Annotated in this window: 85 protein-coding genes and 1 pseudogene; 54 read left to right on the top strand and 32 right to left on the bottom strand. The window is 64.8% G+C overall.

What is annotated here, in order from left to right:
- Positions 1 to 203 precede the first annotated feature (203 nt).
- From trpC to LPW26_RS15005, 3 genes are all read right to left on the bottom strand, one after another.
- On the bottom strand, positions 204 to 1,025 hold the full coding sequence (gene trpC / locus LPW26_RS15015) for an indole-3-glycerol phosphate synthase TrpC (protein ID WP_238736219.1): 822 nt from the start codon (positions 1,023 to 1,025) through the stop codon (positions 204 to 206).
- 86 nt (positions 1,026 to 1,111) lie between these two features.
- Positions 1,112 to 2,131, bottom strand: a complete 1,020-nt coding sequence (trpD, locus tag LPW26_RS15010; RefSeq protein ID WP_238736218.1) for an anthranilate phosphoribosyltransferase — start codon at positions 2,129 to 2,131, stop codon at positions 1,112 to 1,114.
- Positions 2,132 to 2,168: 37 nt separating this feature from the next.
- Positions 2,169 to 4,067, bottom strand: a complete 1,899-nt coding sequence (locus LPW26_RS15005) for a peptidylprolyl isomerase (RefSeq protein ID WP_238736217.1) — start codon at positions 4,065 to 4,067, stop codon at positions 2,169 to 2,171.
- 256 nt (positions 4,068 to 4,323) lie between these two features.
- Between LPW26_RS15005 and tpiA the strand changes: the two genes are divergently transcribed.
- The 3 genes from tpiA (at position 4,324) to LPW26_RS14990 (ending at position 7,467) form a co-directional block, all read left to right on the top strand.
- Entirely contained in the window at positions 4,324 to 5,100 is a 777-nt protein-coding gene (gene tpiA, locus LPW26_RS15000; RefSeq protein WP_238736216.1) for a triose-phosphate isomerase, read from the top strand.
- Positions 5,101 to 5,276: 176 nt separating this feature from the next.
- Entirely contained in the window at positions 5,277 to 5,669 is a 393-nt protein-coding gene (secG, locus tag LPW26_RS14995; RefSeq protein WP_238736215.1) for a preprotein translocase subunit SecG, read from the top strand.
- A gap of 166 nt (positions 5,670 to 5,835) precedes the next feature.
- A complete protein-coding gene (locus LPW26_RS14990) occupies positions 5,836 to 7,467 on the top strand; it encodes a CTP synthase (protein WP_238736214.1) in 1,632 nt (543 codons plus the stop codon).
- A gap of 14 nt (positions 7,468 to 7,481) precedes the next feature.
- Here the strand turns inward: LPW26_RS14990 and LPW26_RS14985 are convergent, their stop codons facing one another.
- The 3 genes from LPW26_RS14985 to LPW26_RS14975 form a co-directional block, all read right to left on the bottom strand.
- Positions 7,482 to 8,789, bottom strand: a complete 1,308-nt coding sequence (locus LPW26_RS14985; protein WP_238736213.1) for a hypothetical protein — start codon at positions 8,787 to 8,789, stop codon at positions 7,482 to 7,484.
- A 129-nt stretch (positions 8,790 to 8,918) separates the two neighbouring features.
- The gene (locus tag LPW26_RS14980) at positions 8,919 to 11,624 is read right to left on the bottom strand and encodes a CHAT domain-containing protein (protein ID WP_238736212.1); all 2,706 of its coding nucleotides are present in this window, start codon (positions 11,622 to 11,624) and stop codon (positions 8,919 to 8,921) included.
- A 21-nt stretch (positions 11,625 to 11,645) separates the two neighbouring features.
- Positions 11,646 to 11,957 carry a PAAR domain-containing protein gene (locus tag LPW26_RS14975; protein WP_238736221.1) on the bottom strand — a complete coding sequence of 104 codons (312 nt, stop codon included), beginning with the start codon at positions 11,955 to 11,957 and terminating at the stop codon, positions 11,646 to 11,648.
- A gap of 210 nt (positions 11,958 to 12,167) precedes the next feature.
- Between LPW26_RS14975 and LPW26_RS14970 the strand changes: the two genes are divergently transcribed.
- The 6 genes from LPW26_RS14970 (at position 12,168) to LPW26_RS14945 (ending at position 18,178) form a co-directional block, all read left to right on the top strand.
- Positions 12,168 to 13,025 (top strand): hypothetical protein, encoded by an 858-nt coding sequence (locus LPW26_RS14970; RefSeq protein ID WP_238736211.1) that lies wholly within the window; start codon positions 12,168 to 12,170, stop codon positions 13,023 to 13,025.
- A gap of 164 nt (positions 13,026 to 13,189) precedes the next feature.
- Positions 13,190 to 13,516, top strand: coding sequence for an NIPSNAP family protein (locus tag LPW26_RS14965; protein WP_238736210.1), 327 nt, complete (start codon positions 13,190 to 13,192; stop codon positions 13,514 to 13,516).
- A gap of 31 nt (positions 13,517 to 13,547) precedes the next feature.
- The gene (locus LPW26_RS14960) at positions 13,548 to 14,417 is read left to right on the top strand and encodes a VOC family protein (RefSeq protein ID WP_238736209.1); all 870 of its coding nucleotides are present in this window, start codon (positions 13,548 to 13,550) and stop codon (positions 14,415 to 14,417) included.
- A complete protein-coding gene (kdsA, locus tag LPW26_RS14955) occupies positions 14,414 to 15,277 on the top strand; it encodes a 3-deoxy-8-phosphooctulonate synthase (protein ID WP_238736208.1) in 864 nt (287 codons plus the stop codon). Before LPW26_RS14960 ends, kdsA begins: the two co-directional genes overlap by 4 nt.
- Entirely contained in the window at positions 15,277 to 16,500 is a 1,224-nt protein-coding gene (locus LPW26_RS14950) for an MFS transporter (RefSeq protein WP_238736207.1), read from the top strand. Before kdsA ends, LPW26_RS14950 begins: the two co-directional genes overlap by 1 nt.
- A gap of 115 nt (positions 16,501 to 16,615) precedes the next feature.
- On the top strand, positions 16,616 to 18,178 hold the full coding sequence (locus LPW26_RS14945; protein WP_238736206.1) for a L,D-transpeptidase: 1,563 nt from the start codon (positions 16,616 to 16,618) through the stop codon (positions 18,176 to 18,178).
- Between the two features lie 33 nt (positions 18,179 to 18,211).
- On the opposite strand, the gene mdoH is transcribed toward LPW26_RS14945, so the two are convergent.
- From mdoH to queF, 4 genes are all read right to left on the bottom strand, one after another.
- Positions 18,212 to 20,362: a glucans biosynthesis glucosyltransferase MdoH gene (mdoH, locus tag LPW26_RS14940; protein ID WP_406677637.1), complete on the bottom strand. Its 2,151-nt coding sequence runs from the start codon at positions 20,360 to 20,362 to the stop codon at positions 18,212 to 18,214.
- Positions 20,350 to 21,861, bottom strand: a complete 1,512-nt coding sequence (locus tag LPW26_RS14935; protein WP_238736205.1) for a glucan biosynthesis protein G — start codon at positions 21,859 to 21,861, stop codon at positions 20,350 to 20,352. The genes mdoH and LPW26_RS14935 overlap by 13 nt, the downstream gene beginning before the upstream one ends.
- 118 nt (positions 21,862 to 21,979) lie before the next feature.
- Positions 21,980 to 22,300 (bottom strand): hypothetical protein, encoded by a 321-nt coding sequence (locus LPW26_RS14930; protein WP_238736204.1) that lies wholly within the window; start codon positions 22,298 to 22,300, stop codon positions 21,980 to 21,982.
- A gap of 87 nt (positions 22,301 to 22,387) precedes the next feature.
- Positions 22,388 to 22,876, bottom strand: coding sequence for a preQ(1) synthase (gene queF, locus LPW26_RS14925; protein WP_238736203.1), 489 nt, complete (start codon positions 22,874 to 22,876; stop codon positions 22,388 to 22,390).
- Between the two features lie 166 nt (positions 22,877 to 23,042).
- Here queF and eno point away from each other — a divergent pair, with 166 nt between their 5' ends.
- The 3 genes from eno to LPW26_RS14910 all read left to right on the top strand — a co-directional run bounded on the left by eno (position 23,043) and on the right by LPW26_RS14910 (position 26,527).
- A complete protein-coding gene (gene eno / locus LPW26_RS14920; protein ID WP_238736202.1) occupies positions 23,043 to 24,326 on the top strand; it encodes a phosphopyruvate hydratase in 1,284 nt (427 codons plus the stop codon).
- A gap of 176 nt (positions 24,327 to 24,502) precedes the next feature.
- The gene (locus LPW26_RS14915; protein ID WP_238736201.1) at positions 24,503 to 25,639 is read left to right on the top strand and encodes a zinc-binding dehydrogenase; all 1,137 of its coding nucleotides are present in this window, start codon (positions 24,503 to 24,505) and stop codon (positions 25,637 to 25,639) included.
- Positions 25,640 to 25,723: 84 nt separating this feature from the next.
- Positions 25,724 to 26,527, top strand: a complete 804-nt coding sequence (locus LPW26_RS14910) for a hypothetical protein (RefSeq protein WP_238736200.1) — start codon at positions 25,724 to 25,726, stop codon at positions 26,525 to 26,527.
- 129 nt (positions 26,528 to 26,656) lie between these two features.
- On the opposite strand, the gene LPW26_RS14905 is transcribed toward LPW26_RS14910, so the two are convergent.
- The gene (locus LPW26_RS14905) at positions 26,657 to 27,274 is read right to left on the bottom strand and encodes a LysE family translocator (RefSeq protein ID WP_238736199.1); all 618 of its coding nucleotides are present in this window, start codon (positions 27,272 to 27,274) and stop codon (positions 26,657 to 26,659) included.
- A 92-nt stretch (positions 27,275 to 27,366) separates the two neighbouring features.
- Here LPW26_RS14905 and LPW26_RS14900 point away from each other — a divergent pair, with 92 nt between their 5' ends.
- From LPW26_RS14900 to LPW26_RS14840, 13 genes and pseudogenes are all read left to right on the top strand, one after another.
- Complete coding sequence (locus LPW26_RS14900; protein ID WP_238736198.1) at positions 27,367 to 28,512, top strand: CaiB/BaiF CoA transferase family protein; 1,146 nt, start codon at positions 27,367 to 27,369, stop codon at positions 28,510 to 28,512.
- A 109-nt stretch (positions 28,513 to 28,621) separates the two neighbouring features.
- Positions 28,622 to 29,179 (top strand): NADPH-dependent FMN reductase, encoded by a 558-nt coding sequence (locus LPW26_RS14895; protein WP_238736197.1) that lies wholly within the window; start codon positions 28,622 to 28,624, stop codon positions 29,177 to 29,179.
- A gap of 118 nt (positions 29,180 to 29,297) precedes the next feature.
- Entirely contained in the window at positions 29,298 to 29,615 is a 318-nt protein-coding gene (locus tag LPW26_RS14890; RefSeq protein WP_238736196.1) for an FtsB family cell division protein, read from the top strand.
- A gap of 151 nt (positions 29,616 to 29,766) precedes the next feature.
- The gene (pdhA, locus tag LPW26_RS14885; RefSeq protein ID WP_238736195.1) at positions 29,767 to 30,801 is read left to right on the top strand and encodes a pyruvate dehydrogenase (acetyl-transferring) E1 component subunit alpha; all 1,035 of its coding nucleotides are present in this window, start codon (positions 29,767 to 29,769) and stop codon (positions 30,799 to 30,801) included.
- Between the two features lie 83 nt (positions 30,802 to 30,884).
- Positions 30,885 to 32,294, top strand: a complete 1,410-nt coding sequence (locus LPW26_RS14880; protein WP_238736194.1) for a pyruvate dehydrogenase complex E1 component subunit beta — start codon at positions 30,885 to 30,887, stop codon at positions 32,292 to 32,294.
- 6 nt (positions 32,295 to 32,300) lie between these two features.
- Positions 32,301 to 32,597 (top strand): DUF5076 domain-containing protein, encoded by a 297-nt coding sequence (locus LPW26_RS14875; protein WP_238736193.1) that lies wholly within the window; start codon positions 32,301 to 32,303, stop codon positions 32,595 to 32,597.
- 9 nt (positions 32,598 to 32,606) lie between these two features.
- The gene (locus LPW26_RS14870) at positions 32,607 to 34,025 is read left to right on the top strand and encodes a pyruvate dehydrogenase complex dihydrolipoamide acetyltransferase (protein ID WP_238736192.1); all 1,419 of its coding nucleotides are present in this window, start codon (positions 32,607 to 32,609) and stop codon (positions 34,023 to 34,025) included.
- An 8-nt stretch (positions 34,026 to 34,033) separates the two neighbouring features.
- Positions 34,034 to 34,717 carry a hypothetical protein gene (locus tag LPW26_RS14865; RefSeq protein WP_238736191.1) on the top strand — a complete coding sequence of 228 codons (684 nt, stop codon included), beginning with the start codon at positions 34,034 to 34,036 and terminating at the stop codon, positions 34,715 to 34,717.
- A gap of 15 nt (positions 34,718 to 34,732) precedes the next feature.
- Entirely contained in the window at positions 34,733 to 36,154 is a 1,422-nt protein-coding gene (lpdA, locus tag LPW26_RS14860) for a dihydrolipoyl dehydrogenase (protein ID WP_238736190.1), read from the top strand.
- A gap of 423 nt (positions 36,155 to 36,577) precedes the next feature.
- A pseudogene (locus tag LPW26_RS25430) lies at positions 36,578 to 36,916 on the top strand (dihydroxy-acid dehydratase); the annotation flags it as partial.
- A 268-nt stretch (positions 36,917 to 37,184) separates the two neighbouring features.
- Positions 37,185 to 38,003, top strand: a complete 819-nt coding sequence (locus LPW26_RS14850) for a tetratricopeptide repeat protein (protein ID WP_238736188.1) — start codon at positions 37,185 to 37,187, stop codon at positions 38,001 to 38,003.
- A gap of 253 nt (positions 38,004 to 38,256) precedes the next feature.
- A complete protein-coding gene (locus tag LPW26_RS14845) occupies positions 38,257 to 38,487 on the top strand; it encodes a hypothetical protein (RefSeq protein ID WP_238736187.1) in 231 nt (76 codons plus the stop codon).
- Between the two features lie 167 nt (positions 38,488 to 38,654).
- Positions 38,655 to 39,140 (top strand): hypothetical protein, encoded by a 486-nt coding sequence (locus LPW26_RS14840; RefSeq protein WP_238736186.1) that lies wholly within the window; start codon positions 38,655 to 38,657, stop codon positions 39,138 to 39,140.
- A gap of 85 nt (positions 39,141 to 39,225) precedes the next feature.
- On the opposite strand, the gene LPW26_RS14835 is transcribed toward LPW26_RS14840, so the two are convergent.
- The 6 genes from LPW26_RS14835 to xth form a co-directional block, all read right to left on the bottom strand.
- On the bottom strand, positions 39,226 to 39,978 hold the full coding sequence (locus LPW26_RS14835) for an ABC transporter ATP-binding protein (protein WP_238736185.1): 753 nt from the start codon (positions 39,976 to 39,978) through the stop codon (positions 39,226 to 39,228).
- Complete coding sequence (locus LPW26_RS14830) at positions 39,975 to 40,745, bottom strand: ABC transporter ATP-binding protein (RefSeq protein WP_238736184.1); 771 nt, start codon at positions 40,743 to 40,745, stop codon at positions 39,975 to 39,977. The genes LPW26_RS14835 and LPW26_RS14830 overlap by 4 nt, the downstream gene beginning before the upstream one ends.
- Positions 40,742 to 41,959 carry a branched-chain amino acid ABC transporter permease gene (locus tag LPW26_RS14825; protein ID WP_238736183.1) on the bottom strand — a complete coding sequence of 406 codons (1,218 nt, stop codon included), beginning with the start codon at positions 41,957 to 41,959 and terminating at the stop codon, positions 40,742 to 40,744. The genes LPW26_RS14830 and LPW26_RS14825 overlap by 4 nt, the downstream gene beginning before the upstream one ends.
- Before the next feature lie 4 nt (positions 41,960 to 41,963).
- Entirely contained in the window at positions 41,964 to 42,971 is a 1,008-nt protein-coding gene (locus tag LPW26_RS14820; protein ID WP_238736182.1) for a branched-chain amino acid ABC transporter permease, read from the bottom strand.
- Positions 42,972 to 43,213: 242 nt separating this feature from the next.
- Complete coding sequence (locus tag LPW26_RS14815) at positions 43,214 to 44,566, bottom strand: substrate-binding protein (protein WP_238736181.1); 1,353 nt, start codon at positions 44,564 to 44,566, stop codon at positions 43,214 to 43,216.
- 669 nt (positions 44,567 to 45,235) lie between these two features.
- Positions 45,236 to 46,027, bottom strand: a complete 792-nt coding sequence (xth, locus tag LPW26_RS14810) for an exodeoxyribonuclease III (protein ID WP_238736180.1) — start codon at positions 46,025 to 46,027, stop codon at positions 45,236 to 45,238.
- Between the two features lie 144 nt (positions 46,028 to 46,171).
- Between xth and LPW26_RS14805 the strand changes: the two genes are divergently transcribed.
- Genes LPW26_RS14805 through LPW26_RS14795 form a run of 3 tightly spaced genes read left to right on the top strand, consistent with a single transcriptional unit; the run spans position 46,172 to position 51,283 of the window.
- A complete protein-coding gene (locus LPW26_RS14805; protein ID WP_238736179.1) occupies positions 46,172 to 47,302 on the top strand; it encodes an efflux RND transporter periplasmic adaptor subunit in 1,131 nt (376 codons plus the stop codon).
- Between the two features lie 4 nt (positions 47,303 to 47,306).
- Positions 47,307 to 50,435: an efflux RND transporter permease subunit gene (locus tag LPW26_RS14800; protein ID WP_238736178.1), complete on the top strand. Its 3,129-nt coding sequence runs from the start codon at positions 47,307 to 47,309 to the stop codon at positions 50,433 to 50,435.
- Positions 50,435 to 51,283, top strand: coding sequence for an amidohydrolase family protein (locus LPW26_RS14795; RefSeq protein ID WP_238736177.1), 849 nt, complete (start codon positions 50,435 to 50,437; stop codon positions 51,281 to 51,283). The genes LPW26_RS14800 and LPW26_RS14795 overlap by 1 nt, the downstream gene beginning before the upstream one ends.
- A gap of 15 nt (positions 51,284 to 51,298) precedes the next feature.
- On the opposite strand, the gene erpA is transcribed toward LPW26_RS14795, so the two are convergent.
- The gene (gene erpA, locus LPW26_RS14790) at positions 51,299 to 51,631 is read right to left on the bottom strand and encodes an iron-sulfur cluster insertion protein ErpA (protein WP_238736176.1); all 333 of its coding nucleotides are present in this window, start codon (positions 51,629 to 51,631) and stop codon (positions 51,299 to 51,301) included.
- A 108-nt stretch (positions 51,632 to 51,739) separates the two neighbouring features.
- On the opposite strand from erpA, the gene LPW26_RS14785 reads away from it, so the two are divergent.
- From LPW26_RS14785 to surE, 14 genes are all read left to right on the top strand, one after another.
- Positions 51,740 to 52,954 carry a deoxyguanosinetriphosphate triphosphohydrolase gene (locus tag LPW26_RS14785; RefSeq protein WP_238736175.1) on the top strand — a complete coding sequence of 405 codons (1,215 nt, stop codon included), beginning with the start codon at positions 51,740 to 51,742 and terminating at the stop codon, positions 52,952 to 52,954.
- A gap of 48 nt (positions 52,955 to 53,002) precedes the next feature.
- Positions 53,003 to 54,796 (top strand): arginine--tRNA ligase, encoded by a 1,794-nt coding sequence (gene argS / locus LPW26_RS14780; protein ID WP_238736174.1) that lies wholly within the window; start codon positions 53,003 to 53,005, stop codon positions 54,794 to 54,796.
- Positions 54,797 to 54,898: 102 nt separating this feature from the next.
- Complete coding sequence (locus LPW26_RS14775; RefSeq protein ID WP_238736173.1) at positions 54,899 to 56,461, top strand: SPOR domain-containing protein; 1,563 nt, start codon at positions 54,899 to 54,901, stop codon at positions 56,459 to 56,461.
- Positions 56,462 to 56,508: 47 nt separating this feature from the next.
- A complete protein-coding gene (gene nagZ, locus LPW26_RS14770) occupies positions 56,509 to 57,534 on the top strand; it encodes a beta-N-acetylhexosaminidase (RefSeq protein WP_238736172.1) in 1,026 nt (341 codons plus the stop codon).
- Positions 57,531 to 58,361, top strand: a complete 831-nt coding sequence (locus LPW26_RS14765; protein ID WP_238736171.1) for a segregation and condensation protein A — start codon at positions 57,531 to 57,533, stop codon at positions 58,359 to 58,361. The genes nagZ and LPW26_RS14765 overlap by 4 nt, the downstream gene beginning before the upstream one ends.
- Before the next feature lie 20 nt (positions 58,362 to 58,381).
- Complete coding sequence (gene scpB / locus LPW26_RS14760) at positions 58,382 to 59,611, top strand: SMC-Scp complex subunit ScpB (protein WP_238736170.1); 1,230 nt, start codon at positions 58,382 to 58,384, stop codon at positions 59,609 to 59,611.
- 151 nt (positions 59,612 to 59,762) lie between these two features.
- Entirely contained in the window at positions 59,763 to 60,002 is a 240-nt protein-coding gene (locus tag LPW26_RS14755; protein ID WP_238736169.1) for a twin-arginine translocase TatA/TatE family subunit, read from the top strand.
- A gap of 189 nt (positions 60,003 to 60,191) precedes the next feature.
- Entirely contained in the window at positions 60,192 to 60,746 is a 555-nt protein-coding gene (gene tatB / locus LPW26_RS14750) for a Sec-independent protein translocase protein TatB (RefSeq protein ID WP_238736168.1), read from the top strand.
- Positions 60,743 to 61,549, top strand: coding sequence for a twin-arginine translocase subunit TatC (gene tatC / locus LPW26_RS14745; protein ID WP_238736167.1), 807 nt, complete (start codon positions 60,743 to 60,745; stop codon positions 61,547 to 61,549). Before tatB ends, tatC begins: the two co-directional genes overlap by 4 nt.
- A 63-nt stretch (positions 61,550 to 61,612) precedes the next feature.
- Positions 61,613 to 61,870 carry a hypothetical protein gene (locus tag LPW26_RS14740; RefSeq protein WP_238736166.1) on the top strand — a complete coding sequence of 86 codons (258 nt, stop codon included), beginning with the start codon at positions 61,613 to 61,615 and terminating at the stop codon, positions 61,868 to 61,870.
- Between the two features lie 130 nt (positions 61,871 to 62,000).
- Positions 62,001 to 63,479 carry a serine--tRNA ligase gene (locus LPW26_RS14735; RefSeq protein ID WP_238736165.1) on the top strand — a complete coding sequence of 493 codons (1,479 nt, stop codon included), beginning with the start codon at positions 62,001 to 62,003 and terminating at the stop codon, positions 63,477 to 63,479.
- A 128-nt stretch (positions 63,480 to 63,607) separates the two neighbouring features.
- Entirely contained in the window at positions 63,608 to 64,177 is a 570-nt protein-coding gene (locus LPW26_RS14730) for a CAP domain-containing protein (protein ID WP_238736164.1), read from the top strand.
- 297 nt (positions 64,178 to 64,474) lie between these two features.
- A complete protein-coding gene (locus tag LPW26_RS14725) occupies positions 64,475 to 66,670 on the top strand; it encodes a TonB-dependent siderophore receptor (RefSeq protein WP_238736163.1) in 2,196 nt (731 codons plus the stop codon).
- 200 nt (positions 66,671 to 66,870) lie between these two features.
- A complete protein-coding gene (gene surE, locus LPW26_RS14720) occupies positions 66,871 to 67,638 on the top strand; it encodes a 5'/3'-nucleotidase SurE (protein ID WP_238736162.1) in 768 nt (255 codons plus the stop codon).
- Positions 67,639 to 67,758: 120 nt separating this feature from the next.
- On the opposite strand, the gene LPW26_RS14715 is transcribed toward surE, so the two are convergent.
- A complete protein-coding gene (locus LPW26_RS14715) occupies positions 67,759 to 68,130 on the bottom strand; it encodes a response regulator (protein ID WP_238736161.1) in 372 nt (123 codons plus the stop codon).
- 210 nt (positions 68,131 to 68,340) lie between these two features.
- Between LPW26_RS14715 and LPW26_RS14710 the strand changes: the two genes are divergently transcribed.
- Both LPW26_RS14710 and LPW26_RS14705 read left to right on the top strand, forming a co-directional pair.
- On the top strand, positions 68,341 to 68,997 hold the full coding sequence (locus LPW26_RS14710) for a protein-L-isoaspartate(D-aspartate) O-methyltransferase (protein WP_238736160.1): 657 nt from the start codon (positions 68,341 to 68,343) through the stop codon (positions 68,995 to 68,997).
- Between the two features lie 112 nt (positions 68,998 to 69,109).
- Complete coding sequence (locus LPW26_RS14705) at positions 69,110 to 70,546, top strand: LysM peptidoglycan-binding domain-containing M23 family metallopeptidase (RefSeq protein ID WP_238736159.1); 1,437 nt, start codon at positions 69,110 to 69,112, stop codon at positions 70,544 to 70,546.
- A 205-nt stretch (positions 70,547 to 70,751) separates the two neighbouring features.
- Here LPW26_RS14705 and LPW26_RS14700 read toward each other — a convergent pair whose 3' ends face one another.
- On the bottom strand, positions 70,752 to 72,452 hold the full coding sequence (locus LPW26_RS14700; RefSeq protein WP_238736158.1) for an outer membrane protein: 1,701 nt from the start codon (positions 72,450 to 72,452) through the stop codon (positions 70,752 to 70,754).
- 141 nt (positions 72,453 to 72,593) lie between these two features.
- Positions 72,594 to 73,583 (bottom strand): ATP-binding protein, encoded by a 990-nt coding sequence (locus LPW26_RS14695; RefSeq protein WP_238736157.1) that lies wholly within the window; start codon positions 73,581 to 73,583, stop codon positions 72,594 to 72,596.
- Positions 73,584 to 73,771: 188 nt separating this feature from the next.
- Between LPW26_RS14695 and yajC the strand changes: the two genes are divergently transcribed.
- The 5 genes from yajC to LPW26_RS14670 are packed head-to-tail and all read left to right on the top strand — an operon-like array spanning position 73,772 to position 78,201.
- On the top strand, positions 73,772 to 74,191 hold the full coding sequence (gene yajC / locus LPW26_RS14690) for a preprotein translocase subunit YajC (RefSeq protein WP_238736156.1): 420 nt from the start codon (positions 73,772 to 73,774) through the stop codon (positions 74,189 to 74,191).
- Between the two features lie 41 nt (positions 74,192 to 74,232).
- Positions 74,233 to 75,834, top strand: coding sequence for a protein translocase subunit SecD (gene secD, locus LPW26_RS14685; protein ID WP_238736155.1), 1,602 nt, complete (start codon positions 74,233 to 74,235; stop codon positions 75,832 to 75,834).
- A gap of 25 nt (positions 75,835 to 75,859) precedes the next feature.
- The gene (gene secF, locus LPW26_RS14680; RefSeq protein WP_238736154.1) at positions 75,860 to 76,960 is read left to right on the top strand and encodes a protein translocase subunit SecF; all 1,101 of its coding nucleotides are present in this window, start codon (positions 75,860 to 75,862) and stop codon (positions 76,958 to 76,960) included.
- Positions 76,961 to 76,963: 3 nt separating this feature from the next.
- Positions 76,964 to 77,347, top strand: coding sequence for an Mth938-like domain-containing protein (locus LPW26_RS14675; RefSeq protein ID WP_238736153.1), 384 nt, complete (start codon positions 76,964 to 76,966; stop codon positions 77,345 to 77,347).
- On the top strand, positions 77,344 to 78,201 hold the full coding sequence (locus tag LPW26_RS14670; protein WP_238736152.1) for a phytoene/squalene synthase family protein: 858 nt from the start codon (positions 77,344 to 77,346) through the stop codon (positions 78,199 to 78,201). Before LPW26_RS14675 ends, LPW26_RS14670 begins: the two co-directional genes overlap by 4 nt.
- A gap of 197 nt (positions 78,202 to 78,398) precedes the next feature.
- Here the strand turns inward: LPW26_RS14670 and trmFO are convergent, their stop codons facing one another.
- The 3 genes from trmFO to LPW26_RS14655 all read right to left on the bottom strand — a co-directional run bounded on the left by trmFO (position 78,399) and on the right by LPW26_RS14655 (position 81,514).
- Positions 78,399 to 79,838, bottom strand: a complete 1,440-nt coding sequence (trmFO, locus tag LPW26_RS14665; RefSeq protein WP_238736151.1) for a methylenetetrahydrofolate--tRNA-(uracil(54)-C(5))-methyltransferase (FADH(2)-oxidizing) TrmFO — start codon at positions 79,836 to 79,838, stop codon at positions 78,399 to 78,401.
- Positions 79,839 to 79,977: 139 nt separating this feature from the next.
- Positions 79,978 to 80,130, bottom strand: coding sequence for a DUF1127 domain-containing protein (locus tag LPW26_RS14660; RefSeq protein ID WP_011441614.1), 153 nt, complete (start codon positions 80,128 to 80,130; stop codon positions 79,978 to 79,980).
- A gap of 481 nt (positions 80,131 to 80,611) precedes the next feature.
- Positions 80,612 to 81,514 carry a DUF2189 domain-containing protein gene (locus LPW26_RS14655; RefSeq protein ID WP_238736150.1) on the bottom strand — a complete coding sequence of 301 codons (903 nt, stop codon included), beginning with the start codon at positions 81,512 to 81,514 and terminating at the stop codon, positions 80,612 to 80,614.
- A 422-nt stretch (positions 81,515 to 81,936) separates the two neighbouring features.
- Here LPW26_RS14655 and LPW26_RS14650 point away from each other — a divergent pair, with 422 nt between their 5' ends.
- Positions 81,937 to 82,329, top strand: coding sequence for a DUF3597 domain-containing protein (locus tag LPW26_RS14650; RefSeq protein ID WP_238736149.1), 393 nt, complete (start codon positions 81,937 to 81,939; stop codon positions 82,327 to 82,329).
- A gap of 107 nt (positions 82,330 to 82,436) precedes the next feature.
- Here LPW26_RS14650 and LPW26_RS14645 read toward each other — a convergent pair whose 3' ends face one another.
- Together LPW26_RS14645 and LPW26_RS14640 are read right to left on the bottom strand one after the other, a co-directional pair.
- On the bottom strand, positions 82,437 to 82,727 hold the full coding sequence (locus LPW26_RS14645; RefSeq protein ID WP_238736148.1) for a GNAT family N-acetyltransferase: 291 nt from the start codon (positions 82,725 to 82,727) through the stop codon (positions 82,437 to 82,439).
- Between the two features lie 247 nt (positions 82,728 to 82,974).
- Complete coding sequence (locus LPW26_RS14640) at positions 82,975 to 83,751, bottom strand: potassium channel family protein (RefSeq protein WP_238736147.1); 777 nt, start codon at positions 83,749 to 83,751, stop codon at positions 82,975 to 82,977.
- A gap of 934 nt (positions 83,752 to 84,685) precedes the next feature.
- Between LPW26_RS14640 and LPW26_RS14635 the strand changes: the two genes are divergently transcribed.
- A complete protein-coding gene (locus LPW26_RS14635; protein ID WP_238736146.1) occupies positions 84,686 to 84,907 on the top strand; it encodes a DUF433 domain-containing protein in 222 nt (73 codons plus the stop codon).
- Positions 84,908 to 84,910: 3 nt separating this feature from the next.
- On the top strand, positions 84,911 to 85,279 hold the full coding sequence (locus LPW26_RS14630; RefSeq protein WP_238736145.1) for a DUF5615 family PIN-like protein: 369 nt from the start codon (positions 84,911 to 84,913) through the stop codon (positions 85,277 to 85,279).
- 1 nt (position 85,280) lies between these two features.
- Here LPW26_RS14630 and LPW26_RS14625 read toward each other — a convergent pair whose 3' ends face one another.
- Complete coding sequence (locus LPW26_RS14625) at positions 85,281 to 85,637, bottom strand: hypothetical protein (RefSeq protein WP_238736144.1); 357 nt, start codon at positions 85,635 to 85,637, stop codon at positions 85,281 to 85,283.
- A 220-nt stretch (positions 85,638 to 85,857) separates the two neighbouring features.
- Positions 85,858 to 86,016 (bottom strand): hypothetical protein, encoded by a 159-nt coding sequence (locus LPW26_RS14620; RefSeq protein ID WP_238736143.1) that lies wholly within the window; start codon positions 86,014 to 86,016, stop codon positions 85,858 to 85,860.
- A gap of 189 nt (positions 86,017 to 86,205) precedes the next feature.
- Here LPW26_RS14620 and LPW26_RS14615 point away from each other — a divergent pair, with 189 nt between their 5' ends.
- Entirely contained in the window at positions 86,206 to 87,393 is a 1,188-nt protein-coding gene (locus LPW26_RS14615) for a hypothetical protein (RefSeq protein WP_238736142.1), read from the top strand.
- 116 nt (positions 87,394 to 87,509) lie between these two features.
- Here the strand turns inward: LPW26_RS14615 and LPW26_RS14610 are convergent, their stop codons facing one another.
- The 4 genes from LPW26_RS14610 to LPW26_RS14595 all read right to left on the bottom strand — a co-directional run bounded on the left by LPW26_RS14610 (position 87,510) and on the right by LPW26_RS14595 (position 92,730).
- A complete protein-coding gene (locus LPW26_RS14610; protein ID WP_238736141.1) occupies positions 87,510 to 87,725 on the bottom strand; it encodes a hypothetical protein in 216 nt (71 codons plus the stop codon).
- A 148-nt stretch (positions 87,726 to 87,873) separates the two neighbouring features.
- Positions 87,874 to 88,512 carry a hypothetical protein gene (locus LPW26_RS14605; RefSeq protein WP_238736140.1) on the bottom strand — a complete coding sequence of 213 codons (639 nt, stop codon included), beginning with the start codon at positions 88,510 to 88,512 and terminating at the stop codon, positions 87,874 to 87,876.
- Between the two features lie 168 nt (positions 88,513 to 88,680).
- Positions 88,681 to 91,722, bottom strand: a complete 3,042-nt coding sequence (gene uvrA, locus LPW26_RS14600) for an excinuclease ABC subunit UvrA (RefSeq protein WP_238736139.1) — start codon at positions 91,720 to 91,722, stop codon at positions 88,681 to 88,683.
- A 282-nt stretch (positions 91,723 to 92,004) separates the two neighbouring features.
- Positions 92,005 to 92,730 (bottom strand): outer membrane protein, encoded by a 726-nt coding sequence (locus LPW26_RS14595; RefSeq protein ID WP_238736138.1) that lies wholly within the window; start codon positions 92,728 to 92,730, stop codon positions 92,005 to 92,007.
- 454 nt (positions 92,731 to 93,184) lie between these two features.
- Between LPW26_RS14595 and LPW26_RS14590 the strand changes: the two genes are divergently transcribed.
- On the top strand, positions 93,185 to 93,715 hold the full coding sequence (locus LPW26_RS14590) for a single-stranded DNA-binding protein (RefSeq protein ID WP_238736137.1): 531 nt from the start codon (positions 93,185 to 93,187) through the stop codon (positions 93,713 to 93,715).
- Positions 93,716 to 93,966: the final 251 nt, after the last annotated feature.

The following is a 93,966-nucleotide window of genomic DNA, read 5'->3' as shown; positions in this document are numbered from 1 at the left end:
CCCCGCCCGCGGGGGGGGGGGGGGGGGGGGGGGGGGCGGGGGGGGGGGGGGCCCCCAAGCCACGGGAGATGAGTCAGCGGCGTAGCACGTCAGGATCGAGAGGCTGTCACCCCACCCCGGCATGGGCCGCGCTAAGCGCGCCCCATGCCGACCCTCCCCCTCCAGGGGAGGGTGAAAGAGAAGGCGAGGCGATGTCCTTGCCACTAATCGGTTCCGCTCTGCTGCATCGCCGGCTCGCGCGCCAGCAGCGTTCGCGTTGCGGCGGTGACGTCGTCCTGGCGCATCAGGCTTTCGCCGACCAGGAAGGTCGACATGCCGACGCGGGCGAGGCGGGCGAGATCGGCGGGCGTGAAGATGCCGCTCTCGCCGACCATCAGGCGATCCTGCGGGATCCGCGGCGCCAGCGCTTCGCTGGTCGCAAGCGTGACCTCGAAGGTGCGCAGGTTGCGGTTGTTGACGCCGATCATCGGCGAGCGGAGCTTCAGCGCGCGGTCGAGTTCGGTGCCGTCGTGGATCTCGACCAGCACGTCCATGCCGAGATCGAACGCGGCGTCCTCGATGTCCCTGGCTTCGGCATCGTCGAGCGCCGCCATGATGATCAGGATGCAATCGGCGCCGTAAGCGCGGGCTTCGACGACCTGATACGGCTCGTACATGAAATCCTTGCGCAGCGCCGGCAGCGACACGGCGGCGCGCGCCGCGACCAGATAGTCGAGACTGCCCTGGAACGACGGCGTGTCGGTGAGCACGGACAGGCACGCTGCGCCGCCTTGCTCATAGGCCTTGGCGAGGGCCGGCGGATCGAAATCGGCGCGGATCAGGCCCTTGGACGGCGACGCCTTCTTGATCTCGGCGATCAGCGCGTAGTCGCCGGCCGCATGCCTGGCGCGCAGCGCGCGCAGGAAGCCGCGCGGCGGCGCCGCCTCGCGCGCGATCGCCTCGAGCCCCGCAAGCGGCCGCTCGCGCTTCGCCGCCGCGATCTCCTCGCGCTTATAGGCCTCGATCTTGTTCAGGATGTCGGACACGGCGATGCTACCTACGTTGCTATGATCCAGTCGCTTAGTCTTCCGTCATGGCCGGGACAAGCCCGGGCATGACGACCGCTGTGACTTCACGCCGCCGCCGCGGAGACCGCGATCAGCTTCTTCAGCCGCGCTTCCGCCGCGCCGCTGTCGATCGACTGGGTGGCGAGGGCGACGCCCTCTTTCAGATCCTTGGCCTTGCCGGCGACGATCAGGGTCGCGGCGGCGTTGAGGACTGCGACGTCGCGGTAGGGGCCCGGCATGCCTTCCAGCACCGCCCGCAGCGCCACCGCGTTGGCCTCGGCGTCGCCGCCCTTCAGCGCCTCGGCGGGCGCGCGGGGCAGGCCGGCATCCTCGGGGCTGATCTCGAACGTCTTGATATCGCCGTTCTTCAACTCAGCGACGGCGGTCGGGCCTGAGAGGGTGATCTCGTCGAGTCCGTCGGATCCGTGCACGACCCAGATCGCTTCGGAGCCGAGGTTCTTCAGCACTTGCGCGAGCGGCTGCACCCATTGCCGCGAGAACACGCCGATCATCTGGCGCTTGACGCCGGCCGGGTTCGACAGCGGGCCGAGCAGATTGAAGATCGTGCGGGTCGCGAGCTCGACCCGGGTCGGGCCGACATTCTTCATCGCCGGGTGATGCGTCGGCGCAAACATGAAGCCGATGCCGGCTTCGTGGACGCAGCGTCCGACCTGGTCGGGGGTGATGTCGATCTTGACGCCGAGCGCGCCCAGTACGTCGGCGGCGCCGGATTTCGACGACAGCGCGCGGTTGCCGTGCTTGGCGACCGGCACGCCGCAGCCGGCGACGATGAAGGACGCGCAGGTCGAGACGTTGACGGAGCCGGAGCCGTCGCCGCCGGTGCCGACGACGTCGACCGCATCGGCCGGGGCGTCGACGGTGAGCATCTTGGAGCGCATCGTCGTCACCGCGCCGGTGATCTCGTCGACGGTCTCGCCGCGGACCCGCAGGCCCATCAGCAGCGCCCCCATCTGCGACGGCGTCGCGTCGCCCGACATCATGGCGTCGAACGCGCTCGCCGCTTCGTCCCGCGTCAGGGTCGCGCCGGTCGCGACCTTGGCGATTACTGCCTTGAAATCAATCATTGTCCCCACCCGGCGCTTCGCCGCCGCTGTCGCCGCGTCAGTTGGTCGCCGCCCCCGTGGCCTGCGCCACCGCCTGCTGGTTGATCTTGGTGCCGAGGTCCTGCTCGAGCCAAGCGATATATTCGCCGACCTGTTCGTCGGTGAGGCGCTGCAGCAGGGTGTCCTTCAGCTTGGTCACGTCGGCCGACGCAAGATCGGCCGGCGGCACCGTGACGTCGGTGACGCGGAACACGAACCAGTCGGTGCCGGTGTCGCCCTGGCTCTGGCCGGTGCCGTCCTTGGCGGTCCTGAACACCGCCTTGACCACGTCGGCCGGCACTGCCGTGCTGCCCTCGCGCTTGAGGCCAGTGGCCGTCTGCACCGTCACGCCGGCCGGCGCGACGTCGGCCAGCTTGCCATCGGCGCCGAGCTTCTGCACCAGTTCGGTCGCCAGGGTGCGCAGCCGGCTGGTGACCTGATCGGCGCGCCAGCGCGCCTCGACCTTGTCCTTGACCTCGTCGAGGCTGCGCTCGTGCGAGGGCGTCACGCCCAGCACGTCGAACCACAGGTAGCCGTTCTGATAGCTGATCGCCTCGGCGTCGACGCCGACATCGGCGTTGAAGGCCTGCGTGACGAGGTCGGCACCCTGCGGCAGCGTCTTCACCGGCTGGCCGTCGGGGCCGTTGCCGCTGCGGTCGACCGCCTCGATGGTGACGGCGTTGAGGCCGAGCGTCTTGGCGGCGTCGACGATGTTGGCGCCGCCGGCGCGGGCGTCTTCCACCTTGTCGTGCAGCGACTGCACCTCGGCGCGGGCGCGCTCCAGTGCGATCTCGCGCTTGATGGTCTGCGCCACGCTTTCATAGCTCGGCTGAACGCCCGGCTCGATCTTGGCGACCTTGACCAGCGCGGTGCCGAATGCGCCCTTGACCGGCTGGCTGACCTCATTGACCGGCAGCGCGAACGCCGCGCCGGCCACGGCCGGATCCAGCATGTCGGCCTTGCTGATCAGTCCGAGATCGACGTCCGCCGGCTTCAACCCGCGCTCGGTGGCGATATCCTCGAACGACGTGCCCTCGGCGATCTTCTTGCGGGCGGTCTCGGCGTCTTCGGCGTTGGGGAAGACGATCTGCGACACCTGCCGTCGCTCAGGCGTCGACAGCTTGTCCTTGCGCTCGTCATAGACCTTGCGCGCGTCGTCATCCGAGATCTCGGACCATTTGGCGATCGAGTCCGGCGTCACCGCCAGGTAACCGATCTTGCGCGTTTCGGGGGCGCGGAACTGCGCCTTGTGCTGCTCGTAATAAGCGGCGAGCGCTTCGGGCGACGGCGCCTCGATGGTGCCCGCCTGCGCCTCGGTCAGCTTGAGATAGTCGATCGAGCGCTGCTCGTTCTGGAACTGGCTCGCCACCTGCAGCATCGTGGCCGGCACTGCGAGACCGTCCGTGAGGGTGCCGGCGATCTGCCGCCGCAGCGCGACCTTGCGCTGTTCGGTAATGTAGCGCTGCTCGGTGAAGCCGAACTGGCGGATCACCTGCTGGAAGCGGTTCGGATCGAACGCGCCGTTGGTGCCCTTGAAGTTCGGGTCCGCCAGAATGCTCTTCATCGTGTCTTCGTCGGACTGGCCGAGGCCGAGCCGGCGCGCCTGCTCGTCGAGCGCGGCTTCGGCGACCACCTGCTGCAGCACCTGGCGGTCGATGCCGAAGGCGCGCGCCTGATCCGGCGTCAGCGGCCGGCCGAATTGGCGGCCGATCTGCTGCAGCCGATCATTATAGGTCTGGCGGAACTGCTCGATCGAAATTTCGGTGCTGCCGATCGAGGCGAGCGTCGAGCGGCCAAAGCCACGGAAGATGTCGGCAATACCCCAGACACCGAAGCTGATGATCAGCACGCCCATCACGATCATCATGATGGTCTTGCCGACCCAGTTGGAGGAGGCGTTGCGAATTCCGCGAAGCATGGAGCCACTTTTTTTCAGGAGGGAACCGGCCGCGCGATTGCGCGCGGAGGCGCAAATTAGCGTCGCCGGCTTGAAAATCCATCATAAAGTGGCGGCGAAAGCGTCGCAACCAACGACGGCGTCGCAATGCCGGCCGCGGCTACCGCCTGGTACAGCGGCGCACGTGCAGCCCGACGCGGTGCGCGATCACGCGGCCTTGAGCATCGCAAACGGCTCTGCTAGCGACATTGTGCAACCCTAACACGCGAGAGTGTCAATGCCGGTCCACACCGTTCGTCCGCTGATTGCCGGAAACTGGAAGATGAACGGCCTCAAGGCGGCATCATCCGAATTCGAGGCGATGTTGTTCGGCGCGGCGCAGGTCTCGCAGGGAATCGACCTGCTGGTGTGCCCGCCAGCGACTCTGATTTCAGCCTTTGCCGACCAGCTCGCCGCCGCCAACGCGGGCGGCTCGCTCAAGGTCGCGATCGGCGCGCAGGATTGTCACGTCAACGCCTCCGGCGCCCATACCGGCGACCTGTCGGCCGAGATGCTGGCCGATGCCGGCGCCCGTGCCATTATCGTCGGCCATTCCGAGCGCCGCGCCGATCACGCCGAGACCGACGCCATCGTTCGCAGCAAGGCGCAAGCGGTGTGGCGGGCAGGGCTGGTGGCGATCGTCTGCGTCGGCGAAACGCAGGGCGAGCGCAACGCCGGCCATACGCTGGACGTGGTTGCCGGCCAGCTCGCGGGATCGCTGCCGGACGGCGCCACCGCGGCGAATCTGGTGGTCGCCTATGAGCCGGTCTGGGCGATCGGCACCGGGATGACCCCGACCGTCGAAGATGTCGAGGAAGTTCATGGCTTTATCCGCCAGACCTTGACACAGCGCTTCAGCACCGAGGGCGAGCAGATGCGGCTGCTGTATGGCGGTTCGGTGAAGCCGTCGAATGCCCGCGAACTGCTCGGCGTGCCGCACGTCAACGGCGCGCTGGTCGGCGGCGCCAGCCTGAAGGCCGCCGACTTCCTTGCGATCGCCGCCGGCTGCCCCTAACTGAGGGCGGACAAAAGGCTTTATCGGCGCGCGTCTGGATCCGTCCGGGGGTGACAATGCCCCCAACGATCGTGTAGACACCGCGCGACTTCGTTTTATCCCGCAAGCCTGTCGAGCAGCTCGCGCCGGCGCCATGCCGACCTTTCGGCGGTCCAGGCTTGTGATGGAAGGGTACCATGCAGACTGTCATTATCGTCATTCACCTGATGTTGGTCCTCGGCTTGATCGGCACTGTGCTGCTGCAGAAGTCCGAAGGCGGCGGCCTGGGCGTTGGCGGTGGTGGGGGCGGCGGCTTCATGTCGAGCCGCGGCACGGCCAACCTGTTGACCCGCACCACCGCGATCATGGCGGCGGGGTTTTTCGTGACCAGCCTGCTGCTCGGCTGGCTCGCGACCTATAACCGCAAGCCGACCAGCATCCTGCCGACCGCCGTTCCGACGCAGCAAGCGCCCGGCACGCCGGCACCCCCGGTTTCCCAGGGCGGCGGCATCCTGGATTCGCTGCGGCAGTCCGACCAGCAGCAGCAGAACCAGCCGCCGGCTGCTCCGGCGCCCCCGCAGTCGCAATAAGCATTGCCGGCATGCATTGACGGCAGCTGGCGAAGAGTCTGAGCTGCCGTCTGTAATCGTTTGAATACGCTGTTTTTTCGGCGTCACCCACAGGCATATCAACGCTCGCCCGTTGAGAACTAATCGCTTTGGCGAATCGGGCCGAGACGCTTAAAGGTAGGCTCCCATGGCGCGGTACATCTTCATCACCGGCGGCGTGGTCTCCTCGCTCGGCAAGGGTCTGGCATCAGCGGCACTCGGTGCCCTGCTGCAGGCGCGAGGCTACAAAGTCCGTCTTCGCAAGCTCGACCCTTATCTCAACCTCGATCCCGGAACGATGTCGCCGTATCAGCACGGCGAAGTGTTCGTGACCGACGACGGCGCCGAGACCGATCTCGATCTCGGCCACTACGAGCGTTTCACCGGCCGGCCTGCAACCAAGCAGGACAACATCACTACCGGCCGGATCTATCAGGACATCCTGACCAAGGAGCGCCGCGGCGACTATCTCGGCGCCACCATCCAGGTGATTCCGCACGTCACCAACGCGATCAAGGATTTCGTCCTCAGCGACAATGACGGCTACGACTTCGTGCTGGTCGAGATCGGCGGCACGGTCGGCGACATCGAGGGCCTGCCGTTCTTCGAGGCGATCCGCCAGATCAAGAACGATCTGCCGCGCGGCGACGTGATCTACATCCACCTGACGCTGCTGCCCTACATCCCGAGCGCCGGCGAGCTGAAAACCAAGCCGACCCAGCACTCCGTCAAGGAGCTGCGCTCGATCGGCATCCAGCCCGACATCCTGCTGTGCCGCACCGACCGCGAGATCCCCAAGGAGGAGCGGCGCAAGCTCGGACTGTTCTGCAACGTCCGCGAAAGTGCCGTGATCGAGGCCCGCGACGTCGACAACATCTATGCGGTGCCGGAGGCCTATCACGCTGCCGGGCTCGACGACGAAGTGCTGGCGGCGTTCGCGATCGCCGCCCAGGAGCCGCCGCAGCTTGCGCGCTGGCACGAGATCAACGAGCGCGTCCGCAATCCCGAAGGCGCGGTGACGATCGCTATCGTCGGCAAGTACACCGGGATGAAGGACGCCTACAAATCCTTGATCGAGGCGCTCAGCCATGGCGGCATCGCCAACAAGGTGAAGGTCAATCTCGACTGGATCGAGAGCGAGGTGTTCGAGAACGAGGACCCCGCGCCGTTCCTCGAGCACGTCAACGGCATCCTGGTGCCCGGCGGCTTCGGTCAGCGCGGCGCCGAGGGCAAGATCCGGGCGGCGCAGTTCGCGCGCGAGCGTGACGTGCCGTATTTCGGCATCTGCTTCGGCATGCAGATGGCCGTGATCGAAGCGGCGCGGAATCTCGCCGGCATCGAGCAGGCCAACTCCACGGAGTTCGGCCCGACACCGGAGCCGCTGGTCGGCCTGATGACCGAATGGGTGCGCGGCAACGAGCTCGAGAAACGGTCGCAGGCGGGCGATCTCGGCGGCACGATGCGGCTCGGTGCTTATTCGGCGGCGCTGAAGCGCGGCAGCCGGGTGTCGCAGGTCTATGGCGGAGCCACCGAGATCTCCGAGCGGCATCGCCACCGCTACGAGGTCAACACCGCCTACAAGGATCGGCTCGAACAGCACGGCCTGCGGTTCTCCGGCATGTCGCCGGACGGTGTGCTGCCGGAGATCGTCGAATACGAGGATCACCCCTGGTTCATCGGCGTGCAGTTCCACCCCGAACTGAAGTCACGGCCGTTCGACCCGCACCCGCTGTTCTCGTCCTTCGTCGAGGCGGCACTGGTGCAGAGCCGGCTGGTGTAGAATTCTGCCGGGCTTTAATAAGCCCGGTAGCTGCCGCTGAACGGCGGCTTCTCCAGCGCCATCGCCCATCCGTCCGGCCAGATCCGGAGCTGGTGGGCGCCGTCGCGCTGCCATGCCGCGACTTCCGATTTCCAGTCGGCACCCGAGGTATAGGGTGCGCTGCACAGCAGCAGCGTGGCGGTTTGCGCCGCGATGATCCAGCCGAACAATCCCGCCCCGAAATAGCCGCGCAGTCCGGTCTCGCTGGCAGTCCAGCTCAGCAACGCCAGCATCATCAACGCGTGCGGCACCAGCTGATAGCGCCCGCCGCCGACGTATTCCAGCAGCCCCATCTTATCGCCGAGGGCCGCGACGTAGCTGGCGGTCAGAATGCCAGCGCCGAGCAAAAACCACAGCGGCGACGATGCCGGACGGCGCAGCGCTCCCAGCAAGGAAACGCCGTACAGGCTGACGACGATCAGCAGCGGCCATAGCGGCCGCCCGCCGAGCATGTATTGGCTTCTCAACCTGTCGATGACCCAGGTCGCCCGGTCTGCGTCGAGCATCGGAAGCAGGATGTGCTTGACCAGCAGAACAGCACCCAACACCGAAATCGGCATGCCGAAGGTGCGCTCGGCTGGCTCGAAAAAGAACGTCACTTCGACGGCGATGCCGCCCAGAAACAGCAGCGTCTGGATCGCCCGTTGCGGGGAGCGCTCCTGCAGCGCCCGCAGGACCAGGAGCGGCGACAGAAACCAGGCGGCAGGGGCGCTCAGCGCCGCCAGCAGCAGAACGGCATAGTGAAAGAAGCGGACCCGCGTGCGCTCGCTGTCCAGCGCTAGAATAATGCCGACTGCGACGGCGAGATGGTGCTGGCTGTTGATCGAGTTGAGCCAGGTTTCTTCCGCCGCCGGCGGTAGCGCCAGCGCGAGAAGCGCCGCGATCGCGGTCCAGCGACGTTGCGTCCACGGCGTGCGGCTGGTCAGGATGAGGCTGGGCGGAACGAGCTGGATCAGCAGCGCGATGACGCCCGTCACCAGCGGCGCATGGGTGAGGGGGAAGAACGAGGCCAGCAAAGTAGCGGCGTTCGCAGTCAGGTTGAGGTAACCGGTATGGACGGCGAGCAGCGCCTCGCTCCAACTCAGATGCCAGGCATTTGCGAAGAAAATGCTGCCTTCCTCGGCCCAGAATCGTCCGTGGACGATCGCATGCGGAATGCGGACGACAACAAGTCCTGCGAAGACGAGCAGATAGCAGAGTTTCTCCCCCAGTGAGGGACACTTGCTCCACCACGTTCTATCGCAGACGGTCGCCGGAGGCGAGCTCACTTCAAGGTGCTGCAACGATCCCCACTTGTCATCGATTTGCGGTCGCGAACGTAGCCAGGCAGCATGAAAAATGTCAAACCGCAAAATACGACATTGGGTAGCAAGCGCCGCCCGTCGCCGACATCAACTGCTTCTCCCTGAGTATCAGTTCTCGAACAGCACGAATGCCGCCCAGACGGACGGGTCCTCGGCGGCCGTGATCTTGCCGTGGATCGCTTCGATGCGGACTTTGCGCAGCGCCGACGCGTAGTCGAGCTTGTCGTCGGCGAGCACCTGGTACAGCCGCGCCATGAAATTGGCGGTGCCTTCGTCGCTGACTTCCCACAGCGTCAGCAGCGAGCGCCGCGCGCCCGCAATGGCGAGCGCGGTGGGGAGGCCGCGGACGCTGCCGATGCGGCTCGGATCGCCGAGGGCGGTTTCGCAGGCCGACAACACGACGAGGTCGGCGGCCGACAGATTCCAGTCCATCAGTTCGCGGGCATAGATCACGCCGTCCGCACCGTCGCGCCGCGGCGTCCGGCTCAGCAGGGGATGCGCGGCGACGAGACCGCTGCGCCACAGCGCGTCGGTCCGGTCGGTCGCGGCCTTGTAGAAGCCGTGGGTGGCGAGATGCAGCAGCGCGGCGCCTTCGGCCTTGCCGCGGATCGCGGTCTCGTCGCTGTCGCCGGTCAGCTGCACGCTGGAAATATCGCGGCGCTGCAGATCCGGCGCGATGCGGTCGATCTCTGTCCTGGTCGACGGCAGCTGACTGGCCGCGCCGGCGTAGTCGAGGCCGCCGACCAACACCGCCCTGGTACCGGCGATCAGCTTGTCGTCCTGATCGGCAAACACGATCGCATCGGCGCGGGTCAGAATGCGGGTGTCGTAGATCTCATCCAGATAGCGACCGGCGCCGTCCTGAAGCATTGCGAAGGGCAGGCTGTAGAGGTCGGCGTCCGGTACCAGAAACAGCCGCGTCACATTGGCGAGCTGCGGCTTCAACGGCCCGATCAGCGTGTCGTACAGCCGGCGGAACGGCTGCGTGCGATTGGTCTCGGCAACGCTTGGGGCGGTGAAGCTGTCGAGTAACCCGAGATCGATCAGCTGCGGCTGCTTGCCGGCGCGGCGGACCACCGCCTGTAGCCGGGGCGCGGGCTTCGGATCGGCTGGGTTGACGCGGCTGCCGCGGCCGCTGACGAAGAAATCGACCAGCGCGTCGTTTGGCCCAAGCTTGTCCTCGGCCGAGGGCAGGCGCATGTCGGCCGGCGGCTTTGTGCCGGCACGCGTGGCGAGCTGCTGCCGCGCGTCGTCGAGCCGCCGCAGCACGTCGCGGGCATCGTCATCGAGCTTGCCGGAGGACAGCATTTCCTGCCGCTGTCCGGACAGCCGCAGCACGGTGCGAGCAAGGTCGCGCGTCGCCTCGTCTGGCAGGCGGTCGAGCGTCAGCCGCAGCAGCGTCCGCTCGCCGTCTTCCATCGTCTTCCAGCGCGACACCGCGTCCGCATAGGCGACTGACGCTGCCGGATCGATCAGCGCGTAGCGGCCGTATTCGTAGAGAATGTCGTCGGCGAGCTTGCGCATCGTTTCGGCGACGTAGCGGTTGCCGGCGGTGCCGACCTCGCGCAGCATCCACCGGAACGATTGCTGCTCGACATCCTTGAAGGTCGCCAGAGCGTCGGCATCGCCGCGCTTCATCCGCGTCACCGCGACGCCAAGCAGCGCGTCGAATGTGATCGGATGCTGCCGTGCGATCGTCTCCTGCGCGCGCTGGTACGCGTCGATCCGCAGCGCGAGCGCGCGGGCGCTGTCGCCGCGCCGCTCGTAGTGATCGGCGGAAAGCTGCGCGGATTTGATGCGTAGCAGGTCGGGCGCGCCGTTCCAGTCCTTGACCCGCGCCAGGGCGTCCAGTTCGGGTGCGCTCAGGGGACGGTCGGGATGAAAATAGGCCTTGGCGTAAGCGATCCATGTGTCGGCCTGGGCGACGTGCTCGGAGGTCGGGTCGGCGAGCTCGGCGGCGCAATGCTTTTGTTGCGCGAGCGCCTGCATGGTCGCGGCCTCGTTACCCATCGCCAGATGATCGAGCGCGAGGTTGCTGGCGCTGACCAGAGCCTGGATGCTGCCGACGCCATAATGGGCGATCCGCTTCTTGAGGAGCGGCTCGTCGATCTGGGCGGCGAGATCGGGATGTCCGACCATGCGCAGCGCTTCGGCGTAGTTGTTCTCGGTGCGCCACGTCAGCGGCTCCTTGTCGCCGAGCGCCTTGCGGGCGCCGAGATACGTCTCCTCGGACAGATTGAGCCCGGCCGCGACGGCGCCGTTGTTAGTCAGCAGCGTGGCGAGGATGTCGCTGCCGGCGATATCCTCGGCGGTGTTCGGGCCGTAGGTGGCGCGCATCCGCTTGCGGGCTTCGATCGCGACCGGAATGCCGCGCTCGTATTGCACGGTGCGCTCGAGGAAGCGGGCGTATTCGAACCACAGCGTGGTGGCTTCGGGACTGCTGTCGCGCGCGGAGCGGCTGTTCGCGCCTTCGGCGAACAGCTCCGAAGCTGTCGTGGTGTCGCGGCGGCGCTCGAAGAAAGTGACAGCGTTGAGATAAGCCCGGATGGTGAGGGTGTGGTAGTTGCTGTCCCGAACGGCGCGCAGCGCTGCGCTGAGGCGCTGCCGGCCGCCATCGCGGTCGCCGGCCTGCAGCGTTCGAAACGCGTCGTTGATCTTCGCCACCAGCTCGCGTTCGCTCGGCGCCCCGCGCTGCTGCGCGCGTGCGTCGGAGGGGGCTAGTGCGGGCAGCACCGGCGCCGCGATGAGGACGGTGAGCAGCAGTCGGGCGAAGCAGGCGCGCGCGGGGCGTCGCTGAGTTGAACGGATCGACATCAGGGAAAACTGGGCGTGCGGTTATTTGCAGCCGGCGGTCGCGTCGCCCGCGCGTGCGATCGGCTTGTCGTTGATGAAGACGTTGCTGCCGCCGCCGACGACCACGCCCCCGCATGTGGTCTTGCCGCCCATGACTGCAGCCGGCTTGCCATTGATGAAGACGTTGCTGGCCCCTTCGATGATCGAGCCATCGGAGGTCGTATCACCGGCACGCGCTGCGGGCTCGCCGTTGACCGTGACGTTGTCGCTGCCGCCGGTCACCACGCCGGGTGTCTGCGCCGCGGCCGGCGCGGCAACGAGAACGAGCAAGGTGAGGGCAGAAATCAATCGCATTTCGAGTCTCCAGTTGAAGTGCAGCATGAACACATGCGGGTTCAAGGTAACTGCTGACAGCTGTTGTGTCGTGGTACGCGGCGCCGGTTCGATTTTCACGGTGTTCGGACGCTTGTGTGTCACATCCCGGACAGATTTTCGATCGGGGGTGGATGATATTGTTGACGTCAACCAAGACGTACGGCGAGTAACAGGGATCGAGGATCCGAGATGGTACAGCCAGTCACGCTCTTCGCATGGGCAGTTCCAGCCTGGGATTCCGAGTCTCCCGTCGATCACACCTGGGTCACCAGCTACGATAATCGGATCCATGCCTATCCAACGATCACCGAGGTGGTCGGCGCCAATCAGTTCTTTTGGTACTGCTGGGGATCATTTCACGCCGTTGGCGGCACGCCGGTGAATCCGAACGGCTTGCTGGGGCAGCAGCCGGGCGATCTGGCGGTGGCGCAGTGCTTGGTCAGACCCAATCTCGACTCCCGGACCTCATCGCTCGCGCGCGGCACGATCTATCACTACGGCGTCGATGGTGTTTGCCACCAATTGGCCAATCAGGTGTTGTATGCAACCGGGCTCGGCGGCGGGGGGCCGATGACGGTGCACAATGCCCGCGGCTATCTGCTCAGCAGCTATATTTACGGCACCTACGGACTGCAGCAAACCGCATGGTCGTCGAAGGTGGCCTCGTGCACGTCACAGCAGTTGGCGCCGGGACCGGCCCGACCGGAAGGACTGAGGATGGGGCGAGACGAGCCGTCGCCGGAAGCCGATGAATTCGAAAAGCGGGCGATGGTGCTGCTCGCCGGCCAGCCGGCCAAACTCGGCAGGCTGCTGCAATTACGCAGCGAAGTGCAGCAATTCGCGGCGCGCGCATGGCCCGGATCAGGCCAGCCGAACGCACTGGCCCTCAATGCACGCAATCAAGAGCTGATCGACGAAGCCGCCCGGCTGCTCGGGCCGGACGATTTCCGCAAGCTGTTCGGCGCCGATCCAGGCGCCAAGGTCAATCTGGTCGATCCCCACATCGCGAATTCGGCGGGCGAAATCCCGCCGCCGAAGCAGCGTTAGAGCGCCATCACGCCAGGGGACTGCGATCGGCCAGGAGGGGGGGCCATGCGGCGGACGCGATGCTGTCCGCCGCAGCGGCCGCTTTGACGTTCTCCCGGATTGTTGCCACAACACCGGCACGCGCCGGCGCGGCGAGACGCGCGCCCGCCGAGGGAGGCTTCGTCATGATCTACGAGTCCCGGACGTATCGCTGCGTGCCCGGCCGGCTACCGGCGCTGCTGAAGCGATTCGAGACGACCACGTTGAAGCTGTTCGAGAAGCACGGCATTCGTGCGACCGGCTTCTTCACCACGCTGGTCGGCGCCTCCAACCAGGAGCTGACCTATTTCCTCGCCTGGGAAAATCTCGCCGAGCGCGACCAGAAGTGGACCGCCTTTGTGACCGATCCGGCATGGCTGACCGCAAGGGCGAAGAGCGAAGAGGACGGCCAGATCGTCGAGACCATCGCCAATCAGCTACTGACGCCGACGGCGTTCTCGGCGATGAAGTAATCACATCGGCTTCCACGAGGGTTTTAGTCTGATGCCCGGCGGCCTCGACCATATCGTCCACGCGGTCCGCGATCTCGATGCTGCGGCGGATGCGTATCGGCAACTCGGCTTTATCGTCGGTACGCGCAACCGCCATCCCTGGGGTACGCATAATCGCATCATCCAGCTCGACGGTTTCTTCATCGAAATCCTCACCGTCGCTGAACCCGAGAAAATCGAGCCGCACCGCGATGGCGGATACTCGTTCGGCGCGTTTCAGCGCGATTATCTGACGAGGCGCGAAGGCCTGTCGATGCTGCTGCTTGCCAGCGACGATGCGGCGCAAGACGCGCGCGGCTACGCGACGGCCGGAATCGGCGACGAAGGCGTGTTCACCTTCGCGCGGGAGGGGGTGCGGAGCGATGGCAGCGTCGCGCAGCTCGGCTTCGCTTTGGCCTTTGCGCGCGATGCGCTGTCACCGGACGCCGGCTTTGCGGTGTGCCAACATCTGCATCCGGAAAATTTCTGGAGCCCGGCGTTCCAGGCCCATGCCAATACGGCCCAGGCGGCGGCCGGCGTGGTGATGGTGGCGGACAATCCGACGGATCATCATATCTTTCTCGGCGCCTACACCGGCTTGCGCGATCTGCACGCGACGTCGAGCGGCGTCACGGCGCGGACGCCGCGGGGCGATATCACCATCATGGAACCGGTGTCGTTTCGCGACCAATACGGCGTCCACCTGAGTGTGGACGCAGCCGGCGCGCGTTTTGCCGGATTGCGGATTGCGGTGAGGGATGTGACCGTGGTTGAACGCTTGCTGCAGCAGAACGCGGTCGAGGCAACCCGCCACCTCGGCCGGCTGATCGTGCCGGATCTATTCGGCGCGACGCTGATCTTCGAACAAGGAATGGTCCGGTGAACAAGAGCATTGCACCCGCGTCCGTAGTGGCCGCGGGCCACGTCAAATTCGGCAACGCGCTGCCGCTGTCTATCATCGCGGGCCCGTGCCAGCTCGAAAGCCGGGCGCACGCGCTCGAGGTCGCCGCGGCGCTGAAGGAGATCGCCGACCGGCTCGGCATCGGCCTCGTCTACAAGACCTCGTTCGACAAGGCCAACCGCACCAGCGCGGCGAGCGCGCGCGGCATCGGGATCGATGCGGCGCTGCCGATCTTCGCCGAGATCCGCGAGAGCATCGGCCTGCCGGTGTTGACCGACGTGCACGAGAACGAGCAGTGCGCGCGCGCCGCCGAGGCGGTCGACATCCTGCAGATCCCGGCGTTCCTGTGCCGGCAGACCGACCTGCTGCTCGCCGCGGCCGCGACCGGCAAAGTCGTCAACGTCAAGAAGGGCCAGTTCCTGGCGCCGTGGGACATGGGCAACGTGGTCAGCAAGATCACGCATGCGGGCAATCCCAAGGTGCTGGTGACGGAGCGCGGCGTCTCATTCGGCTACAACACGTTGGTGTCGGACATGCGCGCGCTGCCGATCATGGCCAAGACCACCGGCGCGCCGGTGATCTTCGACGCCACGCATTCGGTGCAGCAGCCGGGCGGGAAGGGCACCTCGTCGGGCGGCGAACGTGAGTTCGTGCCGGTGCTGGCGCGTGCGGCGGTTGCGGTCGGCGTCGCCGGCGTGTTCATCGAGACCCATCCGGATCCGGACCACGCGCCATCGGACGGGCCTAACATGGTGCCGCTGCGCGATTTCGAGAGCCTGCTGCGCACCCTGATGGAGTTCGACGCGCTGGCCAAGAAACGGCCCGGCCCCAGGACGATCTGATGGCGCAAGGTGACGGCGCGAGCGCCCCGGCGGGTCTGCCGCCAGCGCTCAACATCATTGCGCTGTCGGGGTTCGCAGCCAGCCTGTCGACCCGAGCCCTCGACCCGGTCCTGCCGCGGATCGCGTCGGAATTTTCCGTGTCGATCACCACGGCCGCCGGCCTCGCGGCGGTGAGCGCCTTCACCTTCGCGGTGGTGCAGCCGGCGATCGGCGCGCTGGCCGACATGTTCGGCAAGGCCCGGCTGATGATCGTCTGCCTGGCGCTACTCGGCTTTTCCAGCCTGCTCGGCGCGCTGACGACCTCGTTCGAATTGCTGTTCCTGTGCCGCATCCTTGCCGGCATCGGCTCGGGCGGGGTGTTTCCGGTGGCGCTCGGGCTGACCGGCGATCTGGTCGGGCCGGAGCGGCGCCAGGTCGCGATCGGCCGCGTGCTTGGTGGCTCGATGACCGGCAATCTGCTCGGCGCCTCAGCCGCCGGGGTGATCGGCGACGTGCTCGGCTGGCGCGGCGTGCTCAGCGTGATCGGGGCGCTGGTGATCATCGCCGCGCTCGCGGTGGCATTCGGGTTTCGCGGCAAGCCGATTGCGGCCCGCGCGCCGATGGATTTTGCCGGGCTGCGCCGCAGCTATCGCACCATCTTCAGCAATCCCAACGCGGCGATCTGCTTTACGGCTGTGCTGATCGAAGGCACCTGCGTGATGGGCACCTTTCCGTACATTGCAGCGTTCCTGCACGAACTCGGCCAGGAGTCGCTGGCGATCGCCGGCCTGGTGATCGCCGGCTTTGCTGTCGGCGGGTTGCTGTACACCCTCACAGTCGCCCGGCTGCTGCCGCGGCTCGGCGTCAACGGCATGATGATCGCCGGCGGCGCGCTGGCCGGCCTGCAACTCGCGATCGTGGCGTTCGGTCCGCCATGGCAGGCGCAGGCGCTGGCCTTCGTCGCGATGGGCATGGGCTTCTACATGCTGCACGGCTGCATCCAGGTGTTCGCCAGCGAACTCACCGAGACCGCACGCGGCACCGCGATGTCGCTGCACTCGTTTTTCTTCTTCATCGGTCAGACCACCGGGCCGATCGCCTATGGCTTCGGGCTCGGCCATCTCGGCAAGGTACCGACGCTGCTGATCGCCGGCGCGACGATGCTCACCCTCGGCCTGATCCTGGCGCGTATTCTGCGCGCCCGCCCGCCGGCGGATGCCGCCGTGCCGAGTTCCGCCAAATAGCCGCAAGATGGCCGCATCGCGCTTGCAGCCGCGCCACGAATTGCGGCTAGTATGCGCGACATTCCGACATCGAATCGCGTCGGTTCGGCGCGATATCAAGCAGAGCAGGGCGTGAATGACGACGTCGACCAAACTTCACACGCCCGCAACGCCGCGCCTGCGGACGGCGGCGCTCTACGCCTTCGCGGCCACGCTGGCGCTCACGCTGCCGATCGGCGGTGCGACGGCCAAGCGCGCGAAGTCGGCGCCGGTCGAGGCCGTGGCGCCGCGCGAGGCCGGCGAGCCGATCATGGCGATCGTTTCGATCAAATCGCAGCAGGTGACGCTGTACGACGCCGAAGGCTGGATCCTGCGCGCGCCGGTGTCGACCGGAACCGGCGGCCGTGAAACGCCGGCCGGCATCTTCGCCGTGGTCGAGAAGGACCGGGACCATCGCTCGACGATGTACGACGATGCCTGGATGCCGCATATGCAACGCATCACCTGGAACGGCATCGCGCTCCACGGCGGGCCGCTGCCGGGCTACGCCGCGTCGCATGGCTGCGTTCGGATGCCGTTCGGCTTTGCCGACAAGCTGTTCGACAAGACCCGGATCGGCATGCGGGTGATCATCTCGCCGGACGACACCGCGCCGGTCGATATCAACCACCCGGCGCTGCTGCAGCCGAAGCCGGACGCGATCGCTGCCGCGCCGGGCCGGGTCACGACAGCCGCCCGCGACGCCGAAGACGCCGCGACCGCTGCCGACGACGCCAAGAAGGTTGCCGCGACCGCTGCGCGCGAGATCGGGCCGCTGAAGGCGACGCTGGCGAAGCTGCAGAAGCAGAAGGCCAAGGCCGAAGCCGAGTTGAAGCGGGCCGACCGTTTGCTCGCCGGTGCCAAGACCGACGAGGCCAAGGCGCGCGCCGAGGAGGCGCAGCAGAAGGCGGCGCAGCAAGTCGGCGAGGCGACGGCCCAGTTCGACACCGCGAAGGCCGACGCCGACTCGAAGCGCGCCGTCGCCGATGCCGCCAAGGACGCGTCCAAGGCGGCGCTTGCCAAGAAGACCGAGGCGGCCCGGATCGCCACTGACGCCAAGCTCGCGCTCGAGCCGGTGTCGATCTACATCAGCCGCGACAACCAGAAGCTCTACGTCCGCCGCAACACCCATAAGCCGGCGCCGGACGGCGGCGGCGAGGTGTTCGACACCAGCATCGAAGTTCCGATCACGATCCGCGATCCCGACCGGCCGATCGGCACACACATCTTCACCGCGATGGCGCGGAGCGGCGATGGCCTGCGCTGGAGCGCGGTGAGCATCGACGGCCCCGGCACGGCGACCGAAGCGCTCGACCGCATCAGCATTCCGCAGGAGGTGCTGGACCGGATCGGACCGACCGCGCTGCCGCGCTCGTCGATCGTGATTTCGGACGAGCCGCTGAGCGCTGAAACCAACTACCGCACCGAATTCGTCGCGGTGCTGAGCCATCAGCCGCAGGGCGGGTTCATCACCCGCAAGCCGACGCCGCCGGTGCTGGTCGCCGACCGCAATGATGGCTGGGACGACAACTTCTTCGGCGGAATGTTCGGCCGCGAGCCGGAGCCGCCGATGGATCCCCGCCAGCGCCGCCGCGGCGGCCGCGCGTACTATCCGCAGCCGCAGCCCCAGCCGCAATGGGGCGGCTGGCAGAGCTGGTAACAGGAGAACGCGGCGCGGGGCGGATTGACCCGATTACTTGCCGGCGGCCGCGGGCATTGCGACCACACGGGTGAGAAGATCCCGGTCGCCCATCAGCGCTCGCTTCTCCGGCTTGCTCAGCCACGCCACCACTTCGTCGAACGCCTCCGCGTCATCGACCTTGGCGCGGGCGAGCGCGAAGTTGGCATCGACCCGGCCCCGGGCGCGCGCGGGATGACGCGACAGCCCGGCGAGGTGCAATTCGAGCAAGCGGGGGTCGTCGCGGAGCTGGATCAGCGCATCCTGATCGCCGGCGGCCGGCAGCGTGGGGGCGATCTCCTGGACCCGTGCGAGGATCGGCGGCGGCGCGAGATCTTCCGGCGTCGCCAGCAGCGCGGGCCGCGCCGAGGTGGCGGAGTTGGTGATCATGGCCACCGGGATCGCCAGCACCAGCCCGAGGATCACCGGTGTCATCCACCAGAACAGCGGCCATGACACCAGCAGCGCGCTGATCGCCATCGCGGCGCCGATGACGGTCGGCAGCGCGTAGCGCCGAACGACGTCGCGAAACGGGATCGAGCCGTCGCCGCGGTGCTGGAGCTGCCAGCCGGAATCCTGACCCATCAGGATCTGCACGACCGCGGTCGACTGGAAGATCATCATCACCGGCGCGGTCAGTCCCGACATCAGGGTTTCGCTCAGCAGACCGATCGTCGCCCGGAAGCCGCCGCCGAAGCCGCGCCGGGTGTCACGGCGGATCACGGCGAGAAACAGCGCCAGCAGCTTCGGCAGGATCAGCAATCCCATCGTCGCGGCGAACACCCAGGCGGCGCGGACGGGGTCCTGCGCGGGCCAGATCGGAAACAGCGAGAAATCCTTCGGGAAGTATTCGGGCCGGACATACTGCGCCTGCAGCGATATCAGGATGCCGGCGACCAGAAAGCTCAGCCACATCGGGGCGGTGATGTAGGCGCCGATCCCGGTCAGGAAATGCAGCCGCGACACCCAGTGCAGGCCGCGGGCCGGCAGGATCTTGGCGTGCTGCAGATTGCCCTGACACCAGCGCCGGTCGCGCGCAGCAAAATCGAGCAGCGTCGGAGGCACTTCCTCGTAGCTGCCGCGCAGCGTCGGCGCCATGTGGATGCGCCAGCCGGCGCGGCGCATCAAGGCGGCTTCGACAAAGTCGTGGCTGAGGATGCTGCCGCCGAACGGCTTGCGTCCCGGCAGGATCGGCAGCCCGGTGCAGGCGGCGAAAGCGGCGACCCGAATGATCGCGTTGTGGCCCCAGTAGTTGCTTTCCGAGCCGTGCCACCAGGCGACGCCGGCCGCAATCATCGGTCCGTACATCCGCCCCGCAAACTGCTGCAGCCGCGCGAACAACGTGCGGGCATGCACCACCACGGGAAGCGTCTGGATCAATGCCACGTCGGGATGCCGCTCCATCGCGGCCGCAAGGCGGACCAGCGCGTCGCCGGTCATCACGCTGTCGGCGTCGAGAATGATCATGAAATCGTAGGCGCCGCCGAACCGCTTGACCCAGTCCTCAATGTTGCCGGACTTGCGGGCGTGATTGTCGGCGCGGTGCCGGTAGTACAGCCGTGCGCCGTCGGTCGCGAGCGCGAGGAAACACTTTTCTTCGTGCGCCCAGACGGCCGGATCGGTTGTGTCGCTGAGGATGTACCAGTCAAATTGCGCGCCGCTGCCGGTCGCCTCGGTGGACTCGCGGGTCGCCTGCAGCCGGGCGAGCACGGTCTGTGGATCTTCGTTGTAGGTCGGCAGCAGCATCGCCACGCGGGCGTGAACCGCCGGCAGCGGGCCCTCTGTGTCGATCGCCAACTCATCGCGCCAGCCGCGGAGCAGCGCGGCGAATCCGGCCAGGCCCGAGACGAACGACAGCGCCACCCAGGCGAACAGCGCGGCGAACAGTACCAGCACGATGCCTTCAAGGATGGTGACGCCGCCGACCTTGAGCACCTCGTACATCTCGTCGACGCCCGCGAAGGTCAGGATCGCCGTCGCGAGCATGATCAGCGCACGGCGCCACGATCCCGTGCGCGCCGCTGGCGGGTCGATCGCCTGCGTGGGAGCCTCGGCGAAGGATTGCTCCGGCATCGCCAAGGGCGATTCGGCGGGCAGGGGATCTGGCAGCGACAGCAGTGCGCGTGCCTCGACGGGCGCCTCCATCGGCTGGGTCACGGGACCCATCGATAGACCCAGACTTCAGTCAGGGCAGTGTCGCCCGCCATCAGGATTGCGCGCAATTCGATCGGCGGCTGATCGGTGGTCAGGTTGAAGCTCAAACGCCAGCCGTCGATCAGCGGGTTGGGCACGCTGACGACGTTGCGAATCTCACCTTTGTTGGACGTGACCTCGGCGCGGACCGAGCCGGGATCGAGACCCTTCAATTTGTCACCGGTGATGTCGAGCACGAACAGCCGGTCGTTATCGCCGCGCGCGCTGACGCCGGTGCGGGTGAAGCGCGCCAGCGACGACGGCTTGGGCGTATCGGGCCCCCAATGCAGTCGATAGGTGTAGGTGTGCTCGCCCTTCGCCCGCAGCGGCCCCTTCGGCTCCCAGAACGCTGCGATGTTGTCGTGGACTTCCTCTCTGGTCGGGATCTCGACCAGCTTGACCACGCCTTCGCCCCAGTCGCCGATCGGTTCGGCCCACAGGCTTGGCCGCAATTCGAAGCGCGACTCCAGGTCCTGATAGGCCTCAAACTTGCGCTCGCGCTGCATCAGGCCGAAGCCGCGCGGGTTCTGGTCGGCGAACGAACTGATCTGCAGGTCGCGCGGATTGCACAGCGGCCGCCACAGCTGCTCGCCGCGGCCGTTGAAGATTCCGAGCCCCTCGGAATCGTGCACGGCCGGGCGGAAGTCCGCGGTGTCGGCAGCATCGTTCGGGCCGAAGAAGAACATGCTGGTCATCGGCGCGAGACCGGCGTGGTGCAGATCGACGCGCGGATAGATCGCGGCTTCGACATCGAACACGGTGGTGTCGCCGGGACGGATGGTGAAACGATAGGCGCCGGCGACGCTCTTGCTGTCGAGTAGCGCGTGGACCACCATCGACGACGCGTCCGGCGACGGCCGCTCAAGCCAGAACGCCTTGAACAGCGGGAATTCTTCGCCGCCGCTCTGTCCGGTATCGACGGTCAGTCCGCGCGCCGACAGGCCGTATTGTTCGCCTTTGGCGACCGCGCGGAAATACGACGCGCCGAGAAACACGCAGAGCTCGTCGTAGTAATCAGGTCTGTTGATCGGAGCGTGGACCCGAAAGCCGCCGAAGCCGAGATCGCTATCGGGCGAGGGCGGCTGCGTATCGCCGAACGAGAAGTCTTCGGCGCGGTACGGCACCGGCTTCGCCTGACCGCCCGTGACTTCGAAGATGTTGACGCGGTTGGCGTACAGAAAGCCGCGGTGAAAGAACTGCACCTGAAACGGCAGGCGATCGCTGCGCCACAGCGCGCGCTCCGGATTGAAGCGGATCGCCCGATAGGCGTCGTAGCTGATGTTGGTCAGCGACCCGGGCAGCTTGCTGTCGGGGGCTTGATAGGGCTTGCCGGCCAGTTCACGCGCCAGTTGGCGCACCACCGACGGATCGAACGGCTGCGGCTTGTCCGTCGCTTGCGCGAAGGACGCGCCGGTCTGCGATTGCAACAGCGGAATCGCTGCAAGACCTGTGAGAACTTGCCGACGATTCAATGTGACGCTCCGGACATGCGTAAAGTTCCAAGCCAACGTTCCCGACCTCGTGAAGTTCCCGCTGCAAGGCGGCCGGCGCGAACGACGGCCGGCGACCTGCCGCCGAAGCCGGGACGGCTCAGGCGCGGGTTTGTGGCGTCGGCCACAGTGTGAAGTTCGCGACGCGATTGATGTCCTCGAGGCGGCGCTCGGGGTCGCCGTCGAGATCCAGCGTGGACAGCAATTGCGTCAGGCGGTGGTGGACATCGTTCGCAAGGTCGACCGGGACCGGCTCCTCGTCGAAGGCCACGATGTAGCTCTCGACCAGATTCGCCAGCACGCTGCAAAGACCTCGCTGCGCCGGTTGGCGTACAGCGAACTGTTCGAGCTCGAGCTGGAAGGATTTGAAGGTGCGCAGGCCGTGGTGCTGCTGCGCCACCCACGCTTGCAATTCGTTCATGTCAGCCTCTCCAAAAAAGGAAGAAGCTGCGAGTTACTAGCGTGAATGCTGTGGCAGCGCAATCCGGGCGACCGGCGGGGACGATCCCTAGCCCCGGCCGCGATACGGCGGCACGCCCTGATCGGGCACCCACAGGCCCTTCGGCAATTTGCCGGTCTGCCAGAACACGTCGATCGGCATGCCGCCGCGCGGATACCAGTAGCCGCCGATGCGCAGCCATTTCGGCTTGATGGCGGCGACGATGCGCTTGCCGACCGAAACCGTGCAGTCCTCGTGAAAGCCGCCATGGTTGCGGAAGCTGGCGAGGTAAAGCTTCAGCGCCTTGGATTCGACCAACCAGGCGCCGGGCGCGTAGTCGATCACCAGATGGGCGAAATCGGGCTGGCCGGTCACCGGGCACAGCGAGGTGAACTCCGGCGCGGTGAAGCGGACCAGATAGTCGGTGTCGGTCTGCGGATTGGGGACGCGGTCGAGCTGGGCCTCGTCGGGGCTGCTGGGCCATGCGACGGCGCGGCCGAGCTGCAGGCCGGCGGCCGGCGCGGACTTGCGAGAGGATTTGGATGCGGTCTTGGCCATGGGGTCTCCGTTGGCCGTTCTCCTAAAGCATTTTCCGGCCCGGGGGAATTCGGTGAGGCGGGCGGCTTCGCCGTTCGTCGGGAGCAGGCCAGCGGCCTTTTCGAGCCCGGTCCCTTGCTGTAGAAGCGGCGCCAAATCCTGTTCCCCCACAATTCAAGAGGCATCCATGACCGCCATCGTCGACATCATCGGCCGCGAAATCCTCGACAGCCGCGGCAATCCGACCGTGGAGGTCGATGTCGTGCTGGAGGACGGGTCGGTCGGCCGCGCCGCGGTGCCGTCGGGCGCGTCCACCGGCGCCCACGAGGCGGTCGAGTTGCGCGACGGCGACAAGAGCCGCTATCTCGGCAAGGGCGTGCTGAAGGCGGTCGAAGCCGTCAACGGCGAGCTGTTCGACGCGCTGGGCGGCATGGATGCCGAGCAGCAGGTCCAGATCGACCAGACCATGATCGAGCTCGACGGCACCCCCAACAAGGGCCGGCTCGGCGCCAACGCCATTCTCGGCGTGTCGCTCGCGGTCGCCAAGGCTGCGGCGTCGTCCTACGACCTGCCGTTGTATCGCTATGTCGGTGGCACCTCGGCGCGGACGCTGCCGGTGCCGATGATGAACATCATCAACGGCGGCATGCATGCCGACAACCCGATCGACTTCCAGGAATTCATGATCATGCCGGTCGGCGCGCCGACCTTCGCCGAAGCGCTCCGCGCCGGTTCGGAAATCTTCCACACGCTGAAGGGCGAACTGAAGAAGGCCGGCCACAACACCAATGTGGGCGACGAGGGCGGCTTCGCCCCGAACCTGCCGTCGGCCGACGCGGCGCTCGATTTCGTGGTCGCGGCGATCGACAAGGCTGGCTACAAGGCCGGCAACGACGTGATGCTGGCGCTCGACTGCGCCGCCACCGAGTTCTTCAAGGACGGCAACTACGTCTACGGCGGCGAGAACAAGACCCGCTCGCGCAGCGAGCAGGCCGAGTATCTCGCCGATCTCGTCGCGCGCTATCCGATCGTCTCGATCGAAGACGGCATGAGTGAAGACGATATGGACGGCTGGAAGGAGCTGACCGACCTGGTCGGAGCCAAGTGCCAGCTGGTCGGCGACGATCTGTTCGTTACCAACGTCACGCGTCTTGCCGACGGCATCAAGAACGGTCGCGCCAATTCGATCCTGATCAAGGTCAACCAGATCGGCACGCTGACCGAGACGCTCGCCTCGGTCGAGATGGCGCACAAGGCCGGCTACACAGCGGTAATGTCGCATCGCTCGGGTGAAACCGAGGACTCGACTATCGCCGACCTCGCGGTCGCGACCAATTGCGGGCAGATCAAGACCGGCTCGCTGGCCCGCGCCGACCGCACCGCGAAGTACAACCAGCTGCTGCGCATCGAGCAGGAGCTGGGCTCGAGCGCGCATTACGCCGGCAAGGCGGCGCTCAAGGCGTTCCGCTAAGATACTCGCCGTCATTGCGAGGAGGCGCAGCCGACGAAGCAATCCAGCTCAGTGCATAAAGCTGGATTGCTTCGTCGCTTCGCTCCTCGCAATGACGCGGGCGTTATCATCGCGGCCTTGAACCCTGCGCCCGGCTGCATCATGGTGCAGCCGCAACAACGCGCAGGGAGAAACACGTGACCGAGGCCATCACCGGACTGCAATTGCGCTCGCTGATCAAGGCGAGCGGCGACCTCGAAGTCTCGCTGCTGCCGGTGAGCATCCCCGAGCCTGGTCCCGATGAGGTCGTGGTCCGGATCGAGGCCACACCGATCAATCCGTCCGATCTCGGCCTTTTGTTTGGCGCCGCCGACATGTCGACCGCCAAGGCCTCGGGCACGCCGGACGCGCCGGTGGTCACCGCCAAGGTGCCGGAAGGCGCCATGAAGGCGATGGCCGGGCGACTCGACGAGTCGATGCCGGTCGGTAATGAGGGCGCCGGTACGGTGATCAAGGCCGGCAACTCGGACGCGGCGCAAGCGCTGCTCGGCAAGACGGTGGCGATGATCGGCGGTGCGATGTACGCGCAGTATCGCCTGATCAAGGCCGCCGACTGCCTGAAGCTGGCAGACGGCACCACGGCGGCCGAAGGCGCGTCGTGCTTCGTCAATCCGCTGACCGCACTCGGCATGACCGAGACGATGAGGCGTGAGGGCCACAAGGCGCTGGTCCACACCGCTGCGGCGTCCAACCTCGGCCAGATGCTCAACCGCATCTGCCTGAAGGACGGCATCGATCTGGTCAACATCGTGCGCAGCGAAGCGCAGGCGAAACTGCTCCGCGACATCGGCGCGAAGTACGTGGTCGACTCGACCTCGCCGAATTTCATGGCCGAACTCACCGACGCATTGGCGACGACCGGTGCGACGATCGCGTTCGATGCGATCGGCGGTGGCAAGCTCGCCGGCCAGATCCTGAGCTGCATGGAAGCGGCCATCGCCAAGACGTCGAAGGGGCCGTACAGCCGCTACGGCTCCAACGTGATGAAGCAGGTGTACATCTATGGCGGCCTTGATACGCGGCCGACCGAGATCGTGCGCAACTTCGGCATGATCTGGGCAGTCGGCGGCTGGCTGCTGTTTCCGTTCCTGCAGAAGATCGGCGCGGCCGATGCTGCCAAGCTGCGGGCGCGGGTGGCGGCCGAGATCAAGACCACCTTTGCCAGCCACTACACCCGCATTGTGTCGCTCAAGGAAGCGCTGACGCTCGACGCCATCGCGACCTACAACGAGCGCGCCACCGGCGAGAAATTTCTGATCGATCCGACCAAATAATCGCCGTGATCATCTGCAAAACATGCTGTCCTGGGTTGAGAATGCGAATTATTCTCAACCGGTGCGGCAAAGCAGGACATGATCATGGACCAGATGGCTGAACGGCGTCCGTCGGAGTTGGCGGAGGCGACCTCGGCGTTGATCAAGCACATCGTTGGCGCGATCGAGCAGGCCGCCGTTGTGATGGAGCCGTTCTACCATCTCGAATTCGTCGGGATCTTCCCGGTGCTGGTCTACGCGGCGATGCTTGCAGGCTTGCCGCGGAACAATGACTACCGGCCGATGCACGGCCGCAGCAAGGGCAACGACCTCGCCGACGGCACGCATACCCGCGTGAAGATCGACCTGTTTCCGGAGTACATCCGGCATCTGCCGGCGGAGCAGCGCTCGGTCTGGCGCATGGTGGGCGATGCGCTGTGCTCCGAGCCGGTGAAGAATGCGTTCCGGCGCAAGTTGGCGCCGGCGCTGGGCCGGCGCTTCGGCGCGGGCGCGCAGGACGTCGGGATGTTTCCGATTCCGATCCTGACGCGCGACGTCCCTGGCTACAAGATCACACCCCATACCGATACGCATTGGAAGGGCATCACCGTGCAGCTCTATCTGCCGCAGGATGAGTCGCACACCGACATCGGGACGATATTCCACGACGTGCTGCCGGACGGTTCGATGCCGAAGGCGCGGCAGATGAAGTTCGCGCCGAATTCGGGCTACGCGTTTGCGGTCGACAAGCACACCTGGCACTCGGCCGACACCGTGCCCGCCGGCGTCGACACGCGCGACAGCATCCTGCTGACGTATTTCGTCGATCAGGGCGTGCTCAAAGTCCTGCGCAACCGCGGCAAGCGCGTCGGCAATTTCCTGCTGAACGAAGTCCGCGCGCGGACGTGACCTCACAGCTTCATTGCGAGCGAAGCGAAGCAATCCAGCTCAGTGCACGGCGCTGGATTACTTCGCGGAGCCTGTCATCGGGCGGCGCTTCGCGCCGACCCGTTGGCTCGCAATGACGGCTGTGTTTATCTAGCGTTCCGCCGTCGCCAGCTTCGCACCTAACGCGACGAACGCTGCCGCGAAACTTCGGCGCATCCAGGTCAGGACGCGCGGGCGGGTGATGACGTGGTCGCGTAGCCAGGCTGCGAACAGGCCGTAGATCGCGAACACCACGAACGTCATCAACATGAAGGCGCCGCTCAGTTCGACCATCCGTGCCAGCGGATGCACCTCGTCGACCGCCACGAATTGCGGCAGGAAGGCGAGGAAGAAGATCGACAGCTTTGGATTGAGGATGTTGATCAGAACGCCGGTGACGATCATCTGCAGATCCGAACGTGCGCCGACTTCCTTCTCGACGCTGAGCGGACCGCGCTCGCCGAGCGTCTTCCAGGCCATGTACAGCAAGTACGCCACGCCCAGATACTTGAAGGTCTGGAACGCCAACGCGCTGGTGTGGAGCAGGGCGGCGAGGCCGAGGATCGCGGCTGCGATATGCGGCACGATGCCGATCGTCGAGCCGAACGCGGCGACAAGGCTGGCGCGCGGGCCGCGCGACAGGCCCGAGGCTACCGTGTAGAGCGCGCCGGTTCCGGGCGAGGCCACGACGATCAACGAGGTGAGGAGGAATTCCGCACTGAAAGTCATAGCTGCGTCCCGCAGTTGAGATGGACTTGCAATTTTCATCCCAGCGCGGAAACAGTCTGGCGCTGAATAGCGAGACATCAACGGAGACAGAGATGGCAGGGCCGCTCGCCGGAATCAAGGTGATCGAGATTGCACAGGCGATCGCGGGGCCGATGGCCGGAATGATCCTCGGCGACATGGGCGCCGACGTCGTCAAGGTCGAGAAGCATGACGGCGGCGACGACGCCCGGCACTGGGGGCCCCCCTTCGTCGACGGGGATTCGCTGCTGTTCCACACCTACAACCGCAACAAGCGCTCGGTGACGCTCGACATCAAGGACCCGGCCGATGTTGCCCGGCTCGAGGACCTGGTGAAGGACGCCGACATCCTGATCCAGAACCTGCGTTCCGGGGTTGTGGCGAGCTGCGGCATCGGTCCGGACGTGATGTGCGCGATCAATCCGCGGCTGATCTATTGCTCGGTGTGGGCGTTCGGCAAGACCGGCCCGCTGAGCAAGGAGCCGGGGTTCGATCCGTTGCTTCAGGCCTACGGCGGGGTGATGTCGCTGACCGGCCAGGTCGACCATCCCCCGACCTTCTGCGCCCCGCCGATCAACGACCGCGCCACGGCCCAATGGTGCGTGATCGGCGCGCTGGCGGCGCTGCAGCAGCGCCATGTCACCGGCAAGGGCTGCGTGATCGACACCTCGCTGTTCGACACCGCGGTCGGCTGGGTCGACATGTCGCTCAGCGGCTATCTGCTCGACGGCGCCGCGCCGGTCCGCCATGGCACCGCGAGCGGCACGCTGGCGCCGTACCAGGTGTTCGAGACCGCCGATCGGCCGATCGTGATCGCCGCCGGCAACGACCGCTTGTTCGCGCGCTGCGCCGGCGTGCTCGGTCATCCTGAATGGAGCACCGACGAGCGGTTCGCGCGGGTGCGCGATCGGCAGGCGCATCGCCCGGCGTTGATCGCGCTGATGCAGCCGGTCCTGAAGACCCGGACCGCCGAGGCATGGCTGGCGGCGTTGAAAAGTGCCGGCGTGCCGGTCAGCCCGGTCAACGACATTCCCGAGCTGGCCGCAACCGAGCAGCTCGCTGCCGCCGACCTGATGCGCACCATGCCGGAAAGCGGCCTCAAGGTCGCCGGCCTGCCGATCCTGTTCGACGGCGAGCGACCATATCCGGAGCTGAATACGCCGAAACTCGGCGCGCATAACACCGAGGTGCTGACCCAGCGGGTCGACGCGGCGGAGTAGATCACAACTTCGTCAGCCAAGTTGGGCGGCCGTAGGATGTCGTGCGCGCGCTGCCCACGTCACGGTAGGGTCCGTGACCCGTCCGCATTTTCCAATCAGGATAGACCTTATGCCGAACCCGTACCGCGTCGCTGTCGTCATCGGCAGTCTGCGCAAACAGGCCTTCTCGCTCCGCCTCGGCCAGGCGCTGGCCAAGCTCGCGCCCGACACGCTGAAGCTCGAGATCGTCACGCTGCACGATCTGTCGTTCTACAACCAGGATCTCGAAGCCACCCCGCCGGCGGACTGGATCGCGTTCCGTGACAAGATCAAGAGCGCCGACGCAGTGCTGTTCGTCACGCCGGAATACAACCGTTCGATCCCGGGCGTGCTGAAGAACGCCATCGACGTCGGCTCGCGCCCGTACGGGCAGAGCGCGTTCGACAAGAAGCCGGCAGGCGTGGTGTCGAACTCGCCGGGCGCGATCGGCGCATTCGGCGCCAATCACCATTTGCGGCAGTGCCTGACCTTCCTCAACATGCCGGTGTTGCAGCAGCCCGAGGCCTATGTCGGCGGCATCGGCGACGCCTTCAACGAGCAGGGCGATCTGGTGAAGGAGTCGACGCGGGAATTCCTGCAGAAGTACATCGACGCCTTCGCGGCCTGGGTGGCGCAGCAGAACAAGTAAGACAGCCGGGCGTGCAGGCTGAGCCGAGCGCTGCGCGCCCGTCGATCTGCGGCATATCGGATATGCCGGGTGGCGCGTCGTTAGCGCAGCATTAACCGCGTCGGGGCATGGTCATGCCATGGTCAGCCGCAGCCGTCTCAAGTCCGTTCTCGTCGGAATCACGCTCTACGCGATCGCCTCGGCTGCGATCGCGTATTTCGGGATCAATGCCTATACGGGCCGCTACGGGCTGACGGCGCAACAAGAGCTTGATCAGGAAATTATAGCGCTGACCTCCGAACTGATGCGGCTGAAAGCCGAGCGCGCCGAGGGCGAAAAACGCGTCGCGCTGCTGCGTTCGGACCGACTCGATCCCGACATGCTCGACGAGCGGGTGCGCTATCAACTGGATTTCGCGCATCCTGCGGATCTGGTGCGGATGAACCCGACGCGCTGAGTTTCATATTCCAAAAAACAAGATAAACGATCGCGAAAATTTCGCTTCGTTGCACTGCGGCACAACGTTTTGCGTGCTGCGGCACGCGGCTCCTTTCACAGCAGAATAAGTTACGGTAGAGAGGCTCATCTACTCTCTCATCGGAAACGCCATGGCCGCACCAAAGAAGAGCGCCGCGAAAGAGACGGGGCAGGACACGTCGTCCGCGCCGAGCAAACCGCGGATCCCGGACTTCTCCAAGGAACAGGAGCTGCACGCCTTCCGCGACATGCTGCTGATCCGCCGCTTCGAAGAGAAAGCCGGCCAGCTCTATGGCATGGGTGCGATCGGCGGGTTCTGCCATCTCTACATCGGCCAGGAGGCCGTCGTCGTCGGCATGCAGATGGCGCTGCGCGAAGGTGATCAGGTGATCACCGGCTATCGCGACCACGGCCATATGCTCGCCTGCGAGATGGACCCCAAGGGCGTGATGGCGGAGCTGACCGGACGTCGCGGCGGCTACTCCAAGGGCAAGGGCGGCTCCATGCACATGTTCAGCATGGAGAAGCATTTCTACGGCGGCCACGGCATCGTCGGCGCGCAGGTTTCCCTCGGCACCGGCATCGCCTTCGCTAACCGCTACCGCGACAATGGCAATGTCTGCCTCGCGTATTTCGGCGACGGCGCCTCCAATCAGGGCCAGGTCTACGAGAGCTTCAACATGGCGGAGCTGTGGAAGCTCCCCGTGGTCTACGTCATCGAAAACAACCGCTACGCGATGGGCACGTCGGTGACGCGCTCCTCGGCGCAGACCGACTTCTCCAAGCGCGGCGTGTCGTTCAACATCCCGGGCGAGCAGGTGGACGGCATGGACGTCCGCGCCGTCAAGGCCGCGGGCGACAAGGCGGTCGAGCATTGCCGCGCCGGCAATGGTCCTTACATCCTCGAGATGCAGACCTATCGGTATCGCGGCCACTCGATGTCCGATCCGGCGAAGTACCGGACCCGCGAAGAGGTCGACAAGATCCGTAACGATCAGGACCCGATCGAGCAGGTGCGTCAACGCTTGCTGACGCTCGATATGACCGAGGACGATCTCAAGAAGATCGACGCCGAAGTCCGCAAGATCGTCAACGAGTCGGCCGACTTCGCGCAGAACGATCCGGAACCCGATCCGTCGGAACTGTACACCGATGTGTATCGCTGACCTTCGCGCCGGCGCTCGCGCGCCGGCCACGCCCTCCTGCCGCTATGCGGCGATCCCGCGCTTGATCTGACTGCGGAGCCCCGATGCCTACTCAAATTCTGATGCCCGCGCTGTCGCCGACCATGGAGAAGGGCAACCTTTCGAAATGGCTCAAAAAGGAAGGCGACAAGGTCAAGAGCGGCGATGTGATCGCGGAGATCGAGACCGACAAGGCGACGATGGAAGTCGAAGCCGCCGATGAAGGCACGCTCGGGAAGATCCTGATCCCCGAAGGCACCAACGACGTCGCCGTGAATACGCCGATCGCCACCATTCTGGCCGACGGCGAAAGCGCCGCCGATGCCGACAAGGCTGCCGATCCGGCCGCACAGAACAAATCCGCGCAATCGGCGCCGCCGGCGGAAGAGCCGGAAGCCGCCCAGGCGAAGACCGCCGCAGCGCCGGCGCAGCATGCGCCGGAGGCGCCGACCGTGTCGGCCGCGGCCGATCCCGACATTCCGGCGGGTACCGAGATGGTGACGCAGACCATCCGAGAAGCGCTGCGCGACGCGATGGCCGAAGAGATGCGCCGCGACGGCGACGTGTTCGTGATGGGCGAAGAGGTCGCCGAGTATCAGGGCGCCTACAAGGTGACGCAGGGGCTGTTGCAGGAATTCGGCGCCCGCCGGGTGATCGATACGCCGATTACCGAGCACGGCTTTGCCGGCGTCGGCGTCGGCGCGGCGTTGACCGGGCTGAAGCCGATCGTCGAATTCATGACCTTCAACTTCGCCATGCAGGCGATCGATCAGATCATCAACTCCGCGGCCAAGACGCTGTACATGTCCGGCGGCCAGCTCGGCTGTTCGATCGTGTTCCGTGGCCCGAATGGCGCGGCCTCGCGCGTCGCCGCGCAGCACAGCCAGGACTACTCGGCCTGGTACGCGCAGATCCCGGGCCTCAAGGTGGTCGCGCCGTCGACCGCAGCCGACTACAAGGGACTGCTCAAGGCCGCGATCCGCGATCCCAATCCGGTGATCTTCCTCGAACACGAGATGATGTACGGGCAGTCCGGCGAAGTGCCGAAGCTCGACGATTTCGTCATCCCGATAGGCAAGGCGCGCGTCGCCCGCGAGGGCAAGGACGTCACGCTGATCTCGTGGTCGCACGGCATGAGCTACGCGCTGAAGGCGGCCGAAGAACTGGCGAAGGACGGCATCGAGGCCGAAGTGATCGACCTGCGCACGCTGCGCCCGCTCGATACCGACACCATCATCGCCTCGGTCAAGAAGACCGGCCGGGCGGTGGCGGTCGAGGAGGGCTGGCAGCAGAACGGCGTCGGCGCCGAACTGTCCGCCCGAATCATGGAGCATGCGTTCGATTATCTGGACGCGCCGGTCAAGCGCGTGTCCGGCAAGGACGTGCCGATGCCGTATGCCGCCAATCTGGAGAAGCTGGCGCTGCCGAGCGTTGCCGAAGTCGTCGAGGCGGCGAAGGCCGTCTGTTATCGGTAAGCCCCGATGGTTGGCCCCAAGCAACAGCCGCTGCCGCCCGACGTCGAGGGCCGCGAGGACGCCACCGAGGTGCTGCGCGCCTTCGTGCTCGACGGCGGCCTGTCGATCGCTTTCATGCGTGCGTTCGAAGAGCCCGAGATGTGGGGGCTGCTGCTGGTCGACATCGCCCGTCACGCCGCGCGCGCTTATTCGCGCGAGAGCAACTACACCGAGGACGAAGCGCTCGAGCGCATCGTCGAGATGTTCGAGTCCGAGATCGCGCGCCCGTCCGACTTGGGCAGCACGACCGAACGGCCGCAATAAGGTTTCGCCATGCCGATCAACATTCTGATGCCCGCTTTGTCGCCGACCATGGAGAAGGGCAACCTTGCGAAGTGGCTGAAGAAGGAGGGCGACAAGGTCAAGAGCGGCGATGTCATCGCCGAGATCGAGACCGACAAGGCGACGATGGAAGTCGAAGCCTCCGACGAAGGCACGCTGGCCAAGATCCTGGTGCCTGAGGGCACCCAGGACGTGGCGGTGAACGAGGTCATCGCGGTGCTCGCCGGCGACGGCGAGGACGTCAAGGCGGCCGGGGAAGGGGCCGGCAAGGCTGCGCCCAAGCCTGACGCTGCCAAGGCCGAAGCCAAGCCCGAGTCCGGTTCAGCCGCCAAGCAAGGCGCGAAAGCCGAGGACGCCGACAAGCCGGCGGCATCTGGCAAGGGTGACGCGAACGCCGCCGCGCGTCCGGCGGAAGGCGCGAAGGGCGATGCGCCGCAGGCCAAGTCTGCGGCATCGACCAGTGCATCACCAAGCGGGGACAGGGTCTTCTCGTCGCCGCTTGCGAGGCGGCTGGCCAAGGACGCCGGCATCGATCTGGCGCGCGTCAACGGCACCGGCCCGCACGGCCGTGTCATCGCCCGCGATATTGAAAAGGCACAAGCCGGCGGCGGCCTGAAGGCGCCTGCGGCTGCGGCTGCATCCGGCGGGGCGCCGGCGATGGCGCCGTCGATGTCGGATCAGCAGATCCGGTCGTTCTTCAAGGACGGCAGCTACGAGGAAGTGCCGCACGACAGCATGCGCAAGATTATCGCGCAGCGTCTGGTGCAGGCGAAGCAAACCATCCCGCATTTCTACCTGACGATGGACTGCAACCTCGACGCCCTGATGGTCGCGCGTGAGCAGATCAACGCGCAGGCGCCCAAGGACAAGGACGGCAAGCCGGCCTACAAGCTGTCGGTCAACGACTTCGTCATCAAGGCGCTGGCGGTGGCACTGCAGCGCGTGCCGGATGCCAACGTGACCTGGACCGAGGGCGCGATGCTCAAGCACCAGGGCTCCGACGTCGGCGTCGCGGTGTCGATCCCCGGTGGCCTGATCACCCCGGTGGTGCGCGACGCGCATCTGAAATCGGTGTCGACGATCTCGCGCGAGATGAAGGACTTCGCCGCGCGGGCCCGCAACCGCAGGCTCAAGCCCGAAGAGTATCAAGGCGGATCGACCGCGGTGTCCAATCTCGGCATGTACGGCATCAAGGACTTTGCCGCCGTGATCAACCCGCCGCACGCCACGATCCTGGCGGTCGGCGCCGGTGAACAGCGCCCGATCGTCAAGAACGGCAAGATCGAGATCGCCACGATGATGAGCGTGACGCTGTCGACCGATCACCGTGCCGTCGACGGCGCGCTCGGCTCCGAACTGCTCGGCGCCTTCAAGGCGCTGATCGAAAATCCGGTGATGATGGTGGTGTGATTCTCACTATGAGTATTCCCTACTCTTGTCGGCGAGACTTAGAGCGTTTCGAGAAGAAAATGCTCGTGATTTCGAAAATGGCAAGGGACACAACGGATGCACAGTACGATTTCCAAGTCGATCTTCATGAACTAATCCAAGCGATGTCCCATTTCTTAGACCGGTTGATGGACTCGGTTTGGACACGTTACGGGAAGACCGCTGCTGGGAAGAAAAAGCCTAATATTTATTTTCCCGATTGTGATAGTGAAGCCGCCTTCATGGAAAGGCTTGCGAGTTTGCAACTAAGCGGAATCGATCGAGATTCTCCTCGGATTTTCCGCGCTCTTCGAGATGTTCAGCCTGGATTGGGTTCGAAGGGCAATTGGCTTAGGACTCTAAAGAAGTTGGCCAATTTGAAGCACGAACGCCCGCTCGATGTGAAGAAACTACACAGCGATGGCATAGCTTTAGGCGTTAATCAAAGCCTTTATATCCATAGACTTTCCATTCTAGATGGAAGGATGGACTTCCAGGGACAAGCGTTTAATTCCCGCACGGGGGCACCCGAACCTGTGAAAGTTCAATTTGTGAAAAGCTTCCATGATATCTTAGAAATCGCGGAGAAAGATCCCATCGATTTTGTTCGGGAATCCATCGGGCATCTCAAAGAACTGGCCTTGGTCGTTCATGCGGATGAGCACAACTCATAGGATTTAACGGTTCCAATGTCCGACACCTCCTTCGACGTCATCATCATCGGCTCTGGTCCCGGCGGCTATGTCGCGGCGATCCGGGCGGCGCAGCTCGGGTTCAAGACGGCGATCGTCGAGAAGTCCCATCTCGGCGGCATCTGCCTGAACTGGGGCTGCATCCCGACCAAGGCGCTGCTGCGCTCGGCCGAGATCTATCACTACATGCAGCACGCCAAGGATTACGGACTGTCGGCCGACAACGTCTCGTACGATCCGAAGGCGTTCGTGGCGCGCTCGCGCGGGGTGTCGAAGCGGCTGAACGACGGCGTCGGCTTCCTGATGAAGAAGAACAAGGTCTCGGTGATCTGGGGCCAGGCGACGATCGATGCGCCCGGCAAGGTCACCGTCGCCGCCTCCAAGACCGAGGCGCCGAAGGGCACGCTGGGGCCGGGCAGCTACCAGGCCAAGCACATCATCATCGCCACCGGCGCGCGGCCGAGGGCGCTGCCGGGGCTCGAGCCGGACAAGAAGCTGATCTGGACCTATTTCGAGGCGATGGTCCCCGAGACCATGCCGAAGTCGCTGCTGGTGGTCGGCTCGGGCGCGATCGGCATCGAGTTCGCGTCGTTCTTCCACACCATGGGCACCAAGGTGACGGTGGTCGAGGTGCTGCCGCAGATCCTGCCGGTCGAGGATGCCGAGATCGCCGCGCTGGCCCGCAAGCGGTTCGAGAAGCAGGGCATCAAGATCCTGACCGGAGCCAAGGTCACCAAGCTCGACAAGAAAGCCGACAGCGTCGTCGCCACCATCGATCCCGGCACCGGGAAGACCGAAATCCAGGAATTCGACCGGGTGATTTCGGCGGTCGGCGTGGTCGGCAATGTCGAGAACCTCGGGCTGGAGAAGCTCGGGGTGAAGATCGAGCGCGGCACCATCGTCACGGACGGGCTCGGCAAGACCAGCGTGCCCGGCATCTACGCCATCGGCGACATCGCCGGCCCGCCGATGCTGGCCCACAAGGCCGAGCATGAGGGCGTGATCTGCGTCGAGGCGATCAAGGGCCTGCATCCGCATCCGCTCGACAAGAGCCTGATCCCCGGCTGCACCTACTGCAACCCGCAGATCGCCTCGGTGGGCCTCACAGAGGCCAAGGCGAAGGAGCAGGGCCGTGAGATCCGGGTCGGTCGCTTCCCGTTCACCGCCAACGGCAAGGCGATCGCGCTCGGCGAGGATCAGGGCCTGGTCAAGGTGATCTTCGACAAGAAGACCGGCCAGCTGATCGGCGCCCATATGATCGGCGCCGAAGTCACCGAGCTGATCCAGGGCTACGTCGTGGCGATGAACCTCGAGACCACCGAGGAAGAGCTGATGCACACTGTCTTCCCGCATCCGACCCTGTCGGAGATGATGAAGGAAGCCGTGCTCGACGCCTACGGCAAGGTGCTCAACGCCTAATCTCGCCGCTTTAGATCGTGCCCGCCACGGTTAGTCGACCGATTAGTGGTGGCTGTAGGGCAACGTTTGTTGCGATAGCGCAACAGTTCCGGATCATTTAACCGTCTTTGACGGTGCCTCTTGCGCGCGCCGCTTTTTAGCCACACCGGTCAATGAGACCATCGTCCCAAGGCAGGTTCATCTCAGGATGGGCCGGGTCGATGGAATTCTCCCCGGTTGGGGCTCTGGCCAGAACGGCCGGGATGCGGGTTAGTGATGCACGCGAACACGGACAGCAAGTCGCTACGATCCAGCCGGTCAAGGGCCGTGCTGCCGCCGTGCGTGCCGGTTCGCGCCGCAGTGCCGACCACGCCTTATGGTCTCGCGCAGGATGCTGCGCCGCAGCATGCTACTAACAGCCTCCGCACTACCAAGTCCGCCCCATTTGATTGCTTCGCGGTCTTCAAAAAGACACCATATATCGCGGATTTGCAGCCGACCGGCCGTGATGTCGCCAAAGACATTGACGATGTTGGCAGCATACCGCTCCTGATGACGATCCAGCTCGACCATGACTTCCTGTTCGGCGACCGCATGACGTCTTCTGGCCGGGCGATCGTCGAAGGTCTGAAGTCTGAGACATGGCTTCCGCATCAAGACGTGGTGCGGCAGACGCGGCGGTCCCTCGGGATTTTCGGTGTCGGCCTGAAGGGAAATCTCGCACCAGAAGGTGCGGTTTCGAAGGTCGCGGGAATGTCCTGCCTGAAGTTCTCTGAGCCCGCTCCTCGCCGTCTATGCATCTCCGCGACCGGAACGGTTCCCGCGATTTCCGCCGATGTGCTGCATCGCAGCCACAGTCCGGCAGGCCGGGCCGCCGCAGCGACCTTTGACGTTAATGTGACCGATCACGATGGTATGGCGCACACGTCCGAGCGGACGGTTGGCGCGACAGATCATCTGTCGGACGCGCTTTGTAATGATGCCCAGCAGGTCCGGTCCGCAGTCCGCGGCGCCGCGGTCGGGCCGGGCGGGGCGGCCGAGAAGCATTGCTATGCGAATGTTTGAGCGTACAGTCGTTGTTGCGTGGGTGTTGGGCGTTACGGCCATCGCGCCGGCGTTCGCCTTCGAGGGCACCCCGGTCAGCCCCGAGAATACGACGATCCCAGTGGCGTCGTCACAGCCTGGCACTGCGCCGGCGCTGAAGAAGGCCATTCCCACTGAGACCGCCACGACTTCGCTGACCGCCCTGCAGTATGCCGCCGAGGGTGGCCATCCGATCGCCCAGTGGCGGCTCGGCCGGATGTATGCCGACGGCAATGGCGTCGTGCAGGATGATCTGCGTGCCTTCGATTATTTCAGCAAGATCGCCAACGCCCATGCCGAAGACAGCCCGTCCGCGCCGCAGGCGGCTGTCGTCGCCAACGCCTTCGTGGCGCTCGGCCGCTATTATCTCGACGGCATCCCGAACTCCAAGATCAAGCGCGATCCGGAGCGGGCGCGGGAGATGTTCTCCTACGCCGCCTCGTATTTCGGCAACGCCGACGCGCAGTACGACTTGGCCCGGCTGTACATCGAGGGCATCGGCATGCCGCGCGACTTCCGCTACGGCGCGCGCTGGCTCGGCCTCGCGGCCCAGAAGGGCCAGCACCAGGCCCAGGCGATGCTTGGGCAGCTGCTGTTCAACGGCGAGAAGCTGCCGCGCCAGGCCGCCCGCGGCCTGATGTGGCTGACGCTGGCCCGCGACAGTGCCGCGCCGGAAGAAGCCTGGATCAAGGACAGCTACAACCGCGCCTTCGCCAAGGCATCGGACGACGACCGCGCCATGGCCCTGCAGATGCTCGAGCACTGGGTGCAGGGCCGGCGGGACTGAGACAGCGTCGCTCCCGTCCCCGATCGAAAATCCGATATTGCCATGGTGGAGCGGGACGGCCCGCGGCCGTGCGCCTGGTTTGCGGTCGATCTTGACCTCGGATCTTGAGTGCACCAATCCACAGCGCGGCGCGTGACATCCCGCACACTAGCAAGTAGCTCGAATATTCCCTTGACTGCGAGTTGGTTTCAGGAGCGTACTACACGGATTGCAAATAACTAATTCTTCATCTTTGAATTTGGAGGGTCGGACGATGCCGCGTCTGCTTGATATTACATTCAAAGCCTGGATTGATCGCATGCCAGGGGCTCCCCACAAGCTGATCGTCGTCGGAAAGGCAGAGGTGCCGACTGGCGGCTGGACGGGCGAGCTCGTGTATCGCAATCCCCAAGGGATCAATCCGGACATTCTGTTGCTCGATGTCCTGCTCACCGCACCGACCGAGGGAGCCTCCGACGCGATTTCGGAAGTGCCCCTTCGATAAGAAGAATCTCCTCCGAAGCAGGAATACAAGCAAGTCGACGTCACGCTGGACAAGCAGACGGTGAGCGTCAAGGTCGGCTCGACGTCCTGAGCCGACGCGGGCAGTTTTGAGAACTGCCCGATCGACGGCTATCCGATTTGAGCACTTTCTGTTTTTGAGGACACATTATGCCCAAGAAGAATTTCGGCCGCGCTCAATACAGGGCGTATCGTCTGCTGGGACTGGTTCATCTCACGGCCACGGGTGAGACGCCGAATCTCAATGACGTACCATCGCTGGAACAGTTGCCGTTCCGGATTCATCCCCCGATCTACGGCTTCTTCGTTACCACGCCTGACATCGCGCTGCCGGCTATCAAGCCGTTCTCGGTGCAACTGAATACTGTCTATCCCGCGGACAGCGCCTGTATCCGGATTCAGGACGCCGACGGGGACCATTCCGTGGCGATCGCAGAGGTGGTTCCGCCGATCGATATCCAGACGGCTGCTCTGACCGGGTCGGCCGACGACGCCAACTTCTGCGTGTTCCAGTGGATCGGCATCCAGCCCTATCTGATCGCGAGCTGCGACGATGTCGTGCCGACGGTCTACACAAGGGTGTTCGGCCCCGGGACGCTTGCGCAATGCGAACAGTACATCTCTGATCACCGATGAGGTGATGCATCGTTTTGATGGAGAGTTGACGTCCCGAAGTCTGGTTACGTTCCGCTCTCCGAAGCTGCGTAAGCAATCGCCGCGTTCAGATCGCAAGATATCTCAGCCGCAGATCCTCACTATCGAGCACGTCCTTGGCTGAGCCGTCGAACACGACCTCGCCCGTATCCAGGATGACCGCGCGATCGGACAACTCGAGCGCAGCCACGGCGTTTTGTTCGACGATGATCGTGGTGATGCCGGCGGCGCGGACTTCCCGTAGCGCCTTGGCAATATCGTGGCGCACGACAGGGGCGAGGCCCTCATAGGGCTCGTCCAGCAGCAGCAGCTTGAGGTCGCGGGCGAGGGCGCGGGCGATGGCCAGCATCTGCTGCTCGCCGCCAGACATCGTCACGCCTTCCTGCTTGCGCCGCTCGGCGAGACGCGGGAACAGCTCGTAGATTCGCTCGAATGGCCATCCGGCGCTGCCGGAGATCACCGCGAGCTGCAGATTTTGCTCGACGGTCATGCCTGGAATGATCCGGCGATCTTCCTGCACCAGCTGGATTCCGGCCTGAGCGGCCACGTAGTTCGGCTTGCGGTGAAGCTTGACGCCGTCGAGGATCACTTCGCCCGACACCAGTTCCGGCGTCGAAGCTCGCGCGATCGCGCGCAACGTCGAGGTCTTGCCGGCGCCGTTGCGGCCGAGCAGAGCCAGGATTTCGCCCCTGTTCAGCTTGAACGAGACGTTCTGCACGATGTAGCTGTCGCCGTAGTAGGCGTTGAGGTTGCGGCAGCAGAAATACGGCATCTCACCCGGCTGGGCGGCGTCTGGCCGTTCGGCGGTCATCGTCGTCATACCTGCTCCTCGCCGAGATAGGCTTCGATTACTTTCGGATTGCCCTTGATCTCGTCGGGCACGCCTTGCGCGATGACACGGCCGCCGGCCAGCACCGTGATGCGGTCGGCAAGTGAAAACACCACGTGCATGTCGTGTTCGATGATCACGATCGTCATACCGGATTGCTTGATCTGGCGCAGGATTTCGATGGTGGCGTTGGTGTCGGCACGGGCCATGCCGGCGGTCGGTTCGTCCAGCAGAAGCAGCTTCGGCTTCTGCACCAGGCCCATGACCAGCTCGAGTCGGCGCTTATCGCCGCGGGAGAGGGCGCCGGCCAGATGATAGAGATGCCCGCCGAGGCCGCGCTCACGCAGCGCCTGCACGGCTCGCTGGCCAATCTCGCCCTGTTCGTCGAACCGCGACACCAGCTTCAGTCGGAATGCGCCGTCCTGATGCGACAGCATCGCCATCATGACGTTCTCGAGCACGGTCAGGTCGCTGAATATCTCCGGCGTCTGAAACACCCGCGCGACCCCGAGCTGGTTGATCTCATAGGGCTTCAGCCCGGTGAGCTCGGTGCCGTGGAACATCACCTTGCCCTGGGTCGGCGGCAGCACGCCGACGCAGACATTGAGCAGCGTCGACTTGCCGGCGCCGTTCGGGCCGATGATGGCGTGAGTCTCGCCCTCGCGGATGTCGAGATGCACGTCGGCGAGCGCATGCAGACCGGCGAACGTCTTGTGGACGTGGTCGATGTGCAGGACGATGTCATTGGTCGCGATCATGACGCGGCTCTCGCTTTCTCGGTGGCTTTCTTCTCGATTTCGGCGGCACGGTCGCGCGCGGGCATCTCCTCGATCACGGTCTCGCCGAGACCGTCGCGCTGCGGCGAGTCGCCGAGCGATTTCACCTTCGGGGTGTGTTTGAGGCCGATCAGCCGGTTGACGCCTTCCATCACGCCGCCGGGCAGGAAGATCACCACCGCCATGAACAGCAGGCCGAGGGTGAGCTGCCAGCCTTCGCCGACGAACAGGCTGGCGATATTGACCACGCTTTCGCGCAGGCCGTCCGGCAGGAATGCGAAGACCTTGCCAAGCTGCTGGCTGTTGTAGGCGGAGAAAATGTTCTCGAAGTACTTGATGATGCCGGTGCCGACCACCGGGCCGAGCAGCGTGCCGGCACCACCGAGGATCGTCATCAGCACCACTTCGCCGGACGCCGTCCACTGCATCCGCTCCGCGCCTGCCAGCGGATCGGTGGCGGCGAGAAGCGAACCGGCGAGGCCAGCGAACATGCCGGAGATCACGAAGGCGGAGAGCAGATAGGGCCGGCTCGAATAGCCGGTGTAGCCCATCCGGTTCTGGTTCGACTTGATCGCGCGAAGCGTCATGCCGAACGGCGACCGGAAGATTGCGATCGACAAGCCGAACGCCGCGACCAAGACTGCGCCGCAGATGTAGAAGCCGGTCCAGCCGGTGATCGGTAGCCCGAACAGCGAGGGCATCGGCACCACATAGCCGAGCGCCGCATCGAGATAGCGGGGATCCTGGCGCAGCACGCGCAGGCCGGTCTCGCCGTTGGTAATCGGCGTGAACACCGAATAGGCCATATTGTAGCACATTTGGGCGAACGCCAGCGTCAAGATCGAGAAGTAGATGCCGGACCGGCGCAGAGACACGAAGCCGATCGCCAGTGCCAGTAGCCCGGCGAGGACGACCGAGAACACGATCGCCGGCAGCAGCTCCATCGAAACCAGCTTGAACGACCACACTGCAGCGTATGAGCCGACGCCGAGAAACGCGGCGTGGCCGAACGATAGATAGCCGGTGAGCCCGAACAGGATGTTGAAGCCGATCGCGAAGATGCCGTAGATCGCGAATTTCTGCAGCAGATCGGGATAGCCGGCGCCGATCGGAGTGAAGATGATCGGCCCGAGCGCAACCATCACGGCGAAACCGATCAGCAGGGCGATATCGGCGAATTTGGAGGTGTGCTTCATCGGATCAGCTCTCCATTACGCCCTTGCGGCCGAACAATCCGCGCGGCCGGACCAACAGAACCACGACCGCGATCAGATAGATGATGATCTGATCGATGCCTGGCAGCAGTGCCTTGATCTCGTTCATCGAGGCGAAAGATTGCAGAATCCCGAGAAGAAATCCCGCCAGCACTGCGCCCGGCAGAGATCCCATGCCTCCGACGACGACGACGACGAACGACAGCACGAGGAAGTCCATACCCATGTGGTAGTCCGGCGGGACGATCGGCGTGTACATCACACCGGCCAGACCGGCGACGACCGCGGCGAGGCCGAACACGATGGTGAAGCGGCGTTCGATATTGATGCCGAGCAAGCCGACGGTTTCTCGGTCCTGCATGCCGGCGCGGACCACCATGCCGAAGGTGGTGAGTTGCAGAAAAGCAAAGACCAGCGCGATCGTCGTCAGTGAGAAGCCGAGATACACGATCCGCCAATACGGATACACGATGGTCTCGGTGATTTGCAGCGAACCGGAGAACACTGACGGCGCCGACTGTGCGATCGGATTGGCGCCGAAGAAGTGCTTGATGATCTCCTGCAGCACGATGGCGAGGCCGAAGGTGACCAGGATCTGGTCGGCGTGCGGGCGCTTGTAGAAGAAACGGATCAGGCCGCGTTCGATCAGGATGCCGATCAGCAGCATCACGGGAATTGCGACCAGGATCGATACCGGCACCGAATAGTCGATCAGCACCTTGCCCCAGTCGCCCAGCATGTCCTGGACGTAGGGAGTCTTGATCTCGAGCGGGCTGCCCCACGGGGTGGTGCGCGTCGGATCGATTTTAACGATCTCGAAGGTCAGCAGCTTATTGAAGATCACGGCGCAGAACGCGCCGAGCATAAACAACGCTCCGTGGGCGAAGTTTACGACGCCGAGCGTGCCGAAGGCGAGTGTGAGCCCGAGCGCAATCAGCGCGTAGGCGCCGCCTTTGTCGAGGCCGTTCATGATCTGCAGAAGGATGGCGTCCATGCCTCGTCAATCTCCCCGTGTCCGTCGCCTCGATCGGCGCACGTCCATCTCAAGCCCTGGCGGTCGGGTTCGGCCGCCGTCGATCCGCGATTTCGTCGATGAGTACGTCCGTCTCGTCACCTTGATGTCACGCGGGCGTGACGGAAGAGATCGCCAGACACGACGCGGTCGGCTGCACCGGAGCGCAACCGACCGGTCGCTATCTGCCGCCGCGACGTGGCGAGCGCCGCGGTGAAATCGGATCAGCCGCAGGCCTTGGCGTTCTTGGAGCCGAGTTCGCCGCCGAAGATGCTCGGGTCGTAGGTGACTTGCGACGCCGGCACGATCTTTTTGACCTCGAGCAGGTCGTACTTGTCCTTGGGCTTTTCCTTGCCCTGCACCACCAGCACGTCCTTGAAGCATTGGTGATCGGCTGCGCGGTACAGCGTCTTGCCATTGCCCATGCCGTCGAACTCGAAGCCTTCAAGTGCCGCGATAACCTTGGACGGATTGAAGGTGCCGGCGCGCTCGACGGCGTCGGCGTAGAGGATCGCCTGGACGTAGCAGGTCTGCGCGGCTTGCGACGGCGGTGCACCATAGGCGGCCCCGAACGACTTTGTGAAGGCACTAGTCGCCGCGTCTTCCAGCTTCCAGTCCCAGTTGGCGGTGCCGTAGATGCCCTTGATTGCATCGCCAGCGCCCTGCGCCATCAGCTCGGAGAACAGCGGCACCACGATCTCGAGCTTCTTGCCGTTCGCCATCTTGTCGCGCAGACCAAACTGGACCGCCTGGGTCAACGAGTTGATCATGTCCTTGCCATAGTGGTTCAGCACCAGCACGTCGGCGCCGGAGTTCAGCACCGGGGTGATGTACTGTGAGAAGTCTGCGGCGCCGAGCGGGGTGCGGACGGCCTTCACCGTCTTCCACCCCTGCTTCTCGGTGGCTTCCTTCATCGACTCTTCCTGGGTCCAACCCCAGGTGTAGTCCGCTGTCAGATGGTATGCCGCGCGATCCTTGCCATAGGCCTCTGCCAGCACCGGACCGAGCGCGACGCCCGACATGTAGGCGTTGAAGAAGTGGCGGAAGCCATAGGCGCGCTTGTCCTTGCCGGTGGTGTCGTTGGAGTGGGTGAGGCCTGCCATGAAAATCACACCCACGTCCTGGCACAGCGACTGCACCGCGACCGCGACGCCCGACGACGAACCGCCGGTAATCATGATCGCGCCGTCCTTCTCGATCATGCGCTTTGCGGAGGCGCGCGCCGCGTCGGACTTGGTCTGCGTGTCGCCGGAAACGTAGGCCACCTTCTTGCCGAGCACGCCGTTGCCCTTGAGCGCCAGCGGCTTCATCGTCTTCAGCATGCCGCCGTCGCCTTCACCATTGAGGTGCTTGACGGCGAGCTGATAGGCGCGAAGTTCGTCCATACCTTCGTCGGCATAGGGGCCGGACTGCGGCACGTTGAAGCCGAATACAACGTCTTTGCCTTTGGGCATGTTGCAGAAATCGTCCGCCCAAGCATCACGAATGAAGAAGGTCGGCGTCGCCAGCGCGGCAGCGCCGGCAAGGCCAGTCTTGAGAATGCGTCGTCGGTTGATGATCAGCTTGTCGTTGGCCATGTTTCCTCCAGGGAGATCGACTAATGAACGCTTCTTGTTACCGATGATCACGCGCATGCGTGATCGTACGGCCAGAGCCTTGGTCGCCTTGTTGTCGTATGGTCGTGGGCCGAGGCTGAATCCGTCAACCACTACGTTTGGTGTAGATCGCTGGTAACTGCGCTCGGTGATAAATCGATGGTGCGGTGCAATCAGCCTGCGGCGAAATGCGCAACGGCACTTGAGGTCAGGTGTTTTTTGGAAGGAGGCGACTGAGGGGCTGCTTTGCGCGGTCGGCACGCGCGCCGCGCAGAAAATTGCAGGATGCAGCTTGTTCGCGTCAAATAGCCGCGGTCGCCGATCTGCCGAGACGGTCGCTCGACGGCCCTATGGTAATTACCGATCAGCTGGTTCAGCTCAGATCTAAGCGGCCCGGCCGGAACGGGTCTTTGAAATCACCTGGTATCGCCCAACCCTGGGTGTGATCCGGACAGGACGGTCGAGAAGGCGCGCGGAGGTCGGTGATACCTGCGGCGGTGTGGATGACTCAGTCGTCTTGCCGGGCGGCTCGGTGCGATAGTAGGCGTTCGCGACAATGATAGCATCGGTGATGCGGAGTATTGGTGTTCCGCCATGCCTCTATAGCCAGCAGCCTTAGTCATCAGCGGCCTTGGTTATCAGCGGCGTTGGTCAAGCCGTCTCGAGATCGAAGTCCGCCCACACCGGGACATGGTCGGACGGCTTTTCCCAATTCCGAACATAGCTATCGATACCGACGCCGCGGAGCCTGTCGGCGGCCTGCGGCGATAGCAGCAGGTGGTCGATGCGGATGCCCCAGTTCTTCTGCCAGGCGCCGGCCTGGTAGTCCCAGAACGTGTACTGGCCCGGCGCGTCGGTGGTGGCGCGCAGGGCGTCGGTCAGGCCGAGACCGAGGAGGGCCTGGAAGCTCTCGCGGGTCTCCGGTCGAAACAGCGCGTCGTCGACCCAGGCCGCCGGATTGTGCACGTCCTCGGGCTGCGGGATGACGTTGAAGTCGCCGGCCAGGATGAGCGGCTCCTCGGTCTTCATCCGCTCCTTCGAATACTGAAGAAGTCGCGACATCCAGCTCAGCTTGTAGGGATATTTCTCGGTGCCGACCGGATTGCCGTTGGGCAGGTAGAGGCAGGCCACGCGGACAACGCCGCGCTTCAGTGACACCACGCCCTCGAGGAAGCGGGCATGGACGTCGCTGTCGTCGCCGGCGAGACGCGGAGTGGCTTCCTCGAGCGGATACTTGGACAGCAGGGCGACGCCGTTGAAGGTCTTCTGGCCGTGAGTGACGACGTTGTAGCCGAGCGCCTCGATCGCCTCGCGCGGAAACGCCTCATCGACGCATTTGATCTCCTGCAGGCATACCACGTCCGGCTGGCACTCTTGGAGCCAGGTCAGCAGATGGTCCAGCCGCTGCCGGACCGAGTTCACGTTCCAGGTGGCGATCCGCATGTCGTTATCCGTCCATTCTAAATTTGAGCCGCTGGCATACCATGCCCGTCGGTGCTGTGATAAGTCTTTGTAAAATCGAGCCCTGACATTGCAGGAGCGGGGAAGGGCGTTGCGTGGCCCCGCGACAGGCTGACACGAAGCGTCATGACAAAGCGTCGTTGGATCGTCATCGCCATTGTCCTCGCCGTAGGCGGAGCCGCCGCGTACGGGTTGCGACCGTACCTCGCCGACAAGCAAGTCGGTGCCAAAGCTCCGCCACGAGCTCGCGTCGTGGCGATCGATGCCGTCAAGGCGGTGCGCAAGCCGGTTCCGATCGATGTTGACGCCATCGGCATGGTGACGCCGATCTCCAGCGTCGCGTTGAAGTCGCGGCTCGAGACCACGATCACCGAGGTTCATTTCGAAGACGGCGCGCGGGTCAAGGAAGGCGACCTTCTGTTCACGCTCGACGCGCGGCAGATCGACGCCCAGATCGAGCAGGCCGAAGGCAACCTCGCACGGGACCGCGCGCAGCTCGCCGGCGCCGAGCGCGACTTGCGCCGCTATGGCGACCTGATCGGGAAGGGCGCCACCACCCAGGTCAATCTCGACAATGCCAAGACCCAGGCGGATATCCTTGCCGGCACCATCAAGGGCGCGCAGTCGGCGCTCGACAATCTCAAGGTGCAGAAAAGCTTCACCCTGATCCGCGCCCCGTTCGCCGGACGGATCAGTGCCGCCAACGTCAAGATCGGCAACTTCGTTCGCCCGGCCGACACCGCTCCGCTCGCCACCATCAACCAGATGGCGCCGGTCTATGTCAGCTTCGCAGTTCCGCAGCGCGTGCTGGCCGATCTGCGCGACGCCATGGTGGCCGGCACCACAAAGGTCATGGCGACCATTCCGGGCAGCGGCCGGTCTGAGGAGGGCAAGGTGGCGATGGTGGAGAACACCGTCGACGCCGCCACCGGCATGGTGATGGTTCGCGGCATTATGGACAATGGCAACGAAACGCTGTGGCCGGGTACGCTGGTCAACACCAAGCTGACGATCCGCACCGAGGACGCTGTCACGGTTCCCACGGTCGCGGTGCAGCGGAGCCAGAACGGCAACTTTGTCTTCGTCGTCAAAGACGGCGCAGCGCATGTGCAGCCTGTCAAAGTCAGTCGCACCCATCAGGGCGAGACCGTGATCGCCGAAGGCCTCGCCGGCGGCGAGGAGGTGGTGACAGACGGCCAGTTGCTGTTGTCCGAAGGCACCAAGGTCGAGCCGCGCAGCCGCAAGGCCGGAGCCTGAACACATGACCCTGTCCGAGCTGTGCATCCGCCGTCCGGTGATGACGACGCTGATCACGGCGTCGATCATCGTGTTCGGCCTGTTCGGCTATCGGCTGCTGCCGGTGTCGGCGCTGCCCAAGGTCGACTTCCCGACCATCGCGGTGACGGCGACGCTGCCGGGCGCCAGTGCCGACACCATGGCGGCGTCGGTCGCGGGCATCATCGAGCGCCAGCTCTCGACCATCGCGGGCGTCTCGTCGATGTCGTCGAACTCGTCGCAAGGCACGTCGGTGATCACGATCCAGTTCGACCTCGGCCGCAATATCGACGCGGCTGCGCTCGACGTGCAGACCGCGCTGACCATCGCGCAGCGGCGCTTGCCGATCGAGATGACGACGCCGCCAAGCTTCCGCAAGGTGAACCCCGCAGAGTTTCCGGTGCTTTTCGTGGCGCTGAGCTCGGCGACGCTGCCGCTGTCGGCCGTCAACGAATACGGCGACATCACCATCGGCCAGGCGTTGTCGCAAATTCCCGGCGTCGCCCAGGTGGTGATCTACGGACCGCAGAAATTCGCCGTGCGAGTGCAGGCCGATCCCGAGGCGGCGGCCGCGCGGGGCCTGTCGCTCGAGGATATTCGCGCCGCCGTCGCGCGCGCCAATTCGTCGACGCCGGTCGGCACCATGAGCGGCCCGAAGCAGGATTTCGTGCTGCAGGCCTCCGGCCAGATGGACAAGGCTGCCGATTATCGTCAGATCGTGGTGGCGTGGCGCAACGGTTCTCCGGTCAAGCTCGACGAGGTTGCGCGGATCTACGACAGCGTCGAGAACGAGCGGCTCGCCACTTGGCTCAACGACGACCGGGCCATCGTGCTGGCGGTCCAGAAGCAGCCCGACGCCAACACGGTCGCGGTGGTCGATCTGGTGCGCGAGCGGCTGCCGTCGCTGCGCGCACAGATCCCGCCGTCGGTCGAGATGACGGTGACGATGGACCGATCGATCTCGGTGCGGCAGGCGGTGTTCGACGTCCAGGAGACGCTGGCGATCGCCGTGGTGCTGGTCGTGCTGGTGATCTTCCTGTTCCTGCGCAAGGCGTCGGCGACCTTCATTCCGGCGCTGGCGGTGCCGATCTCGCTGCTCGGCACCTTCGCCGTGATGTACATGCTGGACTTCTCGATCAACAACATGACGCTGCTGGCGCTGACGCTGTCGGTCGGCTTCGTGGTCGACGACGCCATCGTCATGCTCGAGAATATCATGCGGCATATCGAGCACGGCATGCGGCCGTTCGATGCGGCGCTGAAGGGCGCTCGCGAGATCGGCTTCACCATCATCTCGATCACGCTGTCGCTGATCGCGGTGTTCATTCCGGTGCTGCTGATGGGCGGCATCGTCGGCCGGGTATTCCGCGAGTTCGCCGTCACCATCTCGATCGCCATTCTGGTGTCCGGCTTCGTCTCGCTGACCCTGACGCCGATGCTGTGCGCACGGATGCTCAAGGCGCACGATCCGAATAAGCGCGAGAACGTCGTGCTTCGCGTGTTCGAGGCGATGTTCGCCGCGTGGCTACGAGGTTACAAATGGGCGCTCGACCGCGTACTCGCCCACAAATTCGTGATGCTGCTTGTGACCTTCGCGACCCTCGGCGGCACGATCTATCTGTACATGGTGGTACCGAAGGGCTTCTTTCCGCAGGAGGACACCGGCTTCCTGATTGGCGTCACTGAGGCCGCGACCGACACATCGTTCGAGGCGATGAAGGAGCGCCAGCTCGCGCTGGTGCAGATCCTGCGTGAAGATCCAGCGGTCGACTACATCAACAGCACGGTCGGCGCCGGCGGCCCGAATCCGACGGCGAATTACGGGCGGCTGTTCGTCGGCCTGAAGCCCATCAAGGAGCGCGATCCCGCACCGAAGGTGATCACACGGCTGCGCCAGCAGGCATCTCAGGTGCCCGGCATCCAGGCGTTCTTCCAGAGCATTCAGAATCTCAACGTCGGCGGCCGCATCTCCAAGAGCCAGTATCAGTACGTCATGCAGGGCAGCGACACCGAGGCGCTGTATCGCCTCGCGCCCGAGATGCGCGACAAGATCTCCAAGCTGCCGGGCCTGCTCGATGTCACGACCGACCTGTACATCCGTAATCCTCAGATGACGGTCGAGATCGACCGCGAGAAAGCCGCGGTCTATGGCATCACCGTCGATCAGGTCCGCAATCAGCTCTACAACGCCTACGGCTCGCGGCAGATCGGCACGATCTACACGCCGACCAACGACTACCAGATCATCCTCGAGGTGCAGCCGCAGTTCCGCGTCGATCCGAACGACCTGTCGAAACTCTATCTGAAGACGGCCAACAACCAGACCATCCCGATCGAGGCCGTGGCGCGCATGGTGCCGAGCATCGGCGCGTTGCAGATCAATCATCAGGGCCAGCAGCCGGCGGTGACGATCTCGTTCAATCTCGCCGAAGGCCGCTCGCTCGGCGAGGCGGTCGATCGTATCACCCAGATCGAGCGGGACTCCAACCTGCCGGCCACGATCTTCACCGGCTTCTCCGGCACCGCGCAGGTGTTCCAGGAGAGTCTGCGCGGGCAGGGCGTGCTGATCCTCGCCGCGGTGTTCGCCGCCTTCGTCATCCTCGGCATTCTCTACGAGAGCTTCATCCACCCGATCACGATCATTTCCGGCCTGCCGTCGGCCGGCATCGGCGCGATCCTGACGCTGATGCTGTTCAACATGGAGCTGTCGGTGATCGCGATGATCGGCATCGTCATGCTGGTCGGCATCGTCAAGAAGAACGCCATCATGATGGTCGACTTCGCGTTGGAGCGGCGCCGCGTCGGGCTGTCTGCCGAACACGCGATCCGCGAAGCGGCGCTGCTGCGTTTCCGCCCGATCATGATGACGACGCTGTCGGCGATCTTCGGCACGCTGCCGATCGCGCTCGGTGCCGGCGCCGGCGCCGAACTGCGCCAGCCGCTCGGCGTCGCCGTGGTCGGCGGCCTTCTGCTGTCGCAGCTGTTGACGCTGTTCATCACCCCGGTGATCTACATCTATCTCGACAAGATCGACCGCAAGCTCAAGCGCAGGCTCGAGCCGCAGATCGAGGAGCTGCCCGACGGCGAACGGCCCCGCGCAGTGGCGGCGGAGTGATGGTGCCGGGGGCTCGCACGCTGATCGCAGCCCTCGTCGCGCTCGGCCTGTCCGGCGCGTCGTTCGATCGCGCGCGTGCGGACGAGCCCATCGAAATATTCGATGCGCATCTACACTACAATTGGGAGCCGACGCCTTACTATCAGCCCGACGAAGTGCTGGCGCTGCTCAAGCGTCACCGTGTCACCGGAATCCTTGCGACCAGCCGTCCCAACAAAGGCACTCACCTGCTGGTGGATGCGAAGCCGGACGGGCTGCAGATCGTCCCGTTCATTCGGCCCTACCGCGTTCGCCCGGACATCCAGACCTGGTTCAAGGACCCGGTGATCTTCGAACTGGTGCAGGAGGAGTATAAGCGCGGCTACTATCGCGGCGTCGGCGAATTCCATCTGAGCGGGCAGGCCGCCGACACGGAAGTCGTCAAGAAGACCGTCGACTTTGCCGTCGCGCACGATCTTTATCTGCACGCGCATGCCGACGACGAAGCCGTCGAGATCTTGATGCGGCACAATCCCAGCGCCAGGATCATCTGGGCGCACACCGGCTTCGGACTGAAGACCGATCGCGTCGCGGAGATGCTCGCCAAATACCCGAAGCTATGGGGCGAGCTGTCCTATCGCAGCGGCATCGTCGGCAGCGGCGGAGCGCTGACGCCGGAATGGCGGGCGCTGTTCGAGCGCTTCCCTGATCGCTTCCTGCTCGGCTCCGATACCTGGGTCAACGAGCGCTGGGCCGCCTATGGGGAGATCATTGCGGGTTACCGCGCCTGGCTGGCGCAATTGCCGCCGGCGACCGCGGCCAAGATCGCGCACCGCAACGCGCGGGCGCTGTTCGCCGACGCCCGCTGATGCGCGTGTGCTTCGTCAGATCGAAAAACTCGTCCCGCAGCCGCAGGACGCCGTGGCGTTCGGATTGTTGACGCGGAACGAGGCGCCGATCAGGTCGTCGACGAAATCGACTTCGGAGCCGGCCAGGAACGGGACGGAGGCGGAATCGACCAGCACCACTGCGCCGTCGCGGGCAATCACCAGATCGTCCTCTGTCTTGGCGCGGTCGACGTCGAACTTGTACTGGAAGCCGGAGCAGCCGCCGCCCTCGACGCTGATCCGCAGCATCGCCCCGTCGCCTTCGCCTTTCAGGATCTCGCCGATCCGGCGCGCGGCCCGTTCGCTGATGCTGACGTTTGAGTCGGTCATATTCTCGCTCCATATCCCCGCAGGGATTGTGCCGTCATTGGATTTCCATGCAAGCCATAGTTAAGTGCACCCTGCGGCAGAATCAAACAGCTCGGGGATAGGTTCGCAGTGTCGGTCGGAATGGCAGCTCCTCGCGCAGCCTACAGCTGCGACCCGGACCGCAGCCGCGGCCGGCAATTCGCCGAGCCGCCCAGCAGCAATCGCAGCGCTTTCAGACGCGACTGTGACAGGGTGATCCACTCCAACGCGTTTCGCCGGCTCAAGCACAAGACCCAGGTCTTCGTGTTTCACGAAGGCGATCATTACCGCACCCGGCTGACGCACAGTCTTGAAGTGGCCCAGATCGCTCGTGCGATCGCTCGGCAACTCGGCCTCGACGAGGATCTCACCGAAACCCTGGCGCTGGCGCACGACCTCGGCCATCCGCCGTTCGGGCATGCCGGCGAACGGGCTCTGGATGCTTGCCTGCGCCAACACGGCGGCTTCGATCACAACGCTCAGACGTTGCGGGTGCTGACGGCGCTGGAGCATCGTTATCCCGAGTTCGACGGCCTCAATTTGACCTGGGAGACGCTGGAGGGCGTGGTCAAGCACAACGGTCCACTGACCGATCAAGCCGGCAATCCGCTGCCGCGCTATGCCGAGCACGGCGTTCCGCTGGGGATCGCAGAATTCGATAAGCGGTTCGACCTCGAGCTATGGAGCTTCGCCTCGCTCGAGGCTCAGGTCGCGGCCATTGCCGACGATATCGCCTATGATGGCCACGACATCGACGACGGCCTGCGGGCAGGATTGTTCCGGGTTGAAGACCTGCGCACGGTTCCGCTGGCCGCAGAGATCATCGACGAGATCGGTCGGCGGTATCCTAATCTGGCCGAGGGCCGGCGGGGCGCCGAGCTCGTGCGCGAGTTGATTTCGCGTCTCATCCGGGCTGTCACGGAAGAGACAGTCCGGCGACTGGCCGAAGCCGCGCCGCGATCGGCCGAGGAGGTTCGCCATTCGGCGGCCGCGATGGTCGCGTTTCCGGCCGGCATCGCGGCCGCAGAGGCCGAGATCAAGACCTTCCTGTGGGCCCGCATGTATCGCGCCGAACGGGTGATGGCGGTGATGCGCGATGCTGAGGCGATCGTCGTGGATCTGTTCCAGCGCTATTGCGACCATCCCGCCGACCTGCCGCCGGACTGGCTGCCGGCCGACGGACCTGTGGCCGAGTGCGAGGCGGATCGCTTCCGCCGCATCCGCAACTTCATCGCCGGCATGACCGACTTCTACGCGCTCAACGAGCACCAGAGGCTCTTTGACTCGACCCCCGAATTGCGTTAGGCGGCGCCGGACCGGCCGAATGGCCGCCTTTCCAATTCCATTGCAGCCATGCCCGATCAAACCACGTCCACGCATCTCTTTGCTCATGTTCTGTCGCGCGTGCACGCGGCCTGCGCCGCGCTGATCGGCGAGGGCGCGCTGCCCGCCGGTATCGATCTGGCGCGGATCGTGGTCGAGCCACCGAAGGACGCCTCGCATGGCGACATGGCGACCAATGCAGCGATGGTGTTGGCCAAGGAGGCCAAGGCGAAGCCCCGTGATCTCGCCGACAAGATCGCCGAGAAACTGCGGGCCGAGGACGAGATTTCCGAGGTGACGATCGCCGGTCCGGGCTTCATCAACCTGACCCTGAAGCCGGCGGTCTGGGCGCAGGCGCTGCGCGCCGTGCTCGCCGCGGGCGCCGACTACGGCCGCAGCACCATCGGCGGTGCCGAGAAGGTCAACATCGAATATGTCTCGGCTAACCCGACCGGCCCGATGCATGTCGGCCACTGCCGCGGCGCCGTGTTCGGCGACGCGCTGGCTAACCTGCTGGTGGCTGCCGGGTACCAGGTGACGCGCGAGTACTACATCAACGACGCCGGCGCGCAGGTCGACGTGCTGGCGCGCTCCGCGTTCCTGCGTTACCGCGAGGCGCTCGGCGAAGCCGTCGGCGACATTCCGGAAGGGCTTTATCCGGGTGACTACCTTGTGCCGGTCGGCCAGGCGCTGAAGGCCGAGCACGGCTCTGCCTTGAAAGAAATGCCTGAGTCTCAGTGGCTTCCGATCGTTCGCGACAGGGCGATCGCGATGATGATGGCGATGATCAAGGGCGACCTCGCGGCGCTCGCCATCACCCACGAGGTGTTCTTTTCCGAACGGTCGCTGATCGAAGGCGAGCGCAATCGCGTCGCCGACACCATCGACTTCCTGCGGGCGAAGGGCGACGTTTACCAGGGCCGGCTGCCGCCGCCGAAGGGGGCGCCAGTCGAGGACTACGAGGACCGCGAGCAGACCCTGTTTCGCGCCACGGCCTATGGCGACGATGTCGATCGGCCGCTGCTGAAGTCGGACGGCTCCTACACGTACTTCGCCTCGGACATCGCTTATCACAAGGTGAAGTTCGACGCCGGCTGCCCGACCTTGGTCGACGTGCTCGGTGCCGACCACGGCGGCTACATCAAGCGGATGCAGGCGGCCGTTCAGGCGGTGACCGCTGGGCAGGGCGCGCTCGACGTCAAGATCGTCCAGCTCGTCCGCCTGCTGCGGAACGGCGAGCCGGTGAAAATGTCCAAGCGTTCCGGGGACTTCGTCACGCTACGTGAAGTCGTGGATGAAGTCGGCTCGGACGCCGTCCGCTTCATGATGCTGTTCCGCAAGAACGACGCGGTGCTGGATTTCGACCTCGCCAAGGTGATCGAGCAGTCGAAAGACAACCCGGTGTTCTACGTCCAGTACGGCCACGCCCGGGGGCACTCGATCTTCCGCAACGCCCGTGAGCTGTTTCCGGATCTGCCGGAGGCGACCGACGCCCGCATCGCGTTCCTGCAGGATGCCCGGGTCGAACTGCTGACCGATCCGACCGAGCTCGACCTGCTTCGCCGGCTGGCGTTATTTCCGCGGACGGTGGAAGCGGCGGCGCTGGCACACGAGCCGCACCGCATCGCGTTCTATCTCTACGAGCTCGCCAGTGAATTCCATGCGCACTGGACGCACGGGCGCGATGCGCCTCATTTACGCTTCATTATCAATAATGATGCAGAGATCAGCAGGGCGCGACTGGCGATGGTTCAGGGCGTCGTCTCGGTACTGGCCTCGGGGCTTGCCATTCTCGGCGTCACAGCGCCGGACGAGATGCGATAGGGACGGCCGGTCAGATTGGGGATCTGTCCCGGCTTTTGAGAGCGGCTTATCGTCTGCGTGAGCGGGTTTTTGGCGGCTTTCCCGAATGGGACGCGACATCATATGACCGATCGATACAACGACCGACCCTTCCCGGCGGATGACGACGAGACCCGCGCAGCCTACGCCCAGCATAAGACTGACAGCGACCCGCTCGCCGAACTTGCCCGGTTGATCGGTCAGAACGATCCGTTTGCCAGCCAGGCGCCGGCACAAGGCCGGCCGACGTCGCGTGCGACCGACTTCCGTCCCAGCGCGGCTCTGCCGCCGCTCGACGAGGAGGCGCCGCCGATGCCGGCGTGGCTGCAGCATCGCCGTGCGGTCGAGGCGGAAACGCCCGTGCCGCCGCGCCCGGACTTCAGCAAGCCTCCGTCCTTCGTCAAGGCCGTGGCCCCGCGTCGGGTCGAGCCGCGCGGCTACGATCAGTCCGCGTACAACGAGCCGCAATACGTGCAGCCGCAGTTCGACGATCCCCGGCTGCAGCCGTCGCAACTCGATCAGCAGCGCTACGATCAATCTCAGTTCGACGCCCGGGCGGGTGCAGACCCTTACGCGGCGGCGCAGCCGTCGCTGCCGCTGGAGCAGCCGCAATTCGTGCCGGCCCGATACGACGACGCGCTGTACGGTCAGCTAGATCCGTCTCAGGTGAGGCCAGACGCTAACTACCCAGAAGCCCCTTATGGCTACGACGACGGCTACGCCGAGGAGCAGGAGACCCGCGCAGTCAGGCCGCGCCGCAACAACATGGTGACGGTGGCGGCGGTGCTTGCGCTGGCTATCGTCGGCACCGGCGGCGCGTTTGCGTATCGCACCTTCTCCGGTGGCACCCGAAGCGGTGAGCCGCCGGTGATCAAGGCCGATCCGACCCCGACCAAGGTGATGGCGGCCCCGGCGGCTTCCGGTGATGCCGGCGCCAAGTCGATCCAGGATCGTCTCGCGGCGGGCAACGGCGTCGAAGCGCTGGTGTCGCGCGAGGAGAAGCCGGCCGATCCGTCGCGCGCCGGGCAGGGCGCGCGCGTCGTGCTGCCACAGCTCAACCAAAACCCCAATCCGCCGGCCGTTGGCTCGGTGTCGCCGAATGCGCGGCCAAATCTGCAGCCGCCGACCAACGCCGCCAGCGAGGAGCCGCGGCGGATCAAGACCTTCAGCATTCGGCCCGATCAGGCCGACCAGGCGGCGGCGCCGGCCGCCACCGGCTCGGCCAAGCAGGCTGCGCGGACGCCGCCGGCCGCGACGCCGCAGCGGGCCGCGACCCGCTCGGCGGAGGATGCCAACGCGTCCGCGGGCAACGCGCCCCTGTCGTTGAACCCGACTGCGGCGCCGGCTCAGAACCAGCGCGTGGCCGCGCTGCCGTCGGCGGAAGCCCCGGTGAGCAGCGGCGGCTACGTCGTGCAGATCTCCTCGCAGCGGAGCGAAGCCGATGCCAAGGCATCGTATCGGGCGCTGCAAGGCAAGTTCCCCTCCGTGCTCGGATCGCGTCCGCCGTTGATCAAGCGGGCCGATCTCGGCAGCAAGGGCGTCTACTATCGGGCCATGGTCGGGCCGTTCGGAACCCCCGACGAGGCCCAGCAGGTCTGCGGAAACCTAAAATCTGCCGGCGGACAGTGCGTCGTCCAGAGGAATTAACGGTCGTTTCCTTGACCCTGGAGGCGCGCGCGGGCTAAGCGGCCCCTATGGCTTCGCGCGCTTTCATCACCGGTATTTCCGGCCTTGGCATAACCGACGAGGAGCGCGAGTTTCTGCGCGAAACCCGTCCGTGGGGATTCATCCTGTTCAAGCGTAACGTCGACAACCCGGCCCAAGTGGCTGGAGTCGTGAGCGAGTTGCGCCGGATCATCGATGCGCCCGACGCGCCTGTCCTGATTGATCAGGAAGGCGGGCGGGTGCAGCGACTGGGACCGCCGCATTGGCCGGTTTACCCGCGCGGCGCAGTGTTTTCCGCGCTCTACGACATCGATTCGCAGCTCGGGCTGACGGCGGCGCGGCTCAGCGCCCGGCTGATCGCTGCCGATCTTGCCGATCTCGGCATCACCGTCGACTGCCTGCCGCTCGCCGATGTGCCGGTCGCGGGCGCCGACGCGGTGATCGGTGATCGTGCTTACGGCAACGAGCCAGCAAAGGTCGCGGCGATCGCCCGGGCGGTCACCGAGGGGCTGCAGCAAGGTTCGGTGCTGCCGGTGTTGAAACACATCCCCGGCCATGGACGGGCGAATGCGGACAGCCATTTCCGCCTGCCGACCGTCGACGCGTCCCGCGAGGAACTCGAACGCAGCGATTTCGCCGCGTTCCAGCCGCTCGCCGACCTGCCGATGGCGATGACTGCACATGTTGTGTTTAGCGCTCTCGATCCCGCCAAACCCGCGACCACTTCTGCGACAATCATCGATCAGGTGATTCGCGGACAGATCGGGTTCCAGGGACTGCTGATGAGCGATGACGTGTCGATGAATGCGCTGGACGGCACGATCGCGGACCGCACGCGCGCGAGTATCGCGGCCGGCTGTGACGTGGTCCTGCATTGCAACGGTAAGCTCGAGGAGATGCGGCAGGTCTCCGCCGAAGTGCCGGAATTGTCAGGTCAGGCGCTGGAGCGCGCCGAGGCGGCGCTGGCGTCGCGCAAGCCAGCGCAGCCGTTCGACCGTACTGCCGCGCGGGCCGAACTTGAAGGCTTGATCAGCCGCGCAGGGATGAGCGCATGACCGCTGAAATTCTGCAATTCGAGACTGGACGCCCGGCGGAGACGGTCGACCAGGACGAGGCGCTCGTCATCGACGTCGAGGGCTACGAAGGCCCGCTCGACCTTCTGCTGACGCTGGCGCGGCAGCAGAAGGTCGACCTGCACAAGATTTCGATTTTGGCGCTCGCCGATCAGTATCTGCTGTTCATCGAGGAAGCGCGGAAGGTCCGCCTCGAACTCGCCGCCGATTACCTGGTAATGGCCGCGTGGCTCGCCTTCCTGAAATCGCGGCTGCTGCTGCCGGAGCCGCCGGCGCAGGAAGGCCCGAGCGCCGAGGAGATGGCGACCGCCCTCGCCAACCGGCTGCGCCGGCTCGAGGCGATCCGCGAGGCTGCGAATGCGCTGATGACCCGGCCGCAGCTGCAGCGCGACGTGTTTCCGCGTGGTCTGGCCGAATCGATCGACGAGATCCGCCATCCGAAATTCACCGCGACGCTGTACGATCTGCTCAGCGCCTACGCCACGCAGCGGCAGTCGCGCGTGCTCACCACCGTGCATCTGGCGCGCCGGACGGTGTGGTCGCTGAGCGAAGCGCGCGCGTCGCTGGAGCGACTGGTCGGGCTTGCGGAGGACTGGAGCCGGCTCGACGAGTATCTGCTCCGCTACTTGCCCGACCCGACGCAGAGGGCAACCGTGCTGGCGTCCAGCTTCGCAGCGGCGCTCGAGCTGGTGCGCGAAGGTGAGGTCGAATTGCACCAGGCCTCGCCTCTGGCGCCTTTGTATTTTCGTAAGCGTCCGCCGTCTCCAGCAATGGAAGCGGCAACCATGCCGGAAGCTCCGGCAGGGTAGTGGAAGAAGGAGAGCGAGCCATGGCAAGTCTGGCGGAGAAGCGCATCGTGGAGTTCGAACCCAAGCTCGAACGCGACGAAGTCGTGACCGAACAGCAGCCGCAGAGCCGGCCCGAGGAGCTGCGTCTTCTCGAAGCCCTGCTGTTCGCTTCACCCGAACCGCTCGAGCAGGCGGCGCTAGCCAAGCGGATGCCCGAGGGCGTCGATATCAAGGCGGCGCTGGCGCAGCTGCAGGCGGACTATGCGCATCGCGGCGTCAATCTGGTCCGCATCGCCAGCAAATGGACGTTCCGCACCGCCGGCGATCTCGCCTGGCTGATGACGCGTGAGACCACCGAGACCCGCAAGCTGTCGCGCGCCGCGATCGAGATGCTGGCGATCATCGCCTATCACCAGCCGATCACCCGCGCCGAGATCGAAGAGATCCGCGGCGTGGTAACGTCGAAGGGCACGCTCGACGTGCTGCTGGAAACCGGCTGGATTCGCCCGCGCGGCCGCCGCAAGACGCCGGGCCGTCCACTGACGTTCGGCACGACGGATGCCTTCCTGGCGCAGTTCAGCCTCGAAGCGCTGAGCGATCTGCCCGGCCTCGAAGAGCTCAAGGGCTCGGGTCTGCTCGACACGCGTTTGCCCACCGGCTTCAGCGTGCCGACGCCATCGGACGATCCGACCCTGCGCGAAGACGAAGATCCGCTCGAGGGGGGCGAGCTCGATCTGGCGCTGGCGCCGCTCGCCGATCCGGAAACCGACGAGGCTCCGCCGGCCGAGGCGTCTGCCGACCACGAACAACCGGAAGGCGAAACCGCTGTCGGCGTTGCCGAGGCGGCTGCCGAGGACAGCGCCGAGCTAGAGACCGGCTTCGCCGAGACGTCTGAGGACGAGGGGCTCGACACCGAGGTTGGCTTCGTCGAAGCCGGAGACGTGGTCGTTGACGACGACGCTGCGACCGGGGAAGAGGCCGCCTCGGAGGACATCGTGCTGGCCGATGCTGACGACAGCGCGTCTGACGACGCTCAAGCTGCAGCCTTTCTTGGCGAGGATGAGACGACCGAGTCTGCCCTCGAAGAAGCAGGTCTCGAATCGTTCGAGGACGAGCAGGGCGAGGTTGAAGCCGACGAGGCTGGCGAGCCGGCGGCGGATGTACCGGATCACGACACCTCTGATCCCGATGCAGTCGGTGAAGAGGCCGACGAGTCGAACGCCGATGAGGCGGAGGATGAGGACGACGATCAGGGCCGCGAGCCGACCTGACGGTAGCGGAGCGGGGCGACGGGAACATCAAGGCCGCGTCAATCACGTCGGCGTTGGCGCGGCTTAAATCCTTGTTTTTGATCGCTCTTGCCCCTAGTTTCCAAGGCAGGGCACAGGCTGGCGCGCCGGTCGAGTTTCGGGAGATTGCAGGATGGGTTCACTCAGTATCTGGCACTGGATCGTCGTCATCGCGGTCGTCCTGCTGCTGTTCGGTCGTGGTAAGATTTCCGACCTCATGGGCGACGTCGCGCAGGGCATTAAGTCCTTCAAGAAGGGCCTGCAGGATGATGAAAAGACTGCCGAAAAGCCCGAGCCCGTGAAGTCGCTCGACCACACCGCGGCGCCCGGCACAGCGCCGAACCGCACCGACGTAGGCAGCAAGGCGGTCTGACCCGGTCGCGCACCGGAGCTGCCGTCGCGCCGCCGCTCGATGAGGCAAACCTGCGGCAGCGCCTATGCGTGCAGCAAACCTCTTGTGGTGATACGTCGCGTCGGGCAGGAGTGTCGCAGGGGCGAGTGATCGCCGGGGCGGATGCCGATCTCGGCCCGCCGGCGCAGTTTGGCATGTTCGGCACATTTCATGTTCGACATCGGGTGGAGTGAACTGGTGGTGATCGGGGTGGTCGCGCTGATCGCGATCGGTCCGAAGGAATTGCCCGGTGTGCTCCGCATGGTCGGGCAGTGGATGGGCAAGGCACGCAAGCTCGCCACCGAATTCCAAGGGCAGTTCCAGGAAGCGATGCGCGAGGCCGAAATGGCCGACCTCAAAAAATCGTTCGACGAGGTCCGCGAGGCGACCAGCGGTCTGGCCACCAACAACATGCTGACCAAGCTCGGCAGCGAGATTTCCGAAGCTGCGGCGATCGACAAGAAGGACACCATCGACACCCCGCCGGTCGAGCCGACTACTCCGGTCCCGCCGACTCCCGAGACCTTCATCGAAGCCACCACGCATCAGGCCGTGACCAGCGAGCCGCTGGCGATCGTCAGCGAAGCGCATACGAGCGGCGCAGAGCATCTTCCGGTGCCGGCCGAGACTCACGCGCTGGCGACCCAGGATATGGCGCCGCCCGATCTATCCCATCCCGCGCCGCCGACTCCGGCGGAGCCCGTCAAGGACGCCAAAGCCTCATGAGCGCCGAGGACATCGAAGCCTCCAAGGCGCCGTTGATGGATCACCTGATCGAGCTGCGCTCGCGGCTGATCAAGGCCCTGCTGGGATTCGGCATCGCCTTTATCTTCTGCTTCTTCTTCGCCAAGCAGATCTACAACGTGCTGGTGTGGCCGTTCGTCTGGGTCGCAGGGGCGGAGAATTCGAAGTTCATCTACACCGCGCTGCTGGAATACTTCCTCACCCAGCTCAAACTGGCGATGTTCGGCGCCGGCTTCATCTCGTTCCCGATCGTGGCCACGCAGATCTACAAGTTCGTCGCGCCCGGTCTCTACAAGCACGAGAAGAACGCGTTCCTGCCGTATCTCGTCGCGACGCCGGTGTTCTTCGCGCTCGGCTCGCTGCTGGTGTATTTCGTCGTGCTGCCGATGCTGGTGCGGTTCTCGCTCGGCATGCAGCAGATCGGTGGCGACGAAACCGCGCAAATCCAGCTGCTGCCCAAGGTCGGCGAATATCTGTCGCTGATGATGTCGCTGATCTTCGCGTTCGGCCTGGCGTTCCAGCTTCCGGTGATCCTGACGCTGCTCGGCCGGATCGGCGTGCTGACCTCCAAGCAGCTCCGCGAGAAGCGCCGCTACTTCATCGTCGGCGCCTTCGTCATCGCCGCGGTGCTGACCCCGCCCGACGTCATCAGCCAGGCCTCGCTGGCGATCCCGCTGATGATCCTTTACGAAGGCTCGATCTTCGCTGTCCGCATCGTCGAAAAGAAACAGGCCGCGGCAGCGGCTGGGGCGGCTGACGCCGAGTCGTCGAAGCCGGCGGAGTAGGGCGGATCGCCCGCGGTTGCGCCGCTCGGGAAGGCTCCTATCCTCTTCCACGAGGGGCGGCAGATGGCTTTCGCATTCGATACCTTGGGTTATGCTAAGCGTTTGAGAAGCGCGGGTGTTCCGAACGAGCAAGCGGAGGCGAATGCCGAGGCGGCACGCGAGTTTGTCATGGCCGAACTGGTGACGAAGACGGATTTGAACGCGGCTATGGAGACGCTGACCTGGCGGCTGACCGTTCGGCTGGGGGGGATCGTGGCGGCCGGTTTTGGCGTGCTGGCTGCGGTCGTGGGCATCGCGGCTGCGATGCTGCACGCGCACTGAGCCCGCCATTCGAGGCGCGAAACCTTCCACGCCCATGCCGGCCTTGTGCCAGGCACCCGCGTCTTCTACAGACCCACTACCGCAAAGACGTGAATGGCCGGGACGAGCCCGGCCATGACGGGGCAATTCCATGCACGACATCAAAGCGATCCGCGACAATCCGCAGGCGTTCGACGCTGCGTTCACGAGGCGGGGGCTGGCGCCGATCGCCGACAGCCTGCTGGCGCTCGACGAGGCGCGGCGCAAGGCGGTGCTGGCGGCCGAGCAGGCGCAGGCGCGGCGCAATGCGGCGTCAAAGGAAATCGGCGACGCCAAGAAGGCCAAGGACAACGCGCGGGCCGATGCGCTGATGGCCGAGGTCGCCGAGCTGAAGACGACGATGGCGGCGCTGGACGCCGCGGTGAAGGAGGCCGACGAGGCGCTGAAAAAGGCGCTGTCGGAAATCCCGAACCTGCCGCTCGCCGAGGTGCCGGAAGGCGCCGACGAGCACGGCAATGTCGAGCATCACCGCTTCGGCGAAAAGCCGAGCTACGCGTTCACGCCGAAGGCTCACTACGACCTCGGCGAAGCGCTCGGCATGATGGACTTCGAAGCCGCCGCGAAGATCAGCGGCGCGCGCTTCGTTGTGCTGAAGAAGGGCCTGGCGCGGCTTGAACGCGCGATCGGCCAGTTCTTCCTCGACGTCCACACCGGCGAGCATGGCTACACGGAGGTGAACCCGCCGCTCCTGGTCAAGGACGATGCGATGTTCGGCACAGCGCAGTTGCCTAAGTTTGAAGATGATCAGTTTCCGACTTGGAAGCAGAGTCCGCTTACTACTCTAGCTGGCGTTCTGGAAGAGACCAGGGTGAGGTTGGAGCGAGAGAGGCGCGATTTACGTACGTTAGAGCCCGAAGAACAAAATCGGGAAATTCAGAAAACGATGGGTTCCGCTCGAGGCCCAGATCGCTATTGGCTTATCCCCACCGCCGAAGTCTCGCTGACCAATCTCGTCCGTGAATCCATCCTCGACGAAAAAGAGCTGCCGATGCGGCTGACGGCGTTGACGCCGTGCTTCCGCGCCGAGGCCGGTGCGGCCGGCCGCGATACGCGTGGGATGATCCGGCAGCATCAGTTCACCAAGGTGGAACTGGTGTCGATCACCACGCCGGAGCAGTCCAAGGACGAGCACGAGCGGATGCTGTCTTGCGCCGAGGAAGTGCTGCGGCGGCTCGGGCTGCATTATCGCGTCATGACCTTGTGCGCCGGGGACATGGGCTTCGCGTCGCAGAAGACCTACGACATCGAGGTCTGGATGCCTGGGCAGGGCGAGGGAGGCGCTTATCGGGAGATCTCGTCATGCTCGGTGTGCGGCGACTTCCAGGCCCGCCGGATGGATGCGCGATATCGCCCTCGTTCAACCAGTTTAGCGGGACATGCTAAAGCGGGGGCCGCCCGTGCGGGTTCAGGGGGGGCCCGCTTCGTCCACACCCTGAACGGCTCCGGCACCGCCGTCGGCCGCGCACTGATCGCGGTGATCGAGAACTATCAGCAGGAAGACGGCTCGATCGCCGTGCCCGAGGCGCTGCAGCTGTATATGGGCGGGTTGAAAGTGATCGCGAAGGCGTGAGGCTGATGACTCTCCCCGTCATTGCGAGGAGCACTCGGATCGGCGCTTCGCGCCGTCCGAGCACAGGCTCCGCGACGAAGCAATCCAGCCCCGTGCTCGGCGCTCTGGATTGCTTCGCTGCGCTCGCAATGACGCTGATACTCGGGGTGACTTTCTTCGCTTCAGTCGTTGCTACGCCCGCTTTCGCCGCCGGCCCGGCCGATCTCATCTCCGAATTCCGCGCCAAGAACGGCGAGGGCAAGGTGGTGATGGATGCGACGCTGAATGCGATTGCGCAGCAGCAGGCGGCCGGGATGGCGGCCAAGGACGTGCTCGATCACGACGTGGTCGGCAACTTCAACAACCGGGTCGCGCCGTCGAAGGCTGGCAGTGCGGCCGAGAACATCGCCTACGGCTACGACAGCTTTCCGAAGACGCTCGGCCAATGGATCAACTCGCCCGGCCATCGCCGCAACCTGCTGCTGAAGGGTGCCTCGAAGGTCGGCGTCGCCAACGCCAAGAGCGCCAGCGGCCGGACCTATTGGGCGATGGTGATCGCCGGCGGTTACGACAAGCCGAAGCCAAAGCCGCCGGTGAAGCCGACCAAGTCAGTCAAAACGGACGCGGTCGCCGCGAAGGGCGCAGCCAAGGACAAGCCGGCGAAGCCCAAGCCGCCTTCACGCGACTGCACGATCAAGATGCTGGGGCTGTGCTTCTGATTGAGCTGCGGTTCGTGCCATCCGCCACTTTTTCGTGTCGATATCGCGTGACCCGCGCAGTATCGACTGGAATCATTCCAGACTTATGCCGCCGTCGCATGAGCCCGATGCTTGCAAGGCCCATTTGGTGCGCAGTTTTCGCCGTAATGCGGACGAATGTCCGCAGCTTGTTTCTAGACCCATTCAAATTGTTTCCGACCCACCACCCACGCATAAGCCCACTCAATTGTTGGTGCTGGGGTACTGGGAATGCCGGTATGGAAAGTCTCGCGACGCGTTGCGCTCGCGAGTTGCAGCTTGTTGATCGGGGATGCCTGCTGGAGCCTTGAGGCCCATGCCCAGACAGCGCTGCCTTCGGTTACGGTCGATGCGCCGAAGCCGGCGCTGGCGCGGCCGGCGCGCGCCGATCGCCGCTCGACTGCAACACAGCAGCGCAGAACGGCGCAGCGAGCCACACCGGCCCAGCCTCCGGCTGCGGTCGCGCCGGCATCCGCGACGACGCTGTCGAGCGCGACCGGGCCGGTCAGCGGCTTCGTCGCATCAGCCAGTGCGACCGGCACCAAGAGCAACACGCCGCTGATCGAAAGTTCGCAGTCGGTCTCGGTCGTGACCCAGGATCAGATCCGCGACACCGGCGCCCGCACGGTCGGCGAGGCGCTGGCCTATACGGCCGGCGTGCAGACGCAACCGTTCGGCTACGACGCGCGCTACGATCAGTTCATGATCCGCGGCTTCTCGAGCACGCAATTCGGCAATTATCGCGACGGTCTGCGGCAGGGTAACGGCCTCTACGTCTATTTCCGCAACGAGCCCTATGGGGCGGAACGCATTGAAGTGCTGCGCGGACCGTCCTCGGTGCTGTACGGCGCCAACGATGCCGGCGGGCTGGTGAACTACGTCAGCAAGATGCCGTTGCCGTATCGGCTCAACGAGGCCGGCTTCGACGTGGGCAATTTCAACCGCTACCAGGGACGGTTCGATTTCAGCGGACCGGTGCCCGGCCACGACGATCTACTTTATCGCTTCACCGGCCTGGTGCGCGACAGCGGCACGCAGATTCCCGGCACCTGGGACGACCGCGTCTTCCTCGCGCCGAGCGTCACGGCGAAGCTCGGCGAGGATACGACCCTCACCATTCTGTCGGAGTACACGCGCAGCAAGGCCTCGATGTGGCCGTACTACATGCAGAACCCGGTCACCGGGCTGGCCACCAATATCCGGCTCGGCGATCCCGCGTTCGACACGCTGAAGATATCGCAGGCCTCGATCGGCTACCGGCTGGAGCACCGCTTCAATCCGGCGCTGACGTTTAGGCAGAACTTGCGCATCGGCCATGCGCGGCTCGACGGCGACATGATCGACGGGCTCGGTCTGTCGGCCGATGGGCGCACGCTCAACCGCTATGCGTCCAACTTCAAGGAAACGCTGAACACCTTCGCCATCGACAGCCAGATCGAGGCGAAGCTCGCCACCGGGCCGATCCGGCACACCGTGCTGGCCGGCATCGATTACTTCAGGCAGGCGACGAATTTCGGCTACTCCGTCGGGTCGGCGCCGCCGCTCGATTTGACCAATCCGGTGATCGGCGTCGCGTTTCCGACCTCCGAGCTGTCGTTGCTCGCCGCCAATCGGCAGACGCTCGGGCAACTCGGCCTGTACGTGCAGGATCAGTTGGCGCTCGGCGGCTGGCGCCTGACGCTCGGCGGCCGGCAGGACTTCTCCGAGCTGTCGCATCACGACGAACTGTCGAACACCAACACCACCAGCACGCCGAACCGCTTCACCGGGCGCGCCGGGCTGCTGTATCTGTTCGACAGCGGCGTCGCGCCTTACGTCAACTACGCGACGTCGTTCCTGCCGCAGGCCGGCACCACGGCGCCGGGGCGGGGCGCATCGCCGTTCGCACCGACCACCGGCGAGTCGATCGAAGCCGGCATCAAGTATCAGCCGCGCGGCTGGAACAGCTATTTCACCGCGACCTGGTTCAACCTGACCAAGGACAACGTGCTGACGGTCGATCCGGTGTTCGGCGCGATGTATTCGGTGCAGACCGGGCAGGTCCGGACACGCGGGACGGAACTGGAGGCCGTACTGTCGCTCGCGGAAGGCCTGAAAGGCATCGCCTCGTACAGCTACACCGAGGCCGAAGTGACGCGCAGCAACGATGCCGATCTCGGCAAGGTGCCGATCGGTGTGCCGACCCAGCAGGCGGCTGTGTTCATGGATTACACCTGGCAGACCGGCGCGCTCGCCGGGTTTGGTCTCGGCGCGGGCGTGCGCTGGATCGATTGGACCTGGGCGGACTCGGCCAATACCGTGCGCAATCCGGCGAGCACGGCGTTCGACGCCGGCGTGCATTACGATTTCCGCGGCATGCGGTTCGCCGTCAACGCGCGCAATCTCGGCGATCAGCGCATCGGCATCTGCAACGGCGGCAACTGCACCTTCACGCAGGGCCGCACCGTGCTCGGCAGCGTCACCGCGCGCTGGTGACCGCCTGACGCCGGGCGCGGAGGCGGCTCGCCTCTGGCCGGCGTTCCCCCGGACGCGCTGCGGTACGCAGCGCCGCTGCGCAGATCCGGGACACGGGCTTGCTTGCAGCAGCGGTCGCATACTCTGAATTTGCCTCGCGCGGCCGGGCCGGATATGACCACGGCCATCAACAACGACCTTCAGAGAGGCGCCCGAGCGACATGCGGATTCTGTGCACCAATGACGATGGCATCCATGCGCCCGGGCTCAAAGTGGTCGAGGAGATCGCGCGGGCGCTGTCCGACGACGTCTGGGTGGTGGCGCCGGAGCTCGACCAGTCGGGCGTGTCGCATTCGCTGTCGCTGAACGATCCGCTGCGGCTGCGCGAAGTCGGCCCGCGCCACTTCGCGGTGCGCGGCACGCCGACCGACTGCGTGATCATGGGCGCGCGGCACATCCTCGCCGACAAGGCGCCGGATCTGGTGCTGTCCGGCGTCAACCGCGGCCGCAACGTCGCCGAGGACGTGGTCTATTCGGGCACCATCGCGGGCGCGCTGGAGGGCACCATTTTGGGCTTCCCGTCGTTCGCGCTGTCGCAGGAATTCACGCTGGAAACCCGCAACGCGCCGCTGTGGGACACCGCGAAGGCGCACGGCCCCGACATCCTTCGCAAGGCAATCAAGGCCGGCGTGCCGAAGAACACCGTCATCAACATCAACTTCCCGGCGTGCCTCGCGAACGAAGTGCAGGGCGTGCAGGTGACGCGGCAGGGCAAGCGCAACCAGGGCTTCCTCAAGATCGACGAGCGCCATGACGGCCGCGGCAATCCGTATTTCTGGATCGGCTTCGAGCGCATCGCCGTGGTCGACATGCCGGCCGAAGGCACCGATCTGGCCGCGCTGGCGGCGCGCTACGTCTCGGTGACGCCGCTGCGTCTCGACCGCACCGACGAGGCATTCTCGGCGACGCTGGCGAAGACGCTGGGGTGAGGCGCGGGGCCGCGTAGGGTGGGCAAAGCGAAGCGTGCCCACGCTCTACGACGCTTCTGAGGGACGAGAGAATCACGCGTGGGCACGGCGCTTGCGCGCCTTTGCCCACCCTACGGGTGATTAGGCCGCGCCGCGAAGGGTGCTGTCGAGGGCCTGCTTCAGCGACTCGATCTGGAACGGCTTCTGCAGGGCCGGGCGGTCTCGGTAATCCTCGGGGACGCCTTGGGTGCCGTAGCCGGTGGCGAAGATGAACGGCCGGTTGCGCGCCTTGAGCACGTCGGCGACCGGTGAAATCACCTTGCCGTTGACGTTGACGTCGAGAATCGCGACGTCGAAATCGGTGGTGCCGGCAAGCTTGACGGCCTCGTTGATCTCGCCGGTTTCGGCCACGACGTTGAAGCCGAGCTCTTCCAGCATGTCGACGACCATCATCCTGATCATGGCCTCGTCCTCCACCAGAAAGACGGAGCCGGCCGGCTTGTTGATCGTCATCGGATTATTCCTTTGGGGCCGCCCCGAAATCCGGCCGGCCATTCGCCTTAAAATCGCAAATATAGCCTTGCGACGCAATCTCAACCTTCTTGGGCCGAGACCCAGTGCAACACAGGCTTGCCAGAATTCCGGCGGCAATCCAACAATTTGATGGAATCATGAAGTCGGCGCCGCGACGCGCGTCGATTCGCGCAGGCGGGCGATAGGGTGATGATCAGTTCCGGGATTGCGGCTCCGCCCGAAAAGATGATGTTTCAGCTGAGCTTGCGTCGCCGCGGGGTCAGCGATCGGGGCGTGCTGCAGGCGATGGAAGCGGTACCCCGAGACCGCTTCGTTGATCCGATCCACCGGCCCAATGCATGGCGCGATACCGCGCTGCCGATCCCGTGCGGCCAGACGCTGAGCCAGCCGTTCGTCATCGCCTACATGACCGAGCAACTGCAGATCCAGCCGAAGCACCGTGTGCTCGAAATCGGCACCGGCTCCGGCTATCACGCTGCGGTGCTGTCGCGCCTCGCAAGCAGTGTCGTCAGCGTCGAGCGATTCCGGACGCTTGCCAACGCCGCGCGGACTCGGCTGCGCGAGCTGAATTACGCCAATGTCGAGGTGCTGCTTGCGGACGGTCTCGCGCTGCCGGACGGGCAGGGTACGTTCGACCGCATCCTGGTGACCGTCGCCGCGCCCGAGTTGCCGCAATCGTTGCTCGATCTGCTCGATCCAGATGGCCTCCTGATCGCACCGATCGGACCTGCGAACGGACGGCAGACGCTGATCCGCGTCCATCGCAAGGGCGATGATTTCGTTCGCAAGCCGCTGGTCGATGTCCGGTTCGTCGCCGCGCTGCCGGGCGTCGCGCGCGAGCTGTGACGCAACTGCATCAAAGCACCGCGTCAAGGCCCGTCTCGGCTCAGGCTTAAAGCGTTGTTTACTCCGTACGTGTTTACTCAATTTACCTTGAGTTGCGTATGAGTGAGTAACCATGTCCCGCGTAGTCGAGTTGCTTTGCTCGCGTCGGGCTCCGCAGGTGGCGGTGCTGGCGTTTGTGTCGGTCGGATTCAGCGCCTGTAGCGCGGACATGCAGACCCGGTTTCAGCAGGCTCCGTTCGGGCCTGTCGAATCCACCGGGTCGGTGCAGCAGCGGCCGCAGCCGCAGCGTTACGCAGAGCCGCGTGAGCTGCCGCAATATTCACGCCCGCAGTATCAGCAGGCGCAGCCGCAGTATCAGTCCCAGGCCTTGCCGCCGATCTCGGCCCCGCCGTCCTATCCGGTGGCGGGTGGGGGTAACGGCATGTCGGGTGGTGGACGCGGCGTCGCGTCTTACGAGCCGCCGCCGCGCTACGAGCCGCCGGCGCGTGCCCCGATGGAAGCGACCGGCGCCACAGCGCCGCGCTCCGTGGCGGCTGCCCGACCTGCTCCGGCACCCGCGCTGGCTCCTGCGCCTGCCGCCGGCACCACCATCATCGTCGGGACCAGCGACACGCTGGAAGGGCTGTCGCGCCGCTACAACGTCTCGACCGCCGATATCCTGCACGCCAATGGCTACAAGGGACCGCGCCGGCTTCAGCCGGGCCAATCGCTGGTCATCCCGCAGCGGACTGCCGCGCTGCAGGCGCCCGCCGCTGCGCCGCCCGCTGCCCGCCCGGTCGCGGCGGCACCGGCTCCGGCCGCCTCGCGCGTGCACTACGTCAATGCCGGCGACACACTGATGAACATCTCGCGTCGCAACAACGTTTCGCTGTCCGAACTGGCCCGGGCCAACAACCTGTCGACCACCGCGCATCTCAAGCCGGGCATGCGAATCAACGTGCCGGGCGGGCAGGCGACCGCAATGGCTGCGCCCGCCGCAGCCCCGGCAGCCGCGCCGGCTCCTGTCGCACAGGCTGCGGCGCCCGCCGCCGCGCCGCCGGTCCGGATGGCGACTGCGGCACCGGTCGAGCCCGTGCAGAAGGCCAGGATGGTTGCGCCGACCGAAACTCCGGCGGCGGCCGAGCCCGCCGAAGCGTCGCCCGTCAAGGCGGCCGAGGCCACCGGCGCGCTGCCGAGCTTCCGCTGGCCGGTGCGTGGCCGCGTCATCACCGCCTATGGCGCTAAGACCAACGGCAAATCCAACGACGGCATCAACCTCGCGGTGCCGGAAGGCACCCCGGTGAAAGCAGCCGAAGACGGCGTGGTCGCCTATGCGGGCAGCGAGCTGAAGGGCTACGGCAACCTGGTTCTGGTGCGCCACTCCAACGGCTACGTCACCGCCTACGCCCATGCCAGCGAACTGATGGTCAAGCGTGGCGAGACCATCAAGCGCGGCCAGACCATCGCGAAGTCCGGTCAGTCCGGCGAAGTCGGCTCCCCGCAGTTGCACTTCGAGATCCGCAAGGGATCGTCCCCGGTCGATCCGCTCAAGTTCCTCAACGGCGCCTGAGCAACGCCGTCGAGGGAAAATGCCTGACAAGCTGATGCCCGGCGCAAATGCCGGGCATTTTTTGATCTTCCGTGTCCCGGACACGCCGCAAGCGGCGCGTTGCGCCTTGTCCGGGGCACGGGGGAGTGGCTGAGCTTCGGCGGTCCGACGAGGTCATGCGGGGGCAGACGACTCGGCGGAGCGCTCGTCGCCGGGTGCCGCTATTTCATTGGACGTCCAATTTGTAGGACGCCTGCACGAAGGTGCCGTAGCGCTCGACGCGGATCGGCAGCAGTTGCGTCGCGACGGGACTGCCGAACCCGGCGGTCTCCACGTCGGTCGCCCACATCGCCCAATAGCGGCCGCCGACACCGACATTGAAGGTCGGTGTCACATCGTAGGTGAGGATCGCTTCCAGCTGAACGCCTTGCCCGACGCCCCAGGCGGGGGAGTCCTTGGATCCGACATCCGTCCTGTTGTGGTGGATGTCGAGCGCCGAAATGTGCGTGTAGGGAAGGTAGGCGGCGTCGACCGTGAGCTTGGCGCCGGGCGCGACGGTCAAGCTGCCGTTCGCGCCGATCCGCAGCGAGTGCCAGTCTTCATACTGGCTGATCGACAGACGGTTCGGCGGTCCGCAGAACGCCTCGGGATTTGGGTGCGCGATCTGGGTGCAATTGAATGCATCCTTGCGGTCGCGATAGAAATTGTAGCCGGCGAACACGCCGAGCTTGGCGGAGGCATCGCCGATCAGATCGATGCCGGCGTCCAGCGTTGCGTAGGCGATCGTGCCGGTGACCTTGTTGTGATACGTGTTCGAATAGGCCGTCGCGGAGTTGGGGTCGGTCGGGAACCAGTCCTCGTCGGTCATCTTCCCCGCGACCAGCCCGCCGCCACCAGCGAAGCCTTTCACGAACAGCTTGTGTGGGCCGTCGACCCGCCAGAACGCTTCGCCCGAATGCCCCTCGCTTTCATAGGTGAGGCGCGAGAGGAGATGGTTCTGCTGCGAAGTGATCGTGCTCAGCGTGAGGTCGTTCTGATAGCGGCCGTGGCTGTACCAATAGCGCGCGCCGACATCGATCTTCCACGCCGACCAGGAATTCACCGCCGGCGTCTTGAACGGGAGAAAACTGCCGGATTCGATGGCGTCGTCGGCGCGGCCGAAATAGTAGTTCACGCCGAGCTTGACCAGATGCGCATCCTGCCGGGCTCGTGTCGGCAAGCCGACGGTGTCGACGAGGCTGTTGATGTCGTCCGGGATTCGCTGAAATCCGCCGCCAGGACTGTTGATCCCGCGCGTGCCGAAATTGGCGTAGTCGTATTCGGCGCGGACGGCCCAGCGCGAGGACAGCGCGTGCTCGATGCCCGCGCCGACGGTCCAGCCCCAGCGCGTGGCGCTGAGGTCCGTCGCCGGCTGGTTCAGGTAGTCGGACGCGTTGGTCGTTATCGTCAGGTCGCCGACCAAAAACGCGGCGCCGCCTTTGACGTAGACCAGGGAATGTCCCTGCGGTCCGAACGCCTGACCGAACCGGCCGGTCAGGGTGCCGATCGCGTGTTCGCGCACCCTGCAGTTCGCGGACACGAACTGGCCAGCATAAGCCAGACAGGTGTCGGTGCCGTCGGCGTCGAGTGCGGAGGCATCGACCTCCACGCCGAGCAGCCATGGCGATCCCGGGAGCTGCCAATTATAGCCGGCCTGCAGGCCTCCGAGCGCTTTCGGCACGCGCACGGTATCGCCGTAGATCGATGCTCCGTAAGGATTTTCGACCTTCGCGGTTCCGAAGCCTCCGCCCAGATGTGCGCCCAGATAGAGCCCGGTCCAGCTCCACGCGTTGATGTACGCGGCCGAAGGGCGCGCGACATCCGATGCCTGGGCCGCACCGCAGGATGCGGCCAGAGCCGTGGAAAGACAGATCATCGATTTGCGCACGCCCGTTGCTCCCCATATTGCCCCGATCGACGGCATCGCCGTCCCAGCGACGGCGGTGCCACGAATCATCAGTGCAGTTTGGGATGACTGGCGTCGTTTTCGAAGCGGCACGTACCCGAGGAGATTACCTGGCTTGGATTACTAGGTCTCGAGCCGCACCTTCAGCCGGCCGGCGAGGTCCTGCACGAACTGCCAGGCGACGCGACCGGAGCGGGAGCCTCGGGTTGTCGACCATTCCAGCGCTTCGTGTTCGAGCTGGTCGTCGTCGATCGCGATGCCGAAATGGCCGCAATAGCCGCGGACCATGGCGAGAAATTCGTCCTGGCTGCATTTGTGGAAGCCGAGCCACAATCCGAAGCGATCCGACAGCGACACCTTTTCCTCGACCGCTTCGCCCGGATTGATCGCGGTCGAGCGCTCGTTCTCCATCATGTCGCGCGGCAGCAGATGCCGCCTGTTCGACGTCGCGTAGAGAATCACATTGTCGGGCCGGCCTTCGATGCCGCCCTCGAGCACCGCCTTCAGCGATTTGTACGAAGCGTCGTTGCCGTCGAACGACAGGTCGTCGCAGAATACGATGAAGCGATCGTCTGACGCACGCAGCAGCGTCATCAGCGCCGGCAGGCTCTCGATGTCTTCGCGGTGAATCTCGATCAGCTTCAATCGGCCGGCGACATCCGGCTGCGCGTTGACATGCGCGTGAGCGGCTTTGACCAGCGACGATTTGCCCATGCCGCGCGCGCCCCACAACAAAGCGTTGTTGGCGGGCAGGCCGGTCGCGAACCGCTCGGTATTTTCGATCAGCGTGTCGCGCATCCGGTCGACGCCCTGCAGCAGCGACAGGTCGACCCGGCTGACCTTTGGAACCGGCGCGAGCCGCCCCTCGGGATGCCAGATGAACGCTTCCGCAGACGCCAGGACGGCCGCGTCTGTATGTGCGGAAGTGCCTGCCATTTGCGTGGAAATGCCTTCCAGCGCGCGCGCGATCCGCTCCAAAAGCGCGCCGTCGAGCGCCGTTGCGGTGGGCTTCGCGGCCGGGCTGCGGCGCTTTGCAGCGGCCGCCTTGGCAGGCTTACGGGTAGCGGATTTCGCCGCGGGGCGGGCGGAGCGGGATTTTGTTGTTTTTGCCATTCTTGCACTTCCTGATGGCGCAGCCATATCGGGCTGCGGCACCCCCCGCAAGCCGCCCGCACGGGACGTCATAACAGGGGTGCCAGCGTTGCAATTGGGACCGCGGCCGCTATAGTCCGCGCGAATTTGCGCCCCCCGGACGTCGCCCCTGCGCCGCGCCGGCTCGCTTGCTTTCACGGGGAATCCGGATGTTTGTTACTCCTGCGTATGCTCAGGCCGCCGCCGCCGGCGGCGACGCCAACAGCATGCTGATGTCGCTGCTGCCGTTCGCGCTGATCTTCGTCATCATGTATTTCCTGATCCTGCGCCCACAGCAGCGCAAGGTGAAGGAGCACGCCGAGCTGGTGAAGAACGTCCGCCGCGGCGACACCATCATCACCTCGGGCGGGCTGGTCGGCAAGGTGACCAAGGTGGTCGACGACGACCAGATCGAATTCGAAGTCGCCGACGGTGTCCGCGTGCGCCAGATGCGCCAAATGATCACCGGCGTCCGCACCAAGGGCGAACCGGTGAAGGATGTGCCCGAGAAGGGCAAAGGCAAGAAGGACGCCGCCAAGGAGAGCGAGGCCAAGGCCGAGCCTGCCAAGGACGACACCGCATCGAGCTGATGCGGACACTGCGCCTTCTCGGTTTCTGACGGGACATCTCGATGCTATATTTTACACGGTGGAAGGCGCTGGCGGTCATTGTGACGGCGCTGGCGGTCTGCCTTTGCGCCGTTCCGAATTTCTTCCCCGAACACACCGTCAAGACATGGCCGAAATGGGCGCAGCGCCATCTGGTGCTGGGCCTCGACTTGCAGGGCGGCTCGCACATCCTGCTCGAAGTCGACGCCAACTCGGTCAAGAAGGACAAGCTCGATTCGGTGCGCGATGACGCCCGCCGTGTGCTGCGCGAGGCGCGGATCGCCTATACCGGTCTGGCCATCAAGGGCGACGTCGTCGAGGTCAAAATCAGCAAGGACTCCGACGTCCCGCAGGCCCTCACCAAGCTACGCGAGTTGTCGCAGCCGCTGGGTGGCTTGCTCGGCTCCAATGGCCAGCGCAGCCTCGAAGTCGCCGACGCCGGTAGCGGTTTGATCCGGCTGGCGGTGCCGTCTGCTGCGATCGCCGATCGCGTGCGCCAGTCGGTCGAGCAGTCGATCCAGATCGTCGAGCGCCGCGTCAACGAACTCGGCACTGTCGAGCCGCTGATCCAGCGCCAGGGCGCGGACCGTATCCTGGTCCAGGTGCCGGGCCTGCAGGATCCCACCCGACTGAAGGAATTGCTCGGCAAGACCGCCAAGCTGGATTTCCGCATGGTGGATTCGTCGGTGTCGCCGGACCAGGCGCAGGCCGGCCGGGCGCCGCCGGATTCCGACGTGCTGCTGAGCGCGCAGGCGCCGAAACAGCCCTACGTCATCAAGAAGCAGGTGCTGGTCTCCGGCGCCGACCTGACCGATGCGCAGCCGGGCTTTGATCAGCGCACCAGCGAGCCGATCGTCAGCTTCCGCTTCAACACCAACGGCGCCCGTAAATTCGCCCGCGCCACCACCGAGAATGTCGGCCAGCCGTTCGCCATCGTGCTCGACAACGAGGTGATCTCGGCCCCGGTGATCCGCGAGCCGATCACCGGCGGTTCGGGTCAGATCTCCGGCAGCTTCACGGTGCAGCAGGCCAACGATCTGGCGATCCTGCTGCGCGCCGGCGCACTGCCGGCGCCGCTGACCATCATCGAGGAGCGCACCGTCGGTCCCGGTCTCGGCGCGGACTCGATCGCCAAGGGCGAGCTTGCCGCCTATGTGGGCTCGATCCTCGTCATCATCTTCATGCTGCTGACCTACCGGCTGTTCGGCGTGTTCGCCAACATCGCGGTCGCAATCAACGTGGCGATGATCTTCGGCGTGCTGTCGCTGCTCAATGCGACGCTGACGCTGCCCGGCATCGCCGGCATCGTGCTGACCGTGGGCATCGCGGTCGACAGCAACGTGCTGATCTACGAGCGCATCCGCGAAGAATTGCGGGCAGGGCGCAACGCGATTTCGGCGATCGACGCCGGTTTCAAGCGGGCGCTGGCGACAATTCTCGACTCCAACATCACCACCTTCATCGCCGCCGCGGTGCTGTTCTACATCGGCACCGGCCCGGTGCGCGGCTTCGCCGTGACCTTCGGCATCGGCATCATCACCACTGTGTTCACCGCCTTCACCGTGACCCGGCTGATCGTCGCCGCCTGGGTCCGCTGGAAGCGGCCGCAGACCGTGCCGATCTGACGCCCCCCATCCGAGAGAGCTGCAAGTGACATCGACACAGTGGATTTTGATCGGGCTGGGCGTGCTGGTCACGGTGCTGACGTTCGTCAGCATCATGAACTGGCTGCCGTCGCTGCGGATCGTTCCCGACAATACCCATTTCGACTTCACCCAATTCCGCCGCATCAGCTTCCCGATTTCGGCGGTGCTGTCGATCGCCGCGATCACGCTGTTCTTCACCCACGGGCTGAATTTCGGCATCGACTTCAAAGGCGGTACGCTGCTCGAAGTCAGGGCTCATTCGGGCGCGGCCGATGTCCCGGGGATGCGCGAAACCCTCGGCAAGCTCGGACTCGGCGAAGTGCAGTTGCAGCAGTTCGGCGGACCATCCGAAGTGCTGATCCGCGTCGCAGAACAGCCGGGCGGTGATGCCGCGCAGCAAGAGGCGGTGCAGAAGGTGCGCGCTGCGCTCGGCAATTCGGTAGACTATCGCCGCGTCGAAGTGGTTGGCCCTCGCGTTTCCAGCGAACTGCTCGCCTATGGCATGCTCGGCCTGATCCTCGCGATCCTGGGCATTCTGATCTACCTCTGGTTCCGCTTCGAATGGCAGTTCGCGCTCGGCGCGATGATCGCCAACGTCCACGACATCGTGCTGACGATCGGCTTCATGTCGATCAGTCAGGTCGACTTCGACCTGACCTCGATCGCGGCGCTGTTGACCATTCTCGGCTACTCGCTGAACGACACCGTCGTGATCTACGACCGTATTCGCGAAATGCTGCGGCGCTACAAGAAGATGCCGATGCCGCAGCTGCTCAACGAGTCGATCAACTCGACGCTGTCGCGCTCGATCATCACCCACGTCACCGTGACGCTGGCGCTGCTCGCGCTGTTCCTGTTCGGCGGCCAGGCGATCCATTCGTTCACCGCCGTGATGATCTTCGGCGTGGTGCTGGTCGGCACCTACACGTCGATCTTCATCGCTGCCCCGATCCTGATCTATCTCGGCGTCGGCACGCATCGACTCGAAGCGCCAGACGATCAGCCCGAGCTGCCTGAGCCGGCCGCAACTGTGGTCGCTGAGACGTCGGCCTCGACACCGGCGGCGAAGAAGCCGGCCAAGGCCGGCAAGTCAGGGAAGCGCTGAGTTTTGGCGGAGCGCTCGGAGATCCCGCATTTTCCTCGGACGGCTTCGGTCGACGCTTACGGCAAGGGCGGGTTCTACTTCGGCGACATGTCGCATGTCGGCTCGCTGCTGTTCCTGCCGGATGCGGTGTGGGGCTGGGACGTGACTCGTCCCGAGCAGATCGACCGCTACGCTTTGCGACGCGTGTTCGACAACGCCAACGCAATCGAGACGCTGATCATCGGCACCGGCACCGATGTCTGGATCGCGCCGCGTCAGCTCCGTGAGCAACTACGCGCCGTCGGCATCGTTCTGGATACGATGCAGACCGGCCCCGCCGTGCGCACCTACAACATCATGATCGGCGAACGCCGCCGTGTCGCGGCCGCGCTGATCGCGGTGCCATGAGCGAGCCCGGCAGCGACGCCGATGCGGCGTTCTGCGCCGCCTTGGTGCGCGGCGCAGATTTCGACCGCTACGCTGCGACGCTGTTCGTCGACCCGCCGAGCCGTCGTTCGCTGCTGGCGCTGTACGCCTTCAACACTGAAATCGTCCGGATCCGCGAGCAGGTCAGCCAGCCGCTGCCTGGCGAAATCCGGCTGCAGTGGTGGACCGACACGCTGGCCGGCAGCGGCCACGGCGGTGTCGAAGGCAACCCGGTCGCTGCCGAACTCCTGCGCGCCGTCCGGGAGCATGCGCTGCCAATCGCGGCACTGTCGCAGCTGATCGAGGCGCATTTCTTCGATCTCTACAACGATCCGATGCCGAATGTGACGGCGCTCGAGGCCTATGCGGCCGACACCGATGGCACGCTGCTGGCGCTGGCAGCCCGCATCGTCGACCAGGGCTCGGAGGCGATCGATCATCTCGCCCGCCACGCCGGCATGGCGCTGGGCATCACTCGCGCCATCGCGCGGCTGCCGTTCGATGTGTCGCGGCGGCAGCTATTTCTGCCGCTCGAATTGCTGGAGCGGCACGGCAGCAACGAGGCCGATGCCTATGCGGGCCGCGAGACGCCAGAGCTGCGCCAGGCGCTCAACGATCTGATCGCCATCGCGCTGCGCCATCTCGACGCCGCCCAGCAGTTGCTGGCCGAAGCGCCCAAGCCGGCGCGCCGTGCTTTCCTGCCGCTGGCGCTGGCCCGCCGCGACCTCGACGTGATGGCCCAGTCCGACACTGACTTGTTCGCCCCGTTCGACCGCTCACGCCTCGTGACGCTGTGGACGCTGTGGAAAGCGGTGCGGACGAAGGCGTTTCGCTGAGGCGCTTTGGAATAAGCCGTGCCCGGACAAGGCGCAGCCGCCGCTTGCGGCGGTGCGCCGCCGATCCGGGGGCCCGGTTCTTTCTGCGATGGCCGCCAATCGCTGCGCGTGCGGTCTTGGTCGCGTTGAACCGGGGTCCCGGATCTGCGGCGACGCGCTACGCGCGGCGCCTTGTCCGGGACACGGGAAGAGCGAAACTATGCTGCCGCCGGCAGCTTCACGCTTTCCGCAATCCAGCCGTCCATGTCGGCGAGCGCGCGGGCGCTCAGCGCCTGCTTCTTGGCGACGGACTTGTCCGGGCCGCGCAGCTTCTTGCCGTCGGGGCCGTGAGTCGGCGCTTGCGCGAGCGGCGGGAACAGGCCGAAATTGATGTTCATCGGCTGGAACGAGCGCGGTCCGGCGTCGATGGTTTCGATGTGGCCGCCGGTGATGTGGCCGAGCAGGGCGCCGAGCGCGGTGGTCGGCGGCGGCGAAGTCAGCGATGTGCCGAGCGCATCGGCCGCCGCTGCGAGTCCCGCGAACAGACCCACGGCGGCGGATTCGACGTAGCCCTCGCAGCCGGTCATCTGCCCGGCGAAGCGCAGCCGCGGCGCGGCGTGCAGGCGCAGGCCGCTATCCAGCAGCTTCGGCGAGTTCAGAAACGTGTTGCGATGTAGCCCGCCAAGCCTTGCGAATTCAGCACTTTCCAGCCCGGGGATGGTGCGGAAGACGCGCTGCTGGGCGCCATAGTTCAGCTTGGTCTGGAAGCCGACCATGTTGAACAGCGTGCCGAGCTTGTTGTCCTGGCGGAGCTGGACGATAGCGTAGGGCTTCACCGTGGGATTATGCGGGTTGGTGAGTCCGACCGGTTTCATCGGCCCATGGCGCAGCGTCTCGCGGCCGCGCTCGGCCATCACCTCGATCGGCAGGCAGCCGTCGAAATACGGCGTGTCCTTCTCCCAATCCTTGAAGTCGACCTTCTCGCCGGCGATCAGCGCATCGACGAAGGTGTCGTACTGTTCGCGGGTCATCGGACAGTTGAGATAGTCGGCGCCGGTACCGCCGGGGCCGGCCTTGTCGTAGCGCGACTGAAACCAGGCGACCGACATGTCGATCGAGTCGCGATGCACGATCGGCGCGATCGCGTCGAAGAAGGCCAGCGCGGACTCGTCTGTCAGCGACCGGATCGCCTCGGCGAGCGGCGCCGAGGTCAGCGGGCCGGTGGCGACAATGACGTTGCCCCAGTCCTCGGGCGGTAGGCCGGCGATCTCCTCACGGCGGATCTCGATCAGCGGATGTTCGGCCAGGGCCTTGGTCACCGCGGCGGAGAAGCCGTCGCGATCGACCGCCAGCGCGCCGCCGGCCGGGACCTGGTTGGCGTCGGCTGCGCGCATCACCAGCGAGCCGAGCTTCCGCATTTCGGCATGCAGCAGGCCGACCGCGTTGTTGGCGGCGTCGTCGGAGCGGAAGGAATTGGAGCAGACCAGCTCGGCGAGGCCATCGGTCTTGTGTGCCTCGGTCGAGCGATGCGGCCGCATCTCGTGCAGCACGACACGCACGCCGGCGCGAGCTAGCTGCCAAGCAGCTTCGGTGCCGGCGAGGCCGGCGCCGATAATATGGACAGGCTGGTGCGAAGAGGGAATTGGTGTGCTGATCATGCGCTACAGCTAGCGCGTTTCAGCACCGGGTCAATTCCGTTTCCAACTTGCGGGCGATGTTCCCATCGCTCAGCAACGCCCGGATGCGACAACGCCCGCAATGCTGCGGGCGCTGGCCGTGAACAGGTCGGTCGGACGGTCAACCGTTAAAGTGACCGGACGCCACGCGCGGGATATCCGAGCGGTCGAGTCCGATGTCGGCCAGTTCGCGATCGCTGAGCTGCGAGAGTTCAGCGAGGTTGCGCTGATAGTCGCGGAACGCGCGAAGGGCGCGAATAAGCGAAAGCAACATGACGAAGTCTCCTTGTGTCGCCGTTCAGTCCTTCGGAGGGGCCGAACCGGTTGACTGCAATATAGGAGACACCCGTCGATTCCAGCAGCGTAAATGCTGCACCGCAGCTAGGCGATACACACATACCTCCGACAAGGAATGATTAACCCTTCTGGCGCAGCTCGGCGTCCGCTCTCGCATGGGTCGACGAGCCGCGATCGGCGGGAAAATTCGACTGCCAAGACCTGTATTCACACTATAGTGCATTCCGGCCGCAACTTCCGTCATTTGGCGCCGGATTTGTCGACCCGTTTCGGCACAAAGCTTCTAGGACTCAGTCCAAGGGCGGTTAAGCCGGTGGAACAATGTGGCGCCGTCGCATGCGTTAAACGCATGATGAACACACATTCAATCGGCCGATCAAATTGATCCATCGCAATGCACCATTCGGGTTCCCCGCCGGCCGAAATCGGCCGGCGGCTTGTCGAGAATGAGTCGTAATTCAGTTTTCGTTCCGCGTCGGCCATTGCAGCAGGGTGGCTGGGAAGTCGGCCGCCGAGCGCTTGATGCGACGTGAGGGTCGGATCTGCGGCGGGAAGGGGTTCGGCTCGACCGCCTTGCGGTAGAGATGCCAAGTCGCGTGTCCGAGCAGCGGAATCACCACCGCGAGGCCGAGGAAGGCCGGCAGAGAGCCCACCACCAGCAGGGCCGCGACGATCAGGCCCCAGACGGCGATCTGCAGCGGATTGCGGGCGGCCACGCGCAGCGAGGTGGTCACCGCATCGCCGATCCCGGCGTGGCGGTCGAGCATCATCGGAAAGGACACCACGCTGACGCACAGCGCCACGGCCGCAAACAGAAAGCCGACGCCGCAGCCCACCACGATTAGCATCCAGCCTTGGGGCGTGGTCAGCACGCGGCTGAAGAAATCCGGGATCGCGGCAGCCGGTGCATAGCCGAACGCCGAGACGTAGATCGCTTGCGCGGCCGCGATCCACACCACGAATACGGCGAGCAGGATGGCACCGAGCCCGAGCATCGCACCGAACGACGGCGAGCGCAGCACGTCGAAGGCGTGCCAGGCGGACGCGTCGGCCCCGATCTCGCGGCGTCGGCTCAGCTCGTACAGGCCGAGCGCTGCGAACGGGCCGATCAGCGCGAAGCCGGCGGCGAGCGGAAACAGCAGCGGCAGCACCGAGTAGCCGAGCACGAGCCGCGCCAGCGCCAGGCCGAGGATCGGATAGATCACGCACAGCACGACGGCGTGGCTGGGCACGGCCTTGAAGTCGTCCCAGCCGCGACGCAGCGCGTCGTGCAGATCGGCGAGGGTGAGCCGATGGACAATCGGCGCGGTCGCCGGGACCACGCCGATCTCGGGGGCATTTGCAGGGTAGATCGTCGCCATGTTCGTTTCTCCCATGCTGTTGCACGTTGCGAACCGGCTCTGCTGCCGTGACCGGCTGGCCGGCTTGGTTCGCGGAAAACGATCAGGATCGGTGGACCAGACGCGAGAGCAATTTTGAACTGGTCTTGAGACCGAGCGTGCCGCGAACTGTGCCGCAAGCTTAGCGCGGTTTGCCGGGCGCGCTCGTCACGCTTCGGTGAGAGAGCGTCAACGTGCAACCTCGTAGTTAGTTGCTGCGCTGCGGCCTGAAGGCGGTGCAGCATCGGCGGCCCTCGCAACCATCGCGTCTCGAGTTACTTGTAGCAGGGGCGAAGCTTCATCGCGCTGCCATATTTGGCAAGCTCACCGCAACGCGGTAGCTTCGCCGGCCGGACGCGGTGCCATCGTCACTGTCCGGTCGTCACCATCCACCTGGAGGAAACATGAGCATTTTCGGCAAGATCATGAGCGCAATCTTCGGCAGCAGCGCGGATGCTGCGCCGCAGGCCGCGCCCGGTGCAAACTCGACCACCACCGCGGGCGCCGGCAGCGCGCCGGCACAGACGGCTCCGGGCCAGACCGTCGATGTCGCCCCGATCCTCGACAAGGCCGTGGCCGGCAAGGGCGAGAAGCTCGAGTGGCGCACCTCGATCGTCGATCTGATGAAGGCACTCGACATCGACTCCAGCCTGTCGGCGCGCAAGGAACTCGCCAAGGAGCTCGGCTTCACCGGCGACATGAACGACAGCGCCAGCATGAACATCTGGCTGCACAAGCAGGTGATGACCAAGCTGGCCGCCAATGGCGGCAAGCTGCCGGACGATATCAAGCACTGATCGCGCACAGCCGCACTTCACCCGGGAAGGCCCGCTTCGGCGGGCCTTCTTGCGTTCGGCGCTGCGTTCGGCGGTTCGGCGACGCAGGCTCACAGGCGGGCTCCCGCTCAGGCCTTGAGGTCGGAATATTCCGGATGGGCGTCGAGATAGTCTGCGACGAAGCCGCAGCCGGCAGTAACCTTGAGGCCGTCGGCCCGGATGTGGTCGAGTGCGCCGCGTACCAGCGACGAGGCGATGCCGCGGCCGCGCAGCGGCGGCGGAGTCTCGGTGTGGGTGATGATGACGCGACCATTGACGCGGCGATAATTCGCGAACGCGATCTCGCCATGGGCATCGAGCTCGAAGCGGCTTTGCGCCTTGTTGTCGCGCACGTCGGCCGCGGTTGTGGTCCCGCTCATGGCGTCTCCCTTTTCGTGTTGGTGTCGCATGGACTGTGATGCTGCCGGCCGGGCGGCACGCCGTGGCCAACAGGTGTTGTCGCGTCTGCTCATGTCAAGAGTGGTGCGGCAATGCAAGCTTGCACGGCTGCGATGCGCACCGCTGTCGATGAAGCTCGGCGCTTCAAGCCACAGGACAACGCCGGACGCAATCCGGGATATTCCCAAGGTTGATCGCGTCGATGCTGTCCTGATGTGTTCGGCGTCGCTAGGTCAACCCGTCGTCCGGAATGTTGAGGATGGTACCGCACGCTTTGCAATGCACCGCGTCGGCGTCGTGGCGCTGCAGCGCGCAGGTCGGGCAGGGGAAGCGCACCTTGTTGGGACTGAGCAGCGCGCGCGCCAGATTGAAGAACAGCGTGACGCCGAAGATCATGATCACCACGCTGATCATCCGGCCGGTGGTGCCGGAGAGCGTGATGTCGCCGAACCCTGTCGTCGTCAGCGCCGTGACGGTGAAGTACAGCGCGTCCGCGTAGTTGGCGATCTGCGGGTTGCGGAAGTGCTGGGTCTCGTACACCAGCGCCGTCATCACGAAGATGAACACGGCCAGATTGGTGATAGCGATCACCACTTCCTCGTTGCGGCGGAAGAAATGACTGTCGCTGCGCAGCCGCGCCAGCATCTGATAGTCGCGCAGCAGCCGCAGCGTGCGCAGGATACGCAGGAAGCCGCCGGCTTCGCCGGTCAGCGGCGCCAGGAACGAGACGATCGCGACGACGTCGGTCCAGGTCGCGAGCCGGCCGAATTCGCGTAGCGGACGGCGGCTGGCGTACAGCCGCGCGGCGAAGTCGATCAGGATCAGCGCGCCGAACACGCCGTCCAGTATCTCGATGAGGTCGTTCGGCGGCAGGAACGAGGTGCCGATGATGAACGCGATGGTGACGATATCGAACGCCAGCAGGGCGTAGCGAAACGCCACGCCGCGCGGCGTCGTGCCCTCGTAGAGCCGGCGGATGGCGACGCGGAGATCATGCAGGGTCATGGCGAAGTTCTGGCCGGGACGGGCGGGTGAAGCAAGGGGAGCGGGCCGCGCGCCGGAGTGCCGGTCGGCCGCTGCGGGTCGCTGATCGGTTGGTGGTCGTCATCGCCTCGAACGAACGTCACGCACACCCCTCCGTTCCCGCGGCGCCAAACGCCCGGGGTTTGCGGTGAACGTCCCGCCCTCGATCAGACGAGGGCGCGCGGAACGCCGGGTGCCCGATGCACCCGCGGCCTCGTGTGCAACAAACAAAAGCACACGAGTTCGACACCACGGTCACACCGGAGACGCCCGGCGTTCCGCACGCAATGGTTTTAACGGCCTGGTTCGACGAAGACCCCTGGTGGGCGAGCCTGAGTAATCCACCATTGTGGGAGGCTGACGCACCGTCCGCGTTCGCCCGGGGAGGTGAGACCGCCGCCTTTCGGGTCGGCTGTCGGCACCTCGGGGCGGGCGCGGCTTGGCGCTGCTCCCTGCGCAAGGCGATGCGCCGGGATATCGCGACTTTGGCCGTCCGGGAGCCGCGCGGGTCGTCGACCCCTGCTCACCCGCCACGGTTACCCGTGACGCGATCGAGGGCCAGAACGCCGCTCCCGTCCACCGCATCCCACCCCGCGTTCGTGACGATCGCGAACGCCCCTCGCAGCGAGGTGGGATGAACGGACTATAGTCACAGGTTTAAAGTCCTGTCAAGCGGTGGCCGACCCTTTTGTCTTGAACTGGGACGCGACATCCTTTCCGCGAGTCATTCCGGGGCGGCCGCCGCACAGCGGCGGACGAACCCGGAATCTCTGCGCCGCTGGGTCGGCCAACATCTCGGGATTCCGGATCGGCGCGCTGCGCGCACCGTCCGGAATGATGTGTGCGGCGAGCGGGCTGTGGCGCCGGCCGCCAACCATGCTAGTCTACCCGATCGGATATCCATGTTGGTCCAACAATGCGCCACGAACGTATCCAGATCGATCCCAACGTGATGGCCGGAAAACCGGTGGTACGCGGCACGCGCATCCCGGTGGAGCTGATTCTGCGCAAGCTCGGCGCCGGATTGTCGCCCGCGGAGATTGTCGCCGAGCATCCACGCCTGACAGCCGACGATATCCGGGCGGCCCAGGCCTTCGCGGCGGACTATCTGGCAGATCAAGACGTCATCTTCGGTTGACCCATGCGCTGGCTCGCCGACGAGTGCGTGTCCGCCTCGTTAGTCAGGTCGCTGCGCGCTGACGGTCATGATGTGCTGTATATCGCCGAGATGGCACCGGGACTCAGCGATGCCGACGTAATTGATTTCGCAGTCACCGACGAACGATTGCTGCTGACAGAGGACAAAGATTTCGGCGAGCTCACCGTTCGATTTGGACACTCCGTTCCGGGCTTGGTGTTGCTCCGGATTGATCCGGCCGACTCGGCAATGCAGGCCGCGCGGCTGAAAGATGTCATCGCGCGGTATGGGGCCGATCTGTTCGGCCGCTATGTCGTGATCGAGCAGGCGCGCATGAGAGCACGTAAATTGCGGGCGGACGGCAAAGCCTGACCTATCGCCCGCAATTCCACACCGGCCCGATCGGCGTCTGCGTCCAGCACGGCCCGATGCTCCCGCCATTATAGCGGCCGCGGTAGAAGCCCGGCCGGCCGAGATAGCGCCAGTCGCCGTTCCAGCGCGGATAGTCCGGCGTCGGGTCGATGTACCACGGACGCGGCTTGTGCATCAGCGCGAGCTGCGCGCGCGACAGCTTCTGCATGAACAGCGGCACCGAATTGCTCGGCGGCTGCACATAACCGGGCAGGCCGCTGCTCTGCGCCCGCTTGGCCTTCTTGGACGAAGCCGCCGAGGCGGTGAGGGGAACAAGCGCGAGCGCGACGGCGAGCGTGAGAGAGGTGAGGCGGTTCATGGGGGGGAGTGTAGACGGGCTGGGGCGGGAGGGCGAGACACATTCGGGTGCGACGGGCGGGCGCGGCGCGCCGTAGCCCGCATGGAGCGAAGCGGAATGCGGGGACCGCCTAAGCCCCGGATATCGCTCCGCTCACCCGGGCTACAACCTGTCGCCACGCTGACAAGAAGCGAAATGCGGGTTTCTGATCAGTCCCGGATTGCGCTGCGCTTCATCCGGGCTACGGCTTGCTGCCGCGACGTTGAAGGAAGCCATTGCAAAGAGAGAAGACAAGAGGAAGAAGAGAGAGGCGAAGCATGGCGGAATGTATGGGCTTCAGCGAAGTCACAGCTATTGAAATAAGGTGCATCGGCAGTTGGGCCAGCGCGACGATGTGCATGTCGCAATATCCTTTCACGACACTCATTCGAGCTTAGTGTGCTACGTCTCGGAAATTGGAGCGACGTAGCCTTTGTTCGTCTGAGTGTCGTGAATAAAACTAAAGTTTAACTACTCCAAATCACATATATACGATTACGATTACTAATGCTTATGGCCTGAGTATTACTACATTTGGCACGGAGTTTGAATGTTTGGGGCCGTCGATCGATTGTTGAAGAGTGGTACTACTCGCTTACATGGCATGGTGTTGGCTAGCTTGTATCTATATTTTCTGCTCTTAATTGCAAGCTTTACCGCCGGAGCCATTACAATTGCGGTGAGCGCAGTCGGCGAGTTGGCGGAGGCGAAATCGACGTCCTTAGCCGCGATACTCTCGTCTCCGGAACTGCGGAGTTCCGCAGCCAAATTAGGTGTCGGAGCTACAGCTGCGCTATTCATAGTAGCAGCATTTCGTAATATCGCTCATCGTGTTGAAGCTGCATTAGGGCGTGTCTTCAGCAAGCGGATCACCAGTGAATCGTCGACAAGCGAATCCGTATCGGCAGCCGAACGTTTGGTGGCAGCAACGGGCGACGTTATGGTTCGAGAGTTTCAATCTCGAATTCAGAAAGAGATCGATGCTGCGGTCGAGCGTCTTTCGGCTACTTCAGAAAAACTAATCAAAACACAGCTGGCTGATCGTATCGATGCCGTTGTGGGAGATGATCTAATTTCAGTACTCGGTGAGAAGATCGCAAAGCAGACAGATGAGGTTGCGCAGCTAAATTCATTTAAGCAGGACGCCTTTGATCGATTCGTGCAAATGCGTAATAGAGCATTGCAGTATGCGGAAGCCGCTCGTATCCAGGCGAGCTACTTTCGATGGATAGGAATCGCCTTATCTCTCGTTGGGCTCACCGTTCTGGGAATGATGCTATATCTAAATCTCCGTCAATTCTTGAGCGACCCGGCGTTGATGGAACGTCACGTCGACTGGTCGATGTCGTTGCTTCGACATGGTCCAAGTTATACATTTGTTGTCTTGTGCGAATTCTTGGCTCTAATAATGTTCAGATATCAATCAAAAGGCCTTGAATATATGAGATACTTCTCCAACGAGGGGACCAATATTGATGCGCGGCAAATAGCATTCATGTCAGCGCTGCGATATATGGATAAGGCCAAACTTGCCAGAATAATAGAGCGGCTGGAGGCTACCGAGAGGAATTTTCTGATCGGAAAGGATCAGCGAACCTTAGAGCTCGCAAACAATGAAAATGAAGATAGGCTCTTTGAAAGGGTCAAGAAGTTGATGTCTGTGACGCAGCCCATGTCGTCACCAATGGAAGAAAGCGCAAGCGCTAAAGGCCCTAGGAGAAGATCGAGGTCCGCCTAGATCGATTCAGCCGCCTCGTCCGTCTTCCACTTCGCCGCACCCTCGGCCGAGGTCGATGACCCTGTCGCCCGTCTTGATGATTGCCATTTGGACTGAATCTGGGCACGATTCGGACTTCACTCCGCAGCGACGGGCCTCAGTTCGAACACTCGGCCGTATTTTGCGGCTTCGGCCAGGTCGCGGCGACGGAGCGCTTCGCGAGCGGCATCGAGTTTTCGGACTTCCGCCGGCGACCGATAGGGCGACCACGCGGTGTCGTCCTCGATCAACTCGACTTGGATTTCGGCGCAGTAACGGCCTTCGTGGATGAATTCTCTCGACACACGAGTCATCATGGCCTCCGTTGCATGAAGTCCGCGGACGATCGTCGCGCGGAACGGGGCGATACTCCATCTTTAGAAGTACCGGACCGCCGAGTAGCCCCTCAATCGTAATGCATTTCATCGTGGCCCGCATGAGCGAAGCGATATGCGGGAGCGTTCAAGACCCGGTCGTCGCTTCGCTCACCCGGGCTGCGCTCGCAGAGTTACTGAAGGAGAGTCCCGCCTCCGTCAATAATTTCTCGTTTAGGGCTTGTATCGAAAACACTGCCTCCTCCATCGCGGCCAAGAGTCGACAAGTTAGTGATGCCCACGTCTCACGCATTTCGTCGAATTCATTGTTGTAGTCGAACCACAAATCATTGTGCAAAAGGAAGCCGCTTATCTCCCAGGTTCGCAGGTCTGCAAATTCGTCTATTCGTCCTCGGGGGCCATGAATCACATAGTTGCGATATCTGATTATTCTGCCGTTCTCCTTCTCGTATTTTCGAATGATCGAGCCAACTCTAGCTGAAATTTCTTTTCTTTCGCTCTTAGCGCAGAGGATGTCCGACAAACTGTCGCCGAAGAGTTTCAAGCGCTCTTTGAAATTGTATGCTTCGAGAGAAATTCGTTGGCAGGTGTCTTCAAGTCGTGAAGATGCGTTGATTGTACCGGTGCGGCGTGACAAGCGAGAAAGTCGAATTCTAGCGCGATACGCCGAAAGTATCGGCGATACAAGTCCCCCTAAATCGTGCAGATAACGCTGATCAGGTGTTAGGTCCGCATAATTGGCCCGGTCTGTAATCAACTCTTTCAAGTAATCTCTATGCAGATCTGCGCTAAACCTATCGCGATGCTCCGAAGGTTCGAAAAACGGAGCGCGAAACTCGAAATACTTTCGAGTTATCTCCCCGACATGATTGTGAAGGCGCAGAGTATATCTCAGAGTTCTCTTCATGACGATCGCGTATCGCTAATTGTAATCTCACTCCGCCGCCTCGTCCGCCTTCCGCTTCCGCACCGCCGTCGGCGGTTTCTTCTCCAGCACCGGCTTCAAAAACTTCCCCGTGTAGCTCCTTGGTGCCTTGACGATGTCCTCCGGCGGGCCCCAGGCGACGATTTCGCCGCCGCCGTCACCGCCTTCGGGGCCGAGATCGATGACCCAGTCGGCGGTCTTGATGACTTCGAGATTGTGCTCGATCACCACCACGGTGTTGCCCTGCGCGACCAGCTCGTGCAGCACTTCGAGCAGTTTGGCGACGTCGTGGAAATGCAGGCCCGTCGTGGGCTCGTCCAAAATATACAGCGTGCGGCCGGTGGCGCGCTTGCTCAGTTCCTTGGCGAGCTTGACGCGCTGGGCTTCGCCGCCGGACAGCGTGGTGGCCTGCTGGCCGACATGGATGTAGTCGAGGCCGACGCGGTGCAGGGTCTTGAAGGTCTCGCGGACGCGCGGCACCGCCTTGAAGAAGTCGGCGGCTTCCTCGACCGTCATGTCGAGCACGTCGGCGATCGACTTGCCCTTGAACAGCACTTCGAGCGTTTCGCGGTTGTAGCGCTTGCCCTTGCAGACGTCGCAGGTGACGTAGACGTCGGGCAGGAAGTGCATCTCGATCTTGATGACGCCGTCGCCCTGGCACGCCTCGCAGCGACCGCCCTTGACGTTGAAGCTGAAGCGGCCCGGCTCGTAGCCGCGCGCCTTGGATTCGGGCAGGCCGGCGAACCACTCGCGGATCGGCGTGAACGCGCCGGTGTAGGTGGCGGGGTTGGAGCGCGGGGTGCGGCCGATCGGCGACTGGTCGATGTCGATGATCTTGTCGATGTGCTCGAGGCCTTCGATACGGTCGTGCGGCGCCGGCGGCTCGCTGGCATTGTTGAGCTTGCGGGCGATCGCCTTGTAGAGCGTATCGATCAAGAGCGTCGACTTGCCGCCGCCGGACACGCCGGTGACGCAGGTGAACAGGCCGAGCGGAATCTCGGCCGAGACGTTCTTGAGATTGTTGCCGCGGGCGTTGATCACCTTCAGCGTGCGGCGATGGTTCGGCGGCCGGCGCTCAGGCACCGGCACGAACATCTCGCCGGTGAGATACTTGCCCGTTAGTGAGTTCGGATTGGCCATCACCTCGGCGGGGGTGCCCTGGGCGATGATGTTGCCGCCATGGACGCCGGCGCCGGGGCCGATGTCGAGCACGAAATCGGCCAGCCGAATGGCGTCCTCGTCGTGCTCGACGACGATCACGGTGTTGCCTAGGTCGCGCAGCCGCTTGAGGGTGTCGAGCAGCCGGGCATTGTCGCGCTGGTGCAGGCCGATCGACGGCTCATCGAGCACGTAGAGCACGCCGGTGAGGCCTGAGCCGATCTGCGAGGCGAGGCGGATGCGCTGGCTCTCGCCGCCCGACAGCGTGCCGGCGGCGCGCGCCAGCGTCAGATAGTTGAGGCCAACGTCGAGCAGGAAGCTCAGCCGGTCGCGGATCTCTTTCAATATGCGGACGGCGATTTCGTTTTGCTGGGTGTTGAGCGACGCGGGGACGGCGGCGAACCAGTCGCCGGCGGCCTTCACCGACAGTTCCGAGACGTCGCCGATGTGCTTGCCGCCGATCTTGACGCACAGCGCCTCTGGCTTCAGCCGGTGGCCGTGGCAGGCCTCGCACGGCACGTCGGAGAAGTACTTGCCGAGCTCCTCGCGGGCCCACTCGCTCTCGGTCTCGCGGAAGCGGCGCTCGATATTGGTGACGACGCCCTCGAACGGCTTCTTGGTGTCGTAGGAGCGCACCCCGTCCTCATAGGAGAACTTGATCTCGTCGTCGCCGGAGCCGTAGAGCAGGGCGTTCTGCGTCTTCTTCGGCAGGTCCTTCCACTTGGTGTCGAGCGTGAACTTGTAGAACTTAGCCAACGCGGTCAGCGTCTGCACGTAGTAGGGCGATGACGACTTGGCCCACGGCGCGATCGCGCCCTTGCGCAGCGTCAGCTCCTTGTCGGGCACCACCAGATCGGCGTCGATGTGCTGCTCGATGCCGAGACCGCCACATTCCGGGCAGGCGCCATAGGGGTTGTTGAACGAGAACAGCCGCGGCTCGATCTCCGGGATGGTGAAGCCGGACACCGGGCAGGCGAACTTCTCCGAGAACAGGATGCGCTCGGCGCCGCTCTTGTCGTGGATCTTGGCCACTTTCTTGTCGGCCTTTTTCTTCTTGCCCTCGGGCTCTTCGGCGGCCGGAGCGGGCGCAGCCGCCGCAGCGGGGGCGTCGGCGAATTCGATCACCGCCAGGCCTTCGGCCAGCTTCAGCGCGGTTTCAAAACTCTCGGCGAGGCGCTGGCCGATGTCGGGGCGCACGACGATGCGGTCGACCACGACGTCGATGTCGTGCGGGAATTTCTTGTCGAGCGTCGGCGCTTCGGCGAGCTCATGGAAGGTGCCGTCGATCTTGACGCGCTGAAAGCCCTTCTTGAGCCACTCGGCGAGCTCCTTGCGGTACTCGCCCTTGCGGCCGCGCACCACCGGCGCCAGCAGATACAGCCGCGTGCCTTCCGGCAGCGCCAGCACTCGGTCGACCATCTGCGACACGGTCTGGCTCTCGATCGGCAGGCCGGTGGCCGGCGAGTAGGGCACGCCGACGCGCGCCCACAGCAGGCGCATGTAGTCGTAGATTTCGGTGACGGTGCCGACCGTCGAGCGCGGGTTCTTCGACGTGGTCTTCTGCTCGATCGAGATCGCCGGCGACAGGCCGTCGATCTGGTCGACGTCCGGCTTCTGCATCATCTCGAGGAATTGCCGCGCATAGGCCGACAGCGACTCGACGTAGCGGCGCTGGCCCTCGGCGTAGATGGTGTCGAACGCCAGCGAGGATTTGCCGGAGCCGGACAGGCCGGTGAACACCGCCAGCTTGTCGCGCGGGATGACGACGTCGACGTTCTTGAGATTGTGCTCGCGGGCGCCGCGAATGGTGATGGAGGTCCGGCTCGAGGCCAAAGCCGTCTGATGGGTTGGCTGTTGGGCCGGCTGGCGCTTCGCCTTGATCACTTCGTCCATGCAGGGTGTCCAGGCGCGGCGGGCGCGCAAGTTGGGCACGACCGGATCGACCAGGCCACGCCGGGGAAGAGCTGAGCCTGGAACATAGGAAGAACGATCAGCAATTTCCAGAGCCGAGGCGTGACCATCAACCGGATTGTTCGCCGACAGCGAGGCAGACCGGGCGGTTCCTCACCCGTGGGCGTAGACCCCCCGCAAAAACAAAAAGGCCGGCGCGAGGCCGGCCTTTCGTGTCTCAGATCTTCGCCTCGGATGTTCGCGTCTCGGACGCGAGCGCGAAGCTCAGTACTTCGCGACCACCGGGCCACCCCAGCGATAGTTGATGCGGGCGGTGACGATGTCGGCGTCCTGCTTGATGCGGTCTGCGGAGCCGTTCGAGAACGTCACGTCCTTCTTGTCCAGGAAGAGATGATCGTATTCGACCGCGAACGACCAGTTCGGGGTGAAGCCGTATTCGAAGCCGGCACCAACCGCCGCGCCCCAGCGAGTCTCGGAGGCGTCAGCGAACGTCGCGCCGATGCCGGTCGGATAGAAGCTGTACTTGTCGCTGACCACCGCGGCGCCGCCCTTGGCGTAGAGCAGGGCGTTGTCCCAGGCGTAGCCGATACGGGCGGTGAACAGGCCGAAGGCTTCGATCTTCGACTGGTTGGTGAAAGCCGGAGCGGCCAGGCTGACGTTCGAGCCCTTGAAATCGGCCCAGTTGCCCTGCGCCTCGACGCCGAACACCCAGGAGGCGACCTGCCAGTTGTAGCCGATCTGACCGCCGGCGGTGGCGCCGGAGGCGTCATGCGAGCCTTCGCTCACCAGCCCGCCCGGAACGTACAGATCCCAGCTCTTGCGGCTGGTCCCCCAACCGGCGTTGGCGCCGACGTAGAAACCGGACCAGTTGTAAACCGCCACAATGATCGGCGGAGCCTTGGTGTAGGGACGCGCCGCGAGATCGGCAGCCATTGCCGGCGCCGCACCCAGAGCGATCAAAGCCACAGTACCCAGGAAAAGCTTTTTCATCGTAATACCCCATCCGCTGAAGAGCCTGATGCGTTGTCCCCCGCACAGGCTGGCGCGAGCGCCTTCTCAATTCGTGATGGAACCATACGCTGTTCCCGCGACAGATGCCGTCTCCGAAAAGTCACACTGCGGGATAAGTTGGAACCCGGAAGGCCCTGATATCTCATCAGCAATTGGAGAATTTCGGCATCGGTTTACCGCTTGCCGAACGTGGATGCGAGACGGCTCCCGGCTGTTCGAATGGATAACCTTGACTGATCCGCGACTTAGGTGTTGCGCAGAACAAAACTGGAACATAGTTTGGGCTGTAATGCCGGTGGATAACGGGGGCGGCGCGGCCATTTCCCGGCCGCGGAGGATGGGCGGCGAGCGGCGGACAGCGTAAGCGCTAGGACAGCAACACTTGCGCGCGTGGCAGGGCCGGCGCGTGACGATCGATTCGAAGGAGACGGCGATGGCGGGAAGCGTGAACAAGGTGATCCTGATCGGGAATCTCGGTGCGGATCCGGAGATCAAGCGGACCCAGGACGGCCGGCCGATCGCCAATCTCCGCATCGCCACGTCGGAGAGCTGGCGCGACCGCGCCACCGGCGAGCGCAAAGAGAAGACCGAATGGCACCGCGTCGTGATCTTCAGCGAAGGGTTGTGCAAGGTCGTTGAACAATACCTCAAGAAGGGCGCGAAGGTTTACATCGAAGGCCAGCTGCAGACACGCAAATGGACCGATCAGAGCGGCGCCGAGCGCTACAGCACCGAGGTTGTGCTGCAGAACTTCAATTCGGTGCTGACGATGCTGGACGGCCGCGCCGGCGGCGGCAGTGGCGGTGGCTACGGCGGGGACGACCAGTCCGGCGGCGATTTCGGCTCGGGTGGTCCGTCGGGCGGCGGCTACAGCTCGGGCGGCCAATCGCGCCGGCCGGTCGCGGCGAGCGGCGGCGGTGGCGGTGGCCACGCCAACGACATGGACGACGATATCCCGTTCTAAAGGTTGTCGGCGGGTGGGGAAGGCGCGGCCGCTCGGGCAACGGGGCGGCCGCTGCCGTTTGGGTTCGTCACGGCCGGCCCCATTCTCCCTGGCTCGTCATTCCGGGCCGCGAGCGCAGCGAGCGAACCCGGAATCTGCGGCGGGCACGGCTTGGCGAACGCCGCACAAACCAACCAACTTCGAGATTCCGGGTTCGCGCGCCAGGGCGCGCGCCCCGGAATGACTGCCACTTGGTACTTCGCGCAGCCTCA

It is taken from the genome of Rhodopseudomonas infernalis (assembly GCF_022271405.1).
Taxonomy (GTDB): domain Bacteria; phylum Pseudomonadota; class Alphaproteobacteria; order Rhizobiales; family Xanthobacteraceae; genus Rhodopseudomonas; species Rhodopseudomonas infernalis.
The sequence above is the reverse complement of the archived record's forward strand: the minus strand, read 5'-3'. Positions and strand labels throughout refer to the sequence as shown.

Bases quoted from the DNA above. Each gene is read 5' to 3' on its own strand.
- LPW26_RS14895 (WP_238736197.1), top strand. From the start codon at position 28,622: ATGCCGAACCCGTACCGCGTCGCTGTCGTCATCGGCAGTCTGCGCAAA.
- nagZ (WP_238736172.1), top strand. From the start codon at position 56,509: ATGGCTTCGCGCGCTTTCATCACCGGTATTTCCGGCCTTGGCATAACC.
- LPW26_RS14735 (WP_238736165.1), top strand. From the start codon at position 62,001: ATGCACGACATCAAAGCGATCCGCGACAATCCGCAGGCGTTCGACGCT.
- LPW26_RS14845 (WP_238736187.1), top strand. From the start codon at position 38,257: ATGCCGCGTCTGCTTGATATTACATTCAAAGCCTGGATTGATCGCATG.
- tatC (WP_238736167.1), top strand. From the start codon at position 60,743: ATGAGCGCCGAGGACATCGAAGCCTCCAAGGCGCCGTTGATGGATCAC.
- LPW26_RS14880 (WP_238736194.1), top strand. From the start codon at position 30,885: ATGCCTACTCAAATTCTGATGCCCGCGCTGTCGCCGACCATGGAGAAG.
- LPW26_RS14830 (WP_238736184.1), bottom strand. From the start codon at position 40,745: ATGATCGCGACCAATGACATCGTCCTGCACATCGACCACGTCCACAAG.
- LPW26_RS14820 (WP_238736182.1), bottom strand. From the start codon at position 42,971: ATGGACGCCATCCTTCTGCAGATCATGAACGGCCTCGACAAAGGCGGC.
- LPW26_RS14910 (WP_238736200.1), top strand. From the start codon at position 25,724: ATGGACCAGATGGCTGAACGGCGTCCGTCGGAGTTGGCGGAGGCGACC.
- scpB (WP_238736170.1), top strand. From the start codon at position 58,382: ATGGCAAGTCTGGCGGAGAAGCGCATCGTGGAGTTCGAACCCAAGCTC.
- LPW26_RS14865 (WP_238736191.1), top strand. From the start codon at position 34,034: ATGAGTATTCCCTACTCTTGTCGGCGAGACTTAGAGCGTTTCGAGAAG.
- LPW26_RS14795 (WP_238736177.1), top strand. From the start codon at position 50,435: ATGGTGCCGGGGGCTCGCACGCTGATCGCAGCCCTCGTCGCGCTCGGC.
- surE (WP_238736162.1), top strand. From the start codon at position 66,871: ATGCGGATTCTGTGCACCAATGACGATGGCATCCATGCGCCCGGGCTC.
- LPW26_RS14975 (WP_238736221.1), bottom strand. From the start codon at position 11,957: ATGCGATTGATTTCTGCCCTCACCTTGCTCGTTCTCGTTGCCGCGCCG.
- LPW26_RS14705 (WP_238736159.1), top strand. From the start codon at position 69,110: ATGTCCCGCGTAGTCGAGTTGCTTTGCTCGCGTCGGGCTCCGCAGGTG.
- pdhA (WP_238736195.1), top strand. From the start codon at position 29,767: ATGGCCGCACCAAAGAAGAGCGCCGCGAAAGAGACGGGGCAGGACACG.
- LPW26_RS14625 (WP_238736144.1), bottom strand. From the start codon at position 85,637: ATGAACCGCCTCACCTCTCTCACGCTCGCCGTCGCGCTCGCGCTTGTT.
- LPW26_RS15005 (WP_238736217.1), bottom strand. From the start codon at position 4,067: ATGCTTCGCGGAATTCGCAACGCCTCCTCCAACTGGGTCGGCAAGACC.
- LPW26_RS14695 (WP_238736157.1), bottom strand. From the start codon at position 73,583: ATGGCAAAAACAACAAAATCCCGCTCCGCCCGCCCCGCGGCGAAATCC.
- LPW26_RS14590 (WP_238736137.1), top strand. From the start codon at position 93,185: ATGGCGGGAAGCGTGAACAAGGTGATCCTGATCGGGAATCTCGGTGCG.
- LPW26_RS14620 (WP_238736143.1), bottom strand. From the start codon at position 86,016: ATGCACATCGTCGCGCTGGCCCAACTGCCGATGCACCTTATTTCAATA.
- LPW26_RS14615 (WP_238736142.1), top strand. From the start codon at position 86,206: ATGTTTGGGGCCGTCGATCGATTGTTGAAGAGTGGTACTACTCGCTTA.
- uvrA (WP_238736139.1), bottom strand. From the start codon at position 91,722: ATGGACGAAGTGATCAAGGCGAAGCGCCAGCCGGCCCAACAGCCAACC.
- LPW26_RS14710 (WP_238736160.1), top strand. From the start codon at position 68,341: ATGATCAGTTCCGGGATTGCGGCTCCGCCCGAAAAGATGATGTTTCAG.
- LPW26_RS14870 (WP_238736192.1), top strand. From the start codon at position 32,607: ATGCCGATCAACATTCTGATGCCCGCTTTGTCGCCGACCATGGAGAAG.
- LPW26_RS14645 (WP_238736148.1), bottom strand. From the start codon at position 82,727: ATGAGCGGGACCACAACCGCGGCCGACGTGCGCGACAACAAGGCGCAA.
- trmFO (WP_238736151.1), bottom strand. From the start codon at position 79,838: ATGATCAGCACACCAATTCCCTCTTCGCACCAGCCTGTCCATATTATC.
- LPW26_RS14950 (WP_238736207.1), top strand. From the start codon at position 15,277: ATGGCGCAAGGTGACGGCGCGAGCGCCCCGGCGGGTCTGCCGCCAGCG.
- eno (WP_238736202.1), top strand. From the start codon at position 23,043: ATGACCGCCATCGTCGACATCATCGGCCGCGAAATCCTCGACAGCCGC.
- LPW26_RS14660 (WP_011441614.1), bottom strand. From the start codon at position 80,130: ATGTTGCTTTCGCTTATTCGCGCCCTTCGCGCGTTCCGCGACTATCAG.
- LPW26_RS14835 (WP_238736185.1), bottom strand. From the start codon at position 39,978: ATGACGACGATGACCGCCGAACGGCCAGACGCCGCCCAGCCGGGTGAG.
- LPW26_RS14815 (WP_238736181.1), bottom strand. From the start codon at position 44,566: ATGGCCAACGACAAGCTGATCATCAACCGACGACGCATTCTCAAGACT.
- LPW26_RS14890 (WP_238736196.1), top strand. From the start codon at position 29,298: ATGGTCAGCCGCAGCCGTCTCAAGTCCGTTCTCGTCGGAATCACGCTC.
- LPW26_RS14755 (WP_238736169.1), top strand. From the start codon at position 59,763: ATGGGTTCACTCAGTATCTGGCACTGGATCGTCGTCATCGCGGTCGTC.
- LPW26_RS14825 (WP_238736183.1), bottom strand. From the start codon at position 41,959: ATGAAGCACACCTCCAAATTCGCCGATATCGCCCTGCTGATCGGTTTC.
- LPW26_RS14670 (WP_238736152.1), top strand. From the start codon at position 77,344: ATGAGCGAGCCCGGCAGCGACGCCGATGCGGCGTTCTGCGCCGCCTTG.
- LPW26_RS14740 (WP_238736166.1), top strand. From the start codon at position 61,613: ATGGCTTTCGCATTCGATACCTTGGGTTATGCTAAGCGTTTGAGAAGC.
- LPW26_RS14635 (WP_238736146.1), top strand. From the start codon at position 84,686: ATGCGCCACGAACGTATCCAGATCGATCCCAACGTGATGGCCGGAAAA.
- LPW26_RS14775 (WP_238736173.1), top strand. From the start codon at position 54,899: ATGACCGATCGATACAACGACCGACCCTTCCCGGCGGATGACGACGAG.
- LPW26_RS14875 (WP_238736193.1), top strand. From the start codon at position 32,301: ATGGTTGGCCCCAAGCAACAGCCGCTGCCGCCCGACGTCGAGGGCCGC.
- LPW26_RS14765 (WP_238736171.1), top strand. From the start codon at position 57,531: ATGACCGCTGAAATTCTGCAATTCGAGACTGGACGCCCGGCGGAGACG.
- LPW26_RS14905 (WP_238736199.1), bottom strand. From the start codon at position 27,274: ATGACTTTCAGTGCGGAATTCCTCCTCACCTCGTTGATCGTCGTGGCC.
- LPW26_RS14730 (WP_238736164.1), top strand. From the start codon at position 63,608: ATGACGCTGATACTCGGGGTGACTTTCTTCGCTTCAGTCGTTGCTACG.
- LPW26_RS14595 (WP_238736138.1), bottom strand. From the start codon at position 92,730: ATGAAAAAGCTTTTCCTGGGTACTGTGGCTTTGATCGCTCTGGGTGCG.
- LPW26_RS14805 (WP_238736179.1), top strand. From the start codon at position 46,172: ATGACAAAGCGTCGTTGGATCGTCATCGCCATTGTCCTCGCCGTAGGC.
- tatB (WP_238736168.1), top strand. From the start codon at position 60,192: ATGTTCGACATCGGGTGGAGTGAACTGGTGGTGATCGGGGTGGTCGCG.
- LPW26_RS14630 (WP_238736145.1), top strand. From the start codon at position 84,911: ATGCGCTGGCTCGCCGACGAGTGCGTGTCCGCCTCGTTAGTCAGGTCG.
- yajC (WP_238736156.1), top strand. From the start codon at position 73,772: ATGTTTGTTACTCCTGCGTATGCTCAGGCCGCCGCCGCCGGCGGCGAC.
- LPW26_RS14990 (WP_238736214.1), top strand. From the start codon at position 5,836: ATGGCGCGGTACATCTTCATCACCGGCGGCGTGGTCTCCTCGCTCGGC.
- LPW26_RS14655 (WP_238736150.1), bottom strand. From the start codon at position 81,514: ATGGCGACGATCTACCCTGCAAATGCCCCCGAGATCGGCGTGGTCCCG.
- LPW26_RS14610 (WP_238736141.1), bottom strand. From the start codon at position 87,725: ATGACTCGTGTGTCGAGAGAATTCATCCACGAAGGCCGTTACTGCGCC.
- LPW26_RS14715 (WP_238736161.1), bottom strand. From the start codon at position 68,130: ATGACGATCAACAAGCCGGCCGGCTCCGTCTTTCTGGTGGAGGACGAG.
- LPW26_RS14900 (WP_238736198.1), top strand. From the start codon at position 27,367: ATGGCAGGGCCGCTCGCCGGAATCAAGGTGATCGAGATTGCACAGGCG.
- LPW26_RS14970 (WP_238736211.1), top strand. From the start codon at position 12,168: ATGGTACAGCCAGTCACGCTCTTCGCATGGGCAGTTCCAGCCTGGGAT.
- LPW26_RS14945 (WP_238736206.1), top strand. From the start codon at position 16,616: ATGACGACGTCGACCAAACTTCACACGCCCGCAACGCCGCGCCTGCGG.
- xth (WP_238736180.1), bottom strand. From the start codon at position 46,027: ATGCGGATCGCCACCTGGAACGTGAACTCGGTCCGGCAGCGGCTGGAC.
- queF (WP_238736203.1), bottom strand. From the start codon at position 22,876: ATGGCCAAGACCGCATCCAAATCCTCTCGCAAGTCCGCGCCGGCCGCC.
- trpD (WP_238736218.1), bottom strand. From the start codon at position 2,131: ATGATTGATTTCAAGGCAGTAATCGCCAAGGTCGCGACCGGCGCGACC.
- LPW26_RS14960 (WP_238736209.1), top strand. From the start codon at position 13,548: ATGCCCGGCGGCCTCGACCATATCGTCCACGCGGTCCGCGATCTCGAT.
- LPW26_RS14650 (WP_238736149.1), top strand. From the start codon at position 81,937: ATGAGCATTTTCGGCAAGATCATGAGCGCAATCTTCGGCAGCAGCGCG.
- lpdA (WP_238736190.1), top strand. From the start codon at position 34,733: ATGTCCGACACCTCCTTCGACGTCATCATCATCGGCTCTGGTCCCGGC.
- argS (WP_238736174.1), top strand. From the start codon at position 53,003: ATGCCCGATCAAACCACGTCCACGCATCTCTTTGCTCATGTTCTGTCG.
- LPW26_RS14850 (WP_238736188.1), top strand. From the start codon at position 37,185: ATGCGAATGTTTGAGCGTACAGTCGTTGTTGCGTGGGTGTTGGGCGTT.
- tpiA (WP_238736216.1), top strand. From the start codon at position 4,324: ATGCCGGTCCACACCGTTCGTCCGCTGATTGCCGGAAACTGGAAGATG.
- secD (WP_238736155.1), top strand. From the start codon at position 74,233: ATGCTATATTTTACACGGTGGAAGGCGCTGGCGGTCATTGTGACGGCG.
- LPW26_RS14965 (WP_238736210.1), top strand. From the start codon at position 13,190: ATGATCTACGAGTCCCGGACGTATCGCTGCGTGCCCGGCCGGCTACCG.
- LPW26_RS14640 (WP_238736147.1), bottom strand. From the start codon at position 83,751: ATGACCCTGCATGATCTCCGCGTCGCCATCCGCCGGCTCTACGAGGGC.
- LPW26_RS14800 (WP_238736178.1), top strand. From the start codon at position 47,307: ATGACCCTGTCCGAGCTGTGCATCCGCCGTCCGGTGATGACGACGCTG.
- LPW26_RS14980 (WP_238736212.1), bottom strand. From the start codon at position 11,624: ATGTCGATCCGTTCAACTCAGCGACGCCCCGCGCGCGCCTGCTTCGCC.
- erpA (WP_238736176.1), bottom strand. From the start codon at position 51,631: ATGACCGACTCAAACGTCAGCATCAGCGAACGGGCCGCGCGCCGGATC.
- mdoH (WP_406677637.1), bottom strand. From the start codon at position 20,362: ATGGGTCCCGTGACCCAGCCGATGGAGGCGCCCGTCGAGGCACGCGCA.
- LPW26_RS14930 (WP_238736204.1), bottom strand. From the start codon at position 22,300: ATGAACGAATTGCAAGCGTGGGTGGCGCAGCAGCACCACGGCCTGCGC.
- LPW26_RS14840 (WP_238736186.1), top strand. From the start codon at position 38,655: ATGCCCAAGAAGAATTTCGGCCGCGCTCAATACAGGGCGTATCGTCTG.
- secG (WP_238736215.1), top strand. From the start codon at position 5,277: ATGCAGACTGTCATTATCGTCATTCACCTGATGTTGGTCCTCGGCTTG.